This window comes from Aquincola sp. J276 (genome assembly GCF_024700035.1).
In the GTDB taxonomy this organism is placed as follows: domain Bacteria; phylum Pseudomonadota; class Gammaproteobacteria; order Burkholderiales; family Burkholderiaceae_C; genus Aquincola; species Aquincola tertiaricarbonis.
In genome coordinates this window covers 2,090,495-2,203,230 of sequence record NZ_JAJONC010000001.1, presented here as the reverse complement: position 1 = coordinate 2,203,230, position 112,736 = coordinate 2,090,495, and the positions used below count along the sequence as shown (strand labels likewise).

Here is a 112,736-nt window from a genome sequence, read left to right as displayed (position 1 = left end):
GAAGCCTCCATCGCCTGCCGCCAGACCGGCCCCATCAGCTTCCCCAAGCCGCTGCCGATGCAGCAGGAGATGTTCAGCGAGCGCATCTCGCTGATCTTCAAGCGGCTGCGCGTGGTGCGCATGGTGGACAAGTCGCGCAACACGCTGGTGTACCTGACCTACTCCGACCGCGTGATCGAAGGCTCGCCCCAGAACAGCCTGACGGCCGTGCCGGTGGACCGCGGCACGGTGATTCCGGTGAAGTGAGGCGATGGGCGCCACGGCCGACGCTGACCAACGCTGCGCCCTCGTCCGCACGCTGTGGACCTGCGTCCAGGCGCGTGACTGGGCTGGCATGCGGGCGCTGTATGCCGACGACGCGGTGACGCACTGGCCGTGCAGCGGCGAGTGGTTCCTCAGCGCCGATGCCATCGTGAAAGCCAACGCGGTCTACCCCGAGGGCTGGACCGTCACGCTGCAGTCGGTGGATGCGCTGGCCGATGGCGGCGTGCATGCGGTGGTGCGCGTGGACCATCCGCCGGGCGTCTTCTTCGCCAATGCCCGCTATCGTTTCACCGACGATGCGCCGCCCGCCACGGGCCCGCGGATTGCCGGCGTGGTGGAGCACTGGGCCACGGCCGAGCCGCCGCCGACATGGCGCACGGCCGAAGCCCTGGGCGGCGCCTACCGCCGCGACACCGTCTGAATCCGACCTCCGCATGAACCTCGACACCACCCAGCTCGTCGCACTGGCCGCCGCCCTCGGCTGGGCCAGCGGCCTGCGGCTGTATGCGGTGGTGTTCCTCACCGGGCTGTCGGGCTGGCTGGGCTGGGTGCAGCTGCCCAGCGGGCTGCAGGTGCTGCAGAGCCCGGTGCTGCTGTCGGTCAGCGGCGCGCTGGTGGCAGTGGAGTTCCTGGCGGACAAGATCCCCTGGGTGGATTCGGCCTGGGACGTGCTCAACACCGCCATCCGCATCCCGGCCGGCGCCGCGCTGGCCTACGGCGTGTTCGGCGGCGACGAGGCCACCTGGGGCGCGGTCGCAGCGCTGCTGGGCGGCGGGCTGGCAGCCACCGCGCATGCGGCCAAGTCGGCCACGCGGGCGGCGGTCAACACCTCGCCCGAGCCGTTCAGCAACATCGGCCTGTCGTTGCTGGGCGATGCCTTCGTTCCCGGCATGCTGTGGCTGTCGGTCAACCAGCCGCTGTGGTTCTTTGCCGGGCTGGCGGTGGCGCTGGTGGCGATGGTCGCGGTCATCGTGCTGCTGTCGCGCTTTCTGCGTGGGCTGGTGCAGCGGCTGCGCGGGCATTGGCGGGCCGCGGCCGCCTGAGGGCCCGCTGCAGCGGCCGGCCCCGGTTGGTGGTGCAATCACCACATGAGCACCGCCGACAGCCCCACCTCCACCACCCCTGAAATTGCCACCGCCTCTGAAGGCTTCGCCCGCGTCACCGCGCTGCTGGCCGAGTTGGGCCATCCGCATGCGCCGCGCTGGCTGGGCGTGCCGGCCCGCACCTCGCAGGAGGCGGCCGATGCGCTGGGCATCCTGGTGGGGCAGGTGGCCAAGAGCGTGATCTTCAAGCGCAAGGCCGACGACGCGGCCGTGCTGGTGGTGGCCTCCGGCGACCGGCGGGTGGACGAGAAGAAGGTGGCCGCGCTGGTCGGGCCGATCGGCCGCGCCGATGCCGCCTTCGTGAAGTTGCGCACCGGCTTTTCCATCGGCGGGGTGTCGCCGGTGGGCCATGCCGAGAAGCTGGTGACGCTGATCGACGACCAGCTGTTCCGCTTCTCGGAGGTGTGGGCCGCCGCCGGCCATCCCAACGGCGTGTTCATGCTCAGCCCGCAGCAGCTGCAAGCGTTGACCGGCGCGCCGGTGGCCGACGTGGTGCAGGCATGACGCGAACGCCCGCTCCGGCCACGGCGGTGGCCTCGCCCTGCATCAACGTGTGCCAGATGCATGCCTCGACCGGCTGGTGCATCGGCTGCGGCCGCACGCTGGACGAGATCGCCGCCTGGAGCCGACTGGACGACGGCGGCAAGCGCGCGGTGTGGACGCTGTTGCCGCCGCGCATGGCCCGCCTGCGGCAGCTGAAGGTGCAGGAACGGAAGGCTCGGCCATGAAGCAGATCCGGTTCTGGTTCGACGTGATCTCGCCCTACGCCTGGCTGGCCTTCGACCGGCTGCCGCAGGTGCTGGAGGGCCATTCGCATGCAGTGGAGTACCGGCCCCTGCTGCTGGGCGCGGTGCTGCAGCACTGGGGCCAGCGCGGGCCGGCCGAAATCGCGCCCAAGCGCGACTGGACCTACCGGCAGATCGCCTGGCTGGCGCGCCAGCAGGGCACGCCGCTGGCCCTGCCGGCGCAGCATCCGTTCAATCCGCTGGCGCTGCAGCGGCTGGCCCTGGCCTGCTGCCCGGCGGGCGGTGCGCCCAACCGGCGCGTGGTGGAGGCGCTGTTCCGCCACGTGTGGTGCAGCGGAGGTGCCGATGCCAACGAGCCGCAGCGCCTGGCAGCGCTGGCGGCCGAGCTGCAGCCGCCGCGCGACCCGGCATCGGCCGAGGTGAAGGACGAGCTGAAGTTGTCCACGCAGGCCGCCATCGCGCGCGGCGTGTTCGGCGTGCCGGCCTTCGAGCTGGAAGGCCGCGTGTTCTGGGGCCTGGACGCGCTGCCGATGCTGGCCGCCGCACTGGCCGGCGACCCGTTCTTCGATGGGCCGTGGGACGAGGCCGCCGCGCCGCGGCCGGCCGTCACACGCGGGTGAGCGGGTTCTCGTTCAGCAAGAGCTCGCGCAGCTCGTCCGCGCCGATGGCCTTGCCCTGGTCCTGCCCTTCCAGCAGGCCGTCGGCCAGGCCACGCTTGTCGCGGTGCACGTCGACGATGCGCTCCTCGATGCTGCCGGCCGTCACCAGGCGGTAGACGGTCACCGGCCGCTGCTGGCCGATGCGGTGGGCGCGGCCCATGGCCTGGTCTTCCGCCGCGGGGTTCCACCACGGATCGACGATCAGCACGTAGTCGGCCATCGTCAGGTTCAGGCCGAAGCCCCCGGCCTTCAGGCTGATGAGGAACAGCTCGCCCTCGCCGCGCTGGAAGGCCGCCACGCGCCTGGCACGCTCGGGCCCGGGCGTGCTGCCGTCCAGGTACTGGTAGGCGATGCCGGCGTCGTCCAGCCGCGCGCCTAGCAGCTTCAGGAAGTCGGTGAACTGGCTGAACACCAGCGCCTTGTGCTGGCCGTCGACCAGCTCGCGCACCAGCGTCTCGAACTCCTGCGCCTTGCTGCCGACGATGCCCAGCTCGGGCGCCACCAGCCGCGGATCGCAGGCGGCGCGGCGCAGGCGCGTCAGCTCGGCCAGCACATGGAAGGCGGCCTCCGGGTTGCCGTCGTTGGACATAGCGCGGATGCGTTCCACCGCATTGCGCCGCAGCGCTTCCAGGAAGTTGCGCTCGGCCTCGCTGGGCTGGATGTGGTGGACGATCTCGGTGCGTGGCGGCAGGTCGGTCAGCACCTGGGCCTTGGTCCGCCGCAGCAGGAAGGGCGACACCAGCCGCCGCAGCCGTGAACGCGCCGCCGCATCGCCCTGGCGTTCGATGGGGCTGCCGAAGCGCTCGTTGAACTGCGTGGCCGTGCCCAGCAGGCCGGGGTTCAGCATGTTCATGATCGACCACAGATCGGCCAGCCGGTTTTCCACCGGCGTGCCGGTGAGCGCCAGGCGGAAGTCGGCCTTCAGCTCGGCCACCGACTTGGCGCGCTTGGTGGCCGCGTTCTTCACCGCCTGGGCCTCGTCCATCACCAGCGTGGACCAGGTGCGGCGGCCGAAGCGGTCGCCGTCCAGCTGCACCAGCGCGTACGACACGATCAGCAGGTCGCCCGGCCCGGCGTCGTCGATCAGTGCATCACGCCCGCGCTCGTTGCCGGGGTCGCCGTAGATCGCGGCGCGCAGCCCGGGCGCAAAAGTGGCCGCTTCGGCCAGCCAGTTGCCGGCCACCGAGGTGGGCGCAATCACCAGCGCCGGCCCGCGCTCGGCGCGCGACAGCAGCAGCGCCAGCGTCTGCACCGTCTTGCCCAGGCCCATGTCGTCGGCCAGGCAGGCGCCCAGGCCGGCATGGGCCAGCCGCGCCATCCAGGCGTAACCCTCGGCCTGGTAGCCGCGCAGCTCCGCGCGCAGGCCCTTGGGCGGCTCGGGCTGCAGCGAGGCGGCGGCTTCCAGCGCATCGAGCCGGGCGCGCCAGGGGTTGTCGCCTTCCACCTGCATGCCGTCGAGCGTGGCTTCCAGCCAGGCGGCGCCGGCGGCGGGCAGCGCGAACACGCCGTCGGGCCGCACGCCGCCCAGCGCGGCCAGGTCGGCCAGTTGCTGGCGCAGGCGGTCGGTGAGGGCGAGGTATTCACCTTCGCCCAGCGCCACGAAGCGGCCGGCCTTGGCCTGCTGGGCCATTTGCATCAACTGCTGCAGGCCGACCACGCGGGCATCGTCGACCTTCAGCTCGCCTTCCAGGGCGAACCACTGCCGCTCGCTGGTGACGCGCACTGCCAGCGCATGCGGTGCCACGGTGGTCACGCGCACCGGGCGGCCGCGCGGCCAGTCCAGCGCCACGATGGCGGGCAGCGTGGGCAGCATCTCCACCGCCTGCAGCGCCAGCTCGGGCGTGTCCAGCAGCCAGCCGGCCTCGCCAGCCTCGCTGCCGTCGAGGAAGGGCAGGGCCTCCAGCACGCTGCGCAGGTGGTCCAGCTCCACCTGCAGGTGGCGACGGGTGGCCAGGCTGAGGCCATCGTGCAGCGTCATCAGCCGCTCGCGGCCAACGCCGGGCGGCACCGTGGGGCCGAAGCTGCCGAAGGGCATCACCACCAGCCGCAGCTGCAGCGCATCGCCCACCGGCACCAGCTGCGCGCGCAGGCGGCTTTCGCCGGGCACCTCCTGGCCGGCGGCGGCGTCGCTGTGCAGCTGGAAATGGCCGGCCAGCACCTTCAGCGCCGATTCCAGCTCGGCCTTGGCCTTCACCGGCACTGCCCAGTCCTGCGACACCAGCTCGGCCACCCGCCGCTGCGCCGCGGTGATGCGGATCAGCCGGGCGCGGTCGGGTGCGTCGCGCACGATGCGCAGGCTGTTGCGGCGTTCCAGCTCGGCCTGTCGTTCCTCGGCATAGAACCAGCCTTCGCCCAGGTGGGGCGGCGTGGCGGGCTGCAGGGGCGGATCGATGCGGAAGACGAACTGCTCGCCGCCTTCGCCCATGCGGCGGGCCACCTCGATCAGCGGCAGCGCCTCGCTCAGCTCCTCGAACTGGCCGGGTTCGTCGGTGAAGAACACGGCGGGGTGGCGCACCAGCGCCTGGGCGGCACCGGTCACATCCAGCACCAGCTGGCGGGCCGACCAGCGCGAGCGGTCGATGTTGCGGGCCACGGCCGCGTCGCGTGCATCCAGCCGGGCGCTCGCCTTCACCTTGTTCAGGCTCACCGGCTTGGGCTTGCGGGCGCCAGGCGGGCGCTCATAGGGCTGCACCGCCTGCACCCGGCCTTCGTCATCCAGCGTCAGGCCCCACAGCAGCGTGGTGGCCGGCAGCTGTGCGCCGTCGCTCGGCGCGGCATCGCCGCCCAGCGCGGTGATGGCGGCCAGCGCGTCGCGCCAGGCCTCGCGCGGGGCGGCCAGGAAGGGCGCGGGCGGCTCGCCGGCCGGCTCGTCCGGCGGCGCGGGCGGCACCGCCAGGCCGAGGCGGGCGCAGGCCTCGCGCACCAGTGCCGCCATCCAGCGCTCCTGCTGCGATTCGAGGCCGGCCACCAGGTGGCGCGCCCGCAGGTCGGTCCAGCCGGCGGGCGAGTGGCCCAGCCAGGCGGCCAGCACCAGGTGGCTGGCCTGGCGGGTGAAGGTGTGCGGCTGCAGCGCCATCTGGCTGGGGAAGGCGAAGGCCTGCGGGTCGATAGCCTGGTCGCCCAGCCGCACCGCGGCCGCATGCGCCCACAGGCCCCAGAAGCTTTGCGCCGGCGGCGTGCGGCTGCCCGACTGGGTGACGCAGAACTTGCGCGCGGCCGTCCATTCGGCCGCGCCGGGCTGCGCCAGCAGCGCCAGCGCGAGCGGCCAGGCCATGCCATCGGGCAGCACCGGTTGCCGCTTGCCGGTGGACTTGGCCAGCCCCTTGATGGCGGCCAGGCCATCGCCCGCGGCCTGCGCCCAGTGGCCGGCATGCGCCAGGGCCAGGGCATCGAACAGCTCCACCAGCGGGCCGCCCAGGCCGTGCAGCGCGGCATGCAGGCCGGCCAGGTCGCCCGCATGCAGGCGGCGCTCGGCCATCAGGCAGCGCAGCGGCGGCGGCACCTCGTCGGGCGCGCGGCGCAGCCAGGCATCCACCGCTTCCAGCAGTGGCTGGTGGCGGCTGGCCGGGCCGATGGCGCTGAGGGCGGTGGTGGCCACCGTGGCACGCAGCCCGGGCTCCAGCCGCTCGAACAGCACCGGCAGGAAGGGCTGCGTGAGCGCGGCCACCATCACGTCGGCGCTGCCGGCATCCACCAGCGGGCCCTGCAGCAGGCGGCTGAACTCCTCCATCGTGCGGCCGCCGTACAGCGCCAGCCGCAGCAGCGCCACGCGGTCGTCCAGCGCCGGCAAATGCACCCAGGCCGGCTCGGCGGCGCCGTTGGGCTGCACATGGGCGCCGGCGGCCACCGCCCAGCCCTGCCAGTAGCGCGGGGCCTCGGGCTGCAGCATCAGTTCGGTGAAGCGGGCGGCCCAGGCTTCGTCGGTGTCCACCACCGTGCCCAGGCCTTCCACCCGACGCGCCCGGCCATGGTTCACCAGATGGTCCAGGGCCTCGGTCACGTCGGCCAGCGCAGGCGCCGTACCGCCCTCCACGCGGTGGCCCATCCAGCGCAGCATCTGCAGCAGCCAGGTTCGGCTGCGTGGCGCGCCGGCCAGGCACAGGGCGTCGTACACGGCCTGCGCGGTGCGGTCGGTCAAGGGGCGGGCGGTGGAAAGCATGCGAACGGCAGGAGGTCGAGGCGCGGCCGGGCCGCTGCGGGAGGGGCGGAGTTTGTCAGCCTTCCGCCGGCCGCAACTCCGCCGCGGGGCGGATGCGCGGGGCGGCGCGGATACAGGATGTTTCAGTCGCCCGGGAATGCCCCCGCGCGGGCAGGCAGGCCGGGGTGTGAATATTCTCTGGCTGACATGTTGCTGACGCGCGCGCCATTGACTCTGGGGGCTGCGGCGGCGCAGTATTCCTGGTATGGGGCTGGAGCCGGCCCAACCTGGTTTTTTCAAGGAGGCCCGATGGCTGCAACCGAGCTCCCTGCCGACCTGACGCACACGGCACCCATGCTGCGGGGCAAGGTGCTCTACATCGAGGACGCCGAGACCAGCATGGCCGTGGTCGAGGGCATGATGCAGCACTTCCCCGGCGTGCAACTGCTGCAGGCCACCACCGGCCGCCAGGGCGTGGAGATGGTGCGCAGCGAGCATCCCGACCTGGTGCTGCTGGACATGCACCTGCCCGACATCCCGGGCCTGGAGGTGGTGCGCATCCTCAACCAGGACATCGCCGACCGCGGCCTGCGCGTGACCATCCTCACCGGCGACAAGCTGTCGATGGACATCATCAAGGCGATGAGCCTGGGGGCCTTCGAGTACTGGATCAAGCCGGTGGAGCTGCGGGTGCTGGCCTCGGGCCTGCGGCGCGCGCTGGGCGGCCGGCTGGCCCACCCGGCGCGGCACTTCCCGGTGCGCTGAAGGCGCGGGCCGCCGTCCCTGGCAGACTGGCGGGCCCCGCTCCGCCACAAGGATGTACCCATGCCCGAGACAGCTCCCCACAACCGCATCGCCATCGTCACCGGCGCCGGCAGCGGCATCGGCCGGGCCGCAGCCCATGCGCTGCTGGACGCCGGCTGGCGCGTGGCCTTCGCCGGCCGCCGGCAGGAGACGCTGCAGGCCGCCATCGACGCCGCGCCCGACGCATTCGGCGACATCGCCGAGCGCGCGCTGGCCGTGCCCACCGACGTGGCCGATGCCGACTCGGTGAAGGCGCTGTTCGATGCGGTGGTGGCGCGCTTCGGCCGCGTGGACCTGCTGTTCAACAACGCCGGCATCTCCGCCTCCGGCTACACGCTGGACGAACTGCCCATCGAGCGCTGGAAGCAGGTGGTGGACACCAACCTCAACGGCGTGTTCTACGGCATCCAGCAGGCCTTCAAGGTGATGAAGTCGCAAAGCCCGAAGGGCGGCCGCATCATCAACAACGGCTCCATCTCGGCCTATGCGCCGCGGCCCCAGTCCATCGCCTACACCGCCACCAAGCATGCCGTCACCGGCCTGACCAAGACCGCCGCGCTGGACGGCCGGGTGCACGACATCGCCGTGGGTCAGATCGACATCGGCAATGCCGCCACCGACATGACCGAGCGCATGGCCGCCGGCGTGCCGCAGGCCGACGGCAGCCTGAAGGTGGAAGCCCGCATGGACGTGAAGCACGTGGCCGACGCGGTGGTGCACATGGCCAGCCTGCCGCTGGATGCCAACGTGCTGTTCATGACGGTGATGGCCACCAAGATGCCGTTCGTGGGACGGGGTTGAACCCGACGCTGCCCGCCAGCGCGCTGGCGCGCATGCGCCTGCGCCACCTGCAATGCCTGCTGGCGGTGGCCGACACCGGCAGCCTGCGGCGCGCGGCGGAGCGGCTGTCCATCACCCAGCCGGCGGTCACCAAGACCATCCACGAGCTGGAAGAGATCCTGGGCGTGCGGCTGCTCACCCGCGGCCGGCGCGGCGCGGTGCCCACGCCCGAGGCCGCCGTCTTCCTGCGCCATGCGCAGGCCAGCATGAGCGCGCTGGGCGAGGCGGTGCACAGCGTCACCGCCGGCGCGGCGCAGCGCCCGCTGCGGGTGGGCGTGCTGCCCACGCTGGCGCCCTCGGTCATGGCGCGGGTGGCACTGGCCTGGCGGCAGGGCGCCGCGGCCAGCGGCGGCGAGGCGGCGCGGCTGAGCGTCGTCACCGGCCTGAACACCGCGCTGCTGCAGGCGCTGCGCGCCAAGGAGCTGGACCTGGTGATCGGCCGCCTGGCCGAGCCCGACGACATGCTGGGCCTGAGCTTCGAGCTGCTGTATGCCGAGCCGCTGGTGCTGGCCGCCCGGCCCGGTCATCCGCTGCTGGCGGCGGGCCGCCTGCCCTCGGCCGCCGACGTGGCCGCCTGGCCGCTGGTGCTGCCGATGCCCGGCACCGTGATCCGCCACGGCGTGGACAGCTTTTTCAGCGCCCGCGGCGTGCTGCCGTCGGCCGGCCTCACCGAGACCGTCTCGGCCTCGCTCGGCCGGGCGATGGCGCTGGGCAGCGATGCCCTGTGGTTCACCCCCTTGAGCGCCGCCGAGCCCGACCTGGCCGCCGGCATGCTGCAACGCCTGGCGGTGGACACCGGCGGCACCGAGGAGCCGGTGGGTCTGCTGCTGCCCACGCAGCAGGCGCCCTGGCCCGCGCTGCAGGCGATGGTGGAAGCGGTGCGGGCGGAGGCGGCGCGCCGCCGTGCGATGGCCACCGCTGCGACGGATGACTGATAACGGCTGGTGATCACTGGCCGGCGCGCTTTTCAATTGCGCGGTGGCAGGCGCCTTCCTAAAGTGCCGCATCCACCAGCCGGTGCAAACCGGCATTCCACGACAGGAGACGCCCATGGCCCACCAAGGCCCCCACTACGGCCCCTTCGCGATGCGCGACAGCGCCCAGCATGCGCCGGCGCTCACGCCCACCTACAAGACCAGCGTGCTGCGCTCGCCGAAGAACGCGCTGATCTCCATTCCCAACACGCTCACCGAGATGAGCGGTCCGCTGTTCCAGGCCAGCGAGCTGGGCCCGAAGGACGACGACCTGATCCTTAATTTCGCCAAGGACGGCCTGCCGGTGGGCGAACGCATCATCGTGCACGGCTATGTGAAGGACGAATTCGGCCGCCCGGTGCCCAATGCGCTGGTGGAGGTGTGGCAGGCCAACGCCAGCGGCCGCTACCGGCACCGCAAGGACACCTACATCGGCGCGCTGGACCCCAACTTCGGCGGCTGCGGCCGGGTGCTGACCGACGAGCACGGCTACTACCGCTACCGCACCATCCGCCCCGGCCCCTACCCCTGGCGCAACCGCATCAATGAATGGCGGCCGGCGCACATCCACTACGCCATCCACGGCGATGGCTGGGCGCAGCGGCTCATCACGCAGATGTACTTCGAGGGCGACACGCTGATCGCCGGCTGCCCCATCCTGGCCACCGTGCCCAGCGACGAGCAGCGCCGCGGCCTGATCGCGCTGGAGGACCGCGCCAACTTCATCGAGCTGGACAGCCGCGCCTACCGCTTCGACATCTACCTGCGCGGCCGGCGCATGACGTGGTTCGAGAACAAGGCCTGAGGCAGGAGACGACGATGCAAGCGCAACCGCAACAACAGCTCACCCACTACAAGGAAACCGCCTCGCAGACCGGCGGGCCTTACGTGCACATCGGCCTGGCGCCGCAGCAGGCGGGTTTCGAGATCTTCCAGAACAACTTCGGCCATGTGCTGACCCGGCCCGACACCCCGGGCGAGCGCATCCGCATCGAAGGCACCGTCTACGACGGCCTGGGCCTGCCGATGCGCGACGTGCTGCTGGAGATCTGGCAGGCCGACGGCGAAGGCCACTACGCCCATCCGGCGGACCCGAAGCCTTCGAGCTTCCGCGGCTGGGGCCGCACCGGTGCGGACTTCGACACCGGTCTGTACACCTTTGAGACCATCAAGCCCGGCGCGGTGCCTGCCGCCGACGGCCGCCCGCAGGCGCCGCACATTGCGGTGTGGGTGGTGGCGCGCGGCATCAACATGGGCCTGCACACCCGCATTTACTTCAGCGACGAGCAGGCGGCCAACGAGCGCGACCCGGTGCTCACCGGCATCGAATGGGTCAGCCGCCGCAAGACGCTGATCGCCCAGCGCGAGCAGCGCGGCGCAGAGACGGTCTACCGCTTCGACATCCGCATCCAGGGGCAGGGCGGGGCGGAGGATCTGGAGACGGTGTTCTTCGACATCTAGGCGCCCGGCGGCTCATGCGCCGCCTGCTCGAACGGATTGACCACCTGCAGCTCGCCGAAGCGCATGCCGGGCTGCAGGTCTTCGGTCAGCAGCGTGGTGCAGCGGGCGTCCAGCGCGGCCTGCACGATGAGTGCGTCCCACGGGCTGAGCTGGTGGCGCTGCGCCAGCGCAAAGGCGCGCAGCACGCCGTCGGCATCCGCCGGCACCACCCGCTCGCGGCGAAACACCTCCAGCGCCTCGGCCACCGCATCGGCCGGCAGGCGCTTCTTGCGGGTGAGCACGGCGTAGGTCTCCTGCAGCACCTGCGTGCTGATGACCAGCGTGCGTGCGGTGATGTGCCGCTCCAGCAGCGCATCTGCCACCGCATGGCGCATGCCCTGGGTGGCGTCCAGCGCATACACCAGCACATTGCTGTCGAAAAAGTGGCTCACCGGCCGGCCTTGCCGCGCGACAGGGCTTCTTCGTAGAGGGCCTCACGCCCCGGCCAGGCAGGGCCGGGTTCGAACCCGTTGGCACGTGCCGCCAGGCCGCGCAGCTTGGCCAGCCGGCTGGCCGGCGTGTCGGCCACTTCCAGCGCGTAACGCTCGATGGCGCGGCGGCACACCTCGTTCACGCTGGTGCCGTCCTGCACGGCCTTGATCCGCGCCTGGCGCAACAGGTCGTCGTCCACAGCGATGGTCAGGTTGGCCATGGTGGTTCTCCTTTCGTACACGGGATCAGTGTAACGCAGGACCTGTGTTCAAGCTGCACGCTTGATGGCGGGCCGCTGCAGGAATTCGCGCTGCAGCCAGCCGAGGATCACCTCGAAGTCGTCGGTGGTGCCAACCGCGCCGCGGCGAACGGCTTCCTCCTGGTGCTCAGGGGCGGCGCGCGCGAGAAGATCAGGAACGGCTGGCTGTGGCCGCGGTGGCGCATCTCATCCAGCAGCGTGTAGCCGGCCTGCTCGTCGGGCGGGCGGCCCATGTCGGAGATCACGGCCTGCACCGGCAGGCCGGATTCGAGCAGCGCCAGCGCGCTGTCGGTGTCCAGCGCGGTGCGCACGCGGAAGCCGCGCCGTCGCAGCTCCTGCACCGCGCTGCTGTTGTTGGCGGGCCGGTCGTCCACCCACAGCAGCAGCAGGCCGGGCACGGCCCAGTCTTCCGGCGGTGGCAGACCGCGCTGCCAGGCCAGGCGGCTGGCGACGATGGCGCCCAGCAGGCGGACGGTGGGCGCCACGTCCGCGGGGTGGAGCGCCCAGGTGGCGGTGGCCCCGCTGCCGGCATCGGGCATCAGCTGCAGGTCGAGCGGTGCCGCCAGGCCCGCGGCCACCGCCAGCTCGGCGACGGGCACCGGCACCTCGACACGCAGCGGCGGCGTTGGTGGCGCGCCGTCCAGCAGCGAGTCGCAGGCCTGGGCGAGCGAGCCGGTGAAGCGGGCCGCGAAGTCGTCCAGCCGGCGGCAGCCTGAGAACACGGAATGGCCGTGTTCGGCATGCAACCAGGTGGTGCGGGCGACCGACGGCGCCAGCAGTTCCACCACGTCGTCGGCGCGCAGCGCCGGCAGGCTGCCGTGCAGGCTCTGAAGCATCGGCAGGCGCCGGCGCAGGGCGTCGCCGAAGGTGCGGATGACCGGCTCGCGCAGCGGCGCCAGCGAGGCCAGCCAGCCAGCCGCAGGAAAGCCCAGCGCCTCGTCCAGCGCCGCACGGTCGGCCTCCGACAGGTCGTCCAGCACCGCCTCCAGCAGCAGCAGCCATTGCTGCATCAGGCTGATGGCGCCGCGGCTGTCGGCCGCGTCGGGCACCTCGCCGGGCAGCAGCGCCTGCAGCGCTGCATCGATTTGCTCGACCGAGCCGCGCCAGCGCGCGCCTGCTGCCTCGGTGTCGGGTTGCGCCAGCGGATCCGCCCCGCCTTCAAGCGCCTCGCGCACCGGCCCGCCGATGACCTCGCGGCTCAGCGCGACCAGCACCTCCAGCGTCGCGCGGCCGGGCATGCCGCTGCGCAGGCCGAGGCGGTGGGCATAACGCTCGGACACTGGCTGCGTGCCGGGGGCCATCGCGCCGGCGTGGAAGGCCTGGGCCAGCGCATGCAGCACGGTGCAGGCGGCGGCCACCACCTCGTCGGGCTCGGGCAGGGTGTCCTCCGGCGGCCGGTCGAGGTCGGAGCTGGACGGGGCCGCCGGTGGCATGCGGTGGGCGGCCGCCGCCGGCGACTCCTGCAGCGCCGCGCTGTCGATGCGCAGCAGGCGCAGCACCGGCCCGTCCGCCACCGCCAGGGCCTCGTAGCCGGCATCGAGCACCACCGGCGCAAAGGCGGCACGCGCCGGGCCTGCGCCGCCGCCGGGCGGCTGCACCTCGACCAGCCGCGGGCGATGGCCGGCGTCCAGGCCGTGCGCGAGCTGCAGGCCACCGGAATGCAGCGCGCAGGCCAGCAGGCGGTCGTCGTGCGACCAGCTGATGTCGGTGACCTCGTCCGGCGTCGTCCACTGGGCGACAGGCTCCTGCAGGCCTTGCACCCGCAGCCCGCCGTCGCCCATCGCCACGGCCAGCAGCGGGCTGCGCTGCGCCCACGCAGGGCCACGCGCCACGCCATGCAGGTCCTTCATCTCCATGCTTGGCTTTTCCGTGGCCCAGAGGAAGCGCACCGTGCCGTTGGCCAGCCGCATCGCCAGGTGCGCGCCGTCCCAGGCCCAGGCCAGCGCGGTGATGGGCGCTTCCACGGCATCGGCGGACAGCTGCATCGATGCATAACCCGGCAGCGCAACCTGCAGGTCCTGCCGCCAGGCCAGCGCCACCTGGCCGCCGTCGGGCTCCACGGCCATCACCGGCGTGCGCTGGCGCTCCACCAGCAATTCATGGCGGGCGACGACCCGCGTGCCGTCGGGCGCCTGGGCCCAGTGCGCCGGCCAGGCTTCATGCACCTGCAGGTCGGCCTCCCGCACGACGGCGCGGCGGCCGGCGTCCATCACCAGCAGCCGACCGTCCGGAAGCCAGGCCAGGTCGGTGGCCTGGGCATCGAAGCCGATGTCCTCCAGCGCGTCGGCGCCCAGCAGGGCCAGCGACGCCAGCACGGCCGTGGCCGCTTCGTCGATGTCCGCCTGCATGCGTTCGGCCAGCGGCAGGGCCGATGTCAGCGACTGCACAGTCCAGTCGGCTGCCTGCAGCGTGTCATGCACCTCGGCGTCGGCGATGGCGGCCAGCAGGCGGTGGTGCTCGGCGGGCGGCAGGCCTTGCTCGAACTGCGTCTTCAGCCGCTGCAGCCACGCGCCTTCGCCAGGCGCTGCGGTGCCGACGGCGCACACCACCTGCCTGCGTTCCTGCACCAGCGACACCAGCTGTCGCAGCCTGGGCGGGCCGCGGCGCTTGGCGGGCGCTTCCGCCTGCAGGTCCAGCGTGTGGAAGCGCAGGTCCAGGGTGGAGCGGAACCACTGCGTCCAGCGCTGGCGCAGCGCGCTCACCCAGGCCTCAAAGGCGGCATCGCCGATGCCGGGGCCGCGCACCACCATCATCTGCACCCGGCCGCGCATGGCCAGCGGCTCCTGCACCAGCCTGCGTCGGCCGGAGGGCTGCACCACGGCCTTGAACACCACCACGCCGCGGGCATGCCGCACCGCCAGCCGCCGGCCGTCGGGCGACCAGGCGATCTGCAAGGCCGGCTTGCCCAGCGCCACCTCGGCCTGCACCGTGACGCCCGGCGCCCAGGCGCGTTCGCGCAGGCGCAGCGGCGGCGGCTCGGCGGCTGACGGCGGCGGGGCGAACAGGGCCTGCAGCTGCCGGTTCACTTCCGCGAACGGCCGCGCCCAGGCGGGCAGGCGCAGCGCGCCTTCCGGGTCCAGCAGCAGCGCCGTGAAATCGACCGGGCTGCCCTGGCGCTCGGCGATGTAGCTGGAGACGGCGCGGCGCACCGCGTCGGCCTCGTGCTTGAGCAGCGAGGCCTGCAGCGCCTGCCGGACGCCGGGCGCGAAGTCGAAGGTCACGTCGTTGTCGTCGTCCTTGTGGCCGGACGGTGCTGCCGTGCCCGCGGGGCGCGGCTGGCGCTCCAGCAGGCCGCCCAGCAGCAGCAGCGGCAGGTCTTCCGCCGGCGCGCCGGGCTGCATCACCCGGTGCACCAGCCGCACCACCGGCAGCGTGAGCGGCGCCGCGGCCGACAGCTGCACCGCGGCCTGCAGCAGCCGCGCGCTGGCCATGCCACGGAAGCGGGCGATGCGCTGCGCCGGCGTGAGGTCGTCGAGCGCCTCGTCGGGTTCGTCGGCCGGTGCTTCGTCGTCGGCCGGCGGCGCCAGCCACAGCAGGCCGGCCGGGCTGCGCGCACCGGGCTTGGCCATCAACATGGCGGCCAGCCGGCCCAGCGCAGCGGGCGTGAGGGCGGCCACGGGCATCGGCAGCACCGGCTCATGGCGGCCCAGCCAGCGCGGGCGCTGCACCCGCAGCTCGGCCAGCGGCGCGCCGGGCCGGGGCGACTGCACGCCCAGGTCCGCACTGCCGAGCGCGGTGTGCGGCCACAGCCGCTCGGGCATCCACTGCAACACGGCCAGCGCGGTGCGGCGGCCCAGCTCGGTGGCCAAGGCGGCCATGCGGCCGTCCGACCAGGCCGAAGGCGTGCCGTCGGTGGCGATCAGCACCAGCGAGGCATCGTCCTCCAGCAGCATGCGCGGCGGATGCAGCGCGCCGCTGCGGCTGCGCAGGTGCAGCCGGCCGTCCACGCTCGCCAGCGCCAGCCGCCGGAAGCTGCGGAAGCCGCCCTGCCGCGCCAGCAACGCCTCCAGCTCGTCCGCCAGGCCGCGCCACAGCGGCAGCGCAGGGCTGTCCTCCACCAGCAGCGTGGCGGCGAGGAAGCGCTCGCGCTCGCCCACCAGCATCGGCATCAGCAAACCGGTGTCGGCGAAGTGCTCCGCGGTGGCGGCTTCGTCCAGCACGAAGCGGGTGCGCGATGGGCGCCGCTTGCCCAACGGCCGCAGCGCCCGCGCGAGCGCCGGGCCGTCGCGCAGCGCCGGCACGCCGGCCACGCGCAGGGCGCGGGCCCGCACATCGTCCTCGGCCGGCCCCGGGCCGGCATGGGCATACAGGCCCTGTGCCGCGGGCGGCAGGTCGGCCGCGGCGCGCTGCAGCGCGACTTCCACCTCGGGCGCGCCGTTGCGCCCTGGCTCCGGCGGCGGGCCGGTGCGCGGGGACTGCGCCAGCGCGGGCGCGGCCAGGGTGGTGTCGGGCCGGTCCGCGGGCTGCGGCGCTTCGGCCGGCGCCGGCGCGGGCAGGTGGCAGGCCAGCCACAGCGCATCCAGCAGCTGCTCGAGGTCCTCCGCCAGCCCGGCCGCGGTCAGCCGGGCCAGCGCCTCGGGCAGCGGCCCGGCGGAGGGCGTGGTGGGGCGGACCATGCGAAGCGGCGAGGGGTGTCGGCGCAGGCGCGTCAGGCCAGCGGCTGGGTGACGGCCTTGACCAGCGCTTCCTTGCGGTCGGCCGGCAGGCCGGCGCGGCCCACCACCAGCAGCACCGCGTTCAGCAGCTGGTCGGTGGCCAGGCGCTCGGTGGCCGCGCGCCGCGCGAAGTCGTCGATGCGCTGCCGCACTTCGTCGGCCAGCGTGCCGGTGAAGTACTCGGCCAGGTGCGCGTGCACCACGTCGGACAGGCGCTTCGGGTCCTTGCAGGGGTCGGGCATGTCCAGCCGCAGGCAGCGGCGCAGGAAGGCGGGGGAGAACTCCCGCTCGCCATTGCTGGTGAACACCACCAGCGGAAACTGCTTGGCCTGCACCCGGCCGCCGGTCACCGGGTAGGTGTCGGCCGGGCCGCCGCCGTGCAACCGCACCGCCACCGTGGCGGCCTTCTGGCGGGCCAGCTCGGGCACCTCGAACTCGCCTTCCTCCAGCACGTTGAGCAGGTCGTTCGGCAGGTCGAGGTCGGCCTTGTCGATCTCGTCGATCAGCAGCGCCCGCGGGATGTCGGTGGGCAGCAGCGCGGTGCCCAGCGGCCCCAGCCGCAGGAATTGGGAGAGGGGCAGCTCGGCCTGCTCGGTGCCTTCGCTGCGGGCCTGCTGTGTGGCATGCAGCCGGCCCACCGCGTCGTAGCTGTACAGCGCGTCGCGCAACGTGCTGCGCGAGGTGACGCTCCAGCGCAGCGGCTCGCCCAGGCGCAGCTCCCAGGCGATGGCGTCCACCAGCGACGACTTGCCCGAGCCCGGATTGCCGGTGACCAGCAGCGGCCGCCGCAGGTACAGGGCTGCATTCACCAGCTCCACGATCTCCTGCGTGGACTGGAAGGTGCGGCCGCGCTTGCGCATCGCCGGCGGCAGCGCGTCGTCGGCGGGGATGCGACGCTCCCATGCCACGGTGTGGGTGCGGAAGGGCCGCCACGGCGGCGGCGGCGGCAGCAGGTGGATGCCGTCATGCGGCGTGCGGTCGCCACGGAACAGCCGCCAGTCCGCGGGCTGGGTTGCAGGTGTCATGTTCATCGCTCGGCAGCTTTCAGTTGCGGTGCGTAGGGATTGCGTGCGGGGTCGTCCCACAGCAGCCGCAGCCGGCTGCCGGGATGCTTGCGCTGGGCGGCATCGGCCTGGCGCAGCGCGAACAGCTTGAGCAGGGCCTGCGGCCCGCTGCAGGCGCCCAGGTCGGCCTCCAGGCAGGCGGTGTCGGCCTCGCTCCAGGCGGCGTCGGACCAGCAGGCGAAGGGCAGGCCGTCGTCGTACAGCGTGTACTTGCTGGCGTCGTCCAGCGTGCGGCCGGGCACCGCCAGGCTCAGGCCGACGCAGCAGCCCTGCGGCACCGCATCCAGCCGGCTGGCCAGCAGGCCGTCGCGGATGCCCTGCGGCTCCATCCACACGATGCGCAGGCCATGCGCGCTGAAGCGCTCGCCCAGCTTCATCGCGGCCTTCTGCCACTGCACGATCTCCGTGCCGCGGCGGCGGTGGCCCAGCGCCGCCAGGCGGTCGGCCAGCCGGCGCACCACCGGGTAGCGGCTGCCGATGGCCCGCTCGCGGCCACGCGGGCCGAAGCCGTGGGCCTCCACGTCGTCGTCGATGCGCTCCAGCGGCAACGCCACCTCGATGATGAAGTCGGGCAGCTCGATGCCCAGCGACTGGGCAGCGGTGGTGGCTTCGTCCAGCAGCGCCTTGAGGGCCTCGGCGCGGCCGCTGCCATCGGCCTGCACCGCCAGCGGCTCGGCGCCCTCGCCGGACGTGCCGCCGAGGGCCAGCACCTGCACCGGCTGGCCCGCGAACAGCCAGCCGTGCAGCACCGTGGTGCCGGCGGCCGCGCCGGGTGCCTGCGCCACCAGCACGAAGCACAGCGTGGCCCCGGCCGCCGCGGCCTGCTGGGCGGCCTGCGCCTGCGCCAGGTAGGCCTGCGCGGCGTCCTGCTGGCCCTGGCGCTTGATCCACAGCAGCAGCTCGGGATGGTCGGTGGGCACCGGCAGCCGGCAGCGCAGCTGCAGCGCCCAGCGCAGCAGCGCATCGGGCAGGCCGGCGGCCCGCGGCATCTGGCCCAGCAGCCAGGCCATGGCGACGGCGCCCTGATCGGCCGCGGCCTGGTGGGCGGGCGTGGGCTGGGCCGGCGGCAGGGCGGCATGGAAGGCCGGCACCAGCATCTGCGCCGGCAGCGCCTGCACGATGCGCAGCAGCTGCGTGGCGCGCACCTCGGGCAGCAGCTGCAGGCCGCTGTCGGGCAGGGCGTCGTCGGGCTGGCCGTAGCTCCAGTCCACCGGCGTCTGCTGCTCGTCGGCCGCGGCGAAGGCCTGCTGCACCGTGCGGAAGGCCTGGTGGAAATCGGGCCAGCTGCCGGCCGGCGGATCGCCCAGCGCCTGCAGCAGCCGGCTGCTGAACAGCGCCACCGATTCCCGCGCCGGCAGCCCCGCCTGCGATTGCGCCACCTGCCCTGGCGCGGTGGCCAGCAGCACCCGCTGCTGGATGCGCGGCTCGGCCGTGACCGCATTGAAGTCCGACGGCCGCGACAGCCGGCGGTCGCGCGCGGTGGTCATCACGTAGTTGGCGCAGGCGTCCACCACCAGCAGCTGCTGCGCGAAGCCGGCATACGGCCGGGTGCGCAGGGCCTTCATCAGCGACAGCGGCTCGAGGTTGCGCGGCTCCAGGTCGGTGGCGTCGGCATGGAACAGGCGGCGGCTGCGCTCGTTGTCGCGCTGGTCGATCACGCCGTGGCCGCTCCACACCAGCAGCAGCGTGGCGTCGTGCAGCGTGGCGGCCAGCTGGGGCAGCTCGGTGTTCACCAGGGTCTGGAAGGCGGCTTCGGTGGGCTGCAGCAGCAGCCGCGGCTGCCGGTCCGGCGGCACGGTGGCGGTCATGCGCTGCTGCCAGGCGTCCACCAGCGGCTGCGAGGCCGGCTTGGCCGACAGGAACAGCACGATGCGCTCCGGCCGCACGCCGCGCGCCAGCAGCCAGTCGGCCCAGGCCAGCGCATCTCGCACCGGGCCCAGCAGCGGGTCGTCGGGGAACACGCCGCAGCGCTCCACGCCGACGATGACGGCGCAGGCCTGGTCAGGCGGGCCGGCAGGCTTCACTGCATGAAGTCCCGGATGTGGCGCCACAGCGCATCGTTGGCCCAGTAGGCGCTGTGGCTCTGCGGGAAGGGCTGGCGGCTGCGCACCTCCTGGTCCACCACACGCGCGCCGAACAGGCCGCTGCCGACGTAGCTCAGCAGGTCGTTGAGGTCGTAGACGTTGAGCCAGCGCGGAAAGTGCTCCGGCAGCGCCTGACCGCGGCGCAGCAGGCTGAGCGCATCCGCCTCGTACAGGTAGGGCGCCTGCGAGCCGCAGGTGATCAGGCCGGCCACCGGCAGCCCGCGTGTGCTGGCCAGCAGCTCCACGCTGGCGATGCCGCCCAGGCTGTGCGCCAGCAGCCACACCGGGCCGGCGCCGGGGGCCTGCGCGCAGGCGCGGATGCGCTCGGCGATCAGGCCGCGGATGGCCTCGCCGCCGTGCGGCGTCTGGTAGCGCAGGATGTCGTGCGTGGCGGCGAAGGAGGCGTCGGTGACGCCGGTGCGCTTGCGCCGCAGGATGGGCGTGGCGATGCGGCTGGCCAGCCCGCCCAGTGCGCCGATGAACTCGTCCAGCAGGCCCTTGGTGGCGCCGCCCAGCACGGCCACTGCGTCCTCGTACAGGCCGTCGCGCAGCTCGCCGTCCAGCGCGGGCAGGCCACGCGCCTCGGCGGCCTGCGCCCAGGCGGCCACGAAGGCGCGGGCGATCACGGGGCGGCTGCGCTCCGGAGCGGTCAGGGCCTCGGCCTCCAGCGCATCGGCGAAGGTGCCGTCCTGCCGCAGCAGCGCCAGCACATCGGGCAGCAGCTGCACCGACAGGTGGCCGTTGCGGGCCAGTGCGCCGCTGGAAGGCAGCAGGGTGGCCAGCTGCGACAACGCGCGCTCCGCGGGCGAGGCCGCATGCGGCGAGCGGGCGATGGCCTGCGGATCGGCGCCGGCGGTGAGGGCGGCATAGGAGCGCAGCTCGTACAGCGGGTCTTCGTAGAGCAGGCGCCAGCGCACTTCCTGCTCGCGCGCCGAGGGGCCGGCGCCGGCCTGCGAACGGCCCACCTCGTAGCCGGGCACCGACAGGGCGTTCTCGTCGATGGTGGCGCCGACGTGGTCGCCCCACTGGCAGGGCTGCACCTGCACCGCGGCGCTCAGGTGATGCGCCGCCTGCGCGCGGATGGCGGCGAAGCTGGCGTCATAGGCCGCCCCCCGCACGCCGGTGCCGTGGACGAAGAGGAGGGTGGTCATGGGCGCCTCGCGCGATCTGTGTAACAGCGGCGAGGGTAGCCTGCGCGCGGGCCGTGGCGCCGCGGGGTGTCCCTAGGTCGTGGTGCGCGCCAGCTCCGCCAGGCACCGCACGCACAGGCAGCCCGCGTACTGCGCACGCAGCTCCGCCTGCAGCGCCGGCGGCAGCACCAGGCCGCTGCAAGCGCACGGCCCGGGGTCTTTGGCGCCGCAGTGGAAGCCGCCGCCGCAGCGCGGGCAGGTGTCTTCGCGCGAGGACGGCAGCGAAGGCGCCGCGTGCGGCGCCTTGGCTTCAGCCACCGAACAGCCCCTTGTGCTGGTCGCGCAGCAGGTTCTTCTGCACCTTGCCCATCGTGTTGCGCGGCAGCTCGGGCACCACGTAGACCTGCTTGGGCACCTTGAAGTTGGCAATGCGCTGCTTCAGCGCCGCGATCACCTCGTCGGGCTGCACCGTGGCGCCGGCGCGCGGCACCACCACGGCCACCACGGCTTCGCCGAAGTCGGGGTGGGGCACGCCCACGACCGCGCTTTCCGACACGCCGGGCAGCTCGTTGATCACGCCTTCCACCTCGGCCGGGTAGACGTTGTAGCCGCCGCTGATCACCAGGTCCTTGCTGCGGCCGACGATGGTGACGTAGCCGCGCTCGTCCACCAGGCCCACGTCGCCGGTCTTGAACCAGCCGTCGGCGGTGAACTCCTCCTTCGTCTTCTCCGGCATGCGCCAGTAGCCGACGAAGACATTGGGGCCCTTGACCTGGATGCCACCGATCTCGCCGGTAGGCAGCGGCTGGCCCTGGTCGTCCTGCACCCGCAGGCCCACGCCCGGCAGCGGGAAGCCCACCGTGCCGCCTCGGCGGTCGCCGTCCTGCGCGTGGTAGGGGTTGCTGGTGAGCATGGCGGTCTCGCTCATGCCGTAACGCTCGACGATGGTGTGGCCGGTGCGGTTGCGCCACTCGTTGAAGGTCTCGATCAGCAGCGGCGCCGAGCCCGCGACGAACAGCCGCATGCCGGCGCATGTCTCGCGGTTGACCGCCGGCTCGGCCAGCAGCCGCACGTACAGCGTGGGCACGCCCATGAACACCGTGGCCTCGGGCAGCCGCGCCGCCACGGCCTGCGGATCGAACTTCGAGAACCAGATCATCCGCGCGCCCGCCAGCAGCGCCCCGTGCGAGGCCACGAACAGCCCGTGCACATGGAAGATGGGCAGCGCATGGATCAGCACGTCGTCGGCGCGCCAGCCCCAGTACGCATGCAGCGTCTGCGCGTTCGACAGCAGGTTGCCATGCGTGAGCATGGCGCCCTTGCTGCGCCCGGTGGTGCCGCTGGTGTAGAGGATGGCGGCCAGTTCGTCGGCACCGCGCTGCGCCGGCTCATGCTGGGTAGGCTGGTGGTATGCCCGCTCCAGCAGGGTGCCGCTGCGGTCCTCGTTCAGCGTGAATACATGCTGCGTGCCGGCCTTGAACGCGATCTTGCTCACCCAGCCGAAGTTCCTGCCCGAGCACACCACCACGCCGGGCTCGGCATTGCCGATGAAGTACTCGATCTCGCTGGCCTGGTAGGCGGTGTTGAGCGGCAGGTACACGTAGCCCGCGCGCAGCACGCCCAGGTACAGCATCAGCGCCTCGACGCTTTTCTCCGTCTGCACCGCCACCCGCGTGCCGGCCGGCAGCTCCAGCGACTGCAGCAGGTTGGCGATCATCGCCGTGGCATGGTCGAGGTCGCGCCATGTATAGACAAGCCGCTGCGGCGTGTCGGCCGTCTCGATGGCGGGGGTGTCCAGGTCGGCCGGAAAGGCCGCCCGCAGCGCGGCGAACAGGTTCTGGTTGTTCATCGTCGTGAGGTCAGTCGAGCTTGGCGCCGGAGGCCTTCACCACCTCGCCCCAGCGCTTGATTTCCGAGCTGGCAAACTTGCCGAAGGCCTCGCCGTAGAGGTCGGGCGTGGCGGTGCCCAGGCTGGTCCAGGCGGCCTTGAGCTCCTCCGAGTTGAGGGCCTTGCGCATCTCGGCCTGCATGCGTTCGATGGCTTCCTTGGGCGTGCCCTTGGGCGCCCACAGGCCGTACCAGGTGGCCACCTGGTAGGCCGGCACGCCGCCTTCCACCGAGGTGGGCACGTCGGGGAAGCCGGGCGCGCGCTTGTCGGCCGCCACCGCGATGGCCTTGATGCGACCGCCCTTGATGTGACCGGCCGAGGAACCCAGGCCGTCGAAGGCCAGGTCCACCTGGCCGGCGATCAGGTCCTGCAGCAGCGGGCCCGCGCCGCGGTACGGGATGTGGGTGATGAAGGTCTTGGTCTGCAGCTTGAACAGCTCGCCCGCCATGTGGTGCGAGGTGCCGTTGCCGGCGGAGCCGTAGTTCACCTTGCCCGGGTTCTTGCGCAGGTAGTCCAGCAGCTCGGGCAGCGTGGTGGCCTTGATCTTGGACGGGTTGACGACGATGACCTGCGGCACGCTGGAGATCAGGCCCACCGGCACGAAGTCGGTCTCGAGGTTGTAGTCCAGCTTGGGGTACATCGCCGGGGCGATGGAGTGGTGCACCGCGCCCATGAAGAAGTTGTAGCCGTCGGGTGCCGCCCGTGCGGCCAGCCCGGCACCGAGCGTGCCGCCGGCGCCGCCCTTGTTGTCGATGATGAACTGGTGGCCCGTGTTCTTGCTCATCAGCGCGAACAGCGGCCGCGCGAAGGCATCGGTGCCGCCGCCCGGCGGGAAGGGCACGACGATGTTCACCGGCTTGCTGGGCCAGGCCGATTGCGCCAGCGCCGCCGGGGCGGCCAGCGTGCCGCCCAGGGCGAGGGCCGCCAGGGCCAGGCCGGCGCCGCGCCGGGTGAGGGTGAGGGGGTACTGCGTCATCGTGTCTCCATCGAAAGAGGTGGGCGCCCGGTGGGCCGGGTCTGGAAAAGGCCCCGCGGTACGCGCGGGTGGCTGGGCTACAGCAGCGAGGTGACCGCCCGTGCGGCCGCGATCTCGCCCTGCGTGAAGGCTTCGTGGTGGGCTTCCACGCGCGACAGGTCGTACAGGTAGTTGACCATCATGCCGAAGGATTGCTTTAGGCCCGGCTTGGACAGGTTGCCCATCGGGTTGAGCCGCTCGAGCCGGGCGCCGTTGTCCAGGTGGAAGCGGGCCACCGGGTCGCCGCCGGTGTGCGGCGTCTGGTGCACCAGGTAGAAGGCGCACAGCCGCTCCAGCGCCTTCTGCGCCTCCGGCGCCAGGGCCTGCAGCGCGGCGGCGCTGGCCAGCTTGCTCCATTCGCCGCCGCAGGCCGCCTTGAGGGTGGCGCGGGCTTCCAGCGCCCGTTCGGCGGTGGCCTTCTTCACACCGGGCAGGGCAGCCCAGTCGCCGTCCTTCGCCAGCCAGCCTGCAAAGCCGGGGATGGGCGACAGCGTGCAGAAGGTGCGCAGCTGCGGCACCTCGCGCTTGAGCTCGTCGGCCACGCGCTTGATGAGGAAGTTGCCCAGCGACACGCCCTTCAGCCCCGGCTGGCAGTTGCTGATGGAATAGAAGGTGGCCACCTTGTACGTGTCGGGGTCGGCCGAGCGGCTGGTCTTGTCGATCAGCGGCGCCACCGCGGCGGGCATCTCGGGCACCAGGGCCACTTCCACGAAGATCAGCGGCTCGTCGGGCAGCTGCGGGTGGAAGAAGGCGAAGCAGCGGCGGTCGGGCAGCAGCCGGCGGCGCAGGTCGTCCCAGCCGTCGATCTCGTGCACCGCCTCGTGGCGGATGAGCTTTTCCAGCAGCTGCGCGGGGGAGTTCCAGTCCACCTTGCGCATCTCCAGGAAGCCGGGGTTGAACCAGCTGGACAGCAGATGCAGCAGGTCGTTCTCCAGCGCCTTCAGCCCCGGCTGCTTGGGCAGGCGGTCGAGCAGCGCGCGGCGCATGCGCACCACGGCCTCGGTGCCGCCCGGCGTGCGGTTGATGCGGCGCAGCAGCTCCTGGCGCGGCGGCTCGGCCTGCTGAGTGAGGCGGATCAGGTTGTCGGCGGTGGGCTTCTCGGCATAGGCCAGGGCGGTGTCCAGCACGGCCTGGGGATCGGGGCTGAACTCGTTGGCCAGGCGGTCGAAGAAGGTGCCCTGCTGCTCGGCCGGCAGGCTGTCGAAGCGGGCCACCAGCGTGCGGGCAATGGCCACGCTGTTGGCCTCGCCGCGCTCGGACAGCAGGCGCCGGCAGTCGGTCATCAGGCTGCGCAGCGCGTAGTCGCCACCCATGCGGCGGGCGGCACTCTTGAGTTCATCGAGCATGGACAACACTCTCTTCAAGGGGGAGGGGAGGAAGCGGCTGCCTCGTTGCGGCGCAGCGCCTTCAGCGCCTGCAGCTGGGCCATGAGGTGGTCGTGCATCAGCCGCTCGGCCCGCGGCGCATCGCGCGCCACCAGCGCCTGCAGCAGCGCGCGGTGCTCGGCGATGCTTTGCGCCATGCGGCCCGGCCAGCTCAGCTGGCGGCCGCGCAGCAGCCGGATGAAGCGGCGCAGGTCGCTGGTGGTGCGGTCCAGCCAGCGGTTGGCGGCCAGCGACTGCACCCGGCTGTGGAACACGTGGTTGTGGCGGTAGTAGCCGTCGATGTCGCCACGGGCGGCGCAATCCTCCAGCGCCGCATGCAGGGCCTGCAGCTCGGCGATGTCGGCATCGGTGGCCTTGCGCGCGGCCTCGAAGGCGCAGCGGCCTTCCAGCAGCGCCATCACCGGGAACAGGTCGGCGGCGTCGTCCTCCGACAGCTCGGCCACCTGGCAGCCGCGCCGCGGCACCAGCGTCACCAGGCCTTCCGCCGCCAGCACCTTCAGTGCCTCGCGCAGTGGCGTGCGGCTGATGTGCCACTGCTCCACCAGGGCCATCTCGTCGATCCACTCGCCCGGCTGCAGCTGGCGCTCGAACACCATGGTGCGCAGCCGCGCAGCCACTTCCTCGTGGAGGGAGGTGGGGCGCAGCGGTTCGGAGGTGGTCATGCGTCCAATCTAAAACGCATAACTCATAATTACAAGAACGGGTTTACGCCATGCACGGTGGCGGATGCGGTGTGCCGGGTGCCAGGAGCGCCGTGCTCAGCGGACCAGCGTCGGCAGCCAGCGCTGCAGTTCGGCGCGCAGCGCGTCCAGCAGCAGCGGCTTGGTGAGGTAGCCGTCCATGCCGGCGGCAGTGGCCTGGTCGCGGTCGCTTTGCAGCGCATGGGCCGTCAACGCCACGATGGGAAAGCGCTGCAGCCGCCCGGCCTGCTGCAGGGCCCGCAGCCGGCGAGTGGCTTCCAGTCCATCCATCACCGGCATCTGCAGGTCCATCAGCACCAGCGCCGGCGCCTCCCGCGCGCAGGCCGCCAGGGCCTGCATGCCGTCGTCGGCGGTCTGCGCCGGCAGGCCCAGCGCCTTGAGGAAGCCTTCGCCGATCATGCGGTTGACCGGGTTGTCCTCCACCAGCAGCACATGGCCCGGGCCGGGGCCGGACGACAACGCCGCCGGTACGGGTGCAGGTGCGGGTGCAGGTGCCGGTGCAGGCATGCAGGTCGGCGCGGGCGCCGCGGCTTCCGACGTCTGCGGCGCCTGCGCCCAGGGCGGCGGGCTGATCAGCCGCTGCAGCGCCCGCGGCGTGAGCGGCAGCGGCGCACAGGTGATCTGCAGGGCCTCGGCCGCCTGCTCCAGTGCCGGCTGGTGCCAGTCGGGCCGCAGCAGCATCGAAAGGTGCGCATGCGGCAGCGCGCAGCGCAGCGCCTGCAGCGCGGTGGGATCGGTGAGCGACCACTGGGACACGAGCACCGCCACCGGGCGCTGCGCCGCGGTGGCGCAGGCCGCTTGCTGCAGCGCCTCTTCCAGGCTGGTGAACAGCCGCGTGCCGGTGCCATGGCGCAGCAGCCGCTGCAGCATCCAGGCGGCGCGGTGCCGCTCGGTGGCCACCAGCCACACCGGGCCGGCGGGCGGCGGCGCTTCCGGCTCGGGTGGGCCGTCGGTGGCCAGCGGCAGCTGCAGCGTGAACACCGCGCCCTGGCCCACCTGGCTCTGCAGCGTGATGGCGCCACCCATGCTGCGCGCCAGCGCCTGCGCGGTGGCCAGGCCCAGGCCAGTGCCGCCGTGGCGGCGCGACAGGCTGGCATCCACCTGCACGAAGGCATCGAACACCCGCGCATGCTGGTCCGGCGCGATGCCGGGGCCGGTGTCCTCCACCCGCAGGGTGGCGGTGCAGTGGCCGGCATCCTGGTCCACCACCTCGGTGCACAGCGCCACATGGCCCTGCTCGGTGAACTTCAGCGCATTGCCCAGCAGGTTCACCAGGATCTGCCGCAGCCGCACCGGGTCGCCGCGCACCCGGCTGCGCCGGCCCTGCCAGTCGAATTGCAGCGCCACCTCGCGGCCGCGTGCCAGCGGCATCACGCTGCGCATGGTGGTGGCCAGCAGCTCGGGCAGGTCGAAGGGCTCGTCGGCGGGTGGCCCCGGGTCGCCCTGCGAGCGCGAGAAGTCCAGCACCTCGTCCACCACCTGCAGCAGCGACTGGCCCGACTGCAGCGCCACTTCCAGGTGCCGGCGCTGGGTGCTGGAGGTGGCCATCTGCAGCGCCAGCTCGGTCAGGCCCAGCACGCCGTTGAGGGGCGTGCGGATCTCGTGGCTCATGTGGGCGACGAAGAGCGACTTGGCCGCGGTGGCGCGCTCGGCCTCGGCACGCGCCGCCTCCGCCTGCGCCAATGCCGCCTCCAGCCGGGCGGTGCGCTCCGCCACCAGGCGCTCCAGTTCGGCGCGGTCCTGCTCCAGCGCCTGGCGCGCGCGCACCTGCTCGTCCACGTCGATCAGCACGCCGGTGACACGCACGCGGCCACCGGGCAGCACATGCGGATCGGCCATCTGGTGGAACCAGCGGTAGGCGCCCGACTTGCTGCGCAGCCGGAAGTGCAGGTCCAGGTGCGCCAGCTGCGCCGTGGCCTGGCTGGCGGCCTGCTGGTAGCCGGCCGCGTCATTGGGATGCAGCAGCTGCAGCAGCGTGCTGCGGGCCGCCGACAGCTCGCCGGGCTCATAGCCCAGTGCCTCCCACACGCGGTCGGCGATGAACATGCGGTCCTCGTCCAGCATGCGCTCGAACAGGCCGTGCGGCGTGGCCAGCACCGCGCGTTCGTAGCGCTCGCTCATGCGCTGCAGCGCGGCGCGGGATTCATGCGCCTCGTGCACGTCGGTCACCGATCCGGCGAGCAGCGTGCGCCGGCCGTCGGGGCCGGGCCACACCCGGCCGCGGCTGCGCACCCAGCGCCACTGGCCGCTGCCGTCGCGCAGCCGCGCTTCCAGCTCGAAGGGTGCGCCGCTGCGCATGGACTTTTCCACCGCGGCTTCGAAGGCGGCGTTGTCGTCCGGGTGCAGCTGGTGGCCCAGGCGGCCGCTGCCGTCGGGCAGGGTGTCGGCCGACAGGCCCAGCATGCGGCGCAGGCTGGCGGAGTACCAGGCCACGCGGCTGCGCAGGTCGTATTCGAAGAAGCCGTCGAGTGCGCTGTCGAGAGCGCGCTGCCAGCGGGCCTGCGTGTCGGCTGCTTCACCGGCGGGGGTGGCACGGGTGGCTGAGGCGTACCGCTGTGGGCCATCGAGACTTCTGCCCGGCCCGCGGAGCGGGCATCGATGGCCCCGATGGTAGTGGGACTGGCGGCCGCCCCTCAAGCCCCGGGGCCGAAGCGGGCCTCGGCCTGCTGCCGGAACTCCTTCGGCGTCATGCCCTTGATCTGCAGGAAGCGCCGGTTGAAGTTGGCCACGTTGTTGAAGCCGACGTCGTAGCAGACGTTGGTGATGTAGCGGTCGGTCTCCATCAGCAGCTGGCAGGCGCGCGTGATGCGCAGGCGGTTGACGAAGTCGGTGAAGGTGTTGCCGGTGGCGCGGCGGAAGTAGCGCGAGAAGGCGCTTTCGGTCATGCCGGCGCGGGCCGACAGCTCGGCCATCGAGAAGCTCTCGGCGCTGTGCTCGGTGATGTATTCGACGATGTTGCCGATCTTGGCCAGCGAGGCATCGTCGTCGAAGCCCTGCAGCTGCACCGTGGACAGCAGCCGGTAGTCGGTGCAGCGCACCAGGTCGCCCAGCAGCGCCAGGAACTCGGCGAAGCGCTGCAGCCCGTGCAGCTGCTTGATGCGCAGCAGCCGCTCCTGCGCCAGCCCCGACAGGCCGAAGAACTCGATGCCGAAGCGGGCCCGCTCCAGCAGCGCCAGCAGCTCGGCCATCTCGGGGATCAGCCCCGCGGCCTGGCGGATGGGCGCGTCGCAGAACTGCAGGCACAGGTCGCGCACCGCGATGCCGTTCTCGGGCAGGTCGGTGCTCACCCAGTTGTGCGGCAGCCGCGGGCCGGTGAGCACCAGGTGGCCGGGCGAGAACTGGCCGATGTAGTCGCCCACGAAGGCCTTGCCGTGGCTGTCGAGGATGAGGTGGAGCTCGTATTCCTCGTGGTAGTGCCAGCGCACCAGCGGATTGGGCACGCCGTGCTCCAGGTAGCGCACGAAGCCGAAGGTGCCCACCGGCTCGTAGCCCAGGCTGGGCGTGCGGCCGACGTCGTGTTCCAGCTCGGGGCTCTTGCTGCGGGGGAGGGCCATGGCGGTGCCTGCGGTTCTGCGCATTCCGGGAAAGGGGTCTCAGCTCATCACGCTGCCGCCGTCCACGTTCAGCGTCTGCGCGGTGATGTAGCCCGAATCATCGCTTGCCAGGAACACCGCCGCACCGGCGATGTCCTGCGGCCGGCCCATGTAGCCCAGCGGCACCGCCTTGCCCACGGCCACCTTCTTCTCGCCGGGCTGCAGGCCTTCGTAGCGGGCGAAGAGGGCGTCCACCTGCGCCCACATCGGCGTGTCGATCACGCCCGGGGAGATGGCATTGACGCGGATGCGGTGCGGCGCCATGGCCAGCGCGGCGCTCTGGGTGTAGCTGATGACGGCCGCCTTGGTGGCGCAGTAGTGCGACACCAGCGCCTCGCCGCGCCGGCCCGCCTGCGAAGCCAGGTTGATGACGCTCCCGCTGCGGCCCGCTTCCACCATCTGCCGCAGCACCGCCTGCATGGTGAAGAACATGCCCTTCACGTTGACGTCGAACAGCCGCTCATAGCTGTCCACGGTGGCGTCCAGCAGCGGCGCCAGGTCGAACACCGCCGCGTTGTTGAACAGCACGTCGACCGGGCCGAAGCGCTGCGCCGCGGCGGCCACCCAGCCGGCGGTGGCCGCGGTGTCGCGCACGTCGGCGCCCAGGTAGGCCAGGCGGCCGTCATGCTCGGCCATCAGGGCGGCCACCTCCGCGCCGGGCTGGGCCGCGATGTCGGTGATGGTGCAGCGCGCGCCTTCGGCCAGGTAGGCCCGGGCCACCGCCAGGCCGATGCCGCCACCGGCACCGGTGAGCAGCGCATGCCGGCCTTGCAGGCGTGGTGTCGTCATGGTCAGGCTCCTTGCAGGAAGGCGGCCACTCGGGCCTCGGCGGCGCGCACCGCGGCCAGCAGCCGGGCGTCGCCGGCCAGCGGGCCCCACAGCAGCGGGTCGGCACAGAAGGCGGCCAGCGGATCGGCCGCGGTGAAGAAGCCGTGCGCGGTGGCGGCCTCCATCACGCCGTCCTGGTAGGTGTAGGGCAGCTCGCCGCGGTGCCAGCGGCCGAGGAAGGCGAAGAACAGCGCCGGCAGCACGGCCGTGGCATCGATCGGCTGGCCGGCCGCCAGCCGGTCGCGCAGCGTGGGCACGATGAAGCCGGGGATCTTGGAGAAGCCGTCGGCCGCCACGCGCTGCAGCGTGTCGGCCAGGTGCGGGTTGCCGAAGCGCTCGATCACCACGTCGCGGTAGGCCGCCAGGTCCAGCGGGCAGGGCGCGCCGGGCGGGTTCAGCGCGGGGATCACGTCCTGCGTGATGTAGTCGTGCGCCATGCGGGCGATGGCGGGCACGGCCACCGCCTCGTGGATGTAGGTCCGGCCGCGCAGCGTGCCGGCCCAGGCGAAGCAGCTGTGCGATGCATTGAGCACCCGGATCTTTGCTTCCTCGTAGGGCAGCACCGAGTCCACCATCTGCACGCCCACCGCCTGCCAGTCGGGCCGGCCGTTGGCGAAGTGATCCTCGATCACCCACTGGATGAAGCTCTCGGCCATCACCGGCGCGGCATCGGCCCAGCCGGTGGCGGCCTGCACCCGCGCCGCCAGGTCGGCCGGCGGGCGCGGCGTGATGCGGTCCACCATCGCATTGGGGCAGGTGGTGTGCTGCTGCACCCAGTCGCGCAGCGTGGATTCGCCGCGGCGGTCGAGGAAGTCGAGCAGGCCGCTGCGGAAGCGCTCGCCGTTGCTGCGCAGGTTGTCGCAGTTCATCAGCGTCACCGGGCCGGCATTGCGGCGCATGCGCTCGGCCAGCACCGCGGCCAGCGCACCGTAGATGGTGTGGCGGGTCTGGCCGGCCAGGTCGCTGGCCAGGTCGGCGAAGCTCAAGTCCAGCCGGTGCTGCGCATCCAGGTAGTAGCCGCCCTCGGTCACGGTGAAGCTGATGATGCGGGTCTGCGGCTGCGCGCCTAGCGCGATCACCGGCGCCAGCGTGGCATCGAAGGGCAGCACCTCGCGGATGGCGCGGATGCGGCGGTAGTGCCGCTCGCCGGCCGGCGTCACCGTCTCCAGCGTGTATTCGCCGCCCTGGGCCTGCAGTGCGGACAGGGTGGCCTGCATGTCGGCGCGCAGGTTGGCGCCGACGATGCACCAGCGCCCGTCGCCACGCTGCAGCAGGTCGTCCAGGTACACCGCCTGGTGCGCGCGGTGGAAGGAGCCCAGCCCCAGGTGCAGGATGATGTTGTCGGCCCGGGTCATGCCGCGCCCCGCATGCCGACGACACGGCCTTCACGGTCGAACAGGTGGAAGTGCGAGGCGATGTCCAGCCCCACTGGGTCGCCGGGCTTGAGCGAGGTGCGGCTGTTCTGCCGAGACACCAGCTGCACGCCCGGGCCACCGCGGGCGCCGGCGGTGCGGGCATAGATCAGCGTGTCGGCGCCCAGCGCCTCGATCACGTCCACCTGGGCGGCCAGCTGGCCGGCGCCCGGCGCGGTGATGGCCACGTGCTCGGGCCGCACGCCGATGAAGCCGTCGGTGGCGCCGGCGCCCACGATGGCGCCCAGCGCCGGCAGCTCGGCCGTGTCCACCACGTTCATCTGCGGCATGCCGATGAACTGCGCGACGAAGCGGTTGGCCGGCTGGTCGTACAGCTTCAGCGGCGGCCCTTCCTGCTCCACCGCGCCGTCGCGCAGCACCACCACGCGGTCGGCCATGGTCATGGCCTCGGTCTGGTCGTGCGTCACGTAGATGCTGGTGGCGCCCAGCTCGCGGTGCAGCTTGACGATCTCCAGCCGCGTCTGGCCGCGCAGCGCGGCGTCCAGGTTGGACAGCGGCTCGTCGAACAGGAACACCTTGGGCGCGCGCACGATGGCGCGGCCGATGGCCACCCGCTGCCGCTGGCCGCCCGACAGCTCCTTGGGCGTGCGGTCCAGGTACTTGCTGAGGTTGAGGATCTCGGCCGCGCGGCCCACCTTCTCGTCGATCACCTTCTTGTCGGCATGGGCCAGCCGCAGCGCGAAGGACATGTTCTCGGCCACCGTCATGTGCGGGTAGAGCGCATAGCTCTGGAACACCATGGCCAGGTCGCGCTTGCTGGAGGGCAGCTTGGTGATGTCGCGGCCGTCGAGCTCGATGCGGCCGCCGTCGATCGGCTCCAGCCCGGCGATGGAGCGCAGCAGCGTGCTCTTGCCGCAGCCCGAGGGCCCGACGAAGACCACGAATTCGCCCTTGTTGATGCTGAGGTCGATGCCCTTGAGGGCGCGCACCGGGCCGAAGAATTTCTCGACGCCGGAAAGCTTGAGGAAGGACATGGGGATGTGCTCCAGGATGCGGCGGGCCGTCACTTCACGGCGCCGAAGGTCAGGCCCTGCACCAGCTGCTTCTGGCTGAACCAGCCCAGCACGATGATGGGTGCGATGGCCAGCACCGAGGCAGCGGACAGCTTGGCCCAGAACAGGCCTTCGGGGCTGGAGTAGGAGGCGATGAGCGTGGCCAGCGTGCCGCTGCGCGCCGAGCTGAGGTTGAGCGACCAGAAGGCCTCGTTCCAGCTCAGCACCAGGCACAGCAGCCCGGTGGAGGCCAGCCCGCCCATCGACAGCGGCAGGATCACGTGGCGGAACTCGTCCGCCAGCGAGGCGCCGTCCATGCGTGCGGCCTCCAGGATGTCGTTGGGGATGTCCTTGTAGTAGCTGTACAGCATCCACACCATGATGGGCAGGTTGGACATGGTGAACACGATGGTCAGCGCGGTCAGCGAATCCAGCATGCCGGCCGTCTGCGCCATCACGTATACCGGCACCAGCGCGCCCACGGCCGGCATCATCTTGGTGGACAGCATCCACATCAGCAGGTCCTTGGTGCGCCGGGTGCGGAAGAAGGCCATCGAATACGCTGCGGGCGCCGCGATGGCCAGGCCCAGCACCGTGGACAGCACGGCGGTGATGACCGAGTTGCGCGCATACAGGAAGTAGTCGCTGCGGTCGTTCACATGCACGTAGTTGTCCAGCGTGGGCGTGAACACCAGCTCCGGCGGCACCGCGATGGCCTGCAGCTCCGTCTTGAACGAGGTGAGGAACAGCCAGATGAGCGGGAACACGAACAGCAGCGTGATGACCCAGGCCGCCAGCGTGCGCACCGTCAATGCGATCTTGTCCATGGCGGGCTCCTACTTGTCCAGGCTCTTGCCGATGAGGCGGATCAGGAAGATGGCCGCCACGTTGGCCAGCAACACCGCGAACAGCGCGCCGGCCGAGGCCACGCCCACGTCGAAGTTCATCAGCGCCTGCTTGAAGATCAGGAAGGCCACGTTGGTGCTGGCATTGCCCGGCCCGCCCGCGGTGGTGGTGTAGATCTCGGCGAACACGCTCAGCAGGAAGATCATCTCGATCATCACCACCACCGACACCGGCCGCGCCAGGTGCGGCAGGTACAGGTACCAGAACTTCTGGAAGGCGTTGGCGCCGTCCATGCCGGCGGCTTCCAGCTGCTCGCGGTCCATCGACTGCAGCGAGGTGATGAAGATCAGGCAGGCGAAGGGCAGCCACTGCCACGACACCATCAGGATCACCGAGAACAGCGGCAGGTCGGTCAGCCAGTCGATCGGCGTGATGCCGAAGAACTGCGCCACCTGCGCGAACACGCCGTAGATCGGGTTCATCATCATGTGCTTCCACATCAGCGCGTTGGCCGAGGGCATCACGAAGAACGGCGAGATCAGCAGCACCCGCACGATGCCGCGGCCGGGGAAGGGTTCGTTCACCAGCAGCGCCAGCGCGATGCCCAGCACCACCGTGATGGCGATGACCGAGCCCAGCAGCAGCAGCGTGTTGACCACCGAGGCGCTGAAGTCGGGATCGGTGATGAAGAACTCGAAGTTCTGCAGCCCGATGAACTCCTTCTCGCCCGGCTGCATCAGGTTGTAGCGGACGGTCGAGAAGTACACCGACATCAGCAGCGGCACGATCATCCACAGGAAGAGCGTGGCCACCGCCGGCGCGAACAGCAGGCGGGGAATGAGCCGGCTCATGGGGCGCTTACTTGTAGTAGCCCGACTTGCGCATCTCGCGGTCGGCCGCGTTCTGGCCCGCGGCCAGCGCCTGGTCCACCGTGGTCTTGCCGGCCAGCACCGCGCTCATCTGCTGGCCCACCGCCACGCCGATGGACTGGAACTCGGGGATGGCCGCGAACTGCACGCCCACGTAGGGGCTCTTGGGCAGGGTGCTGTCGGTCGGGTTGGCGCTGTCGATGGCGGCCTTCTCGGCCTCCGCGAACTTGGCCGCCTTCATGAATTCGGGCGTGGCGTAGGTGCTCTTGCGGGTGCCGGTGGGCACCGCGGCCCAGCCCTGCTCCTTGCCCACCAGCTTGATGTAGTCCTTGCTGGTGGCCCAGTTGATGAACTTCTGCGCCTCGGCCTGGTGCTTGCTGGTGGCCGGCACCGCCAGGGCCCAGGCCCACAGCCAGTTGGCGCCCTTGGGCGTCACCTGCGTGGGCGCCTGGGCGAAGGCCACCTTGTCGGCCACCTTGCTCTGCTTGGGGTCGCTGATGAAGCTGGCGGCGATGGTGGCGTCGATCCACATGCCGCACTTGCCTTCGTTGAACAGCGCCAGGATCTCGTTGAAGCTGTTGGCCGACGAGCCGGGCGGGCCGTACTTCTTCAGCAGGTCGGCATAGTCGGTCACCGCGGCCTTCCACGGCGCGGAGTTGATCTGCGGCTTCCAGCTGGCGTCGAACCACTGGCCGCCGTAGGTGTTCACCATGGTGCTGAGGAAGGCCATGTTGTCGCCCCAGCCCGGCTTGCCGCGCAGGCAGATGCCGTACACGCCGGACTTGGCATCGTGGATCTTGGCGGCGGCTTCCTTCACCTGGGTCCAGGTGGGGCGGGCGGGCAGGGTGATGCCGGCCTTCTGCATCAGGTCGGCGCGGTACATCAGCATCGAGCTTTCGCCGTAGAACGGCGCGGCATACAGCTTGCCATCCACCGACAGGCCGCTGCGCATGGCGGGCAGCAGGTCGTCCACGTCGTAGTTGGCATCGGGCTTGATCTCGCTCAGCCAGCCCTTCTTGCCCCAGATCGGCGTCTCGTACATGCCGATGGTCATCACGTCGAACTGGCCGCCCTTGGTGGCGATGTCGGTGGTCACCCGCTGGCGCAGCACGCCTTCTTCCAGCGTCACCCACTTGAGCTTGATGTCCGGGTTGGCGGCTTCGAACTGTTTCGAGAGCTTCTGCATCTCGATCATGTGGCCGTTGTTGACGGTGGCGATCACCAGATCCACGGCCGAGGCGGTGCCCGCGGCAGCGATGCCGAAGGCAAGGACGAGGGCGGTCTTCAGCGTTGTCATGGTCGTGTCTCCTGCAGAGGTCTTGTCACGGGGCGACGGAAATTTAGCGTTCGACCCATGCGCGTCTTGATACCGGAAAGGCAACGACCTGTACTTTCTTGCGTTGAAACGGGGGTGTTTTCCCTCATTTGCGCATTGGCGTTTCGGTTTTTGGCCCATGCCCCCGCGCCGATGGCGGTTCGGCCCCCCCTCCTAGAATCTTTCGCCCCGGCCCGTCCGGGCGCTCTACAGAAGGACTCCATGACCTCCGGTGTCATCCGCATCCGCGGCGCTCGCCAGCACAACCTCAAGAATCTCGACCTCGACCTGCACACCGGCGAAATGACGGTGGTCACCGGCCCCAGCGGGTCCGGCAAATCGAGCCTGGTGTTCGACACCCTGTATGCGGAAGGCCAGCGGCGCTACGTCGAGACCTTCAGCGCCTACGCCCGCCAGTTCCTCGACCGCATGGACCGCCCGGCTGTGGACCGCGTGGACGGCGTGCCGCCCGCCATCGCCATCGACCAGACCAACCCGGTGCGCACCTCGCGCTCCACGGTGGGCACGATGACGGAGCTGAACGACCACCTGAAGCTGCTGTTCGCCCGCGCGACGAACCTGTTCGACCGCGAGACCGCGCTGCCGGTGCGGCACGACACACCCGCCAGCCTGCAGGAAGAGCTGCTGGCGCGTGCCGCGGCGGCGGGCGACCCGCGGCTGGTGTTGACCTTCCCGGTGGAGCTGCCGGCCGACACCAGCGCCGAGCAGGTGGAGCAGTGGCTGGCGGCCAGCGGCTTCACGCGTGTGCAGGCCGAGCGTGTCGTCGGCCAACGCAAGCTGCTGGATGTCGTGGCCGACCGCTTCCGCGCCAGCAATGCCGAGCCGGTGCGGGTGGCCGAGGCCATCGAGCTGGCGCTCAAGCGCGGCACCGGCCGGCTCAACGTGTATGCGGTCAAGGAGGAGGGCGAGCCCGAGATCTGGCGCTATTCCACCGGGCTGCACTGCCCCGAGAGCGACATCCGCTACGCCGACCCCACGCCGGCACTGTTCTCGTTCAACTCGGCCTTCGGCGCCTGCGAAGCCTGCCGCGGCTTCGGCCGCGTGATCGGCGTCGACATGGGCCTGGTGATCCCCGACGAGCGCAAGACGCTGCGCAACGGCGCCATCAAGCCGATGCAGACGCCCGCGTGGAAGGAAACCCAGGACGACCTGATGAAGTACGCCGGCGAGGCCGGCATCCCGCGCGACACCGCCTGGGGCCAGCTCACGCAGGCCCAGCGCGACTGGGTGATCAACGGTTCGCCGCACTGGAACGGCAACTGGAACAAGCAGTGGTACGGCGTGCGCCGCTTCTTCGAATACCTGGAGAGCAAGGCCTACAAGATGCACATCCGCGTGCTCTTGTCCAAGTACCGCAGCTATACCGAGTGCCCCACCTGCGCCGGCGCGCGCCTGAAGCTGGAGCCGCTGCTGTGGCGCCTGGGCAGCAAGCCCCAGGCCGATGCGGTGCTGCCGCCCGAGAAGCGCTTCATGCCCCAGGGCGTGAAGTGGAGCCGCGAACAGCTGGAAGCGCTGCCCGGCCTGTGCCTGCACGACCTGATGCAGCTGTCGATCGACCGCATGCGCCGCTTCTTCGACAGCCTGCAGCAGGACCCGCGCGTCCTGGGCTCGGCGCAGGACACCGCGCTGCACCTGATCCACGATGAGATCGCCACGCGGCTGAAGTACCTGTGCGACGTGGGCATCGGCTACCTCACGCTGGACCGGCAGAGCCGCACGCTGTCGGGCGGCGAGGTGCAGCGCATCAACCTGACCACCGCGCTGGGCACCTCGCTGGTGAACACCATGTTCGTGCTCGACGAGCCCAGCATCGGCCTGCATCCACGCGACATGAACCGCATCGTGCAGGCCATGCACCGGCTGCGCGACGCCGGCAACACGCTGGTGGTGGTGGAGCACGACCCGGCGGTGATGCTGGCCGCCGACCGGCTGATCGACATGGGCCCTGGCCCGGGCGAGCGCGGCGGGCAGATCGTGTTCGACGGCACGCCCGAATCCATCCGCCGGGCCGACACGCTCACCGGCGCCTACCTGGGCGGCCGCAAGCACGTGGGCTCGGGCTTCACGCGGCTGGTGGACGAGTCCACGCCCAAGCTGGTGATCGAGGGCGTGCGCGAGCACAACCTGAAGAACGTGTCGGTGAGCTTTCCGCTGCAGCGGCTGGTGTGCGTGACCGGCGTGTCCGGCTCGGGCAAGAGCACGCTGATGCAGGACGTGCTGTACCCCGCGCTGGCCCGCCATTTCGGCCAGCCGACCGAGACTCCCGGCCAGCACGACCGCCTGCTGGGTGCCGACTGGCTGACCGACGCGGTGTTCGTCGACCAGAGCCCGATCGGCAAGACCGCGCGCTCCAACCCCGCCAGCTACGTGGGTGCGTTCGACGAGATCCGCAAGCTGTTCGCCGAGGCGCCGCTGGCGCGCGAGCGCGGCTACGGCGCCGGCATGTTCAGCTTCAACGCCGGCGACGGCCGCTGCCCCACCTGCGGCGGCTCGGGCTTCGAGCATGTGGAGATGCAGTTCCTGTCGGACGTGTACCTGCGCTGCCCCGACTGCGACGGCCGCCGCTACCGGCCCGAGCTGCTGGACGTGAAGATCGAGCGCCGGCTGCCCGGCGAGTTGCATAGGCAACTCAGCATCGCCGACGTGCTGGAGCTGACGGTGAGCGAGGCGGTGCAGCTGTTCCGCGACGACCGCGAGGTGCTGCGCGTGCTGCAGCCCATCGTCGACGTGGGCCTGGACTATGTGCGCCTGGGCCAGCCGGTGCCAACGCTGTCGGGCGGCGAGGCCCAGCGGCTCAAGCTGGCCGGCTTCCTGGCCGAGGCGGCCGGTTCGCCACGCCAGGCGGTGGCGAAGAAGGGCCGCCTGTTCCTGTTCGACGAACCCACCACCGGCCTGCATTTCGACGACATCGCCAAGCTGATGCGGGCCTTCCGCAAGCTGCTGGACGCCGGGCATTCGCTGATCGTCATCGAGCACAACCTCGACGTGATCCGCGCGGCCGACTGGATCGTGGACCTCGGCCCCGATGGCGGCGAGGCCGGCGGCGAGCTGGTGTGCGCCGGCACGGTGGAGGACGTGAAGGCCTTCAAGGGGTCGCATACCGGTGTGGCGCTGGTGGAGTACGAAGCGGCACTGGGCATCGGCAGCCAGGCGGTGGCGGTGGAGGATGCCGGCGTGCCGCTGCAGCGGGTGATCCGCCAGCGCCGCCAGGAGGATGAGTCCATCCGCATCGTCAATGCGCACGAGCACAACCTGAAGGGCCTGAGCGTGGACATCCCTCGCGGGCGCTTCACCGTGGTGACGGGCGTGTCGGGCTCCGGCAAGAGCACGCTGGCCTTCGACATCCTGTTCAACGAGGGCCAGCGCCGCTACCTCGAGTCGCTGAACGCGTATGCGCGCAGCATCGTGCAGCCGGCCGGCCGGCCGGAGGTGGATGCGGTGTACGGCATTCCGCCCACCGTGGCCATCGAGCAGCGGCTGTCGCGCGGCGGGCGCAAGAGCACCGTGGCCACCACCACCGAGGTGTGGCACTTCCTGCGGCTGCTGTGGGTCAAGCTGGGCATCCAGCACTGCATCCACGACGGCACGCCGGTGATGCCGCAAAGCGCCGAAAGCATCGCCGCGCAGCTGCTGCGCGACCACCGCGGCCAGCATGTGGGCCTGCTGGCGCCGCTGGTGGTCAACCGCAAGGGCATCTACACCGACCTGGCGAAGTGGGCCAAGGCCCGCGGCCACACCCACCTGCGCGTGGACGGCGAGTTCATGAAGGTGGACCCGTGGCCGCGCATCGACCGCTTCAAGGAACACACCATCGAGCTGCCGGTGGGCGACCTGCTGGTGCTGCCCGAGAACGAGGCGCAGCTGCGCGACCTGCTGGCCCGGGCGCTGGACCTGGGCAAGGGCGTGCTGCACCTGCTGCATCCGCTGGACGGGCTGGCCGCGGCCATGGACGGCGGCGCGAGCGGCCACGGCATCGGCGAGGTGAAGGTGTTCTCCACCAAGCGCGCCTGCCCCACCTGCGGCACCAGCTACCCGGAGCTGGACCCGCGCATGTTCAGCTACAACAGCAAGCACGGCTGGTGCACCGGCTGCGTGGGCACCGGCCTCGCCCTCACGCGGGAGCAGCGCAAGGCCTTCGACGATTCGGTGCGCGACGACGACAACCGCGGCCGCGAGCAGAGCTTTCCAGCCGAGGAAGCGGAAGTCGAGGGCGTGGAGGAAGACGCCGAATGCCCTGAGTGCGACGGTACGCGGCTGAATGCCATCTCCCGCGCGGTGACCTTCGCGGGCGAGGCCATCAGCACCATCGCCGCGTCGTCGGTGGAGGACACCCGCGCCTGGGTCGACGGCCTGGCGCTGCAGGGCCGTGACGCCGGCATCGCCCGCGATGTGGTGACCGAGATCAGCAGCCGCCTCACCTTCCTGGGCGAGGTGGGCCTGGGCTACCTGACGCTGGACCGCGCCGCGCCCACGCTCAGCGGCGGGGAGGCGCAGCGCATCCGCCTGGCGGCACAGCTCGGCAGCAACCTGCAGGGCGTGTGCTACGTGCTGGACGAACCCACCATCGGGCTGCATCCGCGCGACAACCAGATCCTGCTGAACGCCCTGCACCAACTGGGCAGCAAGGGCAACACGCTGGTGGTGGTGGAGCACGACGAGGACACCATCCGCCGCGCCGATCACATCATCGACATCGGCCCCGGCGCCGGCAAGCGCGGCGGCCGGGTCATCGCGCAGGGCACCGCGGCCGAGCTGGCGGCGCAGACCGAATCCATCACCGGCCGCTTCCTGCGCGCGCCGCTGAAGCATCCGCTGCACGAGCGGCGCGCGGTGGCGGCCGACGAGCCCAGGCTGCGGTTGCGCGGCGCCGACCTGCACAACCTGAAGCAGATCGACGTCGATGTGCCGCTGCACCGGCTGGTGGCCATCACCGGCGTCAGCGGCTCGGGCAAGAGCACGATGGCGCGCGACGTGCTGCTGGCCAATGTGCAGGCGCAGGTGCAGCACGGCAACAAGGGCAAGAACAAGGGCGACGCGCCGGCGCTGCAGGGGCTGCGGAGCCCTGGAGGGCTGGCAGGCGGTGGACCGCGTGCTGGAAGTCGACCAGACGCCCATCGGCAAGACGCCGCGCAGCTGCCCGGCCACCTACATCGGCTTCTGGGATGCGGTGCGCCGGCTGTTCAGCGAGACGCTGGAAGCCAAGGCCCGTGGCTATGGCCCGGGCCGCTTCAGCTTCAACACCGGCGAAGGCCGCTGCCCGGCCTGCGAAGGCCAGGGCATGCGCACCATCGAGATGAGCTTCCTGCCCGACGTGAAGCTGCCCTGCGACGTGTGCCACGGCCAGCGCTTCAATACCGAGACGCTGGCGGTGAGCTGGCGCGGCAAGAGCATCGGCGACGTGCTGCAGATGGAGGTGGACGAGGCGGTGGAGTTCTTCGCCTCCATGCCGGCCATCGGCCATCCGCTGCAGTTGTTGAAGGATGTGGGCCTGGGCTACCTGACCCTGGGCCAGCCTTCACCCACGCTCAGCGGCGGCGAGGCGCAGCGCATCAAGCTGGTGACGGAGCTGAGCAAGGTGCGCGACGAGGTGGGCCGCCGCGGCCAGAAGGCGCCGCACACCCTGTACGTGCTGGATGAGCCCACGGTGGGCCTGCACATGGCCGACGTCGAGCGGCTGATCCATGTGCTGCACCGCCTGGTCAAGGGCGGCCACAGCGTGGTGGTGATCGAGCACGACCTGGACGTGATCGCCGAGGCGGACTGGGTGATCGACCTGGGGCCCGAGGGCGGCGACGCGGGCGGCCGCATCGTCATCGCCGGCACGCCGGAGCAGGTGGTGCTGGCCGGCAGCCACACCGGCAAGGCGCTGGCGCCGGTGCTGCGCCGCTAGAAGCCGCTTACTGGAAGGAGCGTGCGCAGCTCAGCGCATCGTTGGCGGCCTGCAGCGTGCGCAGGTCGCGCGCGCGAAGCTGGCCGGCGCGCTCGCGCAGTGCGGCGGCGTCCTCGGTGTCGCCGCAGCGGTCCAGCACCCGGCTCACCCGCTGCAGCACCGCCACCTCCCATTCGCCGTCGCCCACCAGGCTCACCATCTGCGCGGCCTCGTAGCCATGGTCGCGGGCGCGTTCGCGTACCGCATGGGCGCCGCGCGGGTCGTCGCGGCTGATCTCGGTGGACAGGATGGACACCAGCTCCGCCAAGTCGCAGAGCAGCTCGATGCAGGCCTCCGGCGCGCACAGCGTGCGGGCCTTGCGCAGGCCCTGCTGCAGGTACCACTCGGCAGTGGCGCCGTCGCCCATGCGGCGGTAGCAGCGGCCCACCTGGGCCAGCGCCAGCGCCAGGATGGCCGGCTGGTCCTGCAGCTCCGCCTCGTCCAGCTGGCGCAGCGCATCGGCCAGCGCATCACGCGCCCGGCCGGGCAGCACTTCCAGCGCGCGGTGCCGCGGTACCGGGCACGGGGTGGTGGCAACCAGGCGGTGGGTGTTCATGCGGTTCCTCTTGCGGACGATGACGACGCCAGCTCCTAAGCACGTCGCGGGCCTGCCCGGGCTGCTGCTTCCCGGTGCGTGCGCGCCGGCACGGCCGTGCCGGCGCGCACGGGTCTTGCGTTGCCTGGGGCAATAATCGTCCGCATCCCCGCCCCACCGCCTTCGAGGAAGCCGCCCCAGATGTCCGCTCGCTTGCTTTTTGTTGCCACCCTGGCCGCTTTCGGTGCGTGCGCCGCTTCGGCGCAGACGGTGCTCACCGTCTCCTCGTGGACGCCGCCCGGCCACATGCTGTCGCTCACGCAGAAGGACTGGTGCGACCAGCTCGAGCAGAAGAGCGCCGGCAAGCTCAAGTGCAACATCCTGCCGCGTGCGGTGTCGGCGCCGCCGGGCACCTTCGATGCGGTGCGCAACGGCCTGGCCGACGTGTCCTTCACGGTGCACGGCTACACGCCCGGCCGCTTCACGCTGATCGCGCTGACCGAGTTCCCGTTCCTGGGCAACTCGGCAGAGGCCATGTCGCTGGCCTACCAGCAGGTGTTCGACCGCACGCCGGCGATGAAGGACGAGCACAGGGGCGTGAAGGTGCTGGCCGTGTTCACCCACGGGCCGGGCATGGTGTTCAACACCAAGCGGCCGATCACGAAGCTGGAAGAGCTGCAGGGCCTGAAGTTCCGCGTGGGCGGCGGCATGGTCAACGACATCGGCAAGGCGCTGGGCATGAACGTCACGCTCAAGCCGTCCATCGAGAACTACGAGCTGCTGACTACCGGGGTGATGGACGGCACGTTGTTCCCGCCGGAATCCATCGAGGCCTTCAAGATCGACAAGGTGGTGCGCTACGGCACCACCTTCCCGGGTGGCCTCTACAACACCAGCTTCGTCTTCATGATGAACCAGGCCCGCTACGACAAGCTGTCGGCCGACGAGAAGAGGATCGTCGACTCGCTGTCGGGTGAACATGCGGCCCGCCTGTTCGGCCGCGGCTGGGACCGCGTCGACCGCCGTGCTATGGCGCTGATGCAGGCGTCGGGCGTGCAGTTCTCGCCGGCCGATCCGTCGCTGATCCAGGCGGTGAAGGACCGCGTGGCGCCGCTGGAGGCGCAATGGGTGCAGGCCGCCCAGGCCAAGGGCATTGCCGATCCGAAGAAGCTCCTGGCCGACTACCGCGCCGATATCTCCCGCAGGGAAAAGTGATGGTGCCCCCAAGCTCACTGCGTTCGCTGCCCCCCGTGGGGGCGCGGCCTGCCTTGGGGCGGCCCGGCGGCAGGGCCATGGTGCCCCCAAGCTCGCTGCTTTCGCTGCCCCCGGTGGGGGCGCGGCCTGCCTTGGGGCGGCCCGGCGGCAGGGCCATGGTGCCCCCAAGCTCACTGCGTTCGCTGCCCCCGGTGGGGGCGCGGCCTGCCTTGGGGCGGCCCGGCGGCAGGCCGTGATCCGCCGCTGGTTGTCCCTGCTGGCCGGTGCGCTGGCCGGCCTGGCGCTGTTCGCCATCATGCTGCTCACCCTGGTCGACGTGAGCGGGCGCAAGTTCGTCGCCACCTCGGTGCCCGGCTCGCTGGAGCTGACCGAGCTGCTGATGGTGGTCGTCATCTTCGCCGGACTGCCGCTGGTGTCGCTGCGGCGTGAACACGTGGTGTTCGATTCGCTCGACCGGCTGCTGCCTGCCGGCGTGCAGCGGCTGCAGCGCCGCATCGTGGATGTGCTGTGCGCCGCCGCGCTGGGCGGCGTCGGCTGGCTGATGTGGGAGAAGGCACTGCAGGTGAGCGAGTACGGCGACACCACGGCGCAGCTGCACATTCCGCAGGGCCCGTTCATCGGCCTGATGGCGGTGCTGTGCGGCGTCACCGCCCTGGTGCACCTGCTGCTGGCCTGGCGGCCCGACGAGGCCGCTGCACAGGCCGACGGCCTGGGCGGTGCCGCCACATGACCGAATCGCTGATCGCCTTTGCCGCCGTGTTCCTGCTGGCGCTGCTGCGGGTGCCGCTGGCCATGGCCATGGGTGCCGTGGGCTTCGTCGGCCTGGGCCTGGTGCGCGGCTGGCCCGCCAGCATGGCCAGCACCGCGCAGGTGGTGTTCGAAAGCGGCTTCGCCTACACGCTGTCGGTGGTGCCGCTGTTCATCCTGATGGGCAATTTCGTCGCACGCGCCGGGCTGGCGCAGGAGCTGTTCCGCGCGGCCTATGTGTTCGTCGGCCATGTGCGCGGCGGGCTGGCGCATGCGGCGCTGCTGGCCTGCGCCGGCTTCGGCGCCATCTGCGGCTCGTCCATCGCCACCGCGGCCACGGTGAGCAAGGTGGCCTATCCGTCGATGAAGCGGCTGGGCTATTCCGATGCCTTGTCCACCGGCGTCCTGGCCGCGGGCGGCACCCTGGGCATCATGATCCCGCCGTCCACCATCCTGGTGATCTACGGCATCGTCACCGAGACGCACATCGGCAAGCTGTTTGCCGCCGGCGTGCTGCCTGGGCTGCTGTGCACGCTGCTGCTGATGGGCGGGGTGGCCTGGACGGTGCGGCGCGATCCAGCCGCCGGACCGGCCGGCGAGCGCACGGCCTGGCCCGGGCGCTGGCGTGCGCTGCGCGGCGTGTGGGGCGTGCTGGTGCTAATGGGCCTGGTGCTGGGCGGCATCTACGGCGGCGTGTTCACCGCCACCGAGGGTGCGGGCATCGGTGCCTCCGGCGCGTTCTTCTTTGCGCTGGCACGACGCACGCTCACGCTCAAGGTGCTGGCCCAGGTGCTGGTGGACAGTGCGCGCACCACGGCCATGCTGTTCACGCTGCTGATCGGCGCGATGCTGTTCTCCAGCTTCGTCAATTTCACGACGATGCCGAACGACCTGCGCGACCTCATCACCCACCTGGGCCTGCCGCCGCTGGCGGTGGTGGCCGCGATGATGGCCGTCTACGTGCTGCTGGGCACGGTGATGGAGGAGCTGTCGATGGTGCTGCTCACCATCCCGGTGTTCTTCCCGGTGGTCACGCAGCTGGGTTTCGATCCGGTGTGGTTCGGCGTGCTCATCGTGCTGGTGGTGCAGATCGGCCTGATCTCGCCGCCGGTGGGCATGAACCTGTTCGTGCTCAATTCGATGCTGCCCGACGTGCGCCTGCGCGACATGTTCCGTGGCGTCTGGGTCTTCGTCGCCGCGCTGGTGCTGGCACTGTGCCTGGTGTTGCTGGTGCCCGGCCTGGCGCTCTGGTTGCCCGGCCTGATGCAGTAGCCGGCTTCCTGATCAGACGCCCAGGTAGCGGCCCGGGCGGTGGTTCATCACCAGGATCGCGCTCAACGACAGCACGCCCAGCACTGACAGCAGGATGCGCTGCGGCGGCAGCACGAACAGCGCGGCCATCACGATCACGCCGTCGATCACCAGCTGCACCTTGCCGGCGCTCCAGCCGCGCTGTTCCTGCAGGTACTGCGCCAGGATGTTGACGCCGCCGACGCTGGCCCGGTGCCGCAGCAGCGCCAGCAGACCGAAGCCCACCAGGATGCCGCCCAGCACCGCGGCCACCACCGGATGCAGCCGGTCGAAGCTCACCACCTGCGGCGCGAGTTCGGTGAACACCGACACCAGGGCGATGGCGATGAAGGTCTTGACGGTGAAGGCCGGTCCCAGCCGCTTCCAGGCCAGCCAGTAGAAGGGCAGGTTCAGCACGAAGAACAGCACACCGAAGGGCAGGCCGGTGGCGTAGCCCAGCAGGAAGGCGGCGCCCGCCACGCCGCCGGTGATCAGCCCGGCGTGTTCGTACATCGTGAGCCCGAGCGCGACGAACAGCGTGCCGGCCAGCAGGGCCTGGGCATCGTCGAGCAGCGTGTGTCGGTCCACGGGCGGCAGGGTGGCGGAATCGGAGGCCATGGCCGCCTGCAAGCATGCGGCGTGCCTCCACCCCTGCTGCGCCTGTCAGGCGGCCTTGCGCCGCGCCCGGATCAGCCGGTCCCCCAGCAGCACCGCCACGATGGCGGCATAGATGGCCCATTCGCCGAAGTCGTTCTTGCCGGCGCGCATCCAGAAGAAGTGCAGCAGCCCCAGCAGCACCACGCCGTAGATCGCCTTGTGCAGCGCCTGCCAGCGCTTGCCGCCCAGCGCCTTGATCGCGCGGTTGAACGAAGTGGCCGCCAGCGGCGCCATCAGCAGCAGCGCGCTGGTGCCCACCAGGATGAACGGCCGCTTGATGATGTCGGCCACGATGTCGGCCGGCACCAGGCTCATGTCCAGCCAGGCGTAGCACAGGAAGTGCAGCACGCCGTAGAAGAAGGTGAACAGCCCCAGCATGCGCCGCAGCCGCACCAGCGCCGGCTGGTTGAACCAGTGGCGCAGCGGCGTGATGGCCAGGGTCAGGCACAGGAAGCGCAGCGTCCAGTCGCCGGTGGCGCGGATCAGCGCCTCGGCCGGGTTGGCGCCCAGCGTGTTGGCCACCACGCCCCACACCAGCCAGGCCAGCGGCCCCAGGCTGGCGATGAACACCAGCGGCTTGATGGCGGGGTGCAGCAGCCAGGGCCGCTTGCGGGCAGCGGCTGGCGCCGCGGCGCGGGAGGCGGTCGTCACGGTCAGAAGTTCTTCGCCAGGTCCATGCCGGCGTACAGCTGGCCCACCTGCGGCTCATAGCCGTTGAACATCAACGTGGGCCGGCGCTTGGCGAACAGGCCTTCGCCGATGCGGCGCTCGGTGGCCTGGCTCCAGCGCGGGTGGTCCACCTTCGGGTTCACGTTGGAATAGAAGCCGTATTCCTGCTGTGCCGCCTTGGTCCAGGAGCTGGTGGGCTGCTTCTCCACGAAGCGGATCTTCACCAGCGACTTGGCCGACTTGAAGCCGTACTTCCAGGGCACCGTCAGCCGCACCGGCGCGCCGTTCTGGTTGGGCAGCACCTCGCCATAGAGGCCGAAGCTCAGCAGCGTGAGCGGATGCATGGCCTCGTCCATGCGCAGGCCTTCGACGTACGGCCACTCGAGCACGCGCGAGCCCACGAACGGCATCTGCTTCGGATCGGCCAGCGTCACGAACTCGACGAACTTGGCATTGCCGGTGGGCTCCACCTGCTTGATCAGCTCGGCCAGCGAGTAGCCCACCCACGGGATCACCATCGACCAGCCTTCCACGCAGCGCATGCGGTAGACACGCTCTTCCATCGGCGCCAGCTTCAGCAGTTCGGCCAGGTCGTAGACCTTGGGCTTCTTCACCTCGCCCTCCACCGCCACGCTCCACGGCGTGGTCTTGAACTTGGTGGCGTTGCGCGCGGGGTCGGCCTTGTCGGTGCCGAACTCGTAGAAATTGTTGTAGGTGGTGACGTCCTGGTAGTCGGTCGGCTTTTCCATGGTGCTGGCGCCGGCCACGGTGCTGCGCGCGCCGGGCAGCTTGGCCAGCTTGCCAGGGCCGGCCACCTGGGCCCGGGCGGTGCCCAGCGCACCCGCACCCGCGGCCAGGGCCGCACCGGCCGCGGCCATCTGGATCCAGCGCCGGCGTTCCTCGTACACCGCCTGCGGCGTGATCTCGGAGCCGATGCGGTGCTGGAAGCCGCGGTCTTTCAGGTAATGCATGGGAGGGTCCTCGTTCAGCCGGGTGAGGGGGCCTCACCCAGTGGCTGTCAGTCGGGGTGGACCCTCGATCCTTACGCGGGGTTCAATGCCCCGGATGCAACTTCACAGTTCGCCGTACGAGTGCAACCCCGACAGGAACATGTTGACGCCCAGAAACGCAAAGGTCGTGATGGCCAGGCCCACCAGCGCCCACCAGGCCGACGGCACGCCGCGCAGCCCCTTCATCAGCCTCATGTGCAGCCAGGCCGCATAGTTCAGCCACACGATCAGCGCCCAGGTTTCCTTCGGGTCCCAGCTCCAGTAGCCGCCCCAGGCCTCGGCCGCCCAGAAGGCGCCCAGGATGGTGGCCACGGTGAAGAAGGCAAAGCCCACCGCGATGGACTTGTACATCACGTCGTCCAGCAGCTCGAAGGCTGGCAGCCGCGCGGCGATGCGCCGGCGCGCCATCAGGATGGCCGCGACGATGAAGGCGCTGATGCCGAAATACACCATCCAGTAGGTGCTACTGGTGCTGCCGGCCGCGCCCTGGCGGAACACGATGGGCTCGAAGCACAGCACCACGCCCAGCAGCCACAGCGGCGCCAGCTTGTACCAGCGGGTCTCGTCGGCCTGCTGCTTGATGAGGTAGGCGAAGGCCACCATCGCGGCCAGCGCGAAGGTGCCGTAGCCGATGAAGTTGGCCGGCACATGCAGCTTCATCCACCAGCTCTGCAGCGCGGGCACCAGCGGCTGGATCTCGTGCGCCTCGCGCACCACCGTGTACCAGAGCAGGAAGCCCACCGCGGCGCTCACCACCAGCATCACGAAGGCGCCCAGCGCGCGGGTGCGGTAGTGCTGCTCGAAGTACAGGTAGAAGGCGGCCGTCATCCAGCAGAACAGCACGAACACCTCATAGAGGTTGCTCACCGGGATGTGGCCGATGTCGGCGCCGATCTGGTGGCTCTCGAACCAGCGCACCATGGTGCCCACCAGCGCCATGAACACCGCCGCCCAGGCCATGCGGGAGCCGATGCGCTGCGCGGTGTTGTCTTCGGCCCGCACGAAGAAGCCGATCCAGTAGAAGATCGTGCTCATGAAGAACAGCACGCTCATCCACAAGATGGCGCTCTGGCTCGACAGGAAGTACTTCAGCAGGAAGACGTTGTCGGCCTGCGCCAGGTCGGCGCCGAAACCGTCGGTCTGCCGGTTGTACAGGCCGATGGCCAGCAGCGTGGCCGCGCCCACGGCCAGGCCCAGCAGCCGCAGCGCGCCCCAGAACCAGCCCAGGGCGATCATCACCGGCGCCGCGCCAATCAGGATCGCCTTCTCGTAGACGTCCATCGAGCCGTTGTAGCGGTTGAACGCAAACACGGTGCCGGCCACCACCAGCAGCGCGAAGAGCCAGTCGAACACGCCGCGGTTGGCATAGCGGCGCGAACCCTGCAGGGTGAGCGTGGTGGTGTTCATGCGGCGTCCTTCAGGATGTCGTGCTTCAGGCGGTCAAATTCGGCGTCGGCGTCGAGTGTGCGCCGCGTGGTGGACAGGGCCGTGCTCACGCGCGTGCCGCCCTGGCCGTCGTCTTGGAGCCAGATCCACAGCCGGCGTTCCCGCACGTACAGCATCGCGAACACGCCGATGATCAGCAGCACCGCGCCCAGGTACACCAGCGTCTTGCCGGGCGCACGCGCCACCTGGAACACGCTGGCCTGGATCTGCGTGAAGTCGCTCAGCTGCAGCAGCACCGGCGCTGGGTACAGGAAGCTGTCGGACAGCGACAGCACCGCCAGCGACATGAAGGCCTGGGTCTTGTCGCCGGGCTCGGCGGGCTTCAGGCCGGCCTTCTCGCGGGCAGCGTTGTGCAGCTCGAACAGCGCACCGTTCAGGATACGCAGCAGTACCTCGGAGATGCGCGCGCGCTCGGCCTCGGGCACCGTGGTTTCCAGGAAGCGCGACAGCGACATCAGCCCGCCCGGCGCCTGCGAGGCGTCGTCCTTGGCGCCCGGCACCTCGGCACCGGAGAACAGTCCCAGCACCCGTTGCGTGGTGACGGTGAGCTGCTCGCCCATCTCCGGCCGGTCGGCCGGCGTGGCCTTGGCCACGTAGCGGCGCACCGCCTCGGCCCGCAGCGCCGGGTCGCCCAGCGCGCGGCGCAGCTGCAGCCAGCCGTCGATGCCGTCGTTGTCGTCCACCGGGATGCGCAGGTAGCGGAAGTTCTCGTTCGGCGTGTCGCGCACGCCGGCCAGGTACACCCGCTGGCCGTCGATCTCCACCGGCACCATGTAGTTGTTGAACTCGCGTGCCTGGCCGGCCGCGTCGCGCAGCCGGTACGAGACCGAAGGGCCCACGTTCTGCAGCGTCTTGGTGGTCTGCGTCTTCACGCCGGAGCCCAGGTGCTGCTCCAGCGAGCGCACCAGGTCCACCTTGCGCACGTCGGTGCCGGCGGCGCCGGTGTTCATCGCGCCCATGTTCTCGACGTTGATCACCCGCAGGCCGGACAGCTCCAGCGTCAGCTGCTGGGCCTCGCTGGTCAGCGTGGTGCTTTCGCCCACGCGGCCCTGGATGTCGAACGGCTCGGTGCCGGGCTTGAGCGGCAGCGCCTTCAGCGTGAGCTTGGAGCCGCCATCGTCGAAGCTGCTCTGGTAGATCGTCACGCCGCGGTGGAAGGCCGGCTGGTTCACCTTTACCGTGGCCGGGATCGCCTCGCCGGTGTCGCGGTCGTGGATCACGATCTCGCTGGCGAACAACTTGGGCATGCCCGTTTCGTAGTAGTCGACGATGAATTTCTTCAGCTCGATGTCGAAGGGCAGGTCCTGCAGCACCACGCCGTTGGACATGCTGATGATGGCGGTGCCGGCGCGGCCCTGCTCCGGCACCAGCAGGTTGGCGCGAAAGGTGGGATTGCGCTCGGACAGCCGGTGCGAGTCCGGCACGTCGCGCAGCATGCCCCCGCCCAGGAAGGGCGTCTTGCCCAGCAGCGCCATCTGCGCACGCACCACCAGGTCGCCGTCGAACAGCCCGCCCAGGCAGATCAGCACGATGGAGCTGTGCGCGGCCAGGTAGCCCACCTTGTTGGCCATGCCCTTGCGCGCGGCGATCATCGTGCCGTGCGGGCGGATCTGCACCTTGGCCTTCCAGCCGCTGCCCGTCAGCAGCTTGCCGATGCGCTCATAGGCGGCGTCGCGGCCTTCGGGCAGCATGCCTTGGGCCTTGTGATGGAAGGCGCTGAGCGACTGCTCGCGCAGGTGTTCCTTGTAGGCGCGCAGCTCCGCGACGATCTTGGGCAGGTTGCGGGCGATGCACAGGCTGGTGGAGGTGACCAGGAAGGCCAGGATCAGCAGGAACCACCAGGCGCTGTACACCGCATACAGGCCCACGGCGTCGAACACCTGCGCCCAGAACGGGCCGAACTGGTTGACGTAGTTGTTGGCCGGCTCATGCTGCTTGACGACCGTGCCGATGACCGACGCGATGCAGATCACCGTCAGCAGCGAGATCGCGAAGCGCATCGACGACAACAGCTCGACGGCGTCGCGCCAGGCCCGCGAGCGGCTGCTGACTTCGAGGCCGGTGGTGGGCAGGCTCATGGGGCGAAATTATCGTGCGGGCGGAAAAAAGGCCGGTACGGGACCGGCCTCGGGTACGGGAGCGCGAAGGGTCTTAGCGCAGGCCGGCAATGTAGTCGGACACGGCCTTGATCTCGGCGTCGCTCATCTTGCTGGCGATCGCGGTCATCTGCGCATTGTTGGCGCGACCGCCGCTGCGGAAACCCACCAGCTGCGATTCGGTGTAGGTGGCGTGCTGGCCACTCAGGCGCGGGTACTGCGAGGGGATGCCGCCGCCGGTGGGGCTGTGGCAGCTGGCGCAGGCCGGCACCGCCTTGGACAGGATGCCGCCGCGGTAGATGCTTTCGCCCAGCTGCACGGTTTCCTTGTTGGTGGCAAAGCCCGGCTTGGACTGCTTGGAAGCATAGAACGCGGACACGTTGCGCATGTCTTCGTCGCTCAGCTGGGCGGCGAAGCCCTGCATGATCGGATTCTTGCGCTTGCCCGACTTGAACTCGTGCAGTTGCTTGGAGAGGTATTCCGGATGCTGGCCCTGCAGGATGGGATAGGCCGGGCTGCCGCGGTTGCCATCGGCGGCATGGCAGGCAACACACACCTGCGTCGCGATGGCCTGCCCTTTGGTCAGGTCGGGCTTGGCGGGCGCGGTTGCTTCAGCGGCAAGCGCGGGCGCCAAGGCGGCGGCGAAGATCAGGGCAATGAGCGACTTCATGTCGTAGGCGGCGGCGTTGGAGGTTCAAACCGCCGGATTTTACAATGCCGGATGACCGAATCACCTGACGCCCGTACGGCGCTCGCCTGGACCCACACCGCGCGCTTCCTCACCACGGCCAGCAAGCTCGACCAGCTGCCCGTCTCGGAGCTGCCGGAAATTGCCTTCGTGGGGCGCAGCAACGCGGGCAAATCGACTGCCATCAACACGCTGGCGCAGCAGAAGCGGCTGGCCTTCGCCTCCAAGACGCCGGGTCGCACCCAGCACATCAACCTGTTCCACCTCGGGCCGAAGGACGCGCCCGACACGCTGTTCGCCGACCTGCCCGGCTACGGCTATGCGGCGGTGGCGCGCACCGCCAAGCTGCGCTGGCAGCAGGTGATGGCCGACTACCTGGAGATTCGCCGCAGCCTGTCGGGCGTGGTGCTGATGGTGGACAGCCGCCTGGGCTTCACCGAGCTGGACCAGCAGCTGCTGCAGTTCGTGGCGCCGCGAGTGGGCACCGGCGAGGTCAAGCTGCTGGTGCTGCTGACCAAGGCCGACAAGCTCTCGCGCAAGGAAGCCGATGCGGCGGTGCGTGCCGCCACCGACGTGCTGGCGCAAGTGAGCACCGACGATGCCGATGTGAGCCTCAGCCTGTTCTCGGCGCTGAAGAAAAGCGGCGTGGGGGATGCTGCGGAAACCCTGTACGGCTGGGTGCATGCACCGGCGGCGGCGGTAGCTGCTGCGGCGGCCGATCCGACCGATCCGGCCGAATGAAAAAGGCGGCCCGCCCCCTCTTGTTCGAGCGCCACTCCCTGGTGTTGTCGGTGGGCTGAGCCGGGGCCGAGTGTAGGAAGCGGGGCCGGTCCGGACACCCCGCGAGCACGGGGCTGGTACTTGGGCGACGGCCGCCGGCGGCGCTGTCAGCCGCGCCGGCCTTGCTCCTGGATCTGGCGCATCAGCCGGGCGGCGGCTCGCCGGACCAGCGAGCGCGGCTGCATGCCGCGCAACAGGCCTTCGGCATGCAGGCGCTGCAGCGCCGAGCGGCGCAGCGCCCAGGTCTGGCGGCCGCCGGCCAGCTCGGCGAACAGCCAGAGGTCGTCCGCCTGCCACAGCAGCTGCAGCACCCGCCAATGGCCGTCGATGAAGATGCGGGCCCAGGCCGCGGGCTGCTGGCCGTCCAGCCAGGCGGCGGCTTCGTCGGCATCCTCCGGCGGCAGCGCGGCGGCGGTGGCCTGCGCATCGGCCAGCAGATCGGCGCTCACCGTGCTCAGCATGTGCGCGTCCAGCGGCAGGGGCACGCCGCGCTCGGCGGCCGTGGGCGGGAAGCTGGGGCCCAGCGTCTCCAGCGTGGCGATGGCGTCGGCCGCGGCCTGCAGGCGGTCGTGGAACTGCTGCTGCGCCTGGGTCGCCAGGCGCTTGAGCGCCCAGCGGAAGGAGGCGGCGTCGGGCTGTTCCTCGCAGGCCATGGCCGCCACCAGCGTTCCGGCCTGGGCCAACAGTTGCTGGCGCTGGGCATCCGCGGGCGGTTCGTGCAGCTTCGCCAGGAAGGCGATGCGGTCGATGAACTCCCACATCGGGTGCGTGTACGCATCTAGCGTGGTGGGGTCCTGGCGTGCCACGCGCAGGGCCACCGGCTGCACCCGCTGCAGCAGCGCCTGCACGTCCGCCGCCAGCCCGCTGCCTTGCAGGATGGCGTCGAAGATGCGCGGCAGCAGCAAGGGTGCGTCTGCGGCGTTGGGCAGCACTGCGGCGGATTCGGCCACCGTCGGGGCCGCAGCGGCAGGCATCTGCTTGCGCAGGCCTTCCAGCGTCGGCGGCGGCGGATTCTGGCGGTGCCAGCTGCGCGACTGCGTGCCGGTGACGATGGTGCGGTAGCTGCTGGGCGTGACGCCCGCGTCTTCCAGCCGCGTGCAGGCCGAGGCATACGCCATACGCAATGCCCGCGCCAGCGGCGGCGTGGCCGTGCGCAAGAAGGCCAGCTGAAGCCCGGGCGAGGCGGGCAGTTCGCCGACGGCGGACCACAGCGAACGCACGAACAACTCGGGCCGCAGCGGATTGGTGTCGCGCGCCACGTGCAGGTCGCCCACCAGCGCGGAGGTGAAGGCACGCAGTTCGCGCAGCTCGAATTCGGTGGCGGCGGCCAGCGCCTGCACGCTGCGCGACAGCTCCACGTCCGTCTGCACCGCGGCGTCCTCGACCAGCGACAGGGTGCCCAGCCCGTGCGGCAGCCGGCCGCCTGGCGCCTGCGGCCGCAACAGCTCGCCCAACCGGCGCGCGAAGCCGGACACCAGCTCGGCGCGGTACAGGTGCACCAGGCGCTGCACGTCGGGCAGCAGCGCCTGGCCCGGGCCAGAACCGGCGGACAGCGCGGCCACGCCGTTGAGCACCTCCTGCATCAGCAGGGGTGCGCGGGCCAGTTCATCGTCGATGAACTGAGGCAGCGACGGGCGTCGTGGCATGGCGGGCGGCAGGTGGTCGAGCGCCGATTGTTCGGCCAGGCCGCCGGTGCCCAAGCCCGGAAAAGCGGCGAAAAAAAGCCCGCGGCTTTCGCCGCAGGCTTTTCGGGAGAGCAGGCTGTTGGCCTGGACTTACATGTCCATGCCCATGCCGCCCATGCCACCCATGCCGCCGCCGGCAGGCATCGGAGCCTCGTCCTTCGGGGCTTCGGCGACCATGGCTTCGGTCGTCAGCATCAGCGAGGCCACCGAGGCGGCGTTCTGCAGCGCAGTACGGGTCACCTTGGTCGGGTCCAGGATGCCCATCTCGATCATGTCGCCGTAGGTGTCGTTGGCGGCATTGAAGCCGTAGTTGCCCTTGCCGGCCAGCACCGCGTTCACCACCACCGAGGCTTCGCCGCCGGCGTTGTAGACGATCTCGCGCAGCGGGGCTTCGATGGCCTTCAGCACCAGCTTGACGCCGGCGTCCTGATCGGGGTTGTCACCCTTGATCTCGCCAGCGGCTTGCTTGGCGCGCAGCAGGGCCACGCCACCACCGGCCACGATGCCTTCCTCGACGGCTGCACGGGTGGCGTGCAGGGCGTCTTCGACGCGGGCCTTCTTTTCCTTCATCTCGACTTCGGTGGCGGCACCGACCTTGATGACGGCCACGCCGCCGGCCAGCTTGGCCACGCGCTCTTGCAGCTTCTCGCGGTCGTAGTCCGAGGTGGCTTCCTCGATCTGGATGCGGATCTGCTTGACGCGGGCTTCGATGTCGGCAGCGGCACCGGCGCCATCGATGATGGTGGTGTTTTCCTTGCCCACTTCGACGCGCTTGGCCTGGCCCAGGTCGGCCAGCGTCACCTTCTCGAGCGTCAGGCCCACTTCTTCAGCGATGACCTTGCCGCCGGTCAGGATGGCGATGTCTTCCAGCATGGCCTTGCGGCGGTCGCCGAAGCCAGGCGCCTTGACGGCCACGACCTTCAGGATGCCGCGGATGGTGTTGACCACCAGCGTCGCCAGGGCTTCGCCTTCGACTTCCTCGGCGATGATCAGCAGCGGACGGCCGGCCTTGGCGACTTGTTCCAGCGTGGGCAGCAGGTCGCGGATGTTCGAGATCTTCTTGTCGAACAGCAGGACGAACGGGTTGTCCAGCAGCGCGGCTTGCTTCTCGGGGTTGTTGATGAAGTAGGGCGACAGGTAGCCGCGGTCGAACTGCATGCCTTCGACGACATCCAACTCGTTGTCCAGGCTCTTGCCGTCTTCGACGGTGATGACGCCTTCCTTGCCGACCTTGTCCATCGCGTCGGCGATGATCTTGCCGATGGATTCGTCGCTGTTGGCCGAGATGGAGCCGACCTGCGCAATTTCCTTGCTGGTAGTCGTGGCCTTCGAGGCCTGCTTCAGCTGCTCGACCAGGGCCGTCACGGCCTTGTCGATGCCGCGCTTCAGGTCCATCGGGTTCATGCCGGCGGCCACGTACTTCATGCCTTCGCGCACGATGGCCTGGGCCAGCACGGTGGCGGTGGTGGTGCCGTCACCGGCGTTGTCCGAGGTCTTGGAAGCGACTTCCTTGACCATCTGGGCGCCCATGTTCTGGAGCTTGTCCTTCAGCTCGATTTCCTTGGCGACCGAGACACCGTCCTTGGTGACGGTAGGGGCGCCGAACGAACGCTCGAGCACCACGTTGCGGCCCTTGGGGCCCAGGGTGACCTTGACCGCGTTGGCCAGGATGTTCACGCCTTCGACCATGCGGGCACGTGCCTCGCCGCCGAAGATGACGTCTTTTGCTGCCATGTTTCTTCTCCGAATTCAGTGAATGTGGGCTGACGGGGAGCCGAGCCGGATCCGGGTTCCCCGGTCCGGCGAGAGCCCCTCGGGGGTGGCGGGGATCGCGGCGGCGCCGCGACCGCAGCCTGGGGGCCCCGCTTATTTCTCGACGACCGCGAAGAGGTCCTCTTCGCGCATCACGAGCAGTTCGTCGCCGTCGACCTTGACGGTCTGGCCGCTGTACTTGCCGAACAGCACGCGGTCACCGACCTTGATGTTCAGGGCCACGAAGTCGCCCTTCTCGTTGCGCTTGCCGGGACCCACCGCCAGCACTTCGCCCTGGTCGGGCTTCTCGGCGGCGTTGTCGGGGATCACGATGCCAGAGGCGGTCTTGGTTTCTTGTTCCAGGCGCTTGACGATCACGCGATCGTGCAACGGACGAAGTTTCATGGGTTCTCCTAGTGCAATTGACACTTTGGGTGGGCTCACGGGCCGTGGCGGCAGTCGCCTCGACCCGTTCAGTCGGTCTCTTTTGGAGTGTTAGCACTCAACCGTGTCGAGTGCTAGCAAACGGATTATAGGGACGGCGGACGCCGATTCAAGGGGTGGGCGAACGCCTACCTGCCAGCGACGGGAAATTCCAGCCAGGTAACCAGGGCGGCCGCCTGGTCGTCGCCAGGCGCTGCCTGCCGCCGGAATTCGATGCGACCGCCGAGGGAGCGGGCCAGCCCGCGCAGGATGCGGAAACCCAGCCGGTCGCCGGCATCGGCGTCGAAGTCGGCGGGCAGGCCGGCGCCGTCGTCGGTGATGGTGAGCACGCACCGACCCGGCCCCGCATTGTCCAGCGTGATATAGATGGTGCCGCCCCGACCGGCGGTAAAGCCGTGTTTCAACGCATTGGTCACCACTTCCACCACCAGCAGCGAGAGCGTCACCGTGCGGTCGAAGTCCAGCACCAGCGGCGGGCCCTGCACCTGGCAGCGCACCTCTGCCTGCCCGGCGGCGGCGATCACGTCGTCGCACAGCGTGCGCAGGGTCAGGGTCAGCGGCACGTCGGCACTGTCCGGGGCGTGCAGCCGGCGGTGGATGCGCGACATCATGTCGAAGCGGTGGCGGGCTTCGCTGAGCGCCTGCGCTGCTTCCGGGTTGTGGGCCAGGCGCTTGTGCTGCACCGCCAGCAGCCCGCCGATGAAGGCCAGGTTGTTGGCCACGCGGTGCTGCAGTTCACTGAACAGCGTGGTGCGCTGGTCCAGCAGGGCGCGGGTGCGCTGCTGCTCCGCGGCCAGGCGGTCCAGCGCATGGTTCATCAGGCCCACCACCAGGATGTTGACCACCGCCACCAGGGCGAACAGGCCCATGGCCAGCACCGACGCCAGGTCCAGCCCCAGCGCGGTGAACGGGCGGATGAACCAGTACCACGCGGCCAGCAGCGAAAGCACCGCGCACAGGGCGCCGGGGCCGCGGCCACCCACCAGCGTGCTGAGCAGCATCGCCGGGAAGAAGGTGAGGAACGGGAAGCCCAGCGGCAGCCACGCGCCCATGGCAAAACGCGCGGCCAGCGCGATGCCGAAGGTGGCGAGGCTGAAGCCGTAGCCGAACAGCGGCCGGCTGCGTGAGCGCGCGGCGAAGGCCAGGAACCGATCCCACGGGCGGCTGCTCAAGGTGCACTCCCTCACGACGTTGCCCCGCGCGGGGCCCGGCCGCATGCATGCACGGCCGGGCTGCCCGACGGGCGCGACTATAGGGGCGTGCGGCCCGGCTCGGCCAGCCGGCGCAGTCGCTGGGCGGTGGTTTCGTCGGCGGGATAGAAGGCTTCCAGCGCCAGCTCCGCCAGCGTGATGTCGCGCGGCGTGCCGAACACCGTGGTGGTGGACAACAGCGACAACGGGCCCACCGGCGTGGACAGGCGCAGCGGCATGGCAATGCCGCCAGGCTCGGGATCGTCGACCGGTCCGGGCGCGGCGGCTTCCACCGAGGCCGGTGATGGCAGCGCCAGCAGCTCCTGCAGCAGCGCGGCCAGCACCGGGTCGCCGGTGCCGCCGGCCTGCTGGCGCAGCCGCTCCAGCAGGTGGGCGCGCCAGGCGCGGTAGTTGAGGATGCGCGGCGCCAGGCCGTCGGGATGCAGGCTCAGCCGCAGCACGTTGACCGGCGGCGCCATCAGGCCGCTGCCCACGCCGGCCAGCAACAGCGGCAGCATGCGGTTGGCCGCCACCAGCTGCCAGTGGCGGTCGATCGCCAACGCCGGCCAGGGCTCATGCGCCTGCAGCACCTGCTGCATGGCCTGGCGCACCGGCGCCAGCGCCGGGTCGTCGAGCGGGCGCTCGGCATACAGCGGCGCATAGCCGGCCGCCACCAGCATTGCGTTGCGCTCCCGCAGCGGCACCTGCAGCTGCTCGGCCAGGCGCAGCACCATCTCGCGGCTGGGCGCGGCCTTGCCGCTTTCCAGGCAGCTGAGGTGGCGCTGCGACACGTCGGCCTGCAGGGCGAACGCCAGCTGGCTCAGACGCCGGCGCTGGCGCCACTGGCGCAGGTGCTCCCCGATGGGCGTGGCGGCGGGCGCCACCGTCAGGCGGCCTCCGGCAGCGCGTCGATGAAGCCGGTGACTTCCAGCAGCCGGCCGCCGTGCAGCGTGGCGAAGTCGGTGCCGCGGATGGGCGCCGGCTGGGCACCGGCCGGGCCCAGGTGCCACGAGAACCGCAGCCGGTCGGCGTGCCCATCGGCCGAGCCTTCGGCCAGGGTGAAGAGAAAGCCGGGAAAGCGCTGCTGCACGGCGGTGATCAGCGCGTCGATCTGCGCATGGCCGCTGGCCTGCATCATCGGGTCCATGTAGCGGCCTTCCTCATGCCACAGCGCCTGCAGCAGGTGGTTGCGGCGCTGCGCATCGGGCTCGTTCCACAAGGCGATGTAGCGCTGGGCCAGCTGCTGTGCCTGCTGCTGGGCGGGGGTGGGGGCTTCTGACATCTGGATCTCCAGGAGGTTGCGGGCCTCCAGCATCGGCCCGCAGCGGCCACCGCTCAACGACCTCGCAGGTCATCGCGCCACGGCCTGCCGCCTCAACCCGCCGTGTCGCCGATGGTCACCAGCGGCTTGAAGCCACCCCAGAACATGCGCTTGCCATCGAACGGCATGTTCTGCGGATCCATGTCGGCCAGCCGCGGGTCGGCCATCACCGCGGCATTGATGCGGTCGCGCTCCTCGCGCGAGGCGTAGACGATGTAGGCGAACACCACGGTCTCGTCGTCCTTGAGCTGCACGCTGCGCGGGAAGGAGGTCACCTCGCCCACCTTGACGTCGTCGGCCACGCATTCGCAGTAGGCCAGTGCGCCGTACTCCATCCACACCGCGCCGGCCTTCTCGGCCAGCAGGCGGTAGTCGTCCAGCCTGCTCTTGGGCACGGGCACCACGAATCCATCGACATATCGCGACATGGGGGTCTCCTGGAAGTCGGCGCCGGCCTCAGGCCGCGCCGGGATGGGCCGCCGGGCGGGCGGCAACGGGGGCACGCATGAACAGCGCGCCGATCAGCGCCGCCACGGCGGCGAACACGGCACCCAGCAGCAGCGCCAGCTGGTAGCCGGTGTGGAGGGCCTCGGTGGCCGGCATGCCGCCGGCCAGCGCAGCGCTGGTGCGTGCGGCCGCCAGGCTGGCCAGCACGGCCAGGCCCAGCGCGCCGCCCATCATGAAGGCGGTGTTGACCACGCCGGAGGCCAGGCCCGATTCGTCCTCGCGCACGTCGCTCATCGCGGCCAGCAGCATCGGGTTGAAGGCCACGCCCGCGCCGAGGCCAAGCAGCAGCATCGGCGGCAGCACATGCAGCATGAAGCTGCCGGCCACCGGCGCCTGCGCGAACCACGCCAGGCCGCCGGCGGCCAGCCCCAGCCCGGCGGCCATCGGCCGGCGCAGGCCGAAGCGCATCACGATGCGGGCCGACAGCCCGAGGGAGAACGCCGCCATCAGCAGGTTGGCGGGCAGGAAGCCCAGGCCCACCTGCATCGGCGAATAGCCCAGCACGCCCTGCATGTACAGCGCCGAGACGAAGAACCACGCGAACATCGCCGCCGCCCACAGCACGCCGGCCGCATTGGCCGTGGCCACGTTGCGCAGCCTGAACAGCCGCAGCGGCACCAGCGGCGCGGCCACCCGCTGCTCGATCACCAGGAAGGCTGCGAACAGCAGCACCGCCGCGCCCAGCACGCCCAGCGTGCGCGGCGAAAGCCAGCCCGCGGCGTTGCCGTCCACCACGCCGTACACCGCCAGCATCAACGACAGCGTGATGGTGGCTGCGCCCGCCAGGTCCAGCCGCACCGGGCCGGCGCCGCCGCGCGCGGCGGGCAGCAGCCGCCAGGAGGCGATGAACACGCCCAGGCCGATCGGCAGGTTCACCAGGAAGATGGCCGGCCAGCCCAGCGTGCCGGTGAGCAGCCCGCCCATCAGCACGCCGATGCTGCCGCCGCTGGCGCACACGAAGCCGTACACGCCCATGGCCCTGGCCCGGTCCGCCGGCGTTTGGAACAGGGTCATGATGAGCGACAGCGCCACCGCCGAGACCACCGCGCCCGCCACGCCCTGCACCGCGCGCGAAGCGATCAACAGGCCTTGCGTGTGGCTGAGGCCGCAGGCCAGCGAGGCGACGGTGAAGGCGGTGATGCCGGCCAGGAACAACCGCCGGTGCCCGTACAGGTCGCCCAGCCGGCCGCCCAGCAGCAGGAAGCCGCCGAAGGTGAGCATGTAGGCATTGACCACCCACACCAGCGAGGTCTCGCTGAACTGCAGGTCGGCGCGGATGGAGGGCAGCGCCACGTTCACGATGGTCGTGTCCAGCACGATCATCAGCACGCCCAGGCACAGCACGGTGAGTGCCAGCCAGCGCTGCCGGGGGTGGGGCTCGGTCGCGTGTGGTGCGGTGGGCGCCATGGGGCCATCGTCCTCGAGGTGAAGCCGGCTCGGCGAGCCTGCAACCCTACGACGAACGAGCGCCGGCCGTATCGACATGCCGGTGTGGACACAGCGGGCGAGGCCGAAAAAATCGTAACCAAGGCTCGCAGCAGGGACGCCCGGCGCGGCGCAGTCCATGCGCGGCGCTGCGCAGGGTTGGCGCTACAGCGCGTCGGCTTCCAGCTGCGTGTCGATCTGGATGTCGCCCACCAGCGTCTTGTGCACCGGGCAGGCCTCGGCCACGCGAAGCAGCGCGGCACGCTGGTCGTCGGTGAGCGCGCCGAACACCTGGATGCTGCGTCGCATGCGGTAGACGCCCGCCTCGTGCGTGTGCGTCACCTTGACGTCGATCTGCCGGATGTCGAAGGCCTTGCGCTGGGCATAGAGCTCCAGCGTCAGCGTGGTGCAGGCGGCCAGCGCCGCATCCAGCAGGTCGTGCGGCGAAGGATGCGCCGCTGTCTCGCCGGGCTTGGCGTCCACGTCCACGGCCAGCAGGCCGCCGGGCAGCGCCACCTCGCAGGCGGTGACGCCACGGTCCACGTTCCATTGCGCCTGGATGGTCATGCCTTCATCCTCTTGTCGTTGCAGGCCACGGGGGCTTCTTCCTCGTCGGGCAGCACCTGCGTGGGCAGGTTGCCGATGCGCTTCATGTTCTTGCTGCCCCATTCGCACAGCGGCCCGAGGGCTGTCATCAGCGATTCACCAAAGGGCGTGATCGTGTAGTCCACGCGTGGCGGCACTTCCTGGTAGTTCCTGCGCAGCACCACGCCGTCGAGTTCCAGCTCCTTCAGCTCCTGCGTCAACATCTTCTCGCTGATGTTGCCGATGAGCCTGCGCAGCTCGCCGAACCGGCGCGCCTCGCCACCCGTCAGGTTGTACAAGATCAGCAGCTTCCACTTGCCGCCGATGAGCGACAGCGCTGCTTCCAGGCCGCAGCCGTAGGTCTTGCGAATCATGGCGCCTCCGAAAAATTTGTGGCACTTACCAAAAGGTGGGTACTTGCCATTCGGAAATTGAGATCGCATTGTAGAGCCCAAGTTCCCCGGCTCGCACCGCGGAACGCTGACAACAACGATCTTGGCGTTTCCCTTTTTCCAGCAGGAGTACCCCCATGAACCGCAATCCCTTGAGCCGGCCACGAGCCTGGTGGCTCGGCGGCCTTGCCGTCACCGCGATCGCCGCCGCCGCGGCGCTGAGCCTGTCGCCCCGCAGCGATGCGGCCGACGTGCCCGCCGCGCAGGCGGCCCCTCCGGCGGTGCCAGTGTCGGTGGCCACCGTCGAGGCGCGTGACGTCACCGCCTGGGACGAGTTCTCCGGCCGGCTGGAAGCGGTGGATCGCGTGGAAGTGCGCTCCCGCGTGGCCGGTGCGGTGCAGGCGGTGCACTTCCGCGAAGGCTCGCTGGTAAAGAAGGGCGACCTGCTGCTGACCATCGACCCCGCGCCCTATGCCGCCGAGGTGGACCGCGCCGAGGCGCAGGTGACCGCGGCGCAGGCCCGCGTGGCCTTCACGCAGAGCGAGGCCGAGCGTTCGCAGCGCCTCTGGCAGGAACAGGCCATCGCCCAGCGCGAGCTGGACGAGCGCCGCAATGCCCACAACGAGGCCGCCGCCAACCTGCGCGCGGCGCAGGCCGCGCTGCAGTCGGCCCGGCTCAACCTCGGCTACACCCAGGTGCGTGCGCCGGTGTCTGGCCGCGTGGGCCGCATCGAGGTGACCGTGGGCAACCTGATCTCGGCCGGTGCCGGTGCGCCGGTGCTCACCACGCTGGTGTCGGTGAGCCCGATCTACGCCACCTTCGATGCCGACGAGCGCATCGTCACCAAGGCGCTGGCCGAGCTGCCGGGCACGCAGCGGCATGAGCAGCTGCAGCGCATCCCGGTGCGCATGGAAACCGCCGACGGCGTGTCGGTCGATGGCCGGCTACAGCTGATCGACAACATGGTGGACGCACGCAGCGGCACGGTGCGCGTGCGCGCGGTGTTCGACAACCCGCAGGGGCAGCTCACGCCGGGCCAGTTCGCGCGGCTGCGCATGGGCCAGGCCAGGACCGGCCAGGCGCTGCTGCTGAACGAACGCGCGGTGGGCACCGACCAGAGCAAGCGCTACGTGATGGTGGTGGGCGAGGGCGACAAGGTGGCCTGGCGCGAGGTGAGCCTGGGCGCCTCGGTCGATGGCCTGCGCATCGTCACGCAGGGCCTGAAGGCCGGCGAGCGCGTGGTGGTCAACGGCCTGCAGCGGGTGCGCCCGGGCGTGCAGGTGGCGCCCAAGCTGGTGCCGATGGATGCCAAGCCCGACGTGACCGCCGCCACCGAGCGCAAGGCCGCACAGGCCAACTCGTGATCGGGAGCGCGACATGAACCTGTCCAAGTTCTTCATCGACCGGCCCATCTTCGCGGGCGTGCTGTCGGTGCTGATGCTCATCGGCGGCCTGCTGGCGCTGCGGGTGCTGCCGGTGTCCGAGTACCCGGAAGTGGTGCCGCCCTCGGTGGTGGTGCGGGCGCAATACCCCGGCGCCAATCCGAAGGTGATCGCCGAGACCGTGGCTACGCCGCTGGAGGAATCGATCAACGGCGTGGAAGGCATGCTCTACATGAGCAGCCAGGCCACCACCGACGGCGTGATGCAGCTCACCGTCACCTTCGCGCTGGGCGTCGACCCCGACAAGGCCCAGCAGCTGGTGCAGAACCGCGTCTCGCAGGCGGAGCCGCGGCTGCCCGAGGAAGTGCGTCGGCTGGGCGTGACCACCATCAAGAGCTCGCCCGACCTCACACTGGTGGTGCATTTGGTGTCGCCCACCGGCCGCTATGACAACACCTACCTGCGCAACTACGCCGCCATCAACCTGAAGGACCGCCTGGCGCGCCTGAAGGGCGTGGGCCAGGTGCAGCTGTGGGGCAGCGGCGACTACGCGATGCGCGTGTGGCTGGACCCGGCCAAGGTGGCCGAGCGCGGCCTGGCCGCGGGCGACGTGGCCGCCGCCATCCGTCAGCAGAACGTGCAGGCCGCGGCCGGCGTGGTGGGTGCTTCGCCGGGCCTGCCGGGCGTGGACTTCCAGCTCTCGGTGAATGCCCAGGGCCGGCTGGAAAGCGAGGAGCAGTTCGGCGACATCATCGTCAAGACCGGTGCCGACGGCGCCGTGACCCGCCTGCGCGACGTGGCGCGGCTGGAGCTGGGCGCGGCCGACTATGCGCTGCGCTCGCTGCTCGACAACAAGGAGGCGGTGGCCATCGCCATCCTGGCTTCGCCGGGCTCCAACGCCATCGACATCGCCGACCAGGTGCGCGCCACCATGGCCGAGGCGCAGCAGGCCATGCCGGAGGGCGTGGAATACAGCATCGTCTACGACACCACGCAGTTCGTGCGCGCGTCCATCGAATCGGTGGTGCACACGCTGCTGGAGGCGGTGCTGCTGGTGGTCATCGTGGTGATCGTGTTCCTGCAGACCTGGCGCGCCTCCATCATTCCGCTGCTGGCGGTGCCGGTGTCGGTGGTGGGCACCTTCGCGGTGATGCACCTGTTCGGCTTCTCGATCAATGCGCTGAGCCTGTTCGGCCTGGTGCTGGCCATCGGCATCGTGGTGGACGACGCCATCGTGGTGGTGGAGAACGTCGAGCGCAACATCGAGGCGGGCCTGAGCCCGCGCGAGGCCACCTACCGCGCGATGCGCGAGGTGTCCGGCCCCATCATCGCGATCGCGCTGGTGCTGGTGGCGGTGTTCGTGCCGCTGGCCTTCATCAGCGGCCTGACCGGCCAGTTCTACCGCCAGTTCGCGCTGACCATCGCCATCTCCACGGTGATCTCGGCCATCAACTCGCTGACGCTCTCGCCCGCGCTGGCCGCGCTGCTGCTCAAGGGCCATGACGAGCCCAAGGACGCGCTGACCCGCGGCATGGACCGGGCCTTCGGCTGGTTCTTCCGCGGCTTCAACAAGGCCTTCGGCCGCAGCTCCGAGGCCTACAGCCGCGGCGTCACCCGCGTGCTGGGCCGCAAGGCGCTGATGATGGCGCTGTACCTGGGCCTGGTGGCGCTGACCTTCGGCCTGTTCAAGTCGGTGCCCAGCGGCTTCGTGCCCGCGCAGGACAAGCAATACCTGATCGGCTTCGCCCAGCTGCCCGACGGCGCCACGCTGGACCGCACCGACGAGGTGATCCGCCGCATGGGCGAGATCACGCTGAAGCAGCCGGGCGTGGAGCACGCCATCTCGTTCCCGGGCCTGTCGATCAACGGCTTCACCAACAGCTCCAACTCGGGCGTGGTGTTCGTCAGCCTGAAGCCTTTCGAGGAACGCACCGACAAGAGCCTGAACGCCGGCGCCATCGCCGGGGCGCTGAACCAGCAGTTCGCGCAGATCGAGGACGCGTTCATCGTCATGTTCCCGCCGCCGCCGGTGCAGGGGCTGGGCACCACGGGCGGCTTCAAGCTGCAGCTGGAGGACCGCGCCTCGCTCGGCTACGAGGCGCTGGACGCGGCCACCAAGGCCTTCATGGCCAAGGCCTACCAGGCGCCCGAGCTGGCCGGCATGTTCAGCAGCTACCAGGTGAACGTGCCGCAGCTCTATGCCAACATCGACCGCACCAAGGCGCGGCAGCTGGGCGTGGCGGTGACCGACGTGTTCGACACGATGCAGATCTACCTCGGCAGCCTGTACGTGAACGACTTCAACAAGTTCGGCCGCACGTACTCGGTGCGGGTGCAGGCCGATGCCGAGCACCGCGCACGGGCCGACGACATCGGCCTGCTGAAGGTGCGCTCGGCCACCGGCGAGATGGTGCCGCTGGCCGCGCTGATGAACGTGCAGCCCAGCTTCGGGCCCGAGCGGGCAATGCGCTACAACGGCTTCCTGTCGGCCGACATCAACGGTGGCCCGGCCCCGGGTTATTCGTCGGGCCAGGCCCGCGAGGCCATCGAGCGCATCGCCAAGGAGACGCTGCCGCCCGGCATCGGCTTCGAATGGACCGAGCTGACGTACCAGGAGATCCTGGCCGGCAACTCCGCGGTCATCGTGTTCCCGCTGGCCATCCTGCTGGTGTTCCTGGTGCTGGCCGCGCAGTACGAGAGCCTGACGCTGCCGCTGGCCATCATCCTCATCGTGCCGATGGGGCTGCTGGCGGCGATGACGGGCGTGTGGCTGTCCGATGGCGACAGCAACGTATTCACCCAGATCGGGCTGGTGGTGCTGGTGGGGCTGAGCGCGAAGAACGCGATCCTGATCGTGGAATTCGCGCGCGAGCTGGAGTTTGCCGGCCGCACGCCGCTGCAGGCCGCCATCGAGGCCAGCCGCCTGCGCCTGCGTCCCATCCTGATGACCTCGCTGGCCTTCGTGATGGGTGTGCTACCGCTGGTGCTGTCCACCGGCGCGGGCGCCGAGATGCGCAGCGCCATGGGCATCGCGGTGTTCGCCGGGATGATCGGCGTCACGGCCTTCGGCCTCTTCCTCACGCCGGTGTTCTACGTGCTGCTGCGCCAGCTCACCGGCAACCGGCCGCTGAAGCTGCATGGCGAGGTGCCGCACCTGGAGGCCTTCGCCGGTGCCCATGCGGCGCCCGCCACGGGCGGTGCCGGCCTGCAGCCCTCACCGGCCGCGCCGCGCCACCCGCACGACGCCTGATGCCCGCTGCCAAGGAGAACAAGATGAAGAACCTGAACCGTTGGACGCGGCTCACGCCGCTGCTGGCCGCGCTGGTGCTTGCCGGCTGTGCCACCGCGCTGCCGCCGGTGGAAGATCGCCTGCTGCCCGCCACGCCGGCCGCCTTCAAGGAAACCGATGGCCGCTGGGCCCAGGCCACGCCGGCCGATGCCCAGCCGCGCGGCGAATGGTGGAAGAGCTTCGGCGATGCCGAACTCGACCGCTGGGTGGAACGTGCCGGCGAGCAGAACACCAGCATCCAGCAGGCTGCGGCACGGCTGCAGCAGGCGCGGGCGCTGGTGCGCTCGGCCGACGCGAACCGCGCGCCGCAGGTGGGCGTGGGGGCCGGCTTGTCCAGGCAAGCGGGTGTGGACAACAACGGCCCGGCCAACACCCTGGCCCGCGTGGGCATCGACCTGCAGTACGAGCTGGACCTGTTCGGCCGGCTCTCGCGGGCCAGCCAGGCGGCCGAGCTGGATGCGCAGAGCCGGGCGGCCCTGTTGCAGAGCACCCGCCTGCTGGTGCAGGCCGACACGGCGCAGACCTACCTGGCGCTGCGCATGCTGGACGCCGAGCGGGCGCTGGTGCGCGACACCGTCAACGCCTACCGCGACACCCTGCGCCTGACCGAGCGCCGCCAGCAGGCCGGCGACATCGCCGAGCTGGACGTGGCCCGCGTGCGCACCGAGGTGGCCGCCACCGAGTCGGAAGCGCTGGCGCTCGACCAGCGCCGCGCGACGCTGGAGCATGCGCTGGCGGTGCTGGTGGGCGAGGCCGCCTCCAGCTTCAGCGTGCCGCCGCAGGACTGGTCGGCCGCGCTGCCCACCGTGCCGCCGGGCCTGCCCAGCACCGTGCTGCAGCGCCGGCCCGACGTGGCCGCCGCCCAGCGCAGCATGCTGGCCGCGCAGGCGCGGGTGGGCGTGGCCCAGGCCGCCTGGTTCCCGAGCGTGTCGCTCACCGGCAGTGCCGGCCAGGCGTCCACCGACGTCGGCGACCTGTTCAAGTGGTCGATGCGCAGCTGGGGCGTGGGGGCGTTGCTGTCGCTGCCGCTGTTCGATGGCGGCCGCCGACAGGCCGGCGTCGACAGCGCCCGGGCCGAGCTGGACGGCGCGCTGGCCGGCTACCGCGAGCAGGTGCTGGTGGCCTTCCGCGACGTGGAGGACCAACTGGCCGCGCTGCGCCTGCTGGCCGACCAGGCGGAGGCGCAGTCGCGCGCGGTGGCATCCGCCACCCGGGCCACGAGCCTGTCCACCTCACGTTACCGCAATGGTTACGTGAGCCAGCTCGACCTGCTGGACGCCCAGCGCACCGAGCTGCGCAACCGCCGGCAGGCGCTGCAGGTGCGGGCCGCTCAGTACCAGGCCACCGTCGGCCTGGTGCGGGCATTGGGCGGCGGCTGGGACGTGGCCGGCGGATGACGCGCACACTGGCCCTCCGATGGAGATGATCGCCCTGGCCCTGGCGGGCCTGCTGCTGGTGGGCTGGTTCCTGGGCCAGCCCTGGCTGCGCGAGCAGCGCCGCAGGCGCTGGCGTGCGCAGCCGTTTCCGGCGGCCTGGCGGCGCATCCTGCGGCGGCGCGTGCCGCTGGTGCGCAGGCTGCCGGCGTACCTGCAGCTGCAGCTCAAGCAGCGCATCCAGGTCTTCCTGGCCGAGGTGCCCTTCATCGGCTGCGACGGGCTGGTGGTCACCGACGAGATGCGCGTGACCGTGGCCGCGCAGGCCAGCCTGCTGCTGCTCAACCGGCCGCAGGCGGCCTTCACCGAGCTGCGGCAGGTGCTGCTGTACCCCGGCGCCTTCGTGGTGGACCGGGTGCGGCCGGCCGGCGGCGGCGTGCAGCACGACGACCGGCGTGTGCTGGCCGGCGAATCGTGGTCGCAGGGCCAGGTGCTGCTCTCGTGGCACGACGCGCTGATGGGCGCGGCCGACCCGGACGATGGCCACAACGTGGTGATCCATGAGTTCGCGCACCAGCTCGACCAGATCACGGGCGCCGCCAACGGTGCGCCGCCGCTGGCCGGGCGCTTGCACTACCAGCGCTGGTCGCAGGTGCTGGGCGCGGCCTTCGATCGCTTGCGCCAGCAGCTGGCGGCCGGCGAGCCCACGCTCTTCGATGCCTACGGCGCCACCGAGCCGGCGGAGTTCTTCGCGGTGGCCACCGAGGTGTTCTTCGAGCAGCCACAACGGCTGGCCGCCGAACACCCGGCGCTGTATGCCGAGTTGCGCGGCTACTACCAGGTGGACCCGGCGGGCTGGTAGGCCGGGGCGGGGTCAGGCTCGCTGAGGCACCCCGACGGCGCGACGGTCTGGCCCGCCAGCGGATGGGCGATGCGTCCGTCGCCATAGCTGCCGACCACCTGCGCGATCACGACCTGGTAGCCGTTGAGCCAGCGGGACTGGGCCTGCTTGGCCTCGACGTGCGAAGGGTGCCGCATCAGCGCCTGCAGCGCGTCCATCGACTCCCAGTAGTACACGTTGGAGACGAGCCCCGTGGCCGGGTTCTCCCACGCCTCTTCGCCCAGGTAGCCGGGAATCGAGCGCGCCACCTCGGCGATCACCTGGTCCAGCGCATGGAAGGCGTCGTCGTACTGCCTGGGCAGGAAGGTGAAGGTGGAGGTGTACATGGCCTGCTCAAGCCGCCAGTGCAGCATGCAGCGCCACGAACTCCTGCGTGAGCTTGTGGCGCGCGTCCAGGTGCACCATCGGCTTGGCCTGCTCGTGCGACTCCTTGATCTTCACGCTGGCGCTCAGGTAGGGCTGCAGCACGGGCAGGCCTTCGTCGATCAGCTCCTGCACCGTGCGCTGCGGCAGGCTGGCGCGCGGCTGGAACTGGTTGACCACGATGCCTTCGACCTCCAGGCCATCGTTGTGGTCGGCGCGGATCTCCTGCACGGTTTCCATCAGGCCGTAGAGCGCGCGGCGGGAGAAGTCGTCGCAGTCGAAGGGGATCAGGCAGCGCTCGGCCGCGATCAGGGCGGAGCGGGTATAGAAGTTCAGTGCCGGCGGGGTGTCGATCCAGATGTCGTCGAAGTCGTCGGCCAGCTCGGCCAGCGCATCGCGCAGCTTGTAGATCTTGTAGCGCGACTCCAGCTTGCCGTGCAGCTCGTCCAGGTGGATGCTGGCGGGCATCAGGCTCAGGTTCTCCCACGGCGTGGCCACGATGAAGTCGGTGGTGGCCGGCGGCCGCACGCTGAACTTCAGCGTCTGCTCGAAGAACTCGGCGGCGCCGGCGCCCAGGCCTTCGGCCGCGGCCTGGCCCACCAGGTAGTGGGTGGTGTTGCCCTGCGAGTCCAGGTCCACCACCAGCGTGCGATGCCCCTGCTGCGCGCCGATGGCGGCCAGGTTGCAGGTGATGGTGGACTTGCCCACGCCACCCTTCTGATTGAACACGACACGGCGCATGCGGCTTCCCCTGGTGACTCGATCCGGAGCGCCGATTGTGCAATGCAGCAGCTGCTCAACCCGTGCTCACCGGATGGCCCGCGGCGGCCCAGGCTTCCAGCCCGCCGGCCAGCGGCCGCACACGGGTGAAGCCCTGACGGGCCAGGCGCTGCGCGGCCAGTGCGGCAGAGGCCTCGTTCGGGCAGTTGCAATACAGCACGATGTGCGCATCGCGCGGCAGGCCGGCCGCATGGGCCAGGATGTCCGGCAGGGCCACGGGGCGGGCGCCGGGAATGCGCCGCGGGTCCAGCTGGCCTGCGGTGCCCGAGCGCACGTCGATCACCACCGGCGCGGCGTCGGCCGCCTGCAGCAGCTGGCGCAGCTCGGTCACGGTGATGCGCTGCATCGCCAGCGCCCGCAGGAAGCGCCGGCGGCGCCACCAGCGCCAGCCGGCAAAGCCGGCCACCAGCGCCACCAGCAGCATGCCGGCCGCCATGCCGGCCTGGGCCAGCGCCGCCAGAACGGCATCCACCTGCCGGCTGAATGCGGCGCCCAGGCCCAGGAACAGGCCCGACCAGATGGCGCCGGCCACGACGTCGTAGGCCACGAAGCGGGGCACCGACATGCCCAGCGCGCCGGCCATCGGCGCGGCCACCACCGACACGCCCGGCACGAACTTGGCCGCCACCAGCGCGCTGCCGCCCCAGCGGGTCATCATCGTCTCGCTCTGGCGCACGCAGGAATCGGGGGACAGCGAGAGCCGGCACAGCAGGCCCATGACGCGGTGGCCGTAGCGGCGCCCGGCGGCGAACCACACGGCGTCGCCGGCCACGTTGGCCACGATGGCCAGGCCCAGGGCCCACCACCATGGCGGCGTGGCACCACCGGCCGGCCCCGCGGCCAGGCCGCCTGCGACCACCAGCAGCGGCGCGGCGGGCACCGGCACGCCGGCCCGTGCGGCCAGGGTGACCAGGAAGACGATCAGCAGGCCGTGTTCAGCCAGCAGGGACATCAAGGCTTGCATGCCCCATTCTTGCCGCGATCAGGCGAAGTGGTCGCCGCCGATGCAGGCGCACAGCACCTTGGGCGCCTGGCGCGGCGCGGTGCCCGGCGTGCTGGTGGGGGTGGCGGAGGGGGTCGTGGCCGAAGGCATGGCCGTGGGTGCCTGTGCCGGTGCGGTGGCCGCGGGCGTGGCGGCCTGCCGCGGTGCCACCGCCGGCGCCGGGCCGGCCCAGGCCACGCTGGCGGCAAAGCCCAGCGCGGCGACGGTGAACACGAATGCGGTCTTCATGGTGTGGCTCCTCTTGTCTAGACAAGGTCGCGGGCAGCCCTGGAACGACGACGGGCGGCCCTTGCAGGCCGCCCGTCGTCAGGCGCGGGGCGCAAGGCGGGTCAGCCGCGTGAGTACAGCGCTTGCTGGCCTTGGCTCAGCGCACCGCTCTTCATGGCATTGATGGTTTCGGCGCGAACTTCGGCACGGCTGCGCTCGGAAGCCGCAGGGCGCTGGGCCAGGTAGCCGTAGCCGTCGGCATCGGTACGCAGTTCACCGTTGGCACGGGCCTGGAGCAGCTCGGCCTGCACTTGCGCGCGGGTCTTGGTGGACTTGAATTCCTGCTGCGTGACGGTGTAGCCGTAGGTATCGCCCAGGTGGGCCTGCGCGAAGGTGGCGCCGCTCATCAGCGTGAGGCCGGCGGCCAGGGCCGCGGCGTAGATGGTCTTGCTGTTCATGATGTGCTTTCGTTCGTTGCGTGAGTAAGGTGCTCAGCCGCGGCTGTAGTTGCCCTGGCTCAGGTGCTCGCCGGCCTGGATGGCCTTGATGACTTCGGCGCGCACTTCGGCACGGGTCTTGGTGGACGCGGTGGGGGCCGCGAAGCCACGCTCGCCCAGGCCGTAGCCCTCGGCGGTGATGCGCAGCTCGCCATTGGCGCGGGCCTGGGCCAGCTCGGCGTTCACCTGGGCGCGGGTCTTGGTGGAAGGGGCCTGCAGCTCGGGCACGTTGTAGCCGCCGGTGTCGCCGTACACCTGGGCGGTGGCGGCGGTGGAGGCCAGCAAGGCGATGAGCGAAGCGGCGACGGTGGTGGCGATGCGGTTCTTGGTGGTCATGATGTGTGCTCCTATGGAGAGAGACTGTAGGGACGGTGGCTGCCTGGAAAAAGCGCCTGGCCGTCAATGCGTCATTGCGTGGGCTGCAACAGTGGCCGTGGGCGCACCGGCTTGCCTAGACAAGTTGGCTGCGCTGCCGGCTCAGCCGCGGATGTGGTCGCCGCGGCTCAGCGCCTCGCCCGACTTCAGGGCCTTCACGGCCTCTGCCTGCACTTCCGCACGGGTGCGGGTGGAGGGCGCGGCATGGCGGCGGGCGAAGTCGTAGCCGTCGGCATCGGTGCGCAGCTCGCCGTTGGCACGGGCCTGCTGCAGTTCGGCCAGCACCTGGGCGCGGGTCTTGGGGGCGACCTGGGTCTTCAGTTCCGGCACGTCGTAGCCGCCAGTGTCGCCATACACCTGGGCGGTGGCGGCACCCGAGGCGAGCAGGGCGACGAGCGAAGCGGCGATGAGGGACTTGGTGTTCATGATGACGATTCCTTCAAGGGTGGAGTGATCTGGTTTCGTCGGCCGGGCGCTGTTTGCGTTGTGTGTCGGAGTGCCCTGTCGATGGGATGAACTGTAGGCAGCCGCCCCCTCGGGAAACAGGCCCGCCACGCCAATGGCTCATTGCATTGCCGTCAACAATCACGGCGCATGCGACGGGTGGCTGCCGCACAATTCCTGCATGTCCCTGCCCGTTCCCTCCCAGCCCGAAGGCCCCTTCATGCGACTGGCCGGCCAGCGTGTGGAACTGGTGGCCTCCGCCTTCGTCGAGCCCGCCGCGGTGGCCGACTACTACCGCCGCAACGCGGCCCACTTCAGCCGCTGGGACCCGCCCTCGCCGCCCGGCTTCGCCAGCGCGGCAGTGCAGGCCGAGCGCCTGCAGATGGCGGCCGTGGCCTTCGGCATGGGCACCGGCTTCCGCTACTGGCTGGTGGAGCCGCATGCGCCGCAGCGCGTGGTGGGCAGCGTGCATTTCTCCAACGTGGCGCGTGGTCCGTTCCAAAGCGCCTCGCTGGGCTACTCGGTCGACCAGAGCCTGGAAGGCCGCGGCGTGATGGCCGAGGCGCTGGCACGCGGCATCGAGGAGATGTTCTCGCCGCGCGGCCGGCTGCATCGCATCGAAGCCGGGATCCGGCCCGAGAACGAACGCAGCCTGGCGCTCATCCGCCGCATGGGCTTCACGCAGATCGGCCTGGCGCCGCAGTACCTGATGATCGACGGCCAATGGCGCGACCACCTGCTGTGGCAGCGGGTGAATGCGGACTGGCAGCCGCCCGAGGCGCAGGCCTAGCCAGGCGCCGGGCTCCTCGCGCGGCCCGGGCGCGGCCATAAACTCGGCCGCAGGCAATGCAGGGGAAGCCCATGACACACCACGCTCTTCGTTCGCGCTTCTTCATGGCCGTGGTCCTGGCCGGTGCCGGCACGCTGGCGCAGGCGCAGCCGGCCGAGGCCGCATCGCAGCCCGAGCCGATGCTGCGCGGGGCCGACGTGACCGAATCGGCGCTGGTGGACGCGCTGGCCATCGAGGCGCCCGAGCCGCCGGCCGATGCCAAGACGCGCGGCTTCCGCCCGGCGGTGCGTCCGCCCAGCAACAAGCCGGCCGCGCCGGGCAAGGCCTCGCTGCTCATCACCTTTCCCACCGATTCGGCGGAGCTGACGGCCGAGAGCAAGGCCGCACTGGACACGGTGGCCAAGGCGCTGCAATCGGACAAGCTGGCCGGCTTCGGCTTCCGGGTGGAAGGCCATGCCGACCCGCGCGGCCAGGCCGACCGCAACATGAAGCTGTCGCAGCTGCGCGCGCAGGCGGTGGTCGACTACCTGGTGACCGTGCGCGGCGTGCTGCCCGAGCGGCTGGCGCCCCAGGGCAAGGGATCCACCGAGCCGGTGGACGCCGCGCGGCCGGAGGCGCCGGAGAACCGGCGGGTGACCATCGTCACCAACCGGTAGATGGAGCACCCGGTCCCGTGGGTACACGGGCCCACCCGCCGAGCGGGTTGAGCGGCCGCCTTCCGAGCGGCCGGGCGGCGGCCGCTGCCGTGGAGCACCCGGTCCCGTGCATGCACGGGCCGACCCGCCGAGCGGGTTGAGCGGCCGCCTTCGGAGCGGCCGGGCGGCGGCCGCTGTCATGGAGCACCCGGTCCCGTGCATGCACGGGCCCACCCGCCGAGCGGGTTGAGCGGCCGCCTTCGGAGCGGCCGGGCGGCGGCCGCTGTCATGGAGCACCCGGTCCCGTGCATGCACGGGCCCACCCGCCGAGCGGGTTGAGCGGCCGCCTTCGGAGCGGCCGGGCGGCGGCCGCTGCCGTGGAGCACCCGGTCCCGTGCATGCACGTGCCCACCCGCCGAGCGCCGGTCAGCGCCCGAGTTCGCGCTTCTCGAACAGGTAGTCGCCGCCGGCGGTGTGGCTGCTGGAAGAGAAGGCCCCGTATTGCGGGCGCTGGGGCAGCTCGCGGGCGACCGCGAAGCGCACGCGCTCGAACACGTTGCCGCCGGGCTGCCAGGTGGGCACCTGCTGCAGCGTGCGCATCAGGTTCCAGGCAAAGGTGCTGTGGCCTTCTTTGCCGGCATCGAACACCGGCTCGTTGCCGCCCGAGGACATGACCACCGCCGTGCGGCGTGACAGCACCTGCGCCGGGTCAAGGGCGCTGGTGGCCGCGCGGATGCGGGCGTCGGACACCAGGGTGCCCGAGTAGCAGCTGTCCGAGATCAGGGCCACCTGGCTGGCGCCCAGGCGCTCCACCGCGCGGCCGATGTCGGCATTGCTGATCCAGGTCTCGGGCCGCGTCGCGTCGGCGTCGGCCGGCTGCCAGTAGCCTTCCCCGGTGGCAGGCACCACCGCGCCATGGCCGGCGTAGTAGATGACCACGGAATCATCCGGCCCGGCCTCGGTGGCCAGGCGGTTCAGCGTGCGCATCACGGTGTCCTTGCTGGCGTTCTCGATGACCAGCGTCTCGTAGCCCAGCGCGGACTGCATCAGCGCACCCACGGCACGTGCGTCGCTGGCCGCGTTGTCCAGCTGCGGGATGCGGCCGTCGGCATAGCGGTCGGTGCCGATGAGCACGGCGAGCTTGCGCTGGATCTGCGGCAGCGCGGCGTTGCGCACCGTGGCGCGGGCCGGGAACAGCGGCGCGGGCAGGGCCGGCGCCGCCGCCTGCAGCACCGGGGAGGGCGGAGCCACCGGGGCCGGCGCGGCAGGTGCCGGCGCAGGCGCAGGTCCGGGCGCAGGCGCCTCGGGCACTGCGGCCGGCGCTCCGGCCTGGGCGGCGCGTGCGGCGCGGATCTCGTCGCGCTGCTTCACGGTGATCATGCAGATGCCGCTTTCGGCCTGCTCCGGCGTCTCGCAGGCCTTCACGTCCGCCGCCTGCGGATTGCGGCTGAGCTGGGCCAGCGCATCCGAGAAGATCTGCTGCTTGAGCCGGTCGCGCGAGGCCAGCAGCGTGGCCAGCGCCTCCTGGGACAGCGCGCCCACCGGCACGGTGCCGAAGCGCGGCGTGCTGGCGGGGCCGGGCACCAGCGCCTGCGTGGCGTCCAGCGCGCGGTTCTGCAGCGGCACGGGCACCACCGGCGGCTGCTGCAGCACCACGGCCAGCACCCGCGCCAGCTCCTGCGGCGCCGCCTGCTGCAGCGGCGTGGTGGCTTCCACTGGCGGCGCGCTGGGCGGCGGCGGGGCGGGCGGTTCGGCCGGCGGTACCACGGGAGGCACCACGGGCGGTGCCACCAGCGTCAGTGCGAGCGCATTGCCCTCGGCCTGGGTGAAGCGGTAGTTGCGGGCGGACAGGCCGCCGCCTTCGATGGCATAGCGTCCGGCGGGCGAAGTGCTGCCGGCCGGGCTGCTGAACTGCAGCGTGCCGCTGGTGGCATTGCCCAGGTTCTCGCCTTCGATGAAGCCGCTGACCTGGCCGGTGAAGGCCGGCAGCACGCTGCCGGCGGCCGCGGTCACCGGGTCGGCCAGGTAGGTCAGGGTGCGCAGGCCGATCTCGGCGGTGGTGGTGAGCGAGCCCGGCACGCTGTAGTTGGCCACCCGGCCACTGCTGCCATCGGCGGCCGAAACGCTCACCAGCACCGTCTTGCCTGCGCCGGCATTGGCGTCGCTGAAGCGACCGCTGGTGCTGAAGGCCAGCTGCTCGCCCTCCACCAGCCCGGACACGCCGGCCAGGCTGACGTTGGCCACGTCGGTGCCGTCGTACAGCTTGCCGTCGGCCAGCACGTTGAGCGTGAGCGGCCGCGGCGTGATGCGGGCGGTGGTGCTGGCGCTGCTGCTGGCCAGCTGGTAGTCGCTGGCGCGGCCGCCGGCGCCGTCGGCCAGCCCCAGGCTCACCGTCACCGGCTTGCCGGTGCCGGCATTGGCATCGGCGAAGCGGGCATCCAGCGTGAGGTCGAGCGCCTCGCCCTCCACCAGGCCCACCAGACCGCCGGCCGTGGCAGTGGTGGTGGTCAGGCCGTCGTACACCTTGTCGGCCGCGGTCACGCCCGACACGCTCAGGGTGCGCGGCGTGATGCTGCCGGTCAGGCCGGCGCTGCGGTAGCCGTACACCGGCTTGCCCGCGGCGTCGGTGGCGCTGATCAGCGCGCTGTCGGCGGTGATGGCCTTGCCGGTGCCCGCACGGGCATCGCTGTACAGGGCGGTGCCCGAGCCCACCTGCAGCTGGTCGCCCGCCAGCGCGCCGCTGCCCAGCAGCACCGCGCCCGGCGCCAGCAGGACCGAGGCCGAGCCGTCGTACACCTTGCTGATGCTGCCGCTGAGGGTGACGACCGGCGCCACCGAGAACAGCAGCCCGTTGCCGCTGCCCAGCACCGTGGGCGCATCGCCGAACACCGCGTCGTACTGGCGGAAGTCGTGCGCCAGGTTGCCGGCATCGAAGCCGGCGGACGGGTTGCTTGCATAGACAAGCCAGCGGCCGTTGGTGGCCTGCAGCGCCGGGCTGGCCGCGCCATGGCTGAAGCGGTCGGCATTGCGCCCGCCGCTGCCGGCAATGACGATGGCATCGCCCGCCGCGCCCGCGCTCACGCTGGCGCTGTCGGCCAGCGTCACGCCCGCGGCCAGCAGGCGCACCGTGCTGTCGGTGGAGACGAAGCTGGCGTCCGCCAGCGTGATGTCGCCCGCCAGCGATTCCAGCGTGACGGCCGTGGCCTGGCCGCTGAAGTTGACGGCGCTGCCGCCGGCCAGGGTGATGTCGCGCTGCGCCTGCATCAGCAGGCTGGTGGGCGCACCGTTGATGGAAGCCGAGTTGAAGAAGCCGCCATCGGCATCCAGCATGTCGATGCCGCCGGTGGAGGTGATGCTGGCGGTGCCGCCGTTGGGCACGGCCACCTGCGCGCCGACGATGCCCAGCCGGTGCTCGCCGCTGCCCAGTGCCTGCAGGCTGAGCGAGGCCGCGCCGCCGGCCGACACGATGGCGCCGCCGTAGCCGTCGGAGGCCAGCAGCAGCGAGTAGCCTCCGTCGGCCGAATCCAGCGTGCCCTGCACCAGCAGGCTGGCCTGGTTGCCGGCGCTGATGCTGCCGCTGCCGTTCTCGGCCTGCGCATACACGCCCTGCGCCACCACGGGCGTGCTGGAGGACGCCGCGCCCTGCAGCGTGGCCGTGCCGACGATGCCGAGCGACGCGCTGGCATCGGGCGCGGGCGGCTGCACGCTCACCTGCGCGCCCACGATGCCCACGCCGGCCACCAGGCTGGCGCGCTGCGGATCGGTGCCGGTGGGGTCGGTGGCGCCCAGTGCCTGGCCCTGGATGCTGAGCGACTGCGTGGCCACCAGGCTGCCGCCATCGATGAACACGCCCTGGCGGAAGTTGCCGCCGTCGACCCAGCCCTGCACCGTGATGTTGCGGGCCGACAGGTTGCTGCCGTCCAGCAGCACGCCGCCGGTGGTGCTGCTGGCCACCGCCGAGGCGCCGCGCAGCGTGATGCTGCCGCTGCCGGCGGTGAGCGTGCTGCCGAACACGTCCACGCCGTAGGCGAAGTCCGAGTCCACGCCCACCGCGCCGGCAAAGGGCGCGTTGCCCTGCGGCCCGGTGGCCACGCCGTTGCCGCCCAGCAGCAGGTTGCCGTTGTTGGTGTTGAGGGTGCTGCTGCCGACCACGATGGAGCCGGCGCCGCCGTCCTTGGCCGCGTTGAACGTGATGTCCAGCGGCGCGCCGGTCGCGCTGATGGTGGAGCCCGACAGCTGGATGTTGCGGTGCGCATTCAGCGTGAGCGACACCGGCGAGTTCAGCGCCGGCGCGATGGTGGCGCCGAACATGCGGATGCTGCCTTCCTCGCTGTTGCTGCCGCCGGTGCCGGTGGTGATGCTGACGTTGTTGCCCGCCTCCAGCGCGGTGCGGATGGTCAGGGTGGAGATCTGCGCCGCGTCATCGGTGCTGGTGAAGTCGGGGTTGCCGACGATCTGCGTGTCGCTGACGTTGTCCGCGATCTCGATGTCGTTCGGGTCCAGCAGCCAGGTGCCGGCGCGCCCGCGCGGCGCCTGCACCGTGACCGCCGCGGGCCGCGCGTCCAGCCAGCCACCCGAGGTTTCCACCAGGCCGCCATGGCCACCCATCGGCCCGCCGGTGGCGCTGAAGCGGCCATAGGCGCGGGTGGCCAGATCGGACCACACGACGATGCGTCCGCCATCGCCCGCACCGGTGGCGTCGGCCGCCAGCAGCGCGCCGGGGGCGATGAAGGCCGCCTGCGCATGCGGCACGCCGGGATCGCGGCCCTGGGCGCCGCCGCCCACCAGCAGCTCGCCGCCGCCGGCGTGGCCGGAGGCCTCCAGCACGCCGCCGTCCAGCACCGCCACGTGGCGGCCCAGCAGCCGCAGCTGGCCGCCGCCGCCCGCGCTGCCGGTGACGGCCGCGGTGCCGGCCACCAGCGCCGTGCCTTGCGCGCCCGCATCCAGCGTGATGCGGCCGCCGCTGCCGCCGCTGGCACTGCTGTGGCTGCCGGCGCCCAGCTGCAGCTGCTGGCTGGCCTGCAGCACCAGCTCGCCACCGGGGCCGGCCGCCAGGGCATCGGCCCGCATCACGCCCTGCTGGTTGACGATGGCGGCCTGCACGTCGATGCGGCCGGCCGGCGCGATCACCTGGCCCAGGTTCAGGGCCTCGCCGGCCGGTGCGGCCACGCGCAGCGCCAGATGGGGCGCCTGCGTGTCCACCAGCTCGATCTCCTGCCCGGCGGCCAGCATCACCTGTCCGCCGGGCGCTTCGATCAGGCCTTCGTTGGCCACGCCCGCGGCCGACGCCAACAGCGCCACCCGCCCGCCGGAGGCGGTGCGCAGCGCGCCCTGGTTGACGATGCGGCCTTCGCCGGCCAGCGTGTCGGCCGCGCCGAAGCGGTAGCGGCCGGCCAGGAAGTCGGCGTCGCCCAGGTTCAGCGTGGACACCACCAGCCCCGCCACGTCCACCCGCGCGCCGGCACCGAACAGCACGCCGTGCGGATTCAGCAGCCACACCTTGCCGTTGCTGGTGAGGCTGCCCAGGATGGCCGAGGGATCGGCGCCGGTGATGCGGTTGAGCACCTGGCTGGCGGCGCTGGCCTGGTCGAAATGCACCGACTGCTGCGCGCCGATGGAGAAGCTGCGCCAGTTCAGGATGGCATTGGGGCTGTTGCGCACCGTCATCTGCTGGCCGGCGGTGGTGGCCGCGGCCTGGCCGTGCACCACCTGCAGGCCGCTGGGCAGGGCCTGCGCCTGCAGTGCGGCCGGGCCGGCCAGGCTCAGGGCCAGCGCCATGGCCAGCGGATGCGGGCGGGCGCGCAATGCGGAGCCGCGGACGGATGGGAGCGGGAGGCGGGCCATGGTGTGTCCTTCAGAAGCTGGTGCTGACGGCCACATGCGCGCGCAAGTCGTGGCGGTCGGTCTGCGGGGCGGCCTTCAGGGCCTGGGCGACATGCAGCGTGCCCTGCCAGCGGCCCAGCGCGGCGCGCAGGCCCAGGCCCCAGGCGCGCAGGCTGCATTCGTCGCGGCCCTCCTCACAGGGCAGGCCGCGGCGGTTGCCCACCCAGCCGGCGTCGAAGAAGCCCAGCGCCCGCACGGTGGCGTCGGCGCCGCCGGCCAGCAGCTCGGGGCCCAGCAGTTCCAGCGCCGCCTGCAGGCCGCGGTCGCCGGCCAGCTCGCGCTCGCGGTAGCCACGCACCGAGCCCGCCCCGCCGATGCCGAACTGCTCGCCCGGCACCATCGCCTGGTTGGTGAACTGGCCCGCTGCGCGCAGCTGCAGGTTCCAGCCTTCATAAGGTGAAGCGCCCAGCTGCAGCGTGCTGCGCAGCGCGGTGAAGCGGGGCTGGGCGCCTTCGCGCACCGCCTCGAAGCGGCTGCTGCGGGCCCGGCCGCCACCCAGCTGCAGGTTGTGGTGCAGGCCGACCGACAGGCCATAGGCCAGGGCGCCGCCGCGCTGCAACGAGTACTCCAGCGAGACCGGCTGCACCGAGACGCTCTCGCCGGCCGAGCCGCAGGCACCCTCGGGCAGGCCGGCAATGCGGCAGCTGTTCAGGTAGGCGCGGTAGTCCAGGCCCAGCGCCAGCCGCTGGTCGGCCTCGCCCCAGCGGGGCAGCAGCAGCGTGGCGCGCACACCGGCCAGGCGGCCGCGGCCGGCAAAGCTCAGCGGACCCACCACGGTGGTGGTGGTGCCGCCGTCCACGTCGGACCAGGCGGCATAGGCATCGACGAAGGTGTGTCGCGCATACAGCGGCAGCCGGTAGCTGCCGCTGAGCACCTTCACCGCGCTGGGCTTGTCCGGTGCCGTCTGCGCATTGAGGGTGAGCACGTCGTCGCGGTCGCTCAGGTTGGCGTGCTGCCAGCCCAGCCCGGCGCGCAAATGGCCGGTGCGCCGGTTGCCGCGGTTGTCCAGGCTGGCCGTCCACCGCTGCAGCGGCTGCTCGCTGACCACGATGCGTGCATCGGTCTCGCCCGGCGCCGCGCCGGGCTGCAGCAGCACCTGCAGCTGCTTGGCCGGGTTCTCGTTGGACATGCCGATCTGCGTGTCCAGCGCCTGCAGCCGCGGCGTGCTGCCCGGCACCAGTGCGGGCAGGCCGGCGCGCACGTTGTCGGCACTGAACTGCTTCTGGCCCTCGATCGCCACCCGCGCCAGCCGGCCCTCCACCACGGTAATGCGCACCACGCCGTCGGCCTGCTGCTGCGGCGGCACGAAGGCCACCACGCCGCCATAACCCGCCTGGGCATACAGGGCCTGCAGCGCGGCTGCCGCCGCCTGCAGCTCCGCCACGCTGCGCTGGCCGGCATGGGGCGCAAGCACGGCGTCGATGCGCTCGGCCGGCAGCAGCGTGTTGCCCTCCACCCGGAAACCGCTGACCTGCAGCCGCGGCGCCTCGGCAGCGGCCGGGGCCGACGCCACGGCCGGCGGTGCACCGGCCGTCTGGGCGCCCGCGGCGCCGGCCAGGGTGGCCAGCAGGCCGGCCTGCAGCGCCGTCGGCAGCATGGCGCGGCGCCAGCGCGGCAGGGGGAGAGGGGGTTGCTCATGCCGTCCTTTCAGTGGCCCTCCACGAGGGGCGGCAGAGGATACGCCCGCGGTGACAAAACGTTCATCCCGAAGAACACGCAGGCTGCAGGTCGGCAGAGGCGATGCCTGTGCGCCACATAAGTCGGTTCGAAGATGCGCAAACCACCCGAAATCGCGGTTCAAGTTCCCGCGGCATGCTGTCGTTATCACCTGGTGAGCGGTACGCGCGCTGTGCCTGTGGAATGCCCGTCGGTGTTCGAGCCTGCGCGTTGTTGGCCGCCGGGAGTGCTTTCCATGCGTTTCGCTGACCTCAGCATCCGGAAAAAACTGTTGGCCGCTTTCGGGCTGCTGATCCTCATCGGGCTGGTGCAGGGCGTGCTGGCCCTGCGTGGCCTGACCAAGGTGCAACACGAGAACACCCAGCTGGCCGACAACTGGCTGCCCGGCGTGGAGCGGCTGGGCGACCTGCGCAACGACCTGATGGCCTACCGCATCAACCGCCTGCGCATCGTGGTGCGGGTGGAGGACACCGGCGGCCTGCCTGCGCTGCTGTCGGAGGCGCAGGCCCTCCAGGCCGAGGTGGAGAAGCACCGCCGGGCCTATGCGGCCCTGGTGAGCAGCCCCGAGGAGCAGGCCGGCTACGACGCCTTCGTGGCCGCCTGGGAGCGCTATGCCGGACTGCACGCCGAGGTGGAACGCCTGGCCAAGGCCGGCGACGAAAACGGCCTGGAAGCCCTGCTGGTGCAGTCGGGCGCGGTGTTCGACCAGACGGCGCTGGCGGTGAAGAAGCTGGTGGAGATCAACACCCAGGGTGCCGAGGCCAGCGCCGCCGCCGGCAGCAAGGCGTTCAGCCTGGCGCGCTGGGAGCTGCTGGTGGCCGGGCTGGGCTCGCTGCTGGCGGGCATCAGCGTGGCGATGGTCCTGTCGGGCCGGCTGTCGCGCACCGCAGAGCAGGCGGTGACGGAGGCCGGGTGCATGGCCAACGGCGACCTGAGCCGCACCATCCCCGCGGGCAGCCGGGACGAGCTGGGCCGCCTGCTGACTGCCCTGGCCGACATGCAGGCCAAGCTGCGGGGCATCGTCGCCGGCGTGCGCCATGGCGCGGATGGCGTGGCCACCGCCAGCGCGCAGATTGCCGCCGGCAACAGCGACCTCAGCGCCCGCACCGAGCAGCAGGCCAGCGCGCTGCAGCAGACGGCCGCGTCGATGGAGCAGCTGTCCAGCACGGTCAAGCTGAATGCCGACAACGCGCAGCAGGCCAACCAGCTGGCGCTGAATGCCTCCGAGGTGGCCCGCCAGGGCGGCGACGTGGTGGACCGGGTGGTGGAGACGATGCGCAGCATCGACGATTCCTCGCGCCAGATCGCGGACATCATCGGCACCATCGACGGCATCGCCTTCCAGACCAACATCCTCGCGCTGAATGCCGCGGTGGAGGCGGCGCGCGCCGGCGAGCAGGGCCGCGGCTTTGCCGTGGTGGCCGGCGAGGTGCGCAGCCTGGCGCAGCGGGCGGCCGAGGCGGCGCGCCAGATCAAGACGCTGATCGCCACCAGCGTCGAGCGGGTGGAGCATGGCAGCGCGCTGGTTAACAACGCCGGCGCCACCATGGGCGAGGTGGTGCAGGCCATCCAGCGGGTGACCGACATCGTGGCGGAGATCAGCGCCGCCAGCCGCGAGCAGGCCTCCGGCGTCACCCAGGTGGGCGAAGCGGTGACGCAGATGGATCGCGCGACGCAGCAGAACGCGGCGCTGGTGGAGGAGAGCGCCGCGGCGTCGGAAAGCCTGCGCAGCCAGGCCAGCCAGCTGGTGCAGGCGGTGGCGGTGTTCCGGCTGGCGCACGGCGACGCCGCCGCGCCGCCAAGCCCGGCCGGTGCGCCGGCAGCGGCGGCCAGGCCCGCGGCCACGCCGGTTGCCAAGCCGGCCGCCGCGCCTGCACCCACCACCGCTGCCAAGACGGCGACGGCCACCGCCGCCCAACCCGCGCCGGTTGCCGCGTCCTCGCTGTCGGGCAAGCGCAGCGCCGCCACGCCGACCGCGGCGCCGGGCAAGGGCAAGGCGCCCGCGTTGGCCAAGCGGCCGGCGCTCGTGCGCCCCGCGCCGCGCGCGCCGGCCGTGCCGGTGGCCGCCAAGCCCGCGGCCGATGGATCGAGTGCCGCGCCGGCTAAGTCGGCACCTGTCCAGCCGCCGGCGAACCCGGCGCCCCAGCCGGCACGCGCCGCCGCCACGGCTGACGACGGCGACTGGGAAACCTTCTAGGCGGGCCGCGGCGCCGGAAGCCTGCTCAGGTCACCGGCGCCGGGTTGAAGAGCACCAGCGCGTTGTGCAGCTTCCAGTGCTCGGCCCAGGTCTTGCGGCCGCTCGCCACGTCCAGCATCAGCCGGAACATCTCCCAGCCCACCTCCTCGATGGTCTTGTCGCCGGTGGCGATGCGGCCGGCGTCCACGTCCATCAGGTCATGCCAGCGGCGGGCCAGGTCGCTGCGCGTGGCCACCTTGATCACCGGCACCTGCGCCAGGCCGTAGGGCGTGCCGCGGCCGGTGGTGAACACATGCAGGTTCATGCCGGCGGCCAGCTGCAGCGTGCCGCAGATGAAGTCGCTGGCCGGCGTGGCTGCGTACAGCAGGCCCTTGCCACGCGCTTTCTCGCCGGGCGACACCACGCCGGAGATCGGCGCTGAACCGCTCTTGACGATGCTGCCCATCGCCTTCTCGACGATGTTGGACAGCCCGCCCTTCTTGTTGCCCGGCGTGGTGTTGGCACTGCGGTCCACCCGGCCGCGGGCCAGGTAGGCGTCGTACCAGGCCATCTCGCGGATCATGGCCTCGGCCACTTCCGGCGTGGTGGCGCGCGAGGTGAGCTGGGCGATGCCGTCGCGCACCTCGGTCACTTCCGAGAACATCACCGTGGCGCCGGCGCGCACCAGCAGATCGGTGCAGAAGCCCACCGCCGGGTTGGCCGTCACGCCGGAGAAGGCGTCGCTGCCGCCGCACTGCACGCCCACCACCAGCTCGCTGGCCGGCACCGTCACGCGGCGGCGGGCATTCAGCCGCTCCAGGTGCAGCTCGGCCTGGCGCATCACCGAGTCGATCATCGACATGAAGCCGACGTGCGCCTCGTCCTGCAGGCACACCACGTCCAGCTTGGGCTCGGCGGTCTCGCCGATGTCGGCCACGTTGCGTTCGTCCACCAGCGCAATGGTGCCGGGCGGCAGCAGGCGCTCGGGCTGCAGCTTCTCGCAGCCCAGGCTCACCACCATCACCTCGCCGCCGAAGTTGGGATTGAGGCTGATGTTGCGCAGCGTGCGGATGGGGATGACCGCATCGGGCGCGTCGATGGCCACGCCGCAGCCGTAGCCGTGCTCCAGAGCCACCACGTCGTCCACGTTGGGATAGCGCGGCAGCAGCTCGGCCTTGATGCGCTGCACCGCGAAGTCGGTGACGCCGGCCACGCACTGCACCGTCTGCGTGATGGCCAAAATGTTGCGCGTGCCCACCGAGCCGTCGGCATTGCGATAGCCCTGGAAAGTGAAGCCTTCCAGCGGTGGCTGCGGCTCCGGCTTCACGGTGGCGATGGGCAGGTCGTCCAGCGAGCGTGCCTCGGGCATGCGCAGCAGCCGCTCGTGCACCCAGCGGCCGGCCTCGATGGGCTGCGCGGCGAAGCCGATGGCCACGTCGTAGCGGCGCACCGCATCGCCTTCGGCCAGGTCCACCAGCGCCACCTTGTGGCCCTGCGGCACCTGGTCGCGCAGCACCAGGCCCGAGGGCAGCACCGTGCCCGGCGGCAGGCCGCCGTCGTTGGCGACGATGGCCACGTTGTCGCGCGGGTGCATGCTGATGAGCAGCGGCGGTCGCGCCGCCGCGCCGGCCTGCGCCGGTGTCTTGCTGTCTGCCATCACTTGTCTATTCAACCTTGACGTTGCCGTCCTTGACGATGCGCGCCCACTTGGCCTGTTCGCCGCGCTGGAAGGCGCCGAACTGCTCGGGCGTGTTGGGCGTGTACTCCAGGCCCAGGCCGTCGATGCGGGCCTTGGTCTCGGGCTGGGCCACGATCCTGGCCAGCTCGGCATTGAGCTTGCTCACGATGGCAGGCGGCGTGCCGGCCGGCGCATACAGGGCCTGCCAGCTGGCCACGTCGAAGGTGGCGATGCCGGCTTCCTGCATCGTGGGCACGTCGGGCAGCACCGCGCTGCGCTTGGCCGAGGTGACGGCCAGCGCCCGCACCTTGCCGGCCTTGATCTGCGGCAGCGCCACCAGCGCGGTCTCGAAGCTCATCGGGATCTGGCCGCCCATCACGTCCTGGATGGCGGGAGCGCTGCCCTTGTAGGGCACATGGGTGAGGTTGACGCCGGCCAGCAGCTTGAAGGTCTCACCCGACAGGTGCTGCGAGGTGCCTTGGCCGGCGGAGGCGAACTGCAGCGAGCCCGGCCGCGCCTTGGCAGCGGCCACCAGCTCGGCCACCGTCTTGAAGGGCTGGTCCGGGCCCACCAGCAGCACGTTGGAGATGCTGCCCAGCAGCATCACCGGGGCAAAGTCCTTGGCCGCGTTGTAGGGCATCTTGGGCAGCAGCGCCGGGTTGATGGCATGGGTGGCGATGGTGCCGAGCAGCAGGGTGTAGCCGTCGGGCGCAGCCTTGGCCACGCTGTCGGCGCCGATCACGCCGCCGGCGCCGGCCTTGTTCTCTATCAGCACCGTCTGCTTGAGCGACGCCTGCAGCTGCGCGCCCAGGGTGCGCGCCAGCACGTCGGACGTGCCTCCGGCCGCAAAGGGCACCACGATGCGGATGGGCTTGGCCGGCCAGTCGTCCTGGGCTGAGGCGGGCAGCGCTGCCAGCGAACCGAGGGCCGCCAGGGTGCCGGCAAGGGCGGCGTGGAAGAACGATGAAACAGCCATGTCGTCTCCGGAACAGATCAGTTGTCGTACAACATATTGCGGCGTGTGACGTCGGCCGTCAAGCTGCGGCGTCTACGTACGCGCTACGCGGAAGTACGGATACCGTTAACACTTGCGGGCCGACCTGGGCGTGTTGTACGATGACCGACAACACTGACACCCTCACACCGGAGCATCCATGAGCCCCCAGGAACTCAAGCAAGCAATGTCGTCGGGCCTGCTGTCGTTTCCGCTGACCGATTTCAGCGCCGACCTGAAGTTCGACCCGCGCGGCTATGCCCAGCGCCTTGAATGGCTGATGCCCTACGGCGCCACGGTGCTGTTCGCGGCCGGCGGCACGGGTGAGTTCTTCTCGCTGGAGCCGGTGGAGTTCAGCCAGGTGATCAAGGTGGCTTCCGAGACCTGCCGCGGCCAGGTGCCCATCGTCGCCGGTGCCGGCGGCGGCACCACGCTGGCCATCCGCTATGCGCAGGAGGCCGAGCGTGCCGGCGCGCAGGGCATCCTGCTGCTGCCGCATTACCTGACCGAAGCCACGCAGGACGGCCTGTTCCAGCATGCCAAGGCGGTGTGCGACAGCGTGAAGATCGGCGTCATCGTCTACAACCGCGGCGCCTCGCGCTACAGCCCCGAGACGCTGCAGCGCCTGGTGGACGCCTGCCCGAACATGGTGGGCTACAAGGACGGCGTGGGCGACATCGAGAAGATGGTCGGCGTGCGCCGCGCCCTGGGCGACCGCGTGGCCTACCTGGGCGGCCTGCCCACCGCCGAGGTGTATGCCGCCGCCTATGCGGCGCTGGGCGTGCCGGTGTATTCGTCGGCCGTCTTCAACTTCATCCCGCGCACCGCGATGGAGTTCTACAACGCGCTGGCGTCGGGCGACACCGCCACCACCGAGCGGCTGATCGACAGCTTCTTCCTGCCCTACTTGGCCATCCGCAACCGCGGCGAGGGCTATGCGGTGAGCATCGTGAAGGCCGGTGCCACCATCGTCGGCCACGGCGCCGGCCCGGTGCGCCCGCCGCTGAGCGACCTGAAGCAGGCCGAGTTCGACGAGCTGAAGGCCCTGATCGCCACCCTGGGCCCGCAATGAGCGAGACCGCCATGCACAAGAACTGGATCGGCGGCGAGTGGGTGCCCGGCGCCCGCACCAGCCGCAACATCAACCCGTCCGACACGCGCGACCTGATCGGCGAATACGCGCAGGCCGATGCCGCGCAGGCGAAGCAGGCCATCGCCGCCGCGCATGCCGCCGCGCCGGCCTGGGGCCTGAGCACGCCGCAGCAGCGCTTCGACGTGCTGGACGCCGCGGGCGCCGAGATCCTGGCGCGCAAGGCCGAGCTGGGCGACCTGCTGGCCCGCGAGGAAGGCAAGACGCTGCCCGAGGCCATCGGCGAGGTGGTCCGCGCCGGCAACATCTTCAAGTTCTTCGCCGGCGAGGCCCTGCGCGCCAGCGGCGACCTGCTGGCCTCGGTGCGCCCCGGCGTGGGCGTGGAGGTCACGCGCGAACCGGTGGGCGTGGTGGGCCTCATCACGCCGTGGAACTTCCCCATCGCCATCCCGGCCTGGAAGATCGCCCCGGCGCTGGCGCACGGCAACGCGGTGGTGTTCAAGCCGGCCGACCTAGTGCCGGGCTCGGCCTGGGCGCTGGCCGAGATCCTGTCGCGCAGCGGCCTGCCGGCCGGCGTGTTCAACCTGGTGATGGGCCGCGGCTCCGAAGTGGGTGCGGTGCTGCTGGACGACCCGCGCGTCACCGCCATCAGCTTCACCGGCTCGGTGGCCACCGGCCAGCGCGTGGCCGCCGCCTGCGTGGCCCGCATGGCCAAGTTCCAGCTGGAGATGGGCGGCAAGAATCCCTTTGTGGTGCTGGACGATGCCGACCTGGACGTGGCCGTGGCCGCGGCGGTCAACAGCGGCTTCTTCTCCACCGGCCAGCGCTGCACCGCGTCGTCGCGCCTCATCGTCACCGAAGGCATCCACGACCGCTTCGTCGCCGCGGTGGCCGAGCGCATCAAGACCTTGAAGGTGGACGACGCCCGCAAGCCCGGCACCGACATCGGTCCGGTGGTGGACGAGAAGCAGCTGGGCCAGGACCTGGAATACATCGGCATCGGCCAGCAGGAAGGCGCCCGGCTGGTGGCCGGCGGCCAGGCCATCGCCACGAATGCCGACGGCGCGCCCGGCTTCTACCTGCAGCCCGCGCTGTTCGCCGACACCACGCCCGGCATGCGCATCAACACCGAGGAGATCTTCGGCCCGGTGATGAGCGTGCTGCGCGCAAAGAACTACGAAGAGGCGCTGCACCTGGCCAACGACACGCCCTTCGGCCTGGCCTCGGGCATCGCCACCACCAGCCTGAAGCACGCCACCCACTTCAAGCGGCATGCGCAGGCCGGCATGGTGATGGTGAACCTGCCCACCGCGGGCGTGGACTACCACGTGCCCTTTGGCGGCCGCAAGGGCAGCAGCTACGGCCCGCGCGAGCAGGGCCGCTATGCGGCCGAGTTCTTCACCACCGTGAAGACCGCCTACACCCAGGCCTGATGGCCAACGGCCCCGCCCGGCGGCATGATGCCGGGTGGCCGCGCTGCCCTGCCTTCGCAACCCCGGCGCCTCCCAGCGTGCGGGGTTTTTTCGCTTGCATCGAGTCAAGGAGTTCCGATGACCACACGACACCGCATCCTGCAGACGGGCCCGCTGATGCCGGGCCTGGAAGCCCGCCTGGCGGCCACCTACGAGCTGCACCGGCTGGACACCCAGCCCGACCCCGAGGCCTGGCTGGCCGAGCACGGCGAAGGCATCGTCGGCATGGCCACCTCCGCGGTGCACGGTTGCAGCGCGGCGCAGATCAAGGCGCTGCCTTCGCTGCAGGTGGTGTCCAGCTTCGGCGTGGGCCTGGACCGCATCGACCTGGATGCGGCAGGCCGGCGCGGCATCGCGGTGGGTTACACGCCTGACGTGCTGAACGACTGCGTGGCCGACCTGGCCATGGCCTTGATGCTGGACGTGGGCCGCGGCGTGAGCGCGGCCGACCGCTTCGTGCGCCGCGGCGAATGGGTGGAGCGCAAGTTTCCGCTGGGCCGCAAGGTCAGCGGCGCCCGGCTGGGCATCGTGGGCCTGGGCCGCATCGGCCGCACCATCGCCCAGCGCGCCACCGGCTTCGACATGCCCACCCGCTACCACAGCCGCAACCCGGTGGCCGGCGTGCCCTGGGGTTACGAGCCGATGCTGCATGAACTGGCCCGCTGGGCCGACTTCCTGGTGGTCATCACCGCCGGCGGCGCAGGCACGCACCACCTGATCGACGCGCAGGTGCTGGAGGCACTGGGCCCGGACGGCTTCCTCATCAACGTCTCACGCGGCAGCGTGATCGACGAGCAGGCGCTGGTGAAGGCGCTGCAGGAAGGCCGCATCGCCGGCGCGGGGCTGGACGTGTTCGACCGCGAGCCGCATGTGCCCGGCGAGCTCATGCAGCTGGACAACGTGGTGCTGCTGCCCCACATCGCCAGCGGCACGCAGGAGACGCGCACCGCCATGGCCGACCTCACCTTCGACAACCTGGCAGCCTTCTTCCGCGAAGGGCGGGTGCTGGCCTCGGCCCGCTGAGCTCGGCTTCTACAGGTTTGTACCAACAGCACTTGCCCGAAGACGGGCCGCCGCAGGCCCGCCACGTCAGCTTTCCGTCAGCCACCGCTTTGACAGTCCGCCCACGCCGGGCATGTTGTGATCCGGCGCAACGCAGGAGACTTTCATCATGGCGATGGCAGGGACGGCCGGCACCAAGCCGGCAGCAAACACGCCGATGACCGCGGAGGAGAAGAAGGTCATCTTCGCCTCCTCGCTGGGCACGGTGTTCGAGTGGTACGACTTCTATCTCTACGGCTCGCTGGCGGCCATCATCGCCAAGCAGTTCTTCAGCGCGCTGGACCCGACGTCGGCCTTCATCTTCGCGCTGCTGGCGTTTGCCGCCGGCTTCCTGGTGCGGCCGTTCGGCGCGCTGGTGTTCGGCCGCCTGGGCGACATGATCGGGCGCAAGTACACCTTCCTGGTCACCATCCTGATCATGGGCCTGTCCACCTTCATCGTGGGTGTGCTGCCCAGCTATGCCACCATCGGCGTGGCCGCGCCGGTGCTGCTGATCGCCCTGCGCATGCTGCAGGGCCTGGCACTCGGCGGTGAGTACGGCGGTGCCGCCACCTACGTGGCCGAGCATGCGCCGCACGGCAAGCGCGGCGCGTACACCTCGTGGATCCAGACCACGGCCACGCTGGGCCTGTTCCTGTCGCTGATGGTCATCCTGGGCACCCGCACCGCGCTGGGCGAGGAAGCCTTCGCCGACTGGGGCTGGCGCATCCCGTTCCTGCTGTCCATCTTCCTGCTGGGCATCAGCGTGTGGATCCGGCTGTCGATGAACGAGTCGCCCGCCTTCAAGAAGATGAAGGAGGAGGGCAAGACCTCCAAGGCGCCGCTGAGCGAGTCCTTCGGCCAGTGGAAGAACCTGAAGATCGTGATCCTGGCGCTGATCGGCCTGACGGCCGGCCAGGCGGTGGTCTGGTACTCGGGCCAGTTCTATGCGCTGTTCTTCCTGACCGCGGTGCTGAAGGTGGACGGTGCCACCGCCAACATCCTGGTGGGCATCGCGCTGCTGCTGGGCACGCCGTTCTTCGTCATCTTCGGCACGCTGAGCGACAAGATCGGCCGCAAGCCCATCATCATGGGTGGCCTGCTGCTGGCCGCGCTGACCTACTTCCCGCTGTTCCAGGCCCTCACCGCCGCGGCCAACCCCAAGCTGGCGGCGGCCCAGTCCTCGGCCCAGATCAGCGTGACGGTGGACCCGGCGCAGTGCTCCTTCCAGGGCAGCCCGATCGCCCGTGAGGTGGACTTCACCACCGGCTGCGACATCGCCAAGCGGACGCTGGCGCAGGCCTCGGCCAGCTATGAGACGGTGGCCAGCCCGGGCGCACCGGCCACGGTGAAGATCGGCGAGAAGGTGCTGCAGGTGCCCACCGGCACGTTGACGGCCGGCGGCCACAAGTTCGACGAGGCCAGTGCCAAGAGCATCGCCGCCTTCAAGAAGGAAGTGGCCGACGCGATGAAGGCTGCCGGCTACCCGGCCAAGGCCGATCCCATCCCGTTCGGCTCCAGCCAGTGGTTCACCGTGGTGGGCATCCTGTTCATCCTGGTGCTGTACGTGACCATGGTGTACGGCCCGATCGCGGCCATGCTGGTGGAGATGTTCCCGACCCGCATCCGCTACACCTCGATGAGCCTGCCGTACCACATCGGCAACGGCTGGTTCGGCGGCCTGCTGCCGTCCATCAGCTTCGCGATGGTGGCGCAGAACGGCAACATCTACTACGGCCTGTGGTACCCGATCGTGATCGCGGTCATCACGCTGGTGATCGGCATGCTGTTCGTGCGCGAGACCAAGGACGTGGACATCTACGCCAACGACTGACCCGACGACGAGGCACGACGACACATGTGGAAGATTCTCCTGGGCTTCGTGGTCTTCGCCGCGGTCGCCATCTGGGTGCTGAGCACCGCCGGCGGCAGCATCGACATGGGCGGCGAGAAGCACGGCATCGACACCGCCCACCCGCCGGCCTCGGCGGCGTCGCAGTAAGGCGCTGAGGCCGGCAGGTTGCCGGCCACAAGCAGCAAGGCCCCGGGGCGCAAGCGCCGGGGCCTTTTTTCTTGGCGGCGGCCCGCGCGGCTACGCCACCGTCACCGCCACCAGCCACACCCCGGCCAGCAGCAGATGCACCCGGCCGCGATCCTGGCAGCGCTGCACGGCCGCAAACAGCAGCAAGTTGATTGGCAGCGGGCTGAAGTGCACCAGGGCCACCGTGGCGGTGGAGGCGTCGCGGGCCATCAGCGCGAGCGCGGCCAGCGTGGTGAACAGGTTCAGCAGCGTGCCCGCGCCCAGCATGTCGCGCCACAGCACCCGGCGCACCGGCGCCTCGCCGCGCCAGCGGAGCGTGATGAAGGACCTGGATGGAGTAGGCGGGGCCATGGCGTGGAGTGTGCCGGGGCTTCGCACGCCAACAAGAAAAAAGCCCCGCGGTACAAGCCGCGGGGCCGGGATCTCAACGTGCCGAGCGCCTCAGCGGAACATGTTCGGCAGCCACAGCGAGAAGGCGGGCACGTAGGTCACCAGCATCAGGCAGGCGGTGAGCGCCCCGTAGAAGGGCAGGATGCTTCGCATCACCTCCCCGACCGATACACCCCCGATCGCACAGCCCACGAACTGCGTGGTGCCCACCGGCGGCGTGTTCAGGCCCAGCGCGCAGTTGATCAGCATCATGATGCCGAACTGCACCGGGTCCATGCCGAAGTGCTGGGCGATGGGCAGGAAGATCGGCGTGCAGATCAGGATGGTGGCCGCCATGTCCAGGAAGGTGCCCAGCACGAACAGCAGCACGTTGATCATCAGGAAGATGACCCACGGGCTGGTGGTCACCGACTGCATCAGCTCGCCCGTCTTCTGCGGCACCTCGTACAGCGCCATGAAGTAGCCGAAGGCCGACGAGATGCCCATCAGCAGCAGCACCACGCCCGTGGTCTTGCAGGCCTTGGCGCAGGCCTTGAGGAAGTTCTCGAAGCTCAGCGTCTTGTAGACCAGCGCGGTGACCAGCAGCGCCCAGAACACCGCGGTGGCGGCCGACTCGGTGGCGGTGAAGATGCCCGACAGGATGCCCGCCAGGATGATCACCACGATCAGCAGCCCCGGCAGCGCGCCCAGGAAGCTCCACACCACCTCGCGCCAGCCCGGGAAGCGGCCATGGATGGCATAGCCGCGCTTGACGGCCACGTAGTAGGCCGCGGCCAGGTTGCAGATGGTGAGGATCAACGCCGGGATCACGCCCGCCAGGATCAGGCTGAACACGCTGACCGAGGCGATGCCGGTGGTGGCCAGGGTGAAGATGATGAGGTTGTGCGATGTGGGCATGAGCGCGCCCACCAGCGCCGCATGGGTGGTCACGTTCACCGCATAGTCGGCGTCGTAGCCTTCCTTCTTCATCAGCGGGATCATCACCGAGCCCATGGCCGACACGTCGGCCAGCGGCGAGCCGGCCACGCCGCCGAACAGGGTGCAGCCCAGCACGTTGCTCATGCCCAGGCCGCCGCGCACATGGCCCACCAGGCTGTTGGCAAAGCGCACGATGCGGTCGGCGATGCCGCCGTACAGCATCAGCTCGCCCGCGAACACGAAGAACGGGATGGCCAGGAAGGAGAAGATCTGCATGCCGCCGACCATCTTCTGGAAGACGATCGCCACGGGCATGCCCGCATACAGCACGGTGGCCACCGAGGCCAGCCCGATGGAGAACGCCACGGGCACGCCAAGCAGCAGCAGTGCCGCGAAGCTGATGGAAAGAACGGTCAGTTCCATGAGGGGGCTCCGGGGCTCAATGCCAGGCAGGCAGCACGTCTTCGCCGGCGATCAGCGCCAGGATGTGCTCGATCGAAAACATCACGATGAGGGCGCCCGCCACCACCAGCGCCAGGTAGTCCAGGCCCACCGGCACGCCCAGCATGGGCTTGATGTCGGTCCACTTCATCACCGCCCAGGTCCAGCCGCTCCAGCTCATGATCCCGCCGAACAGCGCCACCAGCGCATGGATCAGGATCTCGATCTTCAGCCGCGCCGCATCGGGCAGCAGCGCCACCAGCGATTCCAGGCCGATGTGGCCGGCATCGCGCACGCCCACGGCCACGCCCAGCGCGGTGACGTACAGCACCAGCTGCAGCGCCAGGCCCTCGGCCCAGGTGGGCGTGTCGTTGAACACGTAGCGGCCGATCACCTGGTACTGCACGCACAGGATGATGGCCAGCAGCATCAGCACCGCGCCGATCAGGCTGGCCTTGGACAGCGCGGCGCACAGCCGGTTGTAGAGATGGTGCGCCGCGGGTCGCGGCGTGGGCTGGGGATCGGTGGCGGGGGCCACCGGGGCGGCGACGGCCGCGGTGGAAGCGGCATGCGCGACGGGGGAACCGGCGCGCCCGTGGGCGGCAGGGCGGTGTTCATGGGCATCCTCTGGGGCGGGCGGCCGCCCCGCAGGCCGCGGGGCGCCGCCGGGGCGTCACTTGTTGTCCTGCACGGCCTTGACCAGGCGCTTCAGGTCGGGCGTGGTGATGAACTTGGCGTACACCGGTGCCATCACCTGCTGGAACGAGGCCTTGTCCACGCCATCGACGATGGTGGCGCCGGCGGCCTTGACGGTGGCCAGCGACTTGGCCTCCTGCTCGTCCCACTTCTTGCGCTGGAAAGCCACCGATTCCTTGGCGGCGGCGCGGAACATGTCCTGCTCGGCCTTGGGCAGCTTGTCGAAGATGACCTTCGACATCACCAGCATCTCCGGCGCCATCGAGTGCTCGGTGCGCGAATAGAACTTCACCGCCTCGTAGTGCTTGAAGCCTTCGTACGACGGGATGTTGTTCTCGGCCGCGTCGATCAGGCCGGTCTTCAGGCCGGTGTACACCTCGCCGATGGGAATCGGCGTGGCGTTGGCGCCCATGGCCGAGATCAGCGACACCCACAGGTCGGACTGCTGCACGCGGATCTTCATGCCCTTGGCATCGGCCACGCTCTTGACGGCCTTCTTGCCGTAGATGCTGCGCGCGCCGCTGTCGTAGAAGGCCAGCCCGACCATGCCTTCGCTCTCGCAGCCCTTGAGGATCTCCTCGCCGATGGGGCCGTCCAGCGTCTTGCGCATGTGCTCGATGGAATCGAACAGGAAGGGCATGGTGGGCACCAGCGTCTTCGGGCAGATGGAGTTCAGCGCGCTGATGTTCACGCGGTTCATCTCCAGCGCGCCGATCTTCACCTGGTCGATGGTTTCCTTCTCGGTGCCCAGCGCGCTCTTGTTGAAGACCTTGATCTTGTACTTGCCGTTGCTCTGCTTGTCGAGCACGTCGCTCATGTAGCGCACGGCCGCCACGGTGGGGTAGTCGTCGCTGTTGTGCACGTCGGCCGAGCGGAACTCGCGGGCGTTGACGGCCGGGGCGATGGCGGCGGCGCCGATCAGCGCGGCCAGCAGCAGTGTCTTGCGCATGGGTCAGTCTCCTGTGGGAATGGGGGCGTGGGCCGGTTCTTCAGGCCCGGTAAGGCGCTTCGGGCAGCCCCTTGGCGCCCGGGCGATCGACGAACAGCGCTCCGGCCAGCGTCGCCTGTTCCGGCGGTGGCGTGGCGGGGCGGATCGATGTGACGTACAGCTCGTCCAGCGCGGCGCCGCCAAAGGCGCACATCGCGGGCTTGGCCACCGGCACGGCGATGGAGCGGTCGAGCCGGCCATCGGGCAGGAAGCGGTGCACCAGGCCGGCATCGTTGGCGCAGATCCAGTAGGCGCCCTCGGCATCCACCGCGGCGCCATCGGGACGGCCGGGGTGCTGCGTGAAGTCGATGAACTCGCGGCGGTTGGACGGCGTGCCGTCCTCGTCCAGGTCGAAGGCCCACACCTTCTGCACGCTGGGATGCGAGTCCGACAGGTACATGGTGCGGTTGTCGGGGCTGAAGCCCAGGCCGTTGGGCGTGATGAAGCCTTCCAGCACCTTGACCAGGCCGCGGCCGTCATACCGGTACAGCGCGCCGGCATCGCTGGCCAGGCTCATGTCGCGCACCATGGTGCCGGCCCAGAAGCGGCCGGCGCGGTCGGTACGGCCGTCGTTGAAGCGCATGTTCTCGTGCGCATGCTCCACCACCTCGATGCGGGCGGTGTCCATGGTGCCGTCGTCCTGCGGCTGCAGGCGCCACAGGCCCGTCTCCATCGCGGCCAGCAGCCCGCCCTGCGCATGCAGCGCGATGCAGCCGGTGCGCTCGGGCGTGGCCCAGCTCTGGGTGCGGGCGGTGGCCGGGTGGTGGCGGTGCAGCCAGCGGCCGTCGATGTCCACCCACCACAGCACCTGCTCGGCGGGAGACCACACCGGGCTTTCGCCCACCTGGTCGCGCAGGTCGGATACCGGCTTCATTCGAAAGGCCCCGTGCGCACGAAGGGGCCGCCCTGGAAGACGTTGGCCGGGTCGCTGAGGTCGGGCCGGGGATCGGCCGCCTCCACCTTGGCACGGAAGGGTTCGGAGCTGTCCTGCGGGCGGTAGCCCAGGTGCTGGCCGTACTTGTTGTCGTAGAAGCGGGTGTGGTTGTCGGAGATGCCGAACAGGATGCTGTGGCCCACCACCGGCGCCGTCAGGCTGGCCACCACCAGGCGCTCCAGGTCGTCGTAGCTCATCCAGGTGGCCAGCATGCGGCGGTTGCGCGGCTCGGGGAAGCTGGAGCCGATGCGCACGCACACGGTCTCGATGCCGTGGCGGTCCCAGTAGAAGCGCGACAGGCTCTCGCCAAAGGCCTTGCTCAGGCCGTACAGGCCGTCGGGGCGCATCGGGTCGCGGGCGTCGATGACCTCGTCCTGCCGGTAGAAGCCGGTGACGTGGTTGCTGCTGGCGAACAGGATGCGCTTGACGCCCTGCTTGCGCGCCGCCTCGTACAGGTTGTACAGGCCGACGATGTTGGCCTGCAGGATGGGTTCCCACGGCTGCTCGGTGGACACGCCGCCCAGGTGCACCACCGCATCCACGCCTTCCAGCAGCTGGTGCACGGCGGCGGCGTCTTCCAGGCGGGCGGGCATCAGTTCCTCGCGTTCGCCGGCGCTGCCCAGGTCGTTGATGTCGGACAGGCGCAGCACGTCGCAGTAGTGCGGCAGTCGGTGCCGCAACTCCTGGCCCAGGCCGCCGGCCGCGCCGGTCAGCAGCAGGCGCTTGAAGCGGATGGGTGATGGGGCGACCGGGGCAGTGGACATTGTCGGTTGTCAGTTGTCATACAACGGCCGCAATGGTCGATGAGCGGCCCAGCACTGTCAAGCGCGTGCCACGCAGGGTTTACCCGGCGCGGGCTCCGGGTGGCGGGCGGTGCGGCAAGCCAAGCCGCCGGCCCCAGCCTCTCGATTGCCGAGGGACCGGGCGCTGAAAGCGGCAGTTGTGACAGGCCGTACTCACTTGTTGACGCGTGCGCGGGCGGGCGCATGTGCGGGCGCGGTGGCACGCCGGGCGGCGGCTTGTGAAGCGGGGTTCCATCCGTGGTCCCGCATGGCGGCACTTGTACGATGACCTACGACACAACGACAGGGTTGCCCTGGGCAGCCCCACACAGGAGACCGAGATGCTGCGACGCCGTTCCTTCATGTTGTCCACGCTCGCGCCGGTGGCGCTGGCCGCCTGCGGCGGCAGCGACGACGACGACACCCCGCCGACCGACCCGGCGACCGACACCGCCGCCCAGGCCCGCGACGCGATGAAGCGTGCCGCGGTGTTCATGGACCAGACCGTGTCCTACCGCGGCGGCTACGTGTGGCAGTACCTGCCCGACCTCACCGTCACCTGGGGCGAGATGGAGGCCAAGCGCACCATGTGCTGGATCCAGCCGCCCGGCACGCCCACTGCCGGCCACGCGATGCTGGACGCTTACCACGCCACCGGCGACGAGACCTTCTACGCCGCCGCCGAGCGCACCGCGCTGGCGCTGATCGACGCGCAGCACCCGGCCGGCGGCTGGAACTACATCCACGACTTCGCCGGCGAAGAATCGCTGAAGCACTGGTACGAGACCATCGGCATCAACGGCTGGCGGCTCGAGGAGTTCCAGCACTACTACGGCAACGCCACCTTCGACGACGCCGGCACCGCCGTGTCCAGCCAGTTCATGCTGCGCATGTACCTGGAAAAGAAGGACCCGCGCTTCAAGGCCTCGGTGGACAAGGCCATCGGCTTCGTGCTGGCCGCGCAGTTCAGCGGTGGCATTGCCGACGGCGGCTGGCCGCAGCGCTTCCCGGCCGCGGCCAATGCCATCACCTCGATGCCGCAGCCCAATCCGCAGCTGCTGCCGGCCGGCGCCACGCAGGGCATGGAGGACGGCGACTACACCAAGCAGGTGACCTTCAACGACGACGTGGCCGGCGAGAACATCAAGTTCCTGCTCCTGTGCGTGAAGGGCCTGGGCCGCACCGACCTCGTCACGCCCATCCAGCGCGCCATGGAATGCCTGCGCCGGCTGCAGCAGCCCGGGCCGCAGGCCGGCTGGGGCCTGCAGCACCTGGCCGCCGACCAGGGCGGCCGGCCCGCGGGTGCGCCCGCCGGTGCCCGCAGCTACGAGCCGCGCGCGCTGGCCACGCACACCACGCAGACCAATGTGCAGCAGCTGTTCAACTACTTCCGCATCACCGGCGACCGCAACTACCTGGCCCGCGTGCCCGAGGCCATCGCCTGGCTGGAAAGCTGCAAGCTCACCGCGCAGCAGGTGGCCGAGAACCCGCTGCTGGGCGGCGGCCGCACCCATCCCACCTTCATCGAGCTGGGCACCAACCGCGCGCGCTTCGTGCACCGCTACGGCTCCAACATCTGGAACGGCGCCTACTACGTCGACTACGACCACCGCAACACGCCCAGCCACTACTCGGCCGGCCGCAACATCAACATCGCCGGCCTGCAGCGCACCTATGACGAGCTGGCCGGCATGAGCGATGCGGCCGTGGCCGAGATGGCCGCCCGTTCGCCGCTGAAGGTGACCGCCGCTGGCGAGCTGCCCAAGTACTTCTCGCTGCGCGAGGTGGACTTCCCCGACCTGATGACCGGCGCGGTGATGACGAGCCCCGTCGTGCCCGAGGCCGATGCCGCCGCGGTGATCGCCGACCTGGGCACCAAGAACCACTGGCTCACGCCGCTGTCCCAGGTGACCAACCCCTACCGCGGCAACGGCCCGGCCACCGAGTACGCGGGCGATGCCTACCGCAGCAAGCACGTGGGCGACGTGTACGACACCTCGCCCTACGACCCGCAGGACCCGCCGCTGGTGGCGCCCTACGCCAAGCGCGACCGGCCGCTCGGCATCAGCACGGCCGATTTCGTCAGCCGCATGGGCAAGCTCATCGCGTACGTGGCGCCGGTGAAGTAGGGTGTGGCACCGGCAACGGCTCAAGGCTGTTGTCGGTTGTCATACAACCCTGCACAATGCTGACGTGAAACTGCCCCAAACCTCCGTGAACCCTGCTGTGTCCCCTGGCGCCGACGGTGCCGCCATGCGCCGCCGGCCCCGCACGCTGGCGCTCGAGCTGGTGGATTCGCTGGGCGACCGCATCCGCGACGGCCAGCTCAAGGTGGGCGACAAGCTGCCCACCGAGGCGGCCATCATGGGTGAGTTCGGCGTCAGCCGCACGGTGGTGCGAGAGGCCATCTCCAAGCTGCAGGCCTCCGGCCTGGTGGAGACGCGCCACGGCATCGGCACCTTCGTGCGCGGCGTGGGCGACGAGGCCGAGCCCTTTCGCATCGACCGCGAGCAGCTCGGCACGCTGCGCGACGTGATCGCGCTGCTGGAGCTGCGCATCGGCATGGAGACCGAGGCCTGCGGCCTGGCGGCCCAGCGCCGCTCGGCCGAGAACCTGGCCGCGATGCGCAGCGCGCTGGACGCCTTCTCGGTGGCGCTGGAGACCGACGGCGACACCGTGGGCCCCGATTTCCAGTTCCATGTGGAGATCGCGCGGGCCACGCAGAACACGCACTTCATCGGCCTGATGAACTACCTGGGCGCAATGATCATCCCGCGCGCGCGCCTGAACGGCGCCGACGTGCTGGACGCCGAGCGCCGCGAGTACCTGCGCCGTGTCAACGGCGAGCACGAGAGCATCTACGACGCCATCGTCCACCAGGACCCCGAAGGGGCCCGGGCCGCGATGCGCACCCACCTGGCCAACAGCCGCGAACGCCGCCGCCGCGCCACCGCGCTGGCAGAACGCGGCTGAAGCGCGCGCCCCTGCTTGCGGGTCGCCGCCTTGTCCGCCTCAGTTCTTTATCGTTAACAGGCCGCCACCCGGCGCCACCCGGAGACCCGCGATGCAGTTCACCACCCGCAAGTTCCTCCAGGCTTCGGCCGCCCTCGGCCTGCTGGCCGCCACCGGCCTGGCCGGCGCGCAGTCGGCGGCCAACTGGCCCAGCAAGCCCATCCGCATCATCGTGCCGTACACACCGGGCGGCTCGTCGGACATCATCGCCCGCATCATCAGCCAGCCCCTGCAGGAGGCGCTGAAGCAGACGGTGATCGTCGAGAACAAGCCCGGCGCCAACGGCAACACCGGCAGCGACATGGTGGCCAAGGCCCCGGCCGATGGCTACACGCTGCTGATGTGCGACGTGGGCGCGCTGTCGATCAGCCCGTCGGTCTACACCAAGCTGCCATTCGATCCGTCCAAGGACCTGAAGGGCGTGACGATGCTGGCCTATTCGCCGCACCTGCTGGTGGTGCACCCGTCGGTCAAGGCCAACAACCTGAAGGAGCTGGTGGCCCTGTCCCAGGCCGGCAAGATGGACTTCGCCATCACCGCCATCGGCAGCGCGCCGCACCTGGCCGGCGTGGCGGTGGAGAAGGCGACGCAGGCCAAGTGGGAGTACATCCCGTACAAGGGCGGCTCGCAGGCGCTGAGCGACACCGTGGCCGGTCAGACGCAGGTGGTGATGAACGGCATGCTGGCCACCTTGCCCTTCGTGCAGTCGGGCAAGCTCAAGGTGCTGGGCGTGAGCAAGGCCACCCGCGTGCCGCTGCTGCCCGAGGTGCCCACCATCGCCGAGCAGGGCGTCAAGGGCTTCGAGTCGGGCACCTGGCAGGGCATCCTGGCACCGGCCGGCACGCCGCAGGCGGTGGTCGACAAGCTGCAGGCCGAACTCACGCGCATCATCCGTTCGCCCGAGGTGCGCTCGCGGCTGACGGCCCAGGGCGCCGAGGTCTACACGATGACGCCCACCGAGTTCAAGACCTTCTTCGAGAAGGAGCGCAAGCACTGGGCCACCGTGGTGGCCGAAGGCAAGGTCAAGCTCGACTGAGCAAGGAGACACGGCCATGAGAGAAAACCGCTTGCGAACGCTGTGGGCTGAAGGCAAGGCCGCCGTCAACGGCTGGCTGGCCATTCCCAACAGCTTCTCGGCCGAGACCATGGCCCACCAGGGCTGGGACACCCTCACCATCGACCTGCAGCACGGCATGGTGGACTACCAGGCCATGGTGGGCATGCTGCAGGCCATCAGCACCACGCCCACCGTGCCGGTGGTGCGCGTGCCCTGGCTGGAAGCCGGCATCCTGATGAAGACGCTGGACGCGGGCGCCTACGGTGTCATCTGCCCGATGATCAACAGCCGGCAGGACGCGCAGAACCTCGTCGCCTGGACCCACTACGCACCGCGCGGCACCCGCAGCTTCGGCCCGGTGCGGGCGCTGCTGTACGGCGGGCCCGACTATGCCGAGCATGCCAACGACACCATCGTCAGCTTCGCGATGATCGAGACCCGGCAGGCGCTGGACAACCTCGACGACATCCTGTCGGTGGAAGGCCTGGACGCCATCTACATCGGCCCGTCGGACCTGTCGCTGGCGCTGGGCTGCAAGCCGGTGTTCGACGACGTGGAGCCGCTGGTGTCGCAGGCCATCGACCACATCCTGGAACGCGCCAAGGCCCATGGCCTGCGCGCCGGCATCCACAACGGCCGCACCGACATCGCGCTGGGCCGCATCGCCAAGGGCTTCGACTTCGTCACCGTCAGCTCCGACGCGCGGCTCATGGCCGCCGGTGCGCAGGAGACGCTGGCCCGCATGCGCGCCGGCCACGAAGCACCGCCCGCCGCCGACCCGGCCGCCGGCTACTGACCCACCTCTCATCCATCGAAGGACAACGACATGAAACTCGGATTCATCGGCCTGGGCATCATGGGCACCCCGATGGCGGGCCACCTGCGCACCGCCGGCCATGAGCTGTACGTGCACACCCGCAGCGAGGTGCCCGCAGTACTGAAGGACGCCGGCGCCGTGGCCTGCGCCAACGCCACCGAGGTGGCGCAGCAGGCCGACATCGTCTTCCTGATGGTGCCCGACACGCCGGACGTGGAGAAGGTGCTGTTCGGCGAGAACGGCGTGGCGGCCGGTCTGTCGAAGGGCAAGACCGTGGTCGACATGAGCAGCATCTCGCCCATGGAAACCAAGGCCTTCGCCAAGCGCATCAACGAGCTGGGCTGCGACTACCTGGACGCGCCGGTCTCAGGCGGCGAGGTCGGCGCCAAGGCCGCCAGCCTGACCATCATGGTCGGCGGCGACGAGGCGGTGTTCGAGAAGGTGAAGCCGCTGTTCGAGCTGATGGGCAAGAACATCACCCTGGTCGGTGGCAACGGCGATGGCCAGACCACCAAGGTGGCCAACCAGATCATCGTGGCGCTGAACATCGCGGCGGTGGGCGAGGCGCTGCTGTTCGCCAGCAAGGCCGGGGCCGATCCGGCCAAGGTGCGCCAGGCCTTGATGGGCGGGTTTGCGGCCAGCCGCATCCTGGAAGTGCACGGCGAGCGGATGGTCAAGCGCACGTTCAATCCGGGATTCCGCATCGGGCTGCACCAGAAGGACCTGAACTTGGCGCTGCAAGGCGCCAAGGCGATTGGCGTGGCGCTGCCGCAGACGGCCGGCGCGGCGCAGCTGATGCAGGTGGCTGCCGCCCAAGGCTGGGATCAGCTGGACCACTCGGCGCTGGTGAAGGCGCTGGAGGTGATGGCGAATCACACGGTGGCGCCGGACGCCTGACGGCGTTCAGTGTGGCCGGAGAATCCGGCCTTCCAGGACTTCCCACACCGGCTTCAACTGCCCCGGCAAGAACGGCAGCGCCCCCAGGTCGGTGTGGCTCTCGTCCGGCGAATGGAAATCGCTGCCGCGCGACGCATACAGGTCGAACTCCTTGGCCATCTCCGCGTACTTCACATAGTCCGCCGTCGTGTGGCTGCCGGTCACCACCTCCACGCCTTGTCCACCGTGCGCGATGAACTCGGTGAACAGGGCGTATTCCTCCGTCGGCGTGAAGGCATAGCGACCCGGGTGGGCGATCACCGCCATGCCGCCCGCATCCACGATCCAGCGCACCGCGTCACGCAGCGTGGCCCACTTGAAGGGCACGAAGCCGGGCTTGCCTTCGGTGAGGAAGCGGCGGAACACCTCCGAGGTGTCGGCGCACACGCCGGTGGCCACCAGGTGGCGGGCGAAGTGGGTGCGGCTGATCAGCTCGGGGTTGCCCACATACTGCAGCGCGCCCTCGAAGGCGCCCTGGATGCCCACCTGCGCCAGGCCGGCGGCCATGTCGCGGGCGCGCTCCTCGCGGCCGCCGCGGGTGCGGCGCAGGCCTTCGTGCAGCGCCCGGTCGTCGATGTCGAAGCCCAGGCCGACGATGTGCACCGTGATGCCGGCGAAGGTGACCGAGATCTCGGCGCCGGTCAGGTAGTTCAGGCCCGCCACCGCCGCCGCGTCGCGGGCGCGGTGCAGGCCGCCCACCTCGTCGTGGTCGGTCAACGCCCAGAGCTCCACGCCATTGGCGGCGGCGCGGGCGGCGAGCTGTTCGGGCGTCAGCGTGCCGTCGGACACCTGCGAGTGGCAGTGCAGGTCGGCATTGAGGATGGCGGTCGGGGCACTCATGGCGCGATTGTCTCAGCCGCGGCCCGCCCGCGAGCCCGTCAGGGCTGCAGCCGCAGGATGCGCCCGTCCGCGTTGTCCGTCAGCACGTACAGCCAGCCATCCGGCCCCTGCCGCACGTCGCGGATGCGCTCGCCCAGGCGGGTGAGCAGGCGCTCCTCGCTCACCACCTTGTTGCTGCCGTCCAGCTGCAGCCGCAGCAGCGCCTGGCCGCGCAACGCGCCCATGAACAGGTTGCCCTGCCAGCCGGGGTAGCGCTCGCTGGTCAGGAAGGCCAGGCCCGAAGGCGCGATGGACACCGGCACCCAATGGCGCAGCGGCGGCACCACGTCGTCGCGGGTCTCGCCTTCGCCGATGCGGGTGCCCAGGCCGTAGTTGCGGCCATAGGTGATCACCGGCCAGCCGTGGTTGCGGCCCTTTTCCACGCGGTTGAGTTCGTCGCCGCCCTGCGGGCCATGCTCGGTGGCCCACAGCTCGCCGGTGGCCGGGTGCAGCGCCGCGCCCTGCACGTTGCGGTGGCCGTAGCTCCACAGCTCGGGCAGCGCGCCGGCCGGGGCGCCGGTGCTGCCGGCCGCGAAGGGGTTGCCCGGCGCCGGCTGGCCGTCGGTGGTGATGCGCACGATCTTGCCGATGTGGTTGCCGACCTGCTGCGCCTCTTCCTTCAGCGAGAAGCGGTCGCCCAGGGTGACGAACAGCGCGCCGCTGCGGTCGAACACCAGCCGCGAGCCGAAGTGGCTGCCGCCGCTGTGCTTGGGCACCTGGCGGAAGATCACCTGCACGTTGGACAAGGTGTTGCCGTCCAGCGTGGCCCGCGCCACGGCCGTGCCGTTGTTGCCGCCGTCGCCAGGCTCGCTGTAGCTCCAGTAGATGCGGCGGTTCTCGCCGAACCGCGGGTCCACCACCACGTCCAGCAGGCCGCCCTGGCCGCCGGCATCCACCTTGGGCAGCCCGGCCAGCGGGGCGCCCACGCTGCCATCGGCCGCGACGATGCGCAGCCGACCGGTCTTTTCCGTCACCAGCATGCGGCCGTCGGGCAGGAAGGCCAGGGCCCACGGATTCTGCAGCCCGCGGGCCACGGTGACGGTGCGCGGCTCGGCGGCCTGGGTGGACACCAGGGCCAGCGACAAGGCACAACCGGCGGCAAAGGCAAGCAGGGTACGTTTCATGGACTGCAGGCCAGGGCGGCCGGGATGAAGGATGCAAGGATGGACCCGGCCACGGCAGGCCGGTTCCGCAAGCGGCTACACCGAGGCTTCCACCATCATCTGCACGCGCTGCTGGCCTTGGTACTCGTCCAGGCAGATGCGGTAGGCCAGCCGGGCCCGCGCGGGCAGGGGCTCCACCCGGCCGAACCAGATGGCGTCGCGCAGCTGGCCGCCCAGCCGCAGCCGCAGCTTGAGGTGCTTCTCGCCCACCAGGCGCTGGGCGATGACGTCCACCTCGTCGCAGAAGGTGGGCGCCTCGAAGGCCTGGCCCCACACCTGGCCGTCCAGCACCTGCACCGTCTCGGCATTGAAGTACTCCACCGGCAGCGCGCCGTCGGTGCGCAGCCGGCGCTGCAGCGTGTCGGCGTCCAGCCATTCGCGCGCCACCTGCTGCAGCGCCTCGGCAAAGGTGGTGAAGCCGTCCTCGTCGATGGTGCAGCCGGCGGCCATCGCATGGCCGCCGAACTTGCGCAGCACGCCGGGATGGCGCTTGCTCACCAGGTCCAGCGCATCGCGCAGATGAAAGCCCGGAATGCTGCGGCCCGAACCCTTGAGCAGCCCGTCCTGCCCGCGCGCGAAGACGAAGGTGGGCCGGTGCAGCCGGTCCTTCAGGCGGCCGGCCACGATGCCCACCACGCCTTCATGGAACTCGTCGTCGAACAGGGCCAGCGCGGGCGGCGCCTCGCCGTCGGGCATCAGCCGGTCGAGCAGGGCTTCGGCCTGGTCGCGCATGCCGCTTTCCACGCTGCGCCGCTCGCGGTTGATGGCATCGAGCTGGCCGGCCAGCTCGATGGCGCGTGCGCTGTCGTCGGTGGTCAGGCATTCGATGCCCAGCGTCATGTCGGCCAGCCGGCCGGCGGCATTGATGCGCGGGCCCAGTGCAAAGCCGAAGTCGAAGGCGCTGGCGCGGCTGGCATGGCGCCCCGCCGCGCTGAACAGCGCCGCCACGCCCGGCTGCATGCGCCCGGCGCGGATGCGCTTGAGGCCCTGCGCGACCAGGCGGCGGTTGTTGGCGTCGAGCTTCACCACGTCGGCCACGGTGCCCAGGGCCACCAGGTCGAGCAATGCGTCCAGCTTGGGCTGGGTGGCGGCATCGAACACGCCGCGTGCGCGCAGCTCGGCCCGCAGCGCCAGCAGCACATAGAACATCACGCCCACGCCGGCCAGCGACTTGCTCTCGAAGCCGCAGCAGGGCTGGTTGGGGTTCACGATCACGTCTGCCTCGGGCAGCACCACGGTGTTGCCCACCACGGCGGGCAGGTGGTGGTCGGTCACCAGCACCTGCAGCCCCAGCGCGCGTGCATGGGCCACGCCTTCCAGGCTGGCAATGCCGTTGTCTACCGTCACCAGCAGGTCGGGCTGCTGCTGCATCGCCAGGTCGACGATGGTGGGCGTGAGGCCGTAGCCGTGCAGCGCGCGGTCGGGCACCACGTAGCGCAGCGTGCCAGGCTGCGCGCCGAGCATGGCCAGGCCGCGCAGCGCCACGGCGCAGGCGGTGGCGCCGTCGCAGTCGTAGTCGGCCACGATACAGATGCGGCCGCCGCGGGCCAGCGTGTCGGCCAGCAGCACCGCGGCGGCCTGGGTGCCGTGCAGCGCGGCGGGCGGCAGCAGCCGGCCCAGGCCGTCGTCCAGGTCGTCGGGCGTGCGCACGCCGCGGGCGGCAAACAGCCGCGCCAGCAGCGGGTGCACGCCCGCCTGCTCCAGCGCGAAGGCCACCCGCGGCGGCACGTCGCGGGCTTCGAGCAAGACGTTGGAACCGCTCACAAGCTCTCCAGCAAAGGTGCCGCGGCACGGCGTGCGGGGCGCAGCCGTTGCCACAGCGATGGCTTCCGATACGTATAGCTGATGGCGCTGGCTTCGCCGCACAAGGTGAGTCGCGCGCCGGGCTGCTGCGCCAATTGCGCGATGGGGCCGGCATCCAGCGCATGCCACTGCTGCACCCAGCTGAACCAGTCCTCGCCCAGCGCCGGCTGGATCAGGCGGTGGTCCACCTGCGGCGCGGCGGCTTCGTCGGCCGGCTGCCAGGCGCCGGTGGCGCTGAGCCAGAAGGAGTTGACCGGCAGCAGGCCCTGCGCCTCGCGCGCCTGGTTGATGGGATGCTCGTGCAGCAGCATCTGCACCTCGTTCTGCAGGCGGCGCCACAGGCGTGCGGCGCCCTGGCCGGCCGCACGCGGCAGCCACTGGTCGATGCCGCGGTTCATCACACGGTCCAGCGAGGCGGTGGGCAGGGTGGCCAGCGAAGGGTGCGACGCAGCCCAGCGGTCGGGACCCTGCCACAGCAGCCGCGCGCCATCGCCTTCGAACAGCGGCAGCACCGCATCGAACACCGCGCGTGACTGCGCTTCGTCCAGCGACAAGGCAGCGGGCGGCAGCAGCGTCACCTGGTCGGAGCCCACGGCCCAGTGGGCCGGCGTCACCCAGCCCCATCCGGCCGCTTCCTCGCCGGCGGGCGGCTGGCCCATCTCGCGGGCGGCAAAGGGCAGCAGGCCGTCCGCCAGCTGGCCATCGGCGGCCTGCCACCCCAGCGCGCGGGCCAGCACCCGCTCATGCGGCGGCGACAGGCTGGTCTCGTCGCCGGCATCGCGCTCGGCCTCGGCCCAGGTGGCCAGCAGGGTTTCGAGGTGGGGCAGCTGCAGTTGGCTCAGCGCATGGCGCCCGGCGTCCGACAGCGGCGCCGCATGGGGAATCAGCAGGTGCATGGCGGCAATTATCCCGGCACAAGCCGGCAAACACCCTGGGCTACCATGCGCCCCGCATGACAAGACCATCCAGTTCCTGGCCCTACGAATTGCAGATCGGCTGGCGCTATACCCGCGCCGGCCGGGCCGGGCGCCGCAACGGCTTCATCTCGTTCATCTCGGGCGTGTCGATGCTGGGCATCGCGCTCGGCGTGGCCGCGCTCATCATCGTGCTGTCGGTGATGAACGGCTTCCAGAAGGAAGTGCGCGACCGCATGCTGAGCGTGATCCCGCACGTCGACCTGTTCGATGCGCAAGGCGCGCCGATGCTCGACTGGCAGGCCACCGCGGCGCGCGTGAAGCAGCTGCAGCCCGACGTGATCGGCGCCGCGCCCTTCGTGGCGCAGCAGGCGCTGGTGGCCCGCGGCGATGACATGCGCGGCGTGCTGGTGCGCGGCATCTCTCCGGCCGACGAGGCGCAGGTCACGCCGCTGGCCGCCAGCCTGCGTGACGGCGCCTTCGGCCTGCTGCAGCCCGGGCAGTGGAACATCGTGCTGGGCGCCGAGCTGGCCCGCCAGCTGGGCGTGCAGCCGGGCTCGCAGGTGACGCTGGTGGCGCCCAACGGGCAGGTGACGCCAGCCGGCGTGGTGCCCCGGCTCAAGCAGTTCACCGTGGCGGGGCTGTTCGAGTCGGGCCACTACGAATACGACAGCTCGCTGGTGATGATCCACCTGGACGATGCCTCGGTGCTGTTCCGCACCGGCGGGCCCACCGGGCTGCAGCTCAAGCTGCGCGACCTCAACGATGCGCGCGCGGTGGCCGCGCAGCTGGGCACCGCACTCGGCTCCGACGTGGTGGTACGCGACTGGACGCGCACCAACCGCAACTGGTACGACGCGGTGCAGCTCGAAAAGCGCATGATGTTCATCATCCTCACGCTGATCGTGGCGGTGGCCGCGTTCAATCTCGTCAGCACGCTGGTGATGACGGTGACCGACAAGCGCGCCGACATCGCCATCCTGCGCACGCTGGGCGCCAGCCCGCGGTCGATCATGGGCATCTTCATGGTGCAGGGCGCCGCCTCGGGCATCGTGGGCACGGCGACCGGCGTGCTGATGGGCCTGCTGGTGGCCTTCAACATCGACACCATCGTGCCGGCCATCGAGCGGCTGCTGAACACCAGCTTCCTGCCGGCCAGCGTGTACGTCATCAGCCGCATGCCCAGCGATCCGCAGTGGGACGACATCGCGCCCATCGGCGTGATCTCGCTGGTGCTGGCCTTCCTGGCGACGATCTACCCCAGCTGGCGCGCGAGCCGCATCAATCCCGCGGAAGCGCTTCGTTATGAATGAGCTTTCCCGCACCGTGCTCAAGTGCAGCGGCCTGCGCAAGCGCTTCCATGAGGGCACGATCGACGTCGAGGTGCTCAAGGGCATCGAACTGGACGTGCGTGCCGGCCAGACGCTGGCCATCGTCGGCGCCTCAGGCTCCGGCAAGAGCACGCTGCTGCACCTTCTGGGCGGGCTGGATGCGCCCACCACCGGCAAGGTGGAGCTGATGGGCCGCGACTTCGCCACCATGGGCGCGGGCGAGCAGGGCCGTTGGCGCAACCAGCACCTGGGCTTCGTCTACCAGTTCCACCACCTGCTGCCCGAGTTCACCGCGCTGGACAACGTGGCCATGCCGCTGCGCATCCGCCGCATGGGCGGGCCGCAAGCGCTGGCCACCGCACGCGAGGCCCTGGCCCGCGTGGGCCTGGCGCAGCGGGTGGACCACCGGCCCTCGGAGCTGTCGGGCGGCGAGCGGCAGCGCGTGGCCATCGCGCGGGCGCTGGTCACCGGCCCGGCCTGCGTGCTGGCCGACGAGCCCACCGGCAACCTGGACCGCGAGACCGCGCAGGTGGTGTTTGCCGAGATGCTGGCCATGGCCCGCGAACGCGGCACCGCCTTCGTGCTGGTGTCGCACGATGAAAGCCTGGCGTCACGCTGCGACCGCATGCTGCGCATGCGCAGTGGCGTGCTCGGCGAAGGCTGAAGAATCCTGCGCTGTCCTACAGCGACACGCGGCATCGGCTGACACGGTTTTGCACGCCGCCTGCGGAAGATGGCGGGCCGGCCCCGGCACGACCCGGTGCCACCGTATCGGCCATCGCTGCCCATAACGACGATAACGAGGAGAGTGCATGACCGACTCGCTGTGGTCTTTCGTGATCACCGCGCCTTGGGCGCTGCGCCCCGACACCCTGCTGGGGGCCAGCCTGCTGATGGTGGCCGCCGCCCTGCTGGGCGAACTGGCCTGGCGCCGGCTGCGCTGGCCGCGGCTGACGGGTTATGCCGCGGTGGGCGCGGTACTGGCCCTCACCGGCCTGGGGGCCGAAGGCAACGAGGCCGCGCTGCGGCTGGCCGTGGACGTGGCGCTGGCACTGCTGCTGTTCGAGGCCGGCGCACGGCTGAACCTGCGCTGGCTGGCGCGCAATCCGTGGCTGCTGGCCACCAGCCTGTTCGAGGCGGCGCTGGCCGGCATCGTGGTGCTGGTGGCCGCGCGCCTGATGGGGGTGCCGCCGGCGGTGGCCGGGCCACTGGCCATCATCTGCATGTGCGTGTCGCCCGCGGTGGTGCAGCGGGTGGTGGGCGAGTGCGGCGCGGCCGGGCAGGTGACGGAACGGCTGATGGCCCTGTCCGCCCTCAACACGCTGTATGCGGTGCTGGCGCTGAAGCTGCTGAGCGCCGGCCTGCTGCTCAGCGACCCGGGCACCTGGCTCAGTGCGCTGCCCACCGTCACCGTCTCCTTCTTCGGGTCGTTCCTGGTGGGCGCCGCGCTCGGCTCGCTGCTGGCGCTGATGGCGCGCCGGCTGGACCTGCGCAACGAGAATTCGGTGGTGCTGGTGCTGGGCTGCGTGATGGTGGCGCTGGTGGTGGCCAAGACGCTGCAGCTCAGCCTGCTGCTGGTGCCGCTGCTGGCCGGCATGTGGCTGCGCAACCGGACCGACCGGCCCTGGGTGTGGCCGCGCCACTTCGGCACCGTGGGCGGCGTGCTGGTGCTGGTGCTGTTCGTGGCCGTCAGCTCGGCCTGGTCGCCGGCCGCGCTCGTGACCGCGGGCGGCGTGGCCGCGGTGCTGGTGGTGGTGCGCTGGCTGGCCAAGATCACCGCCGTGTTCATGCTGGCCCGGCCCAGCGGCCTGGCCTGGAAGCAGGCCTGCGCGCTGGGGGCGTCGCTGCTGCCGCTGTCGGCCACCGCCTGGGTGCTGGCGCTGGACTTCGGCGTGGCGCATCCGCAGGTGGGCCCGGCGCTGCTGCCGTTCGTGCTGGCCATGCTGGCCTTCATCGAGCTGCCTTCGCCGCTGGTGGTGATGTACAGCCTGCGCGCGGTGGGCGAAATTGAAAAGGAACGCCAATGAGCAACGCCGCACGGCGGCCCGAAGGCGGTGCTCCTCCCTCCCGGAGGGATCCCGCGCAGCGGGAGGGCGCCCCATCATGAGCCTCGAAGCCTTTGCCTCCTCCAAGTCCTTCACCATGGGCGTGGAGCTGGAGCTGCAGATCGTCAACCGCCACGACTACGACCTGACCAACGGCGCCACCGACCTGCTGCGCGTGATGGAGCGCCACAAGCTCGAGGCCGACGTCAAGCCCGAGATCACCAGCAGCATGATCGAGACGTCCACCGGCATCTGCGAGCGCCACCACGACGTCATCACGCAGCTGACCGACGTGCGCGACGCGCTGGTGGACAGCGCCGGCCAGCTCAACCTACGGCTGTGCGGCGGCGGCACCCATGCCTTCCAGGACTGGAGCCAGCGCCGCATCGTCGACACGCCGCGCTACCTGCAGGTCTCGCAGCTGTACGGCTACCTGAGCAAGCAGTTCACCGTGTTCGGCCAGCATGTGCACATCGGCTGCCCCTCGCCCGACGATGCGCTGTGGCTGCTGCATGCGCTCAGCCGCTACGTGCCGCATGTGATCGCGCTGTCGGCCTCGTCGCCCTACATCCAGGGCAGCGACACCGGCTATGAGTCGTCGCGGTTGAACACGGTGTCGGCCTTCCCGCTGTCGGGCCGTGCGCCCTTCATGCTGAAGTGGAGCGAGTTCGAGCACTTCTTCAGCAAGATGGAGCACACCGGCGTCGTCAAGTCGATGAAGGACTTCTACTGGGACATCCGCCCCAAGCCCGAGTTTGGCACGATCGAGGTGCGCGTGATGGACGTGCCGCTGACGGTGGAAAAGGCCGCCGCCATCGCGGTGTACCTGCAATGCGTGGCCCGCTGGCTGCTGACCGAGAAGCCCTTCGAGCCGCAGGACGACGACTACCTCGTCTACACCTACAACCGCTTCCAGGCCTGCCGCTTCGGGCTCGACGGCGAGGTGGTGGACCCGCGCACCGCCGAGCACAAGCCGCTGCGCCAGCTCATCGCTCAGACGCTGCAGCAGGTGGAGATGCATGCCATCGAGCTGCGCGCCGAGAAGGGCCTGCTGCTGCTGCGCGACCAGCTCACCCGCGACCAGCCCAGCGACGCCGGCTGGCTGCGTTCCATCCAGCAGCGCGAGCAATACCTGCCCGAGGTGGTGCGCCAGCAGTGCCTGCGCTTCGAGGGCGTGAGGGCGCCGCTTCGCTAGGGGCCGGCTGCTAGATCCCCTGTGCCCGCCGCAGCGTCTTCATGCGGTCGACGCTGTGCAGGGTCAGCGTCTGCGGCGTGTCGTCGCGCAGGATCTCCAGCCGCACGTCGCGCTCGGCGGCGCCGCCGCTCCACAGCGTCTTCCACAGCGCGCCCAGCGAGCCCACGGCCGCGCCGTCGATGCGCACGATGCGGTCGCCCGGCTGCAGGCCGGCCACGTCGGCCGGGCTGTCGGCATTCACCCGCAGCACCCGCACCTCGCCGGCCAGCTCCAGGCAGTTCAGGCCCAGCCAGGCACGGCGGCTGGCGGCCGACATGCCGCTGCTGCGCAGCTCCGCCAGGATGGGCGGCAGCAGGTCGATGGGCACGAACATGTTGCCCGGCAGTGCCGGCCCCTGCTCGCCCAGCGCCTGCGCCACCACCAGCGAGCCGATGCCCACCAGC

At 70.8% G+C, this 112,736-nt stretch carries 98 protein-coding genes (2 of these 98 running past the window's edge); 38 read left to right on the top strand and 60 right to left on the bottom strand.

Annotation, left to right across the window (positions count from 1 at the left end; translation table 11 throughout):
- The 6 genes in view from LRS14_RS10045 to LRS14_RS10020 are tightly spaced (at most 45 nt apart) and all read left to right on the top strand, a layout consistent with a single transcriptional unit that may run on beyond the window.
- Positions 1–246 carry the 3' portion of a CreA family protein gene (locus LRS14_RS10045; protein ID WP_046114240.1) on the top strand. Its footprint begins 192 nt before the window's first position, so only the last 246 of its 438 coding nucleotides appear in the window; the start codon falls outside the window, past its left edge; the stop codon is at positions 244–246.
- A 4-nt stretch (positions 247–250) separates the two neighbouring features.
- The gene (locus LRS14_RS10040; RefSeq protein ID WP_257799440.1) at positions 251–685 is read left to right on the top strand and encodes a nuclear transport factor 2 family protein; all 435 of its coding nucleotides are present in this window, start codon (positions 251–253) and stop codon (positions 683–685) included.
- Between the two features lie 13 nt (positions 686–698).
- Entirely contained in the window at positions 699–1,307 is a 609-nt protein-coding gene (locus LRS14_RS10035; protein WP_257799439.1) for a DUF4126 domain-containing protein, read from the top strand.
- Positions 1,308–1,352: 45 nt separating this feature from the next.
- Entirely contained in the window at positions 1,353–1,871 is a 519-nt protein-coding gene (locus LRS14_RS10030) for a YbaK/EbsC family protein (protein WP_257799438.1), read from the top strand.
- A complete protein-coding gene (locus LRS14_RS10025; RefSeq protein ID WP_257799437.1) occupies positions 1,868–2,095 on the top strand; it encodes a DUF1289 domain-containing protein in 228 nt (75 codons plus the stop codon). Before LRS14_RS10030 ends, LRS14_RS10025 begins: the two co-directional genes overlap by 4 nt.
- Positions 2,092–2,733, top strand: a complete 642-nt coding sequence (locus tag LRS14_RS10020) for a 2-hydroxychromene-2-carboxylate isomerase (protein ID WP_257799436.1) — start codon at positions 2,092–2,094, stop codon at positions 2,731–2,733. The genes LRS14_RS10025 and LRS14_RS10020 overlap by 4 nt, the downstream gene beginning before the upstream one ends.
- Here the strand turns inward: LRS14_RS10020 and LRS14_RS10015 are convergent.
- Positions 2,720–6,910: a DEAD/DEAH box helicase gene (locus tag LRS14_RS10015; RefSeq protein ID WP_257799435.1), complete on the bottom strand. Its 4,191-nt coding sequence runs from the start codon at positions 6,908–6,910 to the stop codon at positions 2,720–2,722. The two genes, LRS14_RS10020 and LRS14_RS10015, sit on opposite strands and share 14 nt — an antisense overlap.
- A gap of 309 nt (positions 6,911–7,219) precedes the next feature.
- On the opposite strand from LRS14_RS10015, the gene LRS14_RS10010 reads away from it, so the two are divergent.
- The 5 genes from LRS14_RS10010 to pcaG all read left to right on the top strand — a co-directional run bounded on the left by LRS14_RS10010 (position 7,220) and on the right by pcaG (position 10,989).
- Positions 7,220–7,675 carry a response regulator gene (locus LRS14_RS10010; protein WP_083440684.1) on the top strand — a complete coding sequence of 152 codons (456 nt, stop codon included), beginning with the start codon at positions 7,220–7,222 and terminating at the stop codon, positions 7,673–7,675.
- 60 nt (positions 7,676–7,735) lie between these two features.
- The gene (locus LRS14_RS10005) at positions 7,736–8,515 is read left to right on the top strand and encodes an SDR family oxidoreductase (protein ID WP_257799434.1); all 780 of its coding nucleotides are present in this window, start codon (positions 7,736–7,738) and stop codon (positions 8,513–8,515) included.
- Positions 8,512–9,489, top strand: a complete 978-nt coding sequence (locus tag LRS14_RS10000; protein ID WP_257799433.1) for a LysR substrate-binding domain-containing protein — start codon at positions 8,512–8,514, stop codon at positions 9,487–9,489. The genes LRS14_RS10005 and LRS14_RS10000 overlap by 4 nt, the downstream gene beginning before the upstream one ends.
- Positions 9,490–9,604: 115 nt before the next feature.
- A complete protein-coding gene (gene pcaH, locus LRS14_RS09995; RefSeq protein ID WP_046114159.1) occupies positions 9,605–10,333 on the top strand; it encodes a protocatechuate 3,4-dioxygenase subunit beta in 729 nt (242 codons plus the stop codon).
- Between the two features lie 14 nt (positions 10,334–10,347).
- Positions 10,348–10,989: a protocatechuate 3,4-dioxygenase subunit alpha gene (pcaG, locus tag LRS14_RS09990; protein ID WP_257799432.1), complete on the top strand. Its 642-nt coding sequence runs from the start codon at positions 10,348–10,350 to the stop codon at positions 10,987–10,989.
- Here the strand turns inward: pcaG and LRS14_RS09985 are convergent.
- The 19 genes from LRS14_RS09985 to LRS14_RS09895 all read right to left on the bottom strand — a co-directional run bounded on the left by LRS14_RS09985 (position 10,986) and on the right by LRS14_RS09895 (position 35,499).
- A complete protein-coding gene (locus LRS14_RS09985; RefSeq protein WP_257799431.1) occupies positions 10,986–11,420 on the bottom strand; it encodes a PIN domain-containing protein in 435 nt (144 codons plus the stop codon). The two genes, pcaG and LRS14_RS09985, sit on opposite strands and share 4 nt — an antisense overlap.
- Positions 11,417–11,680, bottom strand: coding sequence for a hypothetical protein (locus tag LRS14_RS09980; protein WP_046114162.1), 264 nt, complete (start codon positions 11,678–11,680; stop codon positions 11,417–11,419). The genes LRS14_RS09985 and LRS14_RS09980 overlap by 4 nt, the downstream gene beginning before the upstream one ends.
- Positions 11,681–11,787: 107 nt before the next feature.
- The gene (locus LRS14_RS09975; protein WP_257799430.1) at positions 11,788–16,335 is read right to left on the bottom strand and encodes an SAV_2336 N-terminal domain-related protein; all 4,548 of its coding nucleotides are present in this window, start codon (positions 16,333–16,335) and stop codon (positions 11,788–11,790) included.
- A 32-nt stretch (positions 16,336–16,367) separates the two neighbouring features.
- Positions 16,368–17,399: a MoxR family ATPase gene (locus LRS14_RS09970; protein ID WP_257799429.1), complete on the bottom strand. Its 1,032-nt coding sequence runs from the start codon at positions 17,397–17,399 to the stop codon at positions 16,368–16,370.
- Between the two features lie 2 nt (positions 17,400–17,401).
- A complete protein-coding gene (locus tag LRS14_RS09965) occupies positions 17,402–19,462 on the bottom strand; it encodes a hypothetical protein (RefSeq protein WP_257799428.1) in 2,061 nt (686 codons plus the stop codon).
- On the bottom strand, positions 19,459–20,673 hold the full coding sequence (locus LRS14_RS09960) for a hypothetical protein (protein WP_257799427.1): 1,215 nt from the start codon (positions 20,671–20,673) through the stop codon (positions 19,459–19,461). The genes LRS14_RS09965 and LRS14_RS09960 overlap by 4 nt, the downstream gene beginning before the upstream one ends.
- A gap of 72 nt (positions 20,674–20,745) precedes the next feature.
- Positions 20,746–20,970 (bottom strand): cysteine-rich CWC family protein, encoded by a 225-nt coding sequence (locus tag LRS14_RS09955; RefSeq protein WP_257799426.1) that lies wholly within the window; start codon positions 20,968–20,970, stop codon positions 20,746–20,748.
- Entirely contained in the window at positions 20,963–22,501 is a 1,539-nt protein-coding gene (locus LRS14_RS09950; protein WP_257799425.1) for a malonyl-CoA synthase, read from the bottom strand. The genes LRS14_RS09955 and LRS14_RS09950 overlap by 8 nt, the downstream gene beginning before the upstream one ends.
- Positions 22,502–22,511: 10 nt before the next feature.
- On the bottom strand, positions 22,512–23,516 hold the full coding sequence (locus LRS14_RS09945; RefSeq protein WP_046114169.1) for a tripartite tricarboxylate transporter substrate binding protein: 1,005 nt from the start codon (positions 23,514–23,516) through the stop codon (positions 22,512–22,514).
- Between the two features lie 77 nt (positions 23,517–23,593).
- Complete coding sequence (locus tag LRS14_RS09940; RefSeq protein ID WP_257799424.1) at positions 23,594–24,901, bottom strand: malonyl-CoA decarboxylase; 1,308 nt, start codon at positions 24,899–24,901, stop codon at positions 23,594–23,596.
- A 14-nt stretch (positions 24,902–24,915) separates the two neighbouring features.
- Positions 24,916–25,602 carry a GntR family transcriptional regulator gene (locus LRS14_RS09935; RefSeq protein WP_257799423.1) on the bottom strand — a complete coding sequence of 229 codons (687 nt, stop codon included), beginning with the start codon at positions 25,600–25,602 and terminating at the stop codon, positions 24,916–24,918.
- Between the two features lie 96 nt (positions 25,603–25,698).
- The gene (locus LRS14_RS09930) at positions 25,699–28,278 is read right to left on the bottom strand and encodes an ATP-binding protein (RefSeq protein WP_257799422.1); all 2,580 of its coding nucleotides are present in this window, start codon (positions 28,276–28,278) and stop codon (positions 25,699–25,701) included.
- The gene (locus tag LRS14_RS09925) at positions 28,275–29,195 is read right to left on the bottom strand and encodes an AraC family transcriptional regulator (RefSeq protein WP_046114173.1); all 921 of its coding nucleotides are present in this window, start codon (positions 29,193–29,195) and stop codon (positions 28,275–28,277) included. The genes LRS14_RS09930 and LRS14_RS09925 overlap by 4 nt, the downstream gene beginning before the upstream one ends.
- A 39-nt stretch (positions 29,196–29,234) precedes the next feature.
- Positions 29,235–30,023, bottom strand: a complete 789-nt coding sequence (locus LRS14_RS09920) for an L-iditol 2-dehydrogenase (RefSeq protein ID WP_046114174.1) — start codon at positions 30,021–30,023, stop codon at positions 29,235–29,237.
- 2 nt (positions 30,024–30,025) lie between these two features.
- A complete protein-coding gene (gene dalD, locus LRS14_RS09915) occupies positions 30,026–31,417 on the bottom strand; it encodes a D-arabinitol 4-dehydrogenase (RefSeq protein WP_257799421.1) in 1,392 nt (463 codons plus the stop codon).
- A complete protein-coding gene (locus tag LRS14_RS09910) occupies positions 31,414–32,469 on the bottom strand; it encodes an ABC transporter ATP-binding protein (RefSeq protein ID WP_046114246.1) in 1,056 nt (351 codons plus the stop codon). Before LRS14_RS09910 ends, dalD begins: the two co-directional genes overlap by 4 nt.
- A gap of 29 nt (positions 32,470–32,498) precedes the next feature.
- Positions 32,499–33,314 carry a carbohydrate ABC transporter permease gene (locus tag LRS14_RS09905; protein WP_046114175.1) on the bottom strand — a complete coding sequence of 272 codons (816 nt, stop codon included), beginning with the start codon at positions 33,312–33,314 and terminating at the stop codon, positions 32,499–32,501.
- A 9-nt stretch (positions 33,315–33,323) separates the two neighbouring features.
- The gene (locus LRS14_RS09900; protein ID WP_046114176.1) at positions 33,324–34,184 is read right to left on the bottom strand and encodes a carbohydrate ABC transporter permease; all 861 of its coding nucleotides are present in this window, start codon (positions 34,182–34,184) and stop codon (positions 33,324–33,326) included.
- 7 nt (positions 34,185–34,191) lie between these two features.
- Complete coding sequence (locus LRS14_RS09895; RefSeq protein WP_257799420.1) at positions 34,192–35,499, bottom strand: sugar ABC transporter substrate-binding protein; 1,308 nt, start codon at positions 35,497–35,499, stop codon at positions 34,192–34,194.
- A gap of 240 nt (positions 35,500–35,739) precedes the next feature.
- Between LRS14_RS09895 and uvrA the strand changes: the two genes are divergently transcribed.
- Together uvrA and LRS14_RS30655 are read left to right on the top strand one after the other, a co-directional pair.
- Positions 35,740–41,175 (top strand): excinuclease ABC subunit UvrA, encoded by a 5,436-nt coding sequence (gene uvrA / locus LRS14_RS09890; RefSeq protein ID WP_404977543.1) that lies wholly within the window; start codon positions 35,740–35,742, stop codon positions 41,173–41,175.
- Positions 41,096–41,428, top strand: a complete 333-nt coding sequence (locus LRS14_RS30655) for a hypothetical protein (RefSeq protein ID WP_404977542.1) — start codon at positions 41,096–41,098, stop codon at positions 41,426–41,428. The genes uvrA and LRS14_RS30655 overlap by 80 nt, the downstream gene beginning before the upstream one ends.
- A gap of 7 nt (positions 41,429–41,435) precedes the next feature.
- Here LRS14_RS30655 and LRS14_RS09885 read toward each other — a convergent pair whose 3' ends face one another.
- Positions 41,436–42,023, bottom strand: coding sequence for a hypothetical protein (locus LRS14_RS09885; RefSeq protein ID WP_046114179.1), 588 nt, complete (start codon positions 42,021–42,023; stop codon positions 41,436–41,438).
- Between the two features lie 180 nt (positions 42,024–42,203).
- On the opposite strand from LRS14_RS09885, the gene LRS14_RS09880 reads away from it, so the two are divergent.
- The 3 genes from LRS14_RS09880 to LRS14_RS09870 all read left to right on the top strand — a co-directional run bounded on the left by LRS14_RS09880 (position 42,204) and on the right by LRS14_RS09870 (position 45,236).
- Positions 42,204–43,217: a TRAP transporter substrate-binding protein gene (locus LRS14_RS09880; RefSeq protein ID WP_257799419.1), complete on the top strand. Its 1,014-nt coding sequence runs from the start codon at positions 42,204–42,206 to the stop codon at positions 43,215–43,217.
- A gap of 232 nt (positions 43,218–43,449) precedes the next feature.
- The gene (locus LRS14_RS09875) at positions 43,450–43,947 is read left to right on the top strand and encodes a TRAP transporter small permease (RefSeq protein WP_257799418.1); all 498 of its coding nucleotides are present in this window, start codon (positions 43,450–43,452) and stop codon (positions 43,945–43,947) included.
- Positions 43,944–45,236 (top strand): TRAP transporter large permease, encoded by a 1,293-nt coding sequence (locus tag LRS14_RS09870; protein ID WP_257799417.1) that lies wholly within the window; start codon positions 43,944–43,946, stop codon positions 45,234–45,236. Before LRS14_RS09875 ends, LRS14_RS09870 begins: the two co-directional genes overlap by 4 nt.
- A gap of 12 nt (positions 45,237–45,248) precedes the next feature.
- Here the strand turns inward: LRS14_RS09870 and LRS14_RS09865 are convergent, their stop codons facing one another.
- From LRS14_RS09865 to LRS14_RS09840, 6 genes are all read right to left on the bottom strand, one after another.
- A complete protein-coding gene (locus LRS14_RS09865; RefSeq protein ID WP_046114182.1) occupies positions 45,249–45,872 on the bottom strand; it encodes a YitT family protein in 624 nt (207 codons plus the stop codon).
- A gap of 45 nt (positions 45,873–45,917) precedes the next feature.
- Entirely contained in the window at positions 45,918–46,562 is a 645-nt protein-coding gene (locus LRS14_RS09860) for a sulfite oxidase heme-binding subunit YedZ (RefSeq protein ID WP_257799416.1), read from the bottom strand.
- Between the two features lie 2 nt (positions 46,563–46,564).
- The gene (gene msrP, locus LRS14_RS09855; RefSeq protein ID WP_046114183.1) at positions 46,565–47,551 is read right to left on the bottom strand and encodes a protein-methionine-sulfoxide reductase catalytic subunit MsrP; all 987 of its coding nucleotides are present in this window, start codon (positions 47,549–47,551) and stop codon (positions 46,565–46,567) included.
- Between the two features lie 102 nt (positions 47,552–47,653).
- On the bottom strand, positions 47,654–48,997 hold the full coding sequence (gene ccsB / locus LRS14_RS09850) for a c-type cytochrome biogenesis protein CcsB (RefSeq protein ID WP_046114184.1): 1,344 nt from the start codon (positions 48,995–48,997) through the stop codon (positions 47,654–47,656).
- Positions 48,994–51,114 carry a cytochrome c biogenesis protein ResB gene (locus LRS14_RS09845; RefSeq protein WP_257799415.1) on the bottom strand — a complete coding sequence of 707 codons (2,121 nt, stop codon included), beginning with the start codon at positions 51,112–51,114 and terminating at the stop codon, positions 48,994–48,996. Before LRS14_RS09845 ends, ccsB begins: the two co-directional genes overlap by 4 nt.
- A gap of 73 nt (positions 51,115–51,187) precedes the next feature.
- Positions 51,188–51,802 (bottom strand): cytochrome c, encoded by a 615-nt coding sequence (locus tag LRS14_RS09840; protein WP_046114186.1) that lies wholly within the window; start codon positions 51,800–51,802, stop codon positions 51,188–51,190.
- Positions 51,803–51,853: 51 nt separating this feature from the next.
- On the opposite strand from LRS14_RS09840, the gene yihA reads away from it, so the two are divergent.
- Positions 51,854–52,561 (top strand): ribosome biogenesis GTP-binding protein YihA/YsxC, encoded by a 708-nt coding sequence (gene yihA, locus LRS14_RS09835; protein ID WP_257799414.1) that lies wholly within the window; start codon positions 51,854–51,856, stop codon positions 52,559–52,561.
- Positions 52,562–52,707: 146 nt separating this feature from the next.
- Here the strand turns inward: yihA and LRS14_RS09830 are convergent, their stop codons facing one another.
- The 10 genes from LRS14_RS09830 to LRS14_RS09785 all read right to left on the bottom strand — a co-directional run bounded on the left by LRS14_RS09830 (position 52,708) and on the right by LRS14_RS09785 (position 61,883).
- Positions 52,708–54,246, bottom strand: coding sequence for a DUF1631 domain-containing protein (locus tag LRS14_RS09830; RefSeq protein WP_257799413.1), 1,539 nt, complete (start codon positions 54,244–54,246; stop codon positions 52,708–52,710).
- Between the two features lie 129 nt (positions 54,247–54,375).
- Positions 54,376–56,019, bottom strand: a complete 1,644-nt coding sequence (gene groL, locus LRS14_RS09825; RefSeq protein WP_046114189.1) for a chaperonin GroEL — start codon at positions 56,017–56,019, stop codon at positions 54,376–54,378.
- A 132-nt stretch (positions 56,020–56,151) separates the two neighbouring features.
- A complete protein-coding gene (groES, locus tag LRS14_RS09820) occupies positions 56,152–56,442 on the bottom strand; it encodes a co-chaperone GroES (protein WP_046114190.1) in 291 nt (96 codons plus the stop codon).
- Positions 56,443–56,609: 167 nt separating this feature from the next.
- Complete coding sequence (locus tag LRS14_RS09815) at positions 56,610–57,653, bottom strand: sensor histidine kinase (RefSeq protein ID WP_257799412.1); 1,044 nt, start codon at positions 57,651–57,653, stop codon at positions 56,610–56,612.
- 77 nt (positions 57,654–57,730) lie between these two features.
- On the bottom strand, positions 57,731–58,555 hold the full coding sequence (locus LRS14_RS09810) for a helix-turn-helix domain-containing protein (protein WP_257799411.1): 825 nt from the start codon (positions 58,553–58,555) through the stop codon (positions 57,731–57,733).
- 2 nt (positions 58,556–58,557) lie between these two features.
- Positions 58,558–58,953, bottom strand: coding sequence for a nuclear transport factor 2 family protein (locus LRS14_RS09805; RefSeq protein ID WP_257799410.1), 396 nt, complete (start codon positions 58,951–58,953; stop codon positions 58,558–58,560).
- Positions 58,954–59,045: 92 nt separating this feature from the next.
- On the bottom strand, positions 59,046–59,420 hold the full coding sequence (locus LRS14_RS09800) for a DUF1428 domain-containing protein (RefSeq protein WP_257799409.1): 375 nt from the start codon (positions 59,418–59,420) through the stop codon (positions 59,046–59,048).
- Positions 59,421–59,448: 28 nt separating this feature from the next.
- Positions 59,449–60,906, bottom strand: a complete 1,458-nt coding sequence (locus LRS14_RS09795; RefSeq protein ID WP_257799408.1) for an MFS transporter — start codon at positions 60,904–60,906, stop codon at positions 59,449–59,451.
- Positions 60,907–61,089: 183 nt separating this feature from the next.
- Positions 61,090–61,491 carry an OsmC family protein gene (locus LRS14_RS09790; protein ID WP_046114193.1) on the bottom strand — a complete coding sequence of 134 codons (402 nt, stop codon included), beginning with the start codon at positions 61,489–61,491 and terminating at the stop codon, positions 61,090–61,092.
- Positions 61,488–61,883, bottom strand: a complete 396-nt coding sequence (locus LRS14_RS09785; protein WP_046114194.1) for a helix-turn-helix domain-containing protein — start codon at positions 61,881–61,883, stop codon at positions 61,488–61,490. Before LRS14_RS09785 ends, LRS14_RS09790 begins: the two co-directional genes overlap by 4 nt.
- Positions 61,884–62,038: 155 nt before the next feature.
- Between LRS14_RS09785 and LRS14_RS09780 the strand changes: the two genes are divergently transcribed.
- The 4 genes from LRS14_RS09780 to LRS14_RS09765 are packed head-to-tail and all read left to right on the top strand — an operon-like array spanning position 62,039 to position 68,807.
- Complete coding sequence (locus LRS14_RS09780) at positions 62,039–63,265, top strand: efflux RND transporter periplasmic adaptor subunit (protein ID WP_257799407.1); 1,227 nt, start codon at positions 62,039–62,041, stop codon at positions 63,263–63,265.
- A 13-nt stretch (positions 63,266–63,278) separates the two neighbouring features.
- Positions 63,279–66,533, top strand: a complete 3,255-nt coding sequence (locus tag LRS14_RS09775; protein ID WP_257799406.1) for an efflux RND transporter permease subunit — start codon at positions 63,279–63,281, stop codon at positions 66,531–66,533.
- A gap of 23 nt (positions 66,534–66,556) precedes the next feature.
- Entirely contained in the window at positions 66,557–67,969 is a 1,413-nt protein-coding gene (locus tag LRS14_RS09770; RefSeq protein ID WP_046114252.1) for an efflux transporter outer membrane subunit, read from the top strand.
- Between the two features lie 19 nt (positions 67,970–67,988).
- On the top strand, positions 67,989–68,807 hold the full coding sequence (locus tag LRS14_RS09765) for a zinc-dependent peptidase (RefSeq protein ID WP_257799405.1): 819 nt from the start codon (positions 67,989–67,991) through the stop codon (positions 68,805–68,807).
- On the opposite strand, the gene LRS14_RS09760 is transcribed toward LRS14_RS09765, so the two are convergent.
- From LRS14_RS09760 to LRS14_RS09730, 7 genes are all read right to left on the bottom strand, one after another.
- Positions 68,780–69,172 carry an antibiotic biosynthesis monooxygenase gene (locus tag LRS14_RS09760; protein ID WP_257799404.1) on the bottom strand — a complete coding sequence of 131 codons (393 nt, stop codon included), beginning with the start codon at positions 69,170–69,172 and terminating at the stop codon, positions 68,780–68,782. The genes LRS14_RS09765 and LRS14_RS09760 overlap by 28 nt on opposite strands.
- Positions 69,173–69,179: 7 nt before the next feature.
- Positions 69,180–69,950: a ParA family protein gene (locus LRS14_RS09755; RefSeq protein WP_257799403.1), complete on the bottom strand. Its 771-nt coding sequence runs from the start codon at positions 69,948–69,950 to the stop codon at positions 69,180–69,182.
- A 55-nt stretch (positions 69,951–70,005) separates the two neighbouring features.
- A complete protein-coding gene (locus LRS14_RS09750; RefSeq protein WP_257799402.1) occupies positions 70,006–70,953 on the bottom strand; it encodes a rhodanese-like domain-containing protein in 948 nt (315 codons plus the stop codon).
- A gap of 18 nt (positions 70,954–70,971) precedes the next feature.
- Entirely contained in the window at positions 70,972–71,220 is a 249-nt protein-coding gene (locus tag LRS14_RS09745) for a hypothetical protein (protein WP_046114200.1), read from the bottom strand.
- A gap of 101 nt (positions 71,221–71,321) precedes the next feature.
- Positions 71,322–71,657 (bottom strand): DUF4148 domain-containing protein, encoded by a 336-nt coding sequence (locus LRS14_RS09740; protein WP_046114201.1) that lies wholly within the window; start codon positions 71,655–71,657, stop codon positions 71,322–71,324.
- 33 nt (positions 71,658–71,690) lie between these two features.
- Entirely contained in the window at positions 71,691–72,032 is a 342-nt protein-coding gene (locus LRS14_RS09735) for a DUF4148 domain-containing protein (protein WP_046114202.1), read from the bottom strand.
- A gap of 141 nt (positions 72,033–72,173) precedes the next feature.
- Positions 72,174–72,497: a DUF4148 domain-containing protein gene (locus tag LRS14_RS09730; protein WP_046114203.1), complete on the bottom strand. Its 324-nt coding sequence runs from the start codon at positions 72,495–72,497 to the stop codon at positions 72,174–72,176.
- A 199-nt stretch (positions 72,498–72,696) separates the two neighbouring features.
- Here LRS14_RS09730 and LRS14_RS09725 point away from each other — a divergent pair, with 199 nt between their 5' ends.
- The gene (locus tag LRS14_RS09725) at positions 72,697–73,305 is read left to right on the top strand and encodes a GNAT family N-acetyltransferase (protein WP_257799401.1); all 609 of its coding nucleotides are present in this window, start codon (positions 72,697–72,699) and stop codon (positions 73,303–73,305) included.
- 71 nt (positions 73,306–73,376) lie between these two features.
- Entirely contained in the window at positions 73,377–73,961 is a 585-nt protein-coding gene (locus LRS14_RS09720; RefSeq protein WP_232315402.1) for an OmpA family protein, read from the top strand.
- Between the two features lie 405 nt (positions 73,962–74,366).
- Here the strand turns inward: LRS14_RS09720 and LRS14_RS09715 are convergent, their stop codons facing one another.
- Together LRS14_RS09715 and LRS14_RS09710 are read right to left on the bottom strand one after the other, a co-directional pair.
- Positions 74,367–79,784 (bottom strand): YDG domain-containing protein, encoded by a 5,418-nt coding sequence (locus tag LRS14_RS09715; RefSeq protein ID WP_257799400.1) that lies wholly within the window; start codon positions 79,782–79,784, stop codon positions 74,367–74,369.
- Between the two features lie 10 nt (positions 79,785–79,794).
- A complete protein-coding gene (locus tag LRS14_RS09710; RefSeq protein WP_257799399.1) occupies positions 79,795–81,420 on the bottom strand; it encodes a ShlB/FhaC/HecB family hemolysin secretion/activation protein in 1,626 nt (541 codons plus the stop codon).
- A gap of 315 nt (positions 81,421–81,735) precedes the next feature.
- Here LRS14_RS09710 and LRS14_RS30235 point away from each other — a divergent pair, with 315 nt between their 5' ends.
- Positions 81,736–83,697 (top strand): methyl-accepting chemotaxis protein, encoded by a 1,962-nt coding sequence (locus LRS14_RS30235; RefSeq protein ID WP_310740817.1) that lies wholly within the window; start codon positions 81,736–81,738, stop codon positions 83,695–83,697.
- Positions 83,698–83,722: 25 nt separating this feature from the next.
- Here the strand turns inward: LRS14_RS30235 and garD are convergent, their stop codons facing one another.
- Together garD and LRS14_RS09690 are read right to left on the bottom strand one after the other, a co-directional pair.
- The gene (garD, locus tag LRS14_RS09695) at positions 83,723–85,333 is read right to left on the bottom strand and encodes a galactarate dehydratase (RefSeq protein ID WP_257799398.1); all 1,611 of its coding nucleotides are present in this window, start codon (positions 85,331–85,333) and stop codon (positions 83,723–83,725) included.
- Between the two features lie 7 nt (positions 85,334–85,340).
- Positions 85,341–86,330, bottom strand: coding sequence for a tripartite tricarboxylate transporter substrate binding protein (locus tag LRS14_RS09690; protein WP_257799397.1), 990 nt, complete (start codon positions 86,328–86,330; stop codon positions 85,341–85,343).
- A gap of 178 nt (positions 86,331–86,508) precedes the next feature.
- Between LRS14_RS09690 and kdgD the strand changes: the two genes are divergently transcribed.
- The 3 genes from kdgD to LRS14_RS09675 all read left to right on the top strand — a co-directional run bounded on the left by kdgD (position 86,509) and on the right by LRS14_RS09675 (position 89,933).
- Positions 86,509–87,420: a 5-dehydro-4-deoxyglucarate dehydratase gene (gene kdgD, locus LRS14_RS09685; protein ID WP_046114210.1), complete on the top strand. Its 912-nt coding sequence runs from the start codon at positions 86,509–86,511 to the stop codon at positions 87,418–87,420.
- 11 nt (positions 87,421–87,431) lie between these two features.
- Positions 87,432–88,871 carry an aldehyde dehydrogenase family protein gene (locus LRS14_RS09680; RefSeq protein ID WP_257800447.1) on the top strand — a complete coding sequence of 480 codons (1,440 nt, stop codon included), beginning with the start codon at positions 87,432–87,434 and terminating at the stop codon, positions 88,869–88,871.
- Positions 88,872–88,988: 117 nt separating this feature from the next.
- On the top strand, positions 88,989–89,933 hold the full coding sequence (locus LRS14_RS09675) for a 2-hydroxyacid dehydrogenase (RefSeq protein WP_257799396.1): 945 nt from the start codon (positions 88,989–88,991) through the stop codon (positions 89,931–89,933).
- A 66-nt stretch (positions 89,934–89,999) separates the two neighbouring features.
- On the opposite strand, the gene LRS14_RS09670 is transcribed toward LRS14_RS09675, so the two are convergent.
- Positions 90,000–90,155, bottom strand: a complete 156-nt coding sequence (locus LRS14_RS09670) for a hypothetical protein (RefSeq protein ID WP_157039612.1) — start codon at positions 90,153–90,155, stop codon at positions 90,000–90,002.
- Here LRS14_RS09670 and LRS14_RS09665 point away from each other — a divergent pair.
- Both LRS14_RS09665 and LRS14_RS09660 read left to right on the top strand, forming a co-directional pair.
- Positions 90,130–91,785 carry an MFS transporter gene (locus LRS14_RS09665; RefSeq protein ID WP_157039613.1) on the top strand — a complete coding sequence of 552 codons (1,656 nt, stop codon included), beginning with the start codon at positions 90,130–90,132 and terminating at the stop codon, positions 91,783–91,785. The two genes, LRS14_RS09670 and LRS14_RS09665, sit on opposite strands and share 26 nt — an antisense overlap.
- A 24-nt stretch (positions 91,786–91,809) precedes the next feature.
- Positions 91,810–91,953, top strand: a complete 144-nt coding sequence (locus tag LRS14_RS09660; RefSeq protein ID WP_257799395.1) for a hypothetical protein — start codon at positions 91,810–91,812, stop codon at positions 91,951–91,953.
- A gap of 90 nt (positions 91,954–92,043) precedes the next feature.
- Here the strand turns inward: LRS14_RS09660 and LRS14_RS09655 are convergent, their stop codons facing one another.
- The 6 genes from LRS14_RS09655 to LRS14_RS09630 all read right to left on the bottom strand — a co-directional run bounded on the left by LRS14_RS09655 (position 92,044) and on the right by LRS14_RS09630 (position 97,123).
- Positions 92,044–92,343, bottom strand: coding sequence for a hypothetical protein (locus LRS14_RS09655; RefSeq protein WP_257799394.1), 300 nt, complete (start codon positions 92,341–92,343; stop codon positions 92,044–92,046).
- Between the two features lie 90 nt (positions 92,344–92,433).
- Positions 92,434–93,723 carry a TRAP transporter large permease gene (locus tag LRS14_RS09650; protein ID WP_046114214.1) on the bottom strand — a complete coding sequence of 430 codons (1,290 nt, stop codon included), beginning with the start codon at positions 93,721–93,723 and terminating at the stop codon, positions 92,434–92,436.
- Between the two features lie 16 nt (positions 93,724–93,739).
- Positions 93,740–94,171, bottom strand: coding sequence for a TRAP transporter small permease (locus tag LRS14_RS09645; protein ID WP_046114259.1), 432 nt, complete (start codon positions 94,169–94,171; stop codon positions 93,740–93,742).
- A gap of 243 nt (positions 94,172–94,414) precedes the next feature.
- On the bottom strand, positions 94,415–95,386 hold the full coding sequence (locus tag LRS14_RS09640) for a TRAP transporter substrate-binding protein (RefSeq protein ID WP_046114215.1): 972 nt from the start codon (positions 95,384–95,386) through the stop codon (positions 94,415–94,417).
- A 40-nt stretch (positions 95,387–95,426) separates the two neighbouring features.
- Positions 95,427–96,299 (bottom strand): SMP-30/gluconolactonase/LRE family protein, encoded by an 873-nt coding sequence (locus tag LRS14_RS09635; RefSeq protein ID WP_257799393.1) that lies wholly within the window; start codon positions 96,297–96,299, stop codon positions 95,427–95,429.
- A complete protein-coding gene (locus LRS14_RS09630; RefSeq protein ID WP_046114217.1) occupies positions 96,296–97,123 on the bottom strand; it encodes an NAD(P)-dependent oxidoreductase in 828 nt (275 codons plus the stop codon). Before LRS14_RS09630 ends, LRS14_RS09635 begins: the two co-directional genes overlap by 4 nt.
- A gap of 359 nt (positions 97,124–97,482) precedes the next feature.
- Here LRS14_RS09630 and LRS14_RS09625 point away from each other — a divergent pair, with 359 nt between their 5' ends.
- The 5 genes from LRS14_RS09625 to glxR all read left to right on the top strand — a co-directional run bounded on the left by LRS14_RS09625 (position 97,483) and on the right by glxR (position 102,924).
- Positions 97,483–99,270, top strand: a complete 1,788-nt coding sequence (locus tag LRS14_RS09625; RefSeq protein ID WP_232315403.1) for a pectate lyase — start codon at positions 97,483–97,485, stop codon at positions 99,268–99,270.
- A gap of 124 nt (positions 99,271–99,394) precedes the next feature.
- The gene (locus LRS14_RS09620; protein WP_046114218.1) at positions 99,395–100,114 is read left to right on the top strand and encodes a FadR/GntR family transcriptional regulator; all 720 of its coding nucleotides are present in this window, start codon (positions 99,395–99,397) and stop codon (positions 100,112–100,114) included.
- Between the two features lie 91 nt (positions 100,115–100,205).
- On the top strand, positions 100,206–101,189 hold the full coding sequence (locus LRS14_RS09615) for a tripartite tricarboxylate transporter substrate binding protein (protein ID WP_257799392.1): 984 nt from the start codon (positions 100,206–100,208) through the stop codon (positions 101,187–101,189).
- Positions 101,190–101,205: 16 nt separating this feature from the next.
- On the top strand, positions 101,206–102,006 hold the full coding sequence (locus LRS14_RS09610; RefSeq protein WP_257799391.1) for an HpcH/HpaI aldolase/citrate lyase family protein: 801 nt from the start codon (positions 101,206–101,208) through the stop codon (positions 102,004–102,006).
- Positions 102,007–102,036: 30 nt separating this feature from the next.
- Positions 102,037–102,924, top strand: a complete 888-nt coding sequence (gene glxR / locus LRS14_RS09605) for a 2-hydroxy-3-oxopropionate reductase (protein ID WP_257799390.1) — start codon at positions 102,037–102,039, stop codon at positions 102,922–102,924.
- 6 nt (positions 102,925–102,930) lie between these two features.
- Here glxR and LRS14_RS09600 read toward each other — a convergent pair whose 3' ends face one another.
- The 4 genes from LRS14_RS09600 to LRS14_RS09585 form a co-directional block, all read right to left on the bottom strand.
- Complete coding sequence (locus LRS14_RS09600; protein ID WP_257799389.1) at positions 102,931–103,803, bottom strand: 3',5'-nucleoside bisphosphate phosphatase; 873 nt, start codon at positions 103,801–103,803, stop codon at positions 102,931–102,933.
- A 38-nt stretch (positions 103,804–103,841) separates the two neighbouring features.
- Positions 103,842–104,966: a PQQ-dependent sugar dehydrogenase gene (locus tag LRS14_RS09595; protein WP_257799388.1), complete on the bottom strand. Its 1,125-nt coding sequence runs from the start codon at positions 104,964–104,966 to the stop codon at positions 103,842–103,844.
- Positions 104,967–105,041: 75 nt separating this feature from the next.
- Positions 105,042–106,769 (bottom strand): single-stranded-DNA-specific exonuclease RecJ, encoded by a 1,728-nt coding sequence (gene recJ, locus LRS14_RS09590; protein ID WP_257799387.1) that lies wholly within the window; start codon positions 106,767–106,769, stop codon positions 105,042–105,044.
- Positions 106,766–107,704: a hypothetical protein gene (locus LRS14_RS09585; RefSeq protein WP_257799386.1), complete on the bottom strand. Its 939-nt coding sequence runs from the start codon at positions 107,702–107,704 to the stop codon at positions 106,766–106,768. Before LRS14_RS09585 ends, recJ begins: the two co-directional genes overlap by 4 nt.
- A 56-nt stretch (positions 107,705–107,760) precedes the next feature.
- Between LRS14_RS09585 and LRS14_RS09580 the strand changes: the two genes are divergently transcribed.
- The 4 genes from LRS14_RS09580 to LRS14_RS09565 all read left to right on the top strand — a co-directional run bounded on the left by LRS14_RS09580 (position 107,761) and on the right by LRS14_RS09565 (position 112,293).
- Positions 107,761–109,035 carry a lipoprotein-releasing ABC transporter permease subunit gene (locus tag LRS14_RS09580; protein WP_046111570.1) on the top strand — a complete coding sequence of 425 codons (1,275 nt, stop codon included), beginning with the start codon at positions 107,761–107,763 and terminating at the stop codon, positions 109,033–109,035.
- Entirely contained in the window at positions 109,028–109,717 is a 690-nt protein-coding gene (locus LRS14_RS09575) for an ABC transporter ATP-binding protein (protein WP_046111571.1), read from the top strand. Before LRS14_RS09580 ends, LRS14_RS09575 begins: the two co-directional genes overlap by 8 nt.
- Positions 109,718–109,865: 148 nt before the next feature.
- Positions 109,866–111,080: a cation:proton antiporter gene (locus LRS14_RS09570; protein WP_046111572.1), complete on the top strand. Its 1,215-nt coding sequence runs from the start codon at positions 109,866–109,868 to the stop codon at positions 111,078–111,080.
- Positions 111,081–111,156: 76 nt separating this feature from the next.
- A complete protein-coding gene (locus LRS14_RS09565; RefSeq protein WP_046111573.1) occupies positions 111,157–112,293 on the top strand; it encodes a YbdK family carboxylate-amine ligase in 1,137 nt (378 codons plus the stop codon).
- Positions 112,294–112,303: 10 nt separating this feature from the next.
- Here LRS14_RS09565 and LRS14_RS09560 read toward each other — a convergent pair whose 3' ends face one another.
- A protein-coding gene (locus LRS14_RS09560; protein WP_257799385.1) for a S1C family serine protease crosses the window boundary here: on the bottom strand, positions 112,304–112,736 show its 3' portion. It continues 626 nt past the right edge of the window; only the last 433 of its 1,059 coding nucleotides appear in the window; the start codon falls outside the window, past its right edge — the gene reads right to left on this strand; the stop codon is at positions 112,304–112,306.

Coding starts and splice junctions, on each gene's coding strand:
- LRS14_RS10040 (WP_257799440.1), top strand. CDS start 251: ATGGGCGCCACGGCCGACGCTGACCAACGCTGCGCCCTCGTCCGCACG.
- LRS14_RS10035 (WP_257799439.1), top strand. CDS start 699: ATGAACCTCGACACCACCCAGCTCGTCGCACTGGCCGCCGCCCTCGGC.
- LRS14_RS10030 (WP_257799438.1), top strand. CDS start 1,353: ATGAGCACCGCCGACAGCCCCACCTCCACCACCCCTGAAATTGCCACC.
- LRS14_RS10025 (WP_257799437.1), top strand. CDS start 1,868: ATGACGCGAACGCCCGCTCCGGCCACGGCGGTGGCCTCGCCCTGCATC.
- LRS14_RS10020 (WP_257799436.1), top strand. CDS start 2,092: ATGAAGCAGATCCGGTTCTGGTTCGACGTGATCTCGCCCTACGCCTGG.
- LRS14_RS10010 (WP_083440684.1), top strand. CDS start 7,220: ATGGCTGCAACCGAGCTCCCTGCCGACCTGACGCACACGGCACCCATG.
- LRS14_RS10005 (WP_257799434.1), top strand. CDS start 7,736: ATGCCCGAGACAGCTCCCCACAACCGCATCGCCATCGTCACCGGCGCC.
- pcaH (WP_046114159.1), top strand. CDS start 9,605: ATGGCCCACCAAGGCCCCCACTACGGCCCCTTCGCGATGCGCGACAGC.
- pcaG (WP_257799432.1), top strand. CDS start 10,348: ATGCAAGCGCAACCGCAACAACAGCTCACCCACTACAAGGAAACCGCC.
- LRS14_RS09980 (WP_046114162.1), bottom strand. CDS start 11,680: ATGGCCAACCTGACCATCGCTGTGGACGACGACCTGTTGCGCCAGGCG.
- LRS14_RS09975 (WP_257799430.1), bottom strand. CDS start 16,335: ATGGTCCGCCCCACCACGCCCTCCGCCGGGCCGCTGCCCGAGGCGCTG.
- LRS14_RS09970 (WP_257799429.1), bottom strand. CDS start 17,399: ATGACACCTGCAACCCAGCCCGCGGACTGGCGGCTGTTCCGTGGCGAC.
- LRS14_RS09960 (WP_257799427.1), bottom strand. CDS start 20,673: ATGACCACCCTCCTCTTCGTCCACGGCACCGGCGTGCGGGGGGCGGCC.
- LRS14_RS09950 (WP_257799425.1), bottom strand. CDS start 22,501: ATGAACAACCAGAACCTGTTCGCCGCGCTGCGGGCGGCCTTTCCGGCC.
- LRS14_RS09945 (WP_046114169.1), bottom strand. CDS start 23,516: ATGACGCAGTACCCCCTCACCCTCACCCGGCGCGGCGCCGGCCTGGCC.
- LRS14_RS09940 (WP_257799424.1), bottom strand. CDS start 24,901: ATGCTCGATGAACTCAAGAGTGCCGCCCGCCGCATGGGTGGCGACTAC.
- LRS14_RS09935 (WP_257799423.1), bottom strand. CDS start 25,602: ATGACCACCTCCGAACCGCTGCGCCCCACCTCCCTCCACGAGGAAGTG.
- LRS14_RS09925 (WP_046114173.1), bottom strand. CDS start 29,195: ATGGCCCTCCCCCGCAGCAAGAGCCCCGAGCTGGAACACGACGTCGGC.
- LRS14_RS09920 (WP_046114174.1), bottom strand. CDS start 30,023: ATGACGACACCACGCCTGCAAGGCCGGCATGCGCTGCTCACCGGTGCC.
- dalD (WP_257799421.1), bottom strand. CDS start 31,417: ATGACCCGGGCCGACAACATCATCCTGCACCTGGGGCTGGGCTCCTTC.
- LRS14_RS09910 (WP_046114246.1), bottom strand. CDS start 32,469: ATGTCCTTCCTCAAGCTTTCCGGCGTCGAGAAATTCTTCGGCCCGGTG.
- LRS14_RS09905 (WP_046114175.1), bottom strand. CDS start 33,314: ATGGACAAGATCGCATTGACGGTGCGCACGCTGGCGGCCTGGGTCATC.
- LRS14_RS09900 (WP_046114176.1), bottom strand. CDS start 34,184: ATGAGCCGGCTCATTCCCCGCCTGCTGTTCGCGCCGGCGGTGGCCACG.
- LRS14_RS09895 (WP_257799420.1), bottom strand. CDS start 35,499: ATGACAACGCTGAAGACCGCCCTCGTCCTTGCCTTCGGCATCGCTGCC.
- uvrA (WP_404977543.1), top strand. CDS start 35,740: ATGACCTCCGGTGTCATCCGCATCCGCGGCGCTCGCCAGCACAACCTC.
- LRS14_RS09885 (WP_046114179.1), bottom strand. CDS start 42,023: ATGAACACCCACCGCCTGGTTGCCACCACCCCGTGCCCGGTACCGCGG.
- LRS14_RS09880 (WP_257799419.1), top strand. CDS start 42,204: ATGTCCGCTCGCTTGCTTTTTGTTGCCACCCTGGCCGCTTTCGGTGCG.
- LRS14_RS09870 (WP_257799417.1), top strand. CDS start 43,944: ATGACCGAATCGCTGATCGCCTTTGCCGCCGTGTTCCTGCTGGCGCTG.
- LRS14_RS09865 (WP_046114182.1), bottom strand. CDS start 45,872: ATGGCCTCCGATTCCGCCACCCTGCCGCCCGTGGACCGACACACGCTG.
- msrP (WP_046114183.1), bottom strand. CDS start 47,551: ATGCATTACCTGAAAGACCGCGGCTTCCAGCACCGCATCGGCTCCGAG.
- ccsB (WP_046114184.1), bottom strand. CDS start 48,997: ATGAACACCACCACGCTCACCCTGCAGGGTTCGCGCCGCTATGCCAAC.
- LRS14_RS09845 (WP_257799415.1), bottom strand. CDS start 51,114: ATGAGCCTGCCCACCACCGGCCTCGAAGTCAGCAGCCGCTCGCGGGCC.
- LRS14_RS09840 (WP_046114186.1), bottom strand. CDS start 51,802: ATGAAGTCGCTCATTGCCCTGATCTTCGCCGCCGCCTTGGCGCCCGCG.
- yihA (WP_257799414.1), top strand. CDS start 51,854: ATGACCGAATCACCTGACGCCCGTACGGCGCTCGCCTGGACCCACACC.
- LRS14_RS09830 (WP_257799413.1), bottom strand. CDS start 54,246: ATGCCACGACGCCCGTCGCTGCCTCAGTTCATCGACGATGAACTGGCC.
- groL (WP_046114189.1), bottom strand. CDS start 56,019: ATGGCAGCAAAAGACGTCATCTTCGGCGGCGAGGCACGTGCCCGCATG.
- groES (WP_046114190.1), bottom strand. CDS start 56,442: ATGAAACTTCGTCCGTTGCACGATCGCGTGATCGTCAAGCGCCTGGAA.
- LRS14_RS09805 (WP_257799410.1), bottom strand. CDS start 58,953: ATGTCAGAAGCCCCCACCCCCGCCCAGCAGCAGGCACAGCAGCTGGCC.
- LRS14_RS09800 (WP_257799409.1), bottom strand. CDS start 59,420: ATGTCGCGATATGTCGATGGATTCGTGGTGCCCGTGCCCAAGAGCAGG.
- LRS14_RS09795 (WP_257799408.1), bottom strand. CDS start 60,906: ATGGCGCCCACCGCACCACACGCGACCGAGCCCCACCCCCGGCAGCGC.
- LRS14_RS09790 (WP_046114193.1), bottom strand. CDS start 61,491: ATGACCATCCAGGCGCAATGGAACGTGGACCGTGGCGTCACCGCCTGC.
- LRS14_RS09785 (WP_046114194.1), bottom strand. CDS start 61,883: ATGATTCGCAAGACCTACGGCTGCGGCCTGGAAGCAGCGCTGTCGCTC.
- LRS14_RS09780 (WP_257799407.1), top strand. CDS start 62,039: ATGAACCGCAATCCCTTGAGCCGGCCACGAGCCTGGTGGCTCGGCGGC.
- LRS14_RS09775 (WP_257799406.1), top strand. CDS start 63,279: ATGAACCTGTCCAAGTTCTTCATCGACCGGCCCATCTTCGCGGGCGTG.
- LRS14_RS09770 (WP_046114252.1), top strand. CDS start 66,557: ATGAAGAACCTGAACCGTTGGACGCGGCTCACGCCGCTGCTGGCCGCG.
- LRS14_RS09765 (WP_257799405.1), top strand. CDS start 67,989: ATGGAGATGATCGCCCTGGCCCTGGCGGGCCTGCTGCTGGTGGGCTGG.
- LRS14_RS09760 (WP_257799404.1), bottom strand. CDS start 69,172: ATGTACACCTCCACCTTCACCTTCCTGCCCAGGCAGTACGACGACGCC.
- LRS14_RS09755 (WP_257799403.1), bottom strand. CDS start 69,950: ATGCGCCGTGTCGTGTTCAATCAGAAGGGTGGCGTGGGCAAGTCCACC.
- LRS14_RS09750 (WP_257799402.1), bottom strand. CDS start 70,953: ATGCAAGCCTTGATGTCCCTGCTGGCTGAACACGGCCTGCTGATCGTC.
- LRS14_RS09745 (WP_046114200.1), bottom strand. CDS start 71,220: ATGAAGACCGCATTCGTGTTCACCGTCGCCGCGCTGGGCTTTGCCGCC.
- LRS14_RS09740 (WP_046114201.1), bottom strand. CDS start 71,657: ATGAACAGCAAGACCATCTACGCCGCGGCCCTGGCCGCCGGCCTCACG.
- LRS14_RS09735 (WP_046114202.1), bottom strand. CDS start 72,032: ATGACCACCAAGAACCGCATCGCCACCACCGTCGCCGCTTCGCTCATC.
- LRS14_RS09730 (WP_046114203.1), bottom strand. CDS start 72,497: ATGAACACCAAGTCCCTCATCGCCGCTTCGCTCGTCGCCCTGCTCGCC.
- LRS14_RS09725 (WP_257799401.1), top strand. CDS start 72,697: ATGTCCCTGCCCGTTCCCTCCCAGCCCGAAGGCCCCTTCATGCGACTG.
- LRS14_RS09720 (WP_232315402.1), top strand. CDS start 73,377: ATGACACACCACGCTCTTCGTTCGCGCTTCTTCATGGCCGTGGTCCTG.
- LRS14_RS09715 (WP_257799400.1), bottom strand. CDS start 79,784: ATGGCCCGCCTCCCGCTCCCATCCGTCCGCGGCTCCGCATTGCGCGCC.
- LRS14_RS09710 (WP_257799399.1), bottom strand. CDS start 81,420: ATGCTGCCGACGGCGCTGCAGGCCGGCCTGCTGGCCACCCTGGCCGGC.
- LRS14_RS30235 (WP_310740817.1), top strand. CDS start 81,736: ATGCGTTTCGCTGACCTCAGCATCCGGAAAAAACTGTTGGCCGCTTTC.
- garD (WP_257799398.1), bottom strand. CDS start 85,333: ATGGCAGACAGCAAGACACCGGCGCAGGCCGGCGCGGCGGCGCGACCG.
- LRS14_RS09690 (WP_257799397.1), bottom strand. CDS start 86,330: ATGGCTGTTTCATCGTTCTTCCACGCCGCCCTTGCCGGCACCCTGGCG.
- kdgD (WP_046114210.1), top strand. CDS start 86,509: ATGAGCCCCCAGGAACTCAAGCAAGCAATGTCGTCGGGCCTGCTGTCG.
- LRS14_RS09680 (WP_257800447.1), top strand. CDS start 87,432: ATGCACAAGAACTGGATCGGCGGCGAGTGGGTGCCCGGCGCCCGCACC.
- LRS14_RS09675 (WP_257799396.1), top strand. CDS start 88,989: ATGACCACACGACACCGCATCCTGCAGACGGGCCCGCTGATGCCGGGC.
- LRS14_RS09665 (WP_157039613.1), top strand. CDS start 90,130: ATGACCGCGGAGGAGAAGAAGGTCATCTTCGCCTCCTCGCTGGGCACG.
- LRS14_RS09670 (WP_157039612.1), bottom strand. CDS start 90,155: ATGACCTTCTTCTCCTCCGCGGTCATCGGCGTGTTTGCTGCCGGCTTG.
- LRS14_RS09660 (WP_257799395.1), top strand. CDS start 91,810: ATGTGGAAGATTCTCCTGGGCTTCGTGGTCTTCGCCGCGGTCGCCATC.
- LRS14_RS09655 (WP_257799394.1), bottom strand. CDS start 92,343: ATGGCCCCGCCTACTCCATCCAGGTCCTTCATCACGCTCCGCTGGCGC.
- LRS14_RS09650 (WP_046114214.1), bottom strand. CDS start 93,723: ATGGAACTGACCGTTCTTTCCATCAGCTTCGCGGCACTGCTGCTGCTT.
- LRS14_RS09645 (WP_046114259.1), bottom strand. CDS start 94,171: ATGCTGCTGGCCATCATCCTGTGCGTGCAGTACCAGGTGATCGGCCGC.
- LRS14_RS09640 (WP_046114215.1), bottom strand. CDS start 95,386: ATGCGCAAGACACTGCTGCTGGCCGCGCTGATCGGCGCCGCCGCCATC.
- LRS14_RS09635 (WP_257799393.1), bottom strand. CDS start 96,299: ATGAAGCCGGTATCCGACCTGCGCGACCAGGTGGGCGAAAGCCCGGTG.
- LRS14_RS09630 (WP_046114217.1), bottom strand. CDS start 97,123: ATGTCCACTGCCCCGGTCGCCCCATCACCCATCCGCTTCAAGCGCCTG.
- LRS14_RS09625 (WP_232315403.1), top strand. CDS start 97,483: ATGCTGCGACGCCGTTCCTTCATGTTGTCCACGCTCGCGCCGGTGGCG.
- LRS14_RS09620 (WP_046114218.1), top strand. CDS start 99,395: ATGCGCCGCCGGCCCCGCACGCTGGCGCTCGAGCTGGTGGATTCGCTG.
- LRS14_RS09615 (WP_257799392.1), top strand. CDS start 100,206: ATGCAGTTCACCACCCGCAAGTTCCTCCAGGCTTCGGCCGCCCTCGGC.
- LRS14_RS09610 (WP_257799391.1), top strand. CDS start 101,206: ATGAGAGAAAACCGCTTGCGAACGCTGTGGGCTGAAGGCAAGGCCGCC.
- glxR (WP_257799390.1), top strand. CDS start 102,037: ATGAAACTCGGATTCATCGGCCTGGGCATCATGGGCACCCCGATGGCG.
- LRS14_RS09600 (WP_257799389.1), bottom strand. CDS start 103,803: ATGAGTGCCCCGACCGCCATCCTCAATGCCGACCTGCACTGCCACTCG.
- LRS14_RS09595 (WP_257799388.1), bottom strand. CDS start 104,966: ATGAAACGTACCCTGCTTGCCTTTGCCGCCGGTTGTGCCTTGTCGCTG.
- LRS14_RS09585 (WP_257799386.1), bottom strand. CDS start 107,704: ATGCACCTGCTGATTCCCCATGCGGCGCCGCTGTCGGACGCCGGGCGC.
- LRS14_RS09580 (WP_046111570.1), top strand. CDS start 107,761: ATGACAAGACCATCCAGTTCCTGGCCCTACGAATTGCAGATCGGCTGG.
- LRS14_RS09575 (WP_046111571.1), top strand. CDS start 109,028: ATGAATGAGCTTTCCCGCACCGTGCTCAAGTGCAGCGGCCTGCGCAAG.
- LRS14_RS09570 (WP_046111572.1), top strand. CDS start 109,866: ATGACCGACTCGCTGTGGTCTTTCGTGATCACCGCGCCTTGGGCGCTG.
- LRS14_RS09565 (WP_046111573.1), top strand. CDS start 111,157: ATGAGCCTCGAAGCCTTTGCCTCCTCCAAGTCCTTCACCATGGGCGTG.